At 57.0% G+C, this 115,343-nt stretch carries 104 protein-coding genes (2 of these 104 only partly in view); 34 read left to right on the top strand and 70 right to left on the bottom strand.

Annotated features, from left to right (window positions below):
- The 3 genes in view from DSCA_RS24805 to DSCA_RS24815 are tightly spaced (at most 46 nt apart) and all read right to left on the bottom strand, a layout consistent with a single transcriptional unit that may run on beyond the window.
- Nucleotides 1-499: the 5' portion of a uroporphyrinogen decarboxylase family protein gene (locus tag DSCA_RS24805; RefSeq protein WP_155319002.1), read on the bottom strand. It extends 755 nt beyond the left edge of the window; 499 of the gene's 1,254 nt are visible here — the first part of the coding sequence; its start codon is at nucleotides 497-499; the stop codon falls past the left edge of the window.
- Between the two features lie 46 nt (nucleotides 500-545).
- Entirely contained in the window at nucleotides 546-1,856 is a 1,311-nt protein-coding gene (locus DSCA_RS24810) for an L-lactate MFS transporter (protein ID WP_155319003.1), read from the bottom strand.
- A gap of 38 nt (nucleotides 1,857-1,894) precedes the next feature.
- Nucleotides 1,895-3,499 carry a dihydropteroate synthase gene (locus DSCA_RS24815; protein WP_155319004.1) on the bottom strand — a complete coding sequence of 535 codons (1,605 nt, stop codon included), beginning with the start codon at nucleotides 3,497-3,499 and terminating at the stop codon, nucleotides 1,895-1,897.
- Between the two features lie 224 nt (nucleotides 3,500-3,723).
- Here DSCA_RS24815 and DSCA_RS24820 point away from each other — a divergent pair, with 224 nt between their 5' ends.
- Entirely contained in the window at nucleotides 3,724-3,963 is a 240-nt protein-coding gene (locus DSCA_RS24820) for a hypothetical protein (RefSeq protein ID WP_155319005.1), read from the top strand.
- Between the two features lie 145 nt (nucleotides 3,964-4,108).
- On the opposite strand, the gene DSCA_RS24825 is transcribed toward DSCA_RS24820, so the two are convergent.
- Nucleotides 4,109-5,512: an IS1380 family transposase gene (locus DSCA_RS24825; protein ID WP_155314716.1), complete on the bottom strand. Its 1,404-nt coding sequence runs from the start codon at nucleotides 5,510-5,512 to the stop codon at nucleotides 4,109-4,111.
- A gap of 207 nt (nucleotides 5,513-5,719) precedes the next feature.
- Here DSCA_RS24825 and DSCA_RS24830 point away from each other — a divergent pair, with 207 nt between their 5' ends.
- The gene (locus DSCA_RS24830) at nucleotides 5,720-8,572 is read left to right on the top strand and encodes a sigma-54-dependent Fis family transcriptional regulator (protein ID WP_155319006.1); all 2,853 of its coding nucleotides are present in this window, start codon (nucleotides 5,720-5,722) and stop codon (nucleotides 8,570-8,572) included.
- A gap of 483 nt (nucleotides 8,573-9,055) precedes the next feature.
- On the opposite strand, the gene DSCA_RS24835 is transcribed toward DSCA_RS24830, so the two are convergent.
- The 3 genes from DSCA_RS24835 to DSCA_RS24845 form a co-directional block, all read right to left on the bottom strand.
- Nucleotides 9,056-9,499: a pyridoxamine 5'-phosphate oxidase family protein gene (locus DSCA_RS24835; protein WP_155319007.1), complete on the bottom strand. Its 444-nt coding sequence runs from the start codon at nucleotides 9,497-9,499 to the stop codon at nucleotides 9,056-9,058.
- 293 nt (nucleotides 9,500-9,792) lie between these two features.
- Nucleotides 9,793-10,554, bottom strand: coding sequence for a 3'-5' exonuclease (locus DSCA_RS24840; RefSeq protein WP_155319008.1), 762 nt, complete (start codon nucleotides 10,552-10,554; stop codon nucleotides 9,793-9,795).
- Nucleotides 10,554-12,497 (bottom strand): DUF294 nucleotidyltransferase-like domain-containing protein, encoded by a 1,944-nt coding sequence (locus tag DSCA_RS24845; RefSeq protein ID WP_155319009.1) that lies wholly within the window; start codon nucleotides 12,495-12,497, stop codon nucleotides 10,554-10,556. Before DSCA_RS24845 ends, DSCA_RS24840 begins: the two co-directional genes overlap by 1 nt.
- Nucleotides 12,498-12,810: 313 nt before the next feature.
- Here DSCA_RS24845 and DSCA_RS24850 point away from each other — a divergent pair, with 313 nt between their 5' ends.
- The 3 genes from DSCA_RS24850 to DSCA_RS24860 all read left to right on the top strand — a co-directional run bounded on the left by DSCA_RS24850 (nucleotide 12,811) and on the right by DSCA_RS24860 (nucleotide 16,650).
- Nucleotides 12,811-14,766: a methyl-accepting chemotaxis protein gene (locus tag DSCA_RS24850; RefSeq protein WP_167527945.1), complete on the top strand. Its 1,956-nt coding sequence runs from the start codon at nucleotides 12,811-12,813 to the stop codon at nucleotides 14,764-14,766.
- A 40-nt stretch (nucleotides 14,767-14,806) separates the two neighbouring features.
- Nucleotides 14,807-15,562: a substrate-binding periplasmic protein gene (locus DSCA_RS24855; protein ID WP_167527946.1), complete on the top strand. Its 756-nt coding sequence runs from the start codon at nucleotides 14,807-14,809 to the stop codon at nucleotides 15,560-15,562.
- Nucleotides 15,563-15,702: 140 nt separating this feature from the next.
- Nucleotides 15,703-16,650 (top strand): ABC transporter substrate-binding protein, encoded by a 948-nt coding sequence (locus DSCA_RS24860; protein WP_155319012.1) that lies wholly within the window; start codon nucleotides 15,703-15,705, stop codon nucleotides 16,648-16,650.
- A gap of 281 nt (nucleotides 16,651-16,931) precedes the next feature.
- Here DSCA_RS24860 and DSCA_RS24865 read toward each other — a convergent pair whose 3' ends face one another.
- The 9 genes from DSCA_RS24865 to DSCA_RS24905 form a co-directional block, all read right to left on the bottom strand.
- Nucleotides 16,932-17,135: a 2-hydroxymuconate tautomerase family protein gene (locus DSCA_RS24865; RefSeq protein WP_155319013.1), complete on the bottom strand. Its 204-nt coding sequence runs from the start codon at nucleotides 17,133-17,135 to the stop codon at nucleotides 16,932-16,934.
- Nucleotides 17,136-17,249: 114 nt separating this feature from the next.
- On the bottom strand, nucleotides 17,250-18,599 hold the full coding sequence (gene gdhA, locus DSCA_RS24870) for an NADP-specific glutamate dehydrogenase (protein WP_155319014.1): 1,350 nt from the start codon (nucleotides 18,597-18,599) through the stop codon (nucleotides 17,250-17,252).
- Nucleotides 18,600-18,761: 162 nt separating this feature from the next.
- Complete coding sequence (gene aguA, locus DSCA_RS24875; protein WP_155319015.1) at nucleotides 18,762-19,868, bottom strand: agmatine deiminase; 1,107 nt, start codon at nucleotides 19,866-19,868, stop codon at nucleotides 18,762-18,764.
- Between the two features lie 262 nt (nucleotides 19,869-20,130).
- A complete protein-coding gene (locus DSCA_RS24880; protein WP_155319016.1) occupies nucleotides 20,131-21,804 on the bottom strand; it encodes a sodium:solute symporter family protein in 1,674 nt (557 codons plus the stop codon).
- 43 nt (nucleotides 21,805-21,847) lie between these two features.
- The gene (locus DSCA_RS24885; RefSeq protein ID WP_167527947.1) at nucleotides 21,848-22,087 is read right to left on the bottom strand and encodes a MoaD/ThiS family protein; all 240 of its coding nucleotides are present in this window, start codon (nucleotides 22,085-22,087) and stop codon (nucleotides 21,848-21,850) included.
- Nucleotides 22,088-22,098: 11 nt separating this feature from the next.
- Nucleotides 22,099-23,826, bottom strand: a complete 1,728-nt coding sequence (locus tag DSCA_RS24890; RefSeq protein WP_155319018.1) for an aldehyde ferredoxin oxidoreductase family protein — start codon at nucleotides 23,824-23,826, stop codon at nucleotides 22,099-22,101.
- Nucleotides 23,827-23,856: 30 nt separating this feature from the next.
- Nucleotides 23,857-25,215: an aminotransferase class III-fold pyridoxal phosphate-dependent enzyme gene (locus DSCA_RS24895; protein WP_155319019.1), complete on the bottom strand. Its 1,359-nt coding sequence runs from the start codon at nucleotides 25,213-25,215 to the stop codon at nucleotides 23,857-23,859.
- A gap of 205 nt (nucleotides 25,216-25,420) precedes the next feature.
- Complete coding sequence (locus DSCA_RS24900) at nucleotides 25,421-26,023, bottom strand: TetR/AcrR family transcriptional regulator (RefSeq protein WP_155319020.1); 603 nt, start codon at nucleotides 26,021-26,023, stop codon at nucleotides 25,421-25,423.
- A 408-nt stretch (nucleotides 26,024-26,431) separates the two neighbouring features.
- On the bottom strand, nucleotides 26,432-28,249 hold the full coding sequence (locus DSCA_RS24905) for a sigma 54-interacting transcriptional regulator (protein ID WP_155319021.1): 1,818 nt from the start codon (nucleotides 28,247-28,249) through the stop codon (nucleotides 26,432-26,434).
- Between the two features lie 293 nt (nucleotides 28,250-28,542).
- On the opposite strand from DSCA_RS24905, the gene gabT reads away from it, so the two are divergent.
- The 4 genes from gabT (at nucleotide 28,543) to DSCA_RS24925 (ending at nucleotide 33,863) form a co-directional block, all read left to right on the top strand.
- Nucleotides 28,543-29,847 (top strand): 4-aminobutyrate--2-oxoglutarate transaminase, encoded by a 1,305-nt coding sequence (gabT, locus tag DSCA_RS24910; protein ID WP_155319022.1) that lies wholly within the window; start codon nucleotides 28,543-28,545, stop codon nucleotides 29,845-29,847.
- Between the two features lie 245 nt (nucleotides 29,848-30,092).
- Nucleotides 30,093-31,853, top strand: a complete 1,761-nt coding sequence (locus tag DSCA_RS24915) for an aldehyde ferredoxin oxidoreductase family protein (protein ID WP_155319023.1) — start codon at nucleotides 30,093-30,095, stop codon at nucleotides 31,851-31,853.
- A gap of 41 nt (nucleotides 31,854-31,894) precedes the next feature.
- Nucleotides 31,895-32,872, top strand: coding sequence for a CoA transferase subunit A (locus DSCA_RS24920; RefSeq protein ID WP_155319024.1), 978 nt, complete (start codon nucleotides 31,895-31,897; stop codon nucleotides 32,870-32,872).
- A 214-nt stretch (nucleotides 32,873-33,086) separates the two neighbouring features.
- Nucleotides 33,087-33,863, top strand: coding sequence for a CoA-transferase subunit beta (locus DSCA_RS24925; RefSeq protein WP_155319025.1), 777 nt, complete (start codon nucleotides 33,087-33,089; stop codon nucleotides 33,861-33,863).
- 67 nt (nucleotides 33,864-33,930) lie between these two features.
- On the opposite strand, the gene DSCA_RS24930 is transcribed toward DSCA_RS24925, so the two are convergent.
- From DSCA_RS24930 to DSCA_RS24990, 13 genes are all read right to left on the bottom strand, one after another.
- Nucleotides 33,931-34,341, bottom strand: coding sequence for an AAA-type ATPase lid domain-containing protein (locus DSCA_RS24930; protein ID WP_456236725.1), 411 nt, complete (start codon nucleotides 34,339-34,341; stop codon nucleotides 33,931-33,933).
- The gene (locus DSCA_RS24935) at nucleotides 34,338-35,042 is read right to left on the bottom strand and encodes a sigma 54-interacting transcriptional regulator (protein ID WP_155319027.1); all 705 of its coding nucleotides are present in this window, start codon (nucleotides 35,040-35,042) and stop codon (nucleotides 34,338-34,340) included. Before DSCA_RS24935 ends, DSCA_RS24930 begins: the two co-directional genes overlap by 4 nt.
- Before the next feature lie 450 nt (nucleotides 35,043-35,492).
- Nucleotides 35,493-36,377 carry a fumarylacetoacetate hydrolase family protein gene (locus tag DSCA_RS24940; RefSeq protein ID WP_155319028.1) on the bottom strand — a complete coding sequence of 295 codons (885 nt, stop codon included), beginning with the start codon at nucleotides 36,375-36,377 and terminating at the stop codon, nucleotides 35,493-35,495.
- A gap of 194 nt (nucleotides 36,378-36,571) precedes the next feature.
- Complete coding sequence (locus DSCA_RS24945; protein ID WP_155319029.1) at nucleotides 36,572-37,273, bottom strand: ABC transporter ATP-binding protein; 702 nt, start codon at nucleotides 37,271-37,273, stop codon at nucleotides 36,572-36,574.
- Between the two features lie 141 nt (nucleotides 37,274-37,414).
- Nucleotides 37,415-38,176 carry an ABC transporter ATP-binding protein gene (locus DSCA_RS24950; protein ID WP_155319030.1) on the bottom strand — a complete coding sequence of 254 codons (762 nt, stop codon included), beginning with the start codon at nucleotides 38,174-38,176 and terminating at the stop codon, nucleotides 37,415-37,417.
- Entirely contained in the window at nucleotides 38,169-39,167 is a 999-nt protein-coding gene (locus tag DSCA_RS24955) for a branched-chain amino acid ABC transporter permease (RefSeq protein WP_155319031.1), read from the bottom strand. Before DSCA_RS24955 ends, DSCA_RS24950 begins: the two co-directional genes overlap by 8 nt.
- A complete protein-coding gene (locus DSCA_RS24960; protein ID WP_155319032.1) occupies nucleotides 39,160-40,074 on the bottom strand; it encodes a branched-chain amino acid ABC transporter permease in 915 nt (304 codons plus the stop codon). The genes DSCA_RS24955 and DSCA_RS24960 overlap by 8 nt, the downstream gene beginning before the upstream one ends.
- A gap of 232 nt (nucleotides 40,075-40,306) precedes the next feature.
- A complete protein-coding gene (locus DSCA_RS24965) occupies nucleotides 40,307-41,476 on the bottom strand; it encodes an ABC transporter substrate-binding protein (protein WP_155319033.1) in 1,170 nt (389 codons plus the stop codon).
- Between the two features lie 313 nt (nucleotides 41,477-41,789).
- Nucleotides 41,790-42,605, bottom strand: coding sequence for a Rossmann-like domain-containing protein (locus DSCA_RS24970; RefSeq protein WP_155319034.1), 816 nt, complete (start codon nucleotides 42,603-42,605; stop codon nucleotides 41,790-41,792).
- 110 nt (nucleotides 42,606-42,715) lie between these two features.
- On the bottom strand, nucleotides 42,716-43,528 hold the full coding sequence (locus DSCA_RS24975) for an ABC transporter ATP-binding protein (protein ID WP_155319035.1): 813 nt from the start codon (nucleotides 43,526-43,528) through the stop codon (nucleotides 42,716-42,718).
- A complete protein-coding gene (locus tag DSCA_RS24980) occupies nucleotides 43,525-44,634 on the bottom strand; it encodes a FecCD family ABC transporter permease (protein ID WP_231716272.1) in 1,110 nt (369 codons plus the stop codon). The genes DSCA_RS24975 and DSCA_RS24980 overlap by 4 nt, the downstream gene beginning before the upstream one ends.
- A complete protein-coding gene (locus tag DSCA_RS24985; protein WP_155319036.1) occupies nucleotides 44,606-45,622 on the bottom strand; it encodes an ABC transporter substrate-binding protein in 1,017 nt (338 codons plus the stop codon). The genes DSCA_RS24980 and DSCA_RS24985 overlap by 29 nt, the downstream gene beginning before the upstream one ends.
- The gene (locus tag DSCA_RS24990; protein ID WP_231716273.1) at nucleotides 45,619-46,407 is read right to left on the bottom strand and encodes a nucleoside deaminase; all 789 of its coding nucleotides are present in this window, start codon (nucleotides 46,405-46,407) and stop codon (nucleotides 45,619-45,621) included. The genes DSCA_RS24985 and DSCA_RS24990 overlap by 4 nt, the downstream gene beginning before the upstream one ends.
- Nucleotides 46,408-46,895: 488 nt before the next feature.
- Here DSCA_RS24990 and ltrA point away from each other — a divergent pair, with 488 nt between their 5' ends.
- The gene (ltrA, locus tag DSCA_RS24995) at nucleotides 46,896-48,146 is read left to right on the top strand and encodes a group II intron reverse transcriptase/maturase (protein ID WP_197904613.1); all 1,251 of its coding nucleotides are present in this window, start codon (nucleotides 46,896-46,898) and stop codon (nucleotides 48,144-48,146) included.
- A gap of 112 nt (nucleotides 48,147-48,258) precedes the next feature.
- Here the strand turns inward: ltrA and DSCA_RS25000 are convergent, their stop codons facing one another.
- The 9 genes from DSCA_RS25000 to DSCA_RS25040 all read right to left on the bottom strand — a co-directional run bounded on the left by DSCA_RS25000 (nucleotide 48,259) and on the right by DSCA_RS25040 (nucleotide 58,307).
- On the bottom strand, nucleotides 48,259-49,131 hold the full coding sequence (locus tag DSCA_RS25000; RefSeq protein ID WP_155319037.1) for a hypothetical protein: 873 nt from the start codon (nucleotides 49,129-49,131) through the stop codon (nucleotides 48,259-48,261).
- 2 nt (nucleotides 49,132-49,133) lie between these two features.
- Nucleotides 49,134-49,880: a hypothetical protein gene (locus DSCA_RS25005; protein ID WP_155319038.1), complete on the bottom strand. Its 747-nt coding sequence runs from the start codon at nucleotides 49,878-49,880 to the stop codon at nucleotides 49,134-49,136.
- A 2-nt stretch (nucleotides 49,881-49,882) separates the two neighbouring features.
- Complete coding sequence (locus DSCA_RS25010; RefSeq protein ID WP_155319039.1) at nucleotides 49,883-50,977, bottom strand: hypothetical protein; 1,095 nt, start codon at nucleotides 50,975-50,977, stop codon at nucleotides 49,883-49,885.
- Entirely contained in the window at nucleotides 50,952-52,253 is a 1,302-nt protein-coding gene (locus DSCA_RS25015; RefSeq protein ID WP_231716274.1) for a purple acid phosphatase family protein, read from the bottom strand. Before DSCA_RS25015 ends, DSCA_RS25010 begins: the two co-directional genes overlap by 26 nt.
- A gap of 103 nt (nucleotides 52,254-52,356) precedes the next feature.
- Nucleotides 52,357-54,468: a TonB-dependent receptor plug domain-containing protein gene (locus DSCA_RS25020; protein WP_167527948.1), complete on the bottom strand. Its 2,112-nt coding sequence runs from the start codon at nucleotides 54,466-54,468 to the stop codon at nucleotides 52,357-52,359.
- 84 nt (nucleotides 54,469-54,552) lie between these two features.
- Nucleotides 54,553-55,245 (bottom strand): energy transducer TonB, encoded by a 693-nt coding sequence (locus DSCA_RS25025; RefSeq protein ID WP_155319041.1) that lies wholly within the window; start codon nucleotides 55,243-55,245, stop codon nucleotides 54,553-54,555.
- 5 nt (nucleotides 55,246-55,250) lie between these two features.
- Nucleotides 55,251-55,658 carry an ExbD/TolR family protein gene (locus tag DSCA_RS25030; protein ID WP_155319042.1) on the bottom strand — a complete coding sequence of 136 codons (408 nt, stop codon included), beginning with the start codon at nucleotides 55,656-55,658 and terminating at the stop codon, nucleotides 55,251-55,253.
- Nucleotides 55,659-55,668: 10 nt separating this feature from the next.
- A complete protein-coding gene (locus DSCA_RS25035; RefSeq protein ID WP_155319043.1) occupies nucleotides 55,669-56,337 on the bottom strand; it encodes a MotA/TolQ/ExbB proton channel family protein in 669 nt (222 codons plus the stop codon).
- A 194-nt stretch (nucleotides 56,338-56,531) separates the two neighbouring features.
- Nucleotides 56,532-58,307 (bottom strand): hypothetical protein, encoded by a 1,776-nt coding sequence (locus tag DSCA_RS25040; protein WP_155319044.1) that lies wholly within the window; start codon nucleotides 58,305-58,307, stop codon nucleotides 56,532-56,534.
- A gap of 381 nt (nucleotides 58,308-58,688) precedes the next feature.
- Between DSCA_RS25040 and DSCA_RS25045 the strand changes: the two genes are divergently transcribed.
- From DSCA_RS25045 to DSCA_RS25065, 5 genes are all read left to right on the top strand, one after another.
- On the top strand, nucleotides 58,689-59,279 hold the full coding sequence (locus tag DSCA_RS25045) for a nucleoside-triphosphatase (protein WP_167527949.1): 591 nt from the start codon (nucleotides 58,689-58,691) through the stop codon (nucleotides 59,277-59,279).
- 24 nt (nucleotides 59,280-59,303) lie between these two features.
- On the top strand, nucleotides 59,304-59,717 hold the full coding sequence (arfB, locus tag DSCA_RS25050; protein WP_155319046.1) for an alternative ribosome rescue aminoacyl-tRNA hydrolase ArfB: 414 nt from the start codon (nucleotides 59,304-59,306) through the stop codon (nucleotides 59,715-59,717).
- A gap of 33 nt (nucleotides 59,718-59,750) precedes the next feature.
- Nucleotides 59,751-60,116, top strand: coding sequence for a translation initiation factor Sui1 (locus DSCA_RS25055; RefSeq protein ID WP_155319047.1), 366 nt, complete (start codon nucleotides 59,751-59,753; stop codon nucleotides 60,114-60,116).
- Between the two features lie 90 nt (nucleotides 60,117-60,206).
- Nucleotides 60,207-60,794 (top strand): peptidoglycan DD-metalloendopeptidase family protein, encoded by a 588-nt coding sequence (locus DSCA_RS25060; protein ID WP_155319048.1) that lies wholly within the window; start codon nucleotides 60,207-60,209, stop codon nucleotides 60,792-60,794.
- A 40-nt stretch (nucleotides 60,795-60,834) separates the two neighbouring features.
- On the top strand, nucleotides 60,835-61,653 hold the full coding sequence (locus DSCA_RS25065) for a radical SAM protein (protein WP_155319049.1): 819 nt from the start codon (nucleotides 60,835-60,837) through the stop codon (nucleotides 61,651-61,653).
- Nucleotides 61,654-61,688: 35 nt separating this feature from the next.
- Here DSCA_RS25065 and DSCA_RS25070 read toward each other — a convergent pair whose 3' ends face one another.
- The 6 genes from DSCA_RS25070 to DSCA_RS25095 form a co-directional block, all read right to left on the bottom strand.
- Entirely contained in the window at nucleotides 61,689-62,387 is a 699-nt protein-coding gene (locus DSCA_RS25070) for an ABC transporter ATP-binding protein (RefSeq protein WP_155319050.1), read from the bottom strand.
- On the bottom strand, nucleotides 62,380-63,144 hold the full coding sequence (locus DSCA_RS25075; RefSeq protein WP_155319051.1) for an ABC transporter ATP-binding protein: 765 nt from the start codon (nucleotides 63,142-63,144) through the stop codon (nucleotides 62,380-62,382). The genes DSCA_RS25070 and DSCA_RS25075 overlap by 8 nt, the downstream gene beginning before the upstream one ends.
- Nucleotides 63,141-64,109: a branched-chain amino acid ABC transporter permease gene (locus DSCA_RS25080; protein ID WP_155319052.1), complete on the bottom strand. Its 969-nt coding sequence runs from the start codon at nucleotides 64,107-64,109 to the stop codon at nucleotides 63,141-63,143. The genes DSCA_RS25075 and DSCA_RS25080 overlap by 4 nt, the downstream gene beginning before the upstream one ends.
- A 1-nt stretch (nucleotide 64,110) precedes the next feature.
- Nucleotides 64,111-64,971: a branched-chain amino acid ABC transporter permease gene (locus tag DSCA_RS25085; RefSeq protein ID WP_155319053.1), complete on the bottom strand. Its 861-nt coding sequence runs from the start codon at nucleotides 64,969-64,971 to the stop codon at nucleotides 64,111-64,113.
- Nucleotides 64,972-65,064: 93 nt separating this feature from the next.
- Nucleotides 65,065-66,291, bottom strand: coding sequence for an ABC transporter substrate-binding protein (locus DSCA_RS25090; RefSeq protein ID WP_197904662.1), 1,227 nt, complete (start codon nucleotides 66,289-66,291; stop codon nucleotides 65,065-65,067).
- 45 nt (nucleotides 66,292-66,336) lie between these two features.
- Entirely contained in the window at nucleotides 66,337-66,885 is a 549-nt protein-coding gene (locus DSCA_RS25095) for a cupin domain-containing protein (protein WP_155319054.1), read from the bottom strand.
- Between the two features lie 245 nt (nucleotides 66,886-67,130).
- Here DSCA_RS25095 and DSCA_RS25100 point away from each other — a divergent pair, with 245 nt between their 5' ends.
- Nucleotides 67,131-67,832 (top strand): HAD family hydrolase, encoded by a 702-nt coding sequence (locus DSCA_RS25100; protein WP_155319055.1) that lies wholly within the window; start codon nucleotides 67,131-67,133, stop codon nucleotides 67,830-67,832.
- Between the two features lie 135 nt (nucleotides 67,833-67,967).
- On the opposite strand, the gene DSCA_RS25105 is transcribed toward DSCA_RS25100, so the two are convergent.
- The 4 genes from DSCA_RS25105 to DSCA_RS25120 form a co-directional block, all read right to left on the bottom strand.
- Nucleotides 67,968-68,405, bottom strand: a complete 438-nt coding sequence (locus DSCA_RS25105; RefSeq protein ID WP_197904663.1) for a rhodanese-like domain-containing protein — start codon at nucleotides 68,403-68,405, stop codon at nucleotides 67,968-67,970.
- 98 nt (nucleotides 68,406-68,503) lie between these two features.
- A complete protein-coding gene (locus DSCA_RS25110) occupies nucleotides 68,504-69,610 on the bottom strand; it encodes a multiheme c-type cytochrome (RefSeq protein ID WP_155319056.1) in 1,107 nt (368 codons plus the stop codon).
- Between the two features lie 18 nt (nucleotides 69,611-69,628).
- Entirely contained in the window at nucleotides 69,629-69,841 is a 213-nt protein-coding gene (locus DSCA_RS25115; RefSeq protein ID WP_155319057.1) for a hypothetical protein, read from the bottom strand.
- The gene (locus DSCA_RS25120; RefSeq protein WP_167527950.1) at nucleotides 69,828-70,220 is read right to left on the bottom strand and encodes a NifB/NifX family molybdenum-iron cluster-binding protein; all 393 of its coding nucleotides are present in this window, start codon (nucleotides 70,218-70,220) and stop codon (nucleotides 69,828-69,830) included. Before DSCA_RS25120 ends, DSCA_RS25115 begins: the two co-directional genes overlap by 14 nt.
- Before the next feature lie 519 nt (nucleotides 70,221-70,739).
- On the opposite strand from DSCA_RS25120, the gene DSCA_RS25125 reads away from it, so the two are divergent.
- Nucleotides 70,740-72,083, top strand: a complete 1,344-nt coding sequence (locus DSCA_RS25125) for a sigma-54 interaction domain-containing protein (protein ID WP_155319059.1) — start codon at nucleotides 70,740-70,742, stop codon at nucleotides 72,081-72,083.
- Nucleotides 72,084-72,938: 855 nt separating this feature from the next.
- Here DSCA_RS25125 and DSCA_RS25130 read toward each other — a convergent pair.
- Together DSCA_RS25130 and DSCA_RS25135 are read right to left on the bottom strand one after the other, a co-directional pair.
- The gene (locus DSCA_RS25130; protein ID WP_155319060.1) at nucleotides 72,939-74,300 is read right to left on the bottom strand and encodes a sigma-54 interaction domain-containing protein; all 1,362 of its coding nucleotides are present in this window, start codon (nucleotides 74,298-74,300) and stop codon (nucleotides 72,939-72,941) included.
- 277 nt (nucleotides 74,301-74,577) lie between these two features.
- A complete protein-coding gene (locus tag DSCA_RS25135; RefSeq protein WP_155319061.1) occupies nucleotides 74,578-74,958 on the bottom strand; it encodes a NifB/NifX family molybdenum-iron cluster-binding protein in 381 nt (126 codons plus the stop codon).
- A gap of 352 nt (nucleotides 74,959-75,310) precedes the next feature.
- Between DSCA_RS25135 and DSCA_RS25140 the strand changes: the two genes are divergently transcribed.
- The 8 genes from DSCA_RS25140 (at nucleotide 75,311) to DSCA_RS33350 (ending at nucleotide 85,781) form a co-directional block, all read left to right on the top strand.
- Nucleotides 75,311-78,451 (top strand): NAD-glutamate dehydrogenase domain-containing protein, encoded by a 3,141-nt coding sequence (locus tag DSCA_RS25140; protein WP_155319062.1) that lies wholly within the window; start codon nucleotides 75,311-75,313, stop codon nucleotides 78,449-78,451.
- Nucleotides 78,452-78,481: 30 nt separating this feature from the next.
- The gene (locus tag DSCA_RS25145; RefSeq protein WP_155319063.1) at nucleotides 78,482-80,314 is read left to right on the top strand and encodes a sigma-54 interaction domain-containing protein; all 1,833 of its coding nucleotides are present in this window, start codon (nucleotides 78,482-78,484) and stop codon (nucleotides 80,312-80,314) included.
- Between the two features lie 278 nt (nucleotides 80,315-80,592).
- A complete protein-coding gene (locus DSCA_RS25150; protein ID WP_155319064.1) occupies nucleotides 80,593-80,826 on the top strand; it encodes a hypothetical protein in 234 nt (77 codons plus the stop codon).
- A 71-nt stretch (nucleotides 80,827-80,897) separates the two neighbouring features.
- Nucleotides 80,898-81,332, top strand: coding sequence for a hypothetical protein (locus tag DSCA_RS25155; RefSeq protein ID WP_155319065.1), 435 nt, complete (start codon nucleotides 80,898-80,900; stop codon nucleotides 81,330-81,332).
- Nucleotides 81,333-81,822: 490 nt separating this feature from the next.
- Nucleotides 81,823-82,983 (top strand): NAD(P) transhydrogenase subunit alpha, encoded by a 1,161-nt coding sequence (locus DSCA_RS25160; RefSeq protein WP_155319066.1) that lies wholly within the window; start codon nucleotides 81,823-81,825, stop codon nucleotides 82,981-82,983.
- 73 nt (nucleotides 82,984-83,056) lie between these two features.
- Entirely contained in the window at nucleotides 83,057-83,446 is a 390-nt protein-coding gene (locus tag DSCA_RS25165) for an NAD(P) transhydrogenase subunit alpha (protein WP_231716275.1), read from the top strand.
- 57 nt (nucleotides 83,447-83,503) lie between these two features.
- Nucleotides 83,504-85,453 (top strand): NAD(P)(+) transhydrogenase (Re/Si-specific) subunit beta, encoded by a 1,950-nt coding sequence (locus tag DSCA_RS25170; RefSeq protein WP_269434688.1) that lies wholly within the window; start codon nucleotides 83,504-83,506, stop codon nucleotides 85,451-85,453.
- A 49-nt stretch (nucleotides 85,454-85,502) separates the two neighbouring features.
- The gene (locus DSCA_RS33350; protein WP_155319068.1) at nucleotides 85,503-85,781 is read left to right on the top strand and encodes a GreA/GreB family elongation factor; all 279 of its coding nucleotides are present in this window, start codon (nucleotides 85,503-85,505) and stop codon (nucleotides 85,779-85,781) included.
- 76 nt (nucleotides 85,782-85,857) lie between these two features.
- On the opposite strand, the gene DSCA_RS25180 is transcribed toward DSCA_RS33350, so the two are convergent.
- From DSCA_RS25180 to DSCA_RS25205, 7 genes are all read right to left on the bottom strand, one after another.
- Entirely contained in the window at nucleotides 85,858-87,627 is a 1,770-nt protein-coding gene (locus DSCA_RS25180) for an acyl-CoA synthetase (RefSeq protein ID WP_155319069.1), read from the bottom strand.
- Between the two features lie 104 nt (nucleotides 87,628-87,731).
- Nucleotides 87,732-89,411: an AMP-binding protein gene (locus tag DSCA_RS25185; RefSeq protein ID WP_155319070.1), complete on the bottom strand. Its 1,680-nt coding sequence runs from the start codon at nucleotides 89,409-89,411 to the stop codon at nucleotides 87,732-87,734.
- A 776-nt stretch (nucleotides 89,412-90,187) separates the two neighbouring features.
- Nucleotides 90,188-91,033, bottom strand: a complete 846-nt coding sequence (locus tag DSCA_RS25190; RefSeq protein WP_155319071.1) for a carbon-nitrogen hydrolase family protein — start codon at nucleotides 91,031-91,033, stop codon at nucleotides 90,188-90,190.
- Between the two features lie 42 nt (nucleotides 91,034-91,075).
- On the bottom strand, nucleotides 91,076-91,666 hold the full coding sequence (locus DSCA_RS25195) for an ATP-binding cassette domain-containing protein (protein WP_269434617.1): 591 nt from the start codon (nucleotides 91,664-91,666) through the stop codon (nucleotides 91,076-91,078).
- A 9-nt stretch (nucleotides 91,667-91,675) separates the two neighbouring features.
- Nucleotides 91,676-91,810, bottom strand: a complete 135-nt coding sequence (locus DSCA_RS33020) for a hypothetical protein (protein WP_269434618.1) — start codon at nucleotides 91,808-91,810, stop codon at nucleotides 91,676-91,678.
- A 98-nt stretch (nucleotides 91,811-91,908) separates the two neighbouring features.
- Complete coding sequence (locus tag DSCA_RS25200) at nucleotides 91,909-92,193, bottom strand: hypothetical protein (RefSeq protein WP_155319072.1); 285 nt, start codon at nucleotides 92,191-92,193, stop codon at nucleotides 91,909-91,911.
- Between the two features lie 139 nt (nucleotides 92,194-92,332).
- Entirely contained in the window at nucleotides 92,333-92,635 is a 303-nt protein-coding gene (locus tag DSCA_RS25205; RefSeq protein WP_331457173.1) for an FCD domain-containing protein, read from the bottom strand.
- Nucleotides 92,636-92,830: 195 nt separating this feature from the next.
- Between DSCA_RS25205 and DSCA_RS25210 the strand changes: the two genes are divergently transcribed.
- On the top strand, nucleotides 92,831-93,943 hold the full coding sequence (locus tag DSCA_RS25210) for a pyridoxal-phosphate-dependent aminotransferase family protein (protein ID WP_155319074.1): 1,113 nt from the start codon (nucleotides 92,831-92,833) through the stop codon (nucleotides 93,941-93,943).
- Between the two features lie 84 nt (nucleotides 93,944-94,027).
- On the top strand, nucleotides 94,028-95,455 hold the full coding sequence (locus DSCA_RS25215) for a trimethylamine methyltransferase family protein (protein ID WP_155319075.1): 1,428 nt from the start codon (nucleotides 94,028-94,030) through the stop codon (nucleotides 95,453-95,455).
- Between the two features lie 18 nt (nucleotides 95,456-95,473).
- Here DSCA_RS25215 and DSCA_RS25220 read toward each other — a convergent pair whose 3' ends face one another.
- From DSCA_RS25220 to DSCA_RS25280, 13 genes are all read right to left on the bottom strand, one after another.
- The gene (locus tag DSCA_RS25220) at nucleotides 95,474-96,736 is read right to left on the bottom strand and encodes an FAD-dependent oxidoreductase (protein ID WP_155319076.1); all 1,263 of its coding nucleotides are present in this window, start codon (nucleotides 96,734-96,736) and stop codon (nucleotides 95,474-95,476) included.
- A gap of 138 nt (nucleotides 96,737-96,874) precedes the next feature.
- Nucleotides 96,875-98,413, bottom strand: coding sequence for a B12-binding domain-containing radical SAM protein (locus tag DSCA_RS25225; RefSeq protein ID WP_197904665.1), 1,539 nt, complete (start codon nucleotides 98,411-98,413; stop codon nucleotides 96,875-96,877).
- A 248-nt stretch (nucleotides 98,414-98,661) separates the two neighbouring features.
- Entirely contained in the window at nucleotides 98,662-100,524 is a 1,863-nt protein-coding gene (locus tag DSCA_RS25230; RefSeq protein ID WP_155319077.1) for an ABC-F family ATP-binding cassette domain-containing protein, read from the bottom strand.
- Between the two features lie 244 nt (nucleotides 100,525-100,768).
- Nucleotides 100,769-101,707: a M55 family metallopeptidase gene (locus tag DSCA_RS25235; RefSeq protein WP_155319078.1), complete on the bottom strand. Its 939-nt coding sequence runs from the start codon at nucleotides 101,705-101,707 to the stop codon at nucleotides 100,769-100,771.
- Entirely contained in the window at nucleotides 101,676-102,401 is a 726-nt protein-coding gene (locus tag DSCA_RS25240) for a 1-acyl-sn-glycerol-3-phosphate acyltransferase (protein WP_155319079.1), read from the bottom strand. Before DSCA_RS25240 ends, DSCA_RS25235 begins: the two co-directional genes overlap by 32 nt.
- A gap of 181 nt (nucleotides 102,402-102,582) precedes the next feature.
- Nucleotides 102,583-103,251, bottom strand: a complete 669-nt coding sequence (locus DSCA_RS25245; RefSeq protein ID WP_155319080.1) for a cytochrome b/b6 domain-containing protein — start codon at nucleotides 103,249-103,251, stop codon at nucleotides 102,583-102,585.
- Nucleotides 103,252-103,253: 2 nt separating this feature from the next.
- Nucleotides 103,254-104,879: a tetrathionate reductase family octaheme c-type cytochrome gene (locus DSCA_RS25250; RefSeq protein ID WP_155319081.1), complete on the bottom strand. Its 1,626-nt coding sequence runs from the start codon at nucleotides 104,877-104,879 to the stop codon at nucleotides 103,254-103,256.
- A 155-nt stretch (nucleotides 104,880-105,034) separates the two neighbouring features.
- Nucleotides 105,035-106,171, bottom strand: a complete 1,137-nt coding sequence (locus DSCA_RS25255) for a rhodanese-like domain-containing protein (protein WP_155319082.1) — start codon at nucleotides 106,169-106,171, stop codon at nucleotides 105,035-105,037.
- Nucleotides 106,172-106,252: 81 nt separating this feature from the next.
- Entirely contained in the window at nucleotides 106,253-106,597 is a 345-nt protein-coding gene (locus tag DSCA_RS25260) for a cytochrome c family protein (protein WP_155319083.1), read from the bottom strand.
- A 53-nt stretch (nucleotides 106,598-106,650) separates the two neighbouring features.
- The gene (locus DSCA_RS25265) at nucleotides 106,651-106,995 is read right to left on the bottom strand and encodes a hypothetical protein (RefSeq protein WP_155319084.1); all 345 of its coding nucleotides are present in this window, start codon (nucleotides 106,993-106,995) and stop codon (nucleotides 106,651-106,653) included.
- Nucleotides 106,989-107,162: a hypothetical protein gene (locus DSCA_RS25270; RefSeq protein WP_155319085.1), complete on the bottom strand. Its 174-nt coding sequence runs from the start codon at nucleotides 107,160-107,162 to the stop codon at nucleotides 106,989-106,991. The genes DSCA_RS25265 and DSCA_RS25270 overlap by 7 nt, the downstream gene beginning before the upstream one ends.
- Nucleotides 107,163-107,195: 33 nt before the next feature.
- The gene (locus DSCA_RS25275) at nucleotides 107,196-107,483 is read right to left on the bottom strand and encodes a hypothetical protein (protein WP_155319086.1); all 288 of its coding nucleotides are present in this window, start codon (nucleotides 107,481-107,483) and stop codon (nucleotides 107,196-107,198) included.
- Nucleotides 107,484-107,586: 103 nt separating this feature from the next.
- Nucleotides 107,587-109,275: a DUF3373 family protein gene (locus DSCA_RS25280; RefSeq protein ID WP_155319087.1), complete on the bottom strand. Its 1,689-nt coding sequence runs from the start codon at nucleotides 109,273-109,275 to the stop codon at nucleotides 107,587-107,589.
- 238 nt (nucleotides 109,276-109,513) lie between these two features.
- Between DSCA_RS25280 and DSCA_RS25285 the strand changes: the two genes are divergently transcribed.
- The 7 genes from DSCA_RS25285 to hisG form a co-directional block, all read left to right on the top strand.
- Nucleotides 109,514-110,881 (top strand): sigma-54 interaction domain-containing protein, encoded by a 1,368-nt coding sequence (locus tag DSCA_RS25285; RefSeq protein ID WP_155319088.1) that lies wholly within the window; start codon nucleotides 109,514-109,516, stop codon nucleotides 110,879-110,881.
- A 209-nt stretch (nucleotides 110,882-111,090) separates the two neighbouring features.
- Nucleotides 111,091-111,483, top strand: a complete 393-nt coding sequence (locus DSCA_RS25290; protein WP_155319089.1) for a helix-turn-helix domain-containing protein — start codon at nucleotides 111,091-111,093, stop codon at nucleotides 111,481-111,483.
- The gene (gene metX, locus DSCA_RS25295) at nucleotides 111,476-112,648 is read left to right on the top strand and encodes a homoserine O-acetyltransferase MetX (RefSeq protein WP_155319090.1); all 1,173 of its coding nucleotides are present in this window, start codon (nucleotides 111,476-111,478) and stop codon (nucleotides 112,646-112,648) included. Before DSCA_RS25290 ends, metX begins: the two co-directional genes overlap by 8 nt.
- Nucleotides 112,623-113,258 carry a methionine biosynthesis protein MetW gene (gene metW, locus DSCA_RS25300; protein WP_231716277.1) on the top strand — a complete coding sequence of 212 codons (636 nt, stop codon included), beginning with the start codon at nucleotides 112,623-112,625 and terminating at the stop codon, nucleotides 113,256-113,258. The genes metX and metW overlap by 26 nt, the downstream gene beginning before the upstream one ends.
- The gene (locus tag DSCA_RS25305) at nucleotides 113,255-113,710 is read left to right on the top strand and encodes an MOSC domain-containing protein (RefSeq protein WP_155319091.1); all 456 of its coding nucleotides are present in this window, start codon (nucleotides 113,255-113,257) and stop codon (nucleotides 113,708-113,710) included. Before metW ends, DSCA_RS25305 begins: the two co-directional genes overlap by 4 nt.
- Nucleotides 113,711-114,079: 369 nt before the next feature.
- Complete coding sequence (locus DSCA_RS25310; RefSeq protein ID WP_155319092.1) at nucleotides 114,080-114,343, top strand: phosphoribosyl-ATP diphosphatase; 264 nt, start codon at nucleotides 114,080-114,082, stop codon at nucleotides 114,341-114,343.
- A 242-nt stretch (nucleotides 114,344-114,585) separates the two neighbouring features.
- Nucleotides 114,586-115,343, top strand: the 5' portion of a protein-coding gene (hisG, locus tag DSCA_RS25315; RefSeq protein WP_155319093.1) for an ATP phosphoribosyltransferase. The gene runs 91 nt beyond the window's last position; only the first 758 of its 849 coding nucleotides appear in the window; the start codon lies at nucleotides 114,586-114,588; the stop codon falls past the right edge of the window.

Consider the following 115,343-nt stretch of genomic DNA (forward strand, 5'->3'; position numbering starts at 1 on the left):
CGGCGAGAACCGGCGGCAGGGCATATCCCAACGCGGACAATTCTAGAGGTGGCAGCTTGGCCAAGCCTTCAAGGTTGCCAGAAAGACGGGGCAACATCTTCCTTAAAAAAAAGCTGCCCGGATCCCTGAACAATTCGTCGTATTCATCCTCTTTCATGTATTCGGCTTCCACGAATTGGAATGACTGGTCGTCGGGGACACCATGACCCGGCCATTTCATGGCCTTGAAATCAAGGGAAGAAAGGACATTGTCCATGGAGTATACGGTAAAGTTCACGCTGTAGGTGGCATCGGGCTGAAAATGGTTGATGGTCTTGCGCCAGGCATCGATAGCCATTTCAGGTTCTGTATAAGCCACCCTGGGGCTGATGCCGCTGAAATAACAGTTGAAAAAGGCAAACAGAGGAACAACAGGCACCCTGTCAGGTTCTTTCAAAGCAATGCAGTCAAGAATTCTTCTTTCTCTTTCCTGGTAAAGCGATTGGTTTTTATTTTCCATGATTGTATTTCCTTTGAACTCAGTTATGGGGTTCGAGGGTTTCAAATTATGCCCTGTTTGCGTCAACGATAGGAGACGGGTCTTTTATAATGATACCCGCAATGATACCGATGACCGCCAGGCCGGCCGACAATAGAATGGCAACCGTGTAGCTATGGGTCTGAGTGTAGAGATATCCGCCAAAATACGGCCCTATAATTGCTGCAATGACAAGGGGAGTTGTTGCCAGGCCGTAATTGAACCCGAAATGTTTGTTTCCGAAGGCGGTCGAGACAATGGCGGACGCAATCGGAATGGCCCCACCGAATGACATGCCGATTAAAATGACGGATATCAGAAGAAGGGGATATCCCAACGAAGGAACAAGGAAATTCAGGCTTAATAAACCGCAAAGCATAATCAGGGCGTTGAGAATCATGGTAATATTGCGGCCCAGCCGATCCCACAAAGCGCCGATAATAAGACGTCCGACACCGTTGGCCACGGAAAACATGCCCATGGCGGCAATGGCCTTTGCCTTGCTGACGCCTCCTCCGATGGCAAAGGGCACAATATGGCCGATGATCATTAAACCACCGGTCAGCAGCACCAGATGGAATGCCCACCATGTCCACCAGGTTGCTGTTTTAAACATGTGCCGCCAGTCATAATCCTGTGTAACGGCCTCTGATGTTTTTTCAGCAGCGTTGGCAATTTTTGTCGCCGGCGGAACAAAATTTTTGTCAGGGTATTTTAAGAACTGGGCTCCAAACAAGCAGATGACCAAACTGAGTGCCCCAAACAATCGGAATGCCCACTGCCAATCCATCGACTCGATGATCTGCCCGGCAAGGGAGCCTAAGAGAAATCCTGCAAGCCCGAATCCCATGACCAGAATTCCAGACACAAGCCCTCTTTTATCAGGAAACCATCGCATGGCTACGGCCATGGGGCTGACATTGGCAAACCCGATTCCGAATCCGCACAGAACCCCGTAGGAGATGTAAAGGATGGGAAGTGAGCCCGTAAAAGAGACCATGAAAAAGCCAATGGTCAGAATGGTGGACCCGATAGTGACAACAGCCCGGGGGGTGTTTTTGTCTCCATGCCTGCCACCGAAGATCATTCCAAGAACAAAAAATACGATGGAAACGGTAAAGGCAAGGGATGTCTGTGCCCGGTTCCATCCAAACTCTTTCTCCAAAGGCATAACAAAAATCGACCACGCATACAAAAGGCCCAGAACCAAAGACATCCCAAATCCTATGAGAATATACTTCCAACGGTTTTGAAGACCAAATATTCCTGATTTGACTTGAAGACTGTCAGTGATCGGTTTTTCTATTCCATCCATTGCTTGTTCAATTTGTGAAGACACGTGGTTCTCCTTTAATGTAAGTTACGATGTCGATTGAATCAGGCGGCAATCGCTTTGTCGCCAGCGGAAAACCATTCTTCGCAAAGTTTGACGGCCTCCACGGCATCCCTTCCGAATGCATCTGCACCCGTATATTCTCTAATGTGCTCGTCGATCTGCCCGCCGCCGATCATGAACTTGATGTCTTTAGAGCAGGCAGCCTTAATGGCGGCGATGCTTTCTTTCATGGGATCATAGGCCAGGGTCAGGAAGCCGGAAAGACCGATGACTTGAGGTTTGAACTCCTGGGCCGCTTCAACAAATCGTGCCACCGGCACATCAACCCCCAGATCCAGAACGTCATAGCCGTTTACCTCGAGCATGGTGACAACGATATCTTTTCCAATATCATGGATGTCCCCTTCGACCGTTCCGATAATAACCCTGCCTTTCTTGTCGTCGTCTTCGCTTTCTTGTTTCAGATAAGGTTTCACCATTTCGGAAATGTCTTTCAGCATCTTCCCGGATAGAATGAGCTCTGGAACAAAGTATTCTCCCTGTTCAAACAACTTTCCCACTTCTTCCATGGCCTGTTTGGCGCCTTCCAAAAGATCAAGAGGCTCCCTTCCAGAAGAAAGCATTTCCTCCCCCAAAGCCATGACGTCATTTTTTTTCATATTCACCAGCGCATCGACAAAAGTCTTAAGGACATCGCTGCTGTCCGGGTCTTCATGGATCAGATCCTCTTCTTGGACAGAATCTTGAAGTGTCACCTGTCCATCGATGATACCGGCCTTTGATAGGGCTGCGGAAAGGCTGCACAAAGCTTTTTCGATTTCCTTCTTATTGGAGACTTCAAGCCCTTTGGATTTGCCGATCAGTCCGCTCCTGTGAGCCTGGTTGTAGTTAAGGCAATCCGGATCCATGCCCATAACCATTTCAGCGGAATATACGGAATTTCGCAGACCGCTTTCCATGGGGTCTACAATGGCACTGTCCATTCCGGCCCCAATGGCCAGGGACGCAAAGGCCTGGTTGATGATGGTGCGTGATGGCTGCCCAAAAGAGATGTTGGACAGACCACAGGTGATGTGGGCCTCGGGAAACTCCGACCGGATACGGCGGATCGTTTCAAAGGCGGTTAGCCCGGAGTTATTGTCTGTGGCAATCGTGGTGACCAGGGGGTCCACATAGAGCTTGTCATCCGAAATTCCGCCCTCCCTGGTCATGGCGATGAGACGCCGGACGATATCCAGGCGCTGTTCAGCTGTTTTGGGGATCCCATTGTCATCCAGAGCAAGAACCACCAGCTCTGTTTTATATTCAATGGCCAAGGGGAGGACCCCTTCCACCCGGTTCTGTTCGCCGCTAAGGGAATTCAGCATAGGCAGGGTTTTGCAAGCCTTAATACCGGCAAGCAATGCCTTGGGATTGGCACTGTCGAGGCAAAGTCGGGTGTCGCACGATTCCTGGATCGTCTGAACAAGCCAAGTCATGTCTTCGGGTTCCTGTGAGGGATGGGTGCCGGCATTGACATCCAGAAAATCTGCACCGGCTTTTGTCTGGTGCACCGCCAGTTCTTTTATGAAGCCGGCATCACGCGACTTAATGGCCTTTGCAACTTGTTCACGGGTTCCGTTAATTTTTTCTCCGATGATGATCATAATGATGGGTATCCTTCCTTGGTTACTATGTGTTCATGAAAATCCATTGCTTATGTGTTGATATGCTTTATTTCATTTTTTGAGCATGAAGCGTGCCATAAAGGATCGCTTTCATAACCAATTGAGATAAAAGCATATTTCAAAAAAATCATAAAAATATTGATTTATATTTTTATGTTATATTATTATTTCATAATATTTTAATATTTTTGAATGAGGGACTGATGGGACATCACGAAGAAAAACAAGAGTGCGCATTTACAGATGCTGAGAGAGTAATATTGATTCTCTTTGCCCTTATGCCGCCGCCGATAACGTTGGATATGATTGTTGATTTTACGAAACAATCTCCCATAAGCGTTCTAAATACTCTGGAAGGCCTTATAAAAAGGAAATGGATCTGTCCCTATCCTAAACGAGGCGATTTTGGTTTTGAACAGAAGTATTCTGGTAAAACATGGTAGAGAAATCGGGTTCTGCTGAGAATTTGATACTATTTCTGCAGACAAGCTATCCTGACCGAATTTGTTGTGGTCATATGCGCATTTTAGCCTGTTTTAGCGCACACCTCTCCACCGGTTTTACTCCAAATTTTATTTTCCCTGCGGGTTATTCGATAACCGGCGCTTTGCGGCACCGTTCAAACAACTCCGGCAAGCGTAGGTTTTCCAGGCAGGTCCTAGTCACCTTTAAGACCGTTTGCTCACTGTGGAAAACGATTTTACCGGCGATATCGATCAGCCGTCTACGCACCGTGGAGGCATAGGAACCAATCGATAATACCGGCGCACTGACATCTTCTTTAAACGACTCGAGCAGAAAATGACCGACCAGCATCATATAATACCAGGCTGCATTGGGGGCGAATCGTTTGAAAGGCAGTTGTTCGTGACCGAAATCCTTCAACGCCCGGTTGGCCAATTCGTCGCTGCCGCGTTCATGATAGCAGGCGACGAGCCCATTGGTGGTCAGATATTCCACCGCTCCGGCGTTTTCCAGCATACCGTCGATCGCCTGACCTTGACCGATGTTGGTGACGATGATGGTGTCAGGCCGAAATCCCGGAAGGTAAAGCTGTTTGCTGTTATCGTGCATCAACCGACAAAAAATCGCGCGGCGGAATTGTTTCCAGTTGCCTTGCCGGATACCGAACTCGGCGTATTTCCAGGCTTTCTTCTTTCCGGATTCGAACCGTTTCCATTTGGACGCATCCCAGTTGTCCGCCATTTGCTTGATGTCTTTATACACTTTGCCGCCGCAGACATAACCGACATGAAGCCTTTCGCAAAGCTCGAAGATTTTCTGGTCGAAAAACCCGCTGTCCATGCGGATGATAATCGGCACATCCCCACGGTAGTCGCATCTGATTTTAAGAACCATGTGCCGGATCATATTCAGGACCGTATCGCCATGATTGGAATGTTTGTCCCCACTGCGAAACACCGCATCGACAATCAAACGTCCCCAATTCATTTGCAGGGGTTGAAAGCCCTTTTTCTTCTTGTAGGTGGGCTTCACGCCGTGCCGGCATTTTGCATCGTCATTGTCCATGACCATCGTATCGATACCCAATTCGATCACATCGGGTTGCGTAATCCGCAGACGCCAGATGAAAAGGGCCTGCAAAAGGCGCCGGAACAAAAACACGCGAGTCCAGGCGAATGCTTTGAAAAAACGTTTGATTTGATGAGAAGAGGCCATGTCTTCAGTTGGCGTCTCTATGCTGCCGGCATAGCCCTCATCGCGAGAAATCTGGTCGAAATATGCCAGGCGCCGACTGGTCCCATCGGCGAAAAAGCAGAGCACTTGTTTGAAAAGTTCTGTAATGGCAAGGCCTTTTCGGTTCTTGCGGATGGATCCAAACCAGCGGTCGAACCAGCCAAAAACCTGAATGCCGTGCATATACGCCACGAACAGGGCCAGCCCGGCTCTTCCGGTCAACCGGTCGGACGTCGTTTCGATGCGTTGGATTTTGAGTTCACTTTGTCGGTAGTTTTTGCTATGCTTACTCATAGAGTCCTTTACCTATTGGGTGTGTTTACGCTTGTTGTAAACATGGTGGTTTTTAACAAGTATTATAACACATTATCCAATTTTAGAGGACTCTTTTTTTGTGAAAATCGCGTATTTTAGGCCTATGATACTTTAGGACTCGGACATTATATTCTCTGTAATCCGGAAGGTGCTCCCGAAGCACTGACTTTTTCAACAGACGATCAGGTGAAAAAGGTTTCGGAAGAACTGATTGATTTTATCGATAATAAAGAGATGTCAGGAACATCAAAATGCATGACCATCGCCAACATCAGCCATCACGCACAATATTGCCATAAACCGGAATACCTTCTCGATGCGGCCGCTCGGTGCGGGGAAATCGGTGCCACAGAAGCCGCAACAGCGTACTATCTCCTGATCTTGGAAAATTCTGACGAGACCAAACTTCCCATTAATGAAGAATATCGGGAAACCTATGCTAAAGCGGCCTTGGGGATTGTTTCTTCTCATGGCCACAAAATCCCCCTGGAGCGTCAGCGGTCCTTTCTTTCCCGTGCCATTGGCTATCTGAAAGGACAGGATACTGAGGATTCTCTTTGCAGATTAGAACTTCGGCTTGCACAGGTTGCCAAAGGCGAAGGCCTCTATGAAGAAGCTGAAACCTTGAACAACAGGGCCTGGGATCGTGCAAAAAAACTCAACGACGAAGGGTTCCTGCGGGAGGCGGCGCTGTTTACTAGCGACTTTCTATTCTGGCAAGGAAGAATAATTGAAGCGGTGACCCGATATGAAGAAGCGGTCGGGGACTTGGAAAAATTACCGATAGATGCTCAAACCCTTTTGGGATGCGCAACCCTTGGATGGTGCTACGGTATATCTGGTCAAACCGCAAGAGGAATAAGTCTCATTGAGTCGGTTCAAAAAAAAGCAAAGGAGCATGATCTTTCTAATGTGATTCGATATGCGGATATCATGAGCGTCTTGACCCTTTTTGACTCAGGACGGATAAAAGAGGCGGAAATCATCTTAAATCACTTTTTCACCACGCCTGAAGAAGATTTGGGAAATTATGAATTGTGGGCTGGGTATGCATCAAAAGCCTTTATTCTGTACCATAAAAACGAAGTTGAAGGCTGTTTTGAATACCAAGTCAAAGCCTATGAGAAATCAAAAGATATCGGCTGGTTTCACCACCGGGGACCGTGGAATTTTGAATACATGGAATGGTTGGAGGAAAGAGGCTTTCTTCATCCCGAAATGAACTATAATTCTGAAATCAAGAGGTTAATAAACTGGCCGGACATCTATATGAAAGGTGTGGGGCTAAAGTATCAAGCCAGACGGATGATTAAAGACAAGAAAGATATCAGGAGCGTGCTTGCAGTGATCGAAGAAAGCATTGCCCTGTTAACGGAATCCGGTGCCAGAATTGAACTTTCACATGCCCAAGTCTTAAAAGCCCAAATTTGTTTAAAAACCGGAAAAAGCACCGAAGCCAGCCTGCTACTCAATGAGGCCTGGCTTGTTTTTTCAGGAATTAATCCGGAATTGTTTCCTGAACATTTACTTCCCTATATAGAAGAAAACCAAACTGAAGAATTTTTGCTGGGCATCATTTCAGAGGTTGGCCATACAATCGGAACGGTTCAAGACCACAACCAGCTTTTGGAACGTATCATCAACTTGGTACTCAAACTCACAAAGGCCGGCCGCGGGGGGATTTTTTTAAAAGGCGAGGATGATATCCTTCGGCTCATGGCCGGTCGTAATCTGGATATTTCTCATCTGAATTCAGAGGAATTTTCATCCAGTTATCAAATGGTTAAATCGGTTTTTAAAAACGGCATTGAAAAAATCAAAAAAGACGGGCCGCTTTTCCATGAAGAGCGAAAGGGATGGCAAATGGCCTATCCGGTGAACCATCATGAAGCGTTACTCGGTGTGATATACCTCGACAACAACCTGATTTTCGGGGCGCCGACCAAAGAGTGCCTGTTCGCCATGAAAATTATTGCCGGTCAGTTGGCCATTGCGCTGAAAAATGCCGAAGCTTACAGGGAAATCGCACGCCTTAAGGAGCGGCTGGAGGATGAAACCCTGTTTTACAGAAAAGAATTTGAAGCGCAGCCCTTTGCTGGGGAAATTGTTGGAGAATCAACATCCATCCAAAAAGTTTTGTCCCAGATCCAAAAAGTCGGTCCCACGGATTCAACAGTACTCATTCTGGGTGAAACCGGAGTGGGGAAAGAATTGGTGGCAAAAGCCATACACCGATCCAGCAATCGTAGAACAGGTCCTTTCATACCTATCAACTCCGCCGCACTGGACCCTGGATTGATCGCCAGTGAATTGTTCGGCCACGAAAAAGGCGCTTTTACCGGTGCATCAAAACAAAGGCGGGGACGGTTTGAACTGGCTGATGGAGGCACCCTTTTTCTGGATGATATCGATACCCTTTCTCTTGATATTCAGGCTAAGATTCTCAGGGCGATTCAGGAAAAACAATTCGAGCGCGTTGGTGGTGATAAAGCCATATTCTCTGATTTCAGGCTTCTGGCCGCCACCAATCAGGATCTTGAAGCAATGATTAAAAACGGGCGCTTCCGTCAGGATCTATATTTCAGACTCAATGTATTTCCAATAAAAATTCCTCCGTTACGAAAAAGAAAAGAAGATATTCCAATACTTTCAATGTATTTTCTGAACGAGCTAAATCGTAAATTCGGAAGAAATATCAAAGGCCTGACAAAACAGCAGGTCAGTCAACTAACCGATTATAGATGGGTCGGTAACATTCGTGAGCTTAAACACGTTATCGAACGAGCCATCATATTGAGCGACGGCAAAAAAATCAAACTCCCCATACTGGAAAGTGATGCAAATGAGGAGACAGATGCAGATGATAACGTCATCCTTCCCATGCAAGATATGGAACGGCAACATATTTTACGTGCCTTAAAAGCATCGGGGGGAAGGGTAAGCGGGGTTCAGGGGGCTGCTGCAAAACTTGAAATGAAGCCCCCAACCCTATACGCAAAGATTCGCAAGCTTGGAATTAAAAAAAATTATTCCGGATAGCATACCTGAATTTTAAAGCGGGGAAATGAATATAGCTCATCACAAGGGAAGGCACCTTGTCAGAAACTGTAACTCGTTTGGTGATAGTGACGTGCTCCACCTGTATAGCCGATGTTATCATGAGGGGGTATTAATTGTAAGTTCCCCGTCCCCTGAACTTATTCAGATTTGAAAAATAGGAATCGGGAGTGCCTTGTGCCTAATATGCTCCACATACCCCATATGAATACTCGTTTATTTTTTTGTCAGGGGGATAACATGATAGATGAATATGATACCAGCATTATCAAATCAAATCACATGATATGCGAAACCTGCGATAGCTGCTATCTCATTGTACTATGAAGTAAAATCAAGCAACCACGATATCACGTGGTTTGCTCCCGTTTCCAATAGCCTCGTTCGACTTGCATGTTTGTGCTGGCTAAAAGAGGTGCGATGAAAATTCGGCCGGTAACGACATCTCCAACAAACAGATACGATCTATTCCGGATCGAAACCGGACTGTTTGCCGGTCATGGACGCGATGGCGACTTTAAACACCGCCGTTGCCCTGACCTTGTTGTCCGGGAACGTCCTGCTTCCCTTGTCATATTGTGCGGCGATAATCTCAAGCGCCTGCCGCTTCTCATCGATGCCTTCGACCATGGAAGCCTCTCCGAATCCGACCACACTCTGGTAGCGCATGTCCCAATCACAGGGATCCGGAGCTGTTAGGGGTTCGGCCAGGATGTCGAACTCGAAACAGACCTTGGGGTGCTTTTGGATCAGGGCATATTTTCCACTCTTTACTGCCCCGTGAAAATAGAGGGTGTTGTCCCGGTAGCCGAAGCAGAGGGGAACGACATAAGGGCTCTCCCCGTCGAAAATGCCCAGACGGCAGACGCTGGCGTTGCGGATGATGGCTTCGATATTCTCTTTATTCATGGCGATCGTATTCTCCTTACAATTATTCTCGTTCGCTATTCACGAGACGGTTGCATTCTGTTCCCTATGATTTTTACAGCCTTTTGCCATTTTGGTTTTCAAGAAAATTTTGGGCCCGGCTTTTTTCAGCTTTCATGCGCAAGTGGCAGGTTATGGTTTCCCGCGATGCGGGATTTATGTCATGACAGGACCGCAGCGATGCTGAAACCGGAGGCGTAGCAGCGGTACGCCGAGGATTTCAACTGAGCGAGAACGCGGGCACGGGCCATAAGCGTATATTTCTGGATGAGACATTAAATTGCCCCGACCCCTATCAGATCCTTAAGCCGCCCCCGTCCGCGGTGTTCGAGCGTGGCCAGGGCGCGTTGAAAGATCATGGCCGTGGCCAATGCATCACCCACGGCCGTGTGGCGTTGATGAACCTTGATGCCCAGGAGATGGGCGATCTCTTCAAGGCTTTTCCGGTTCTGCTGCAAGGCGGGATTGGTCGCACCACGGCCCAGCAGCTTGGCCTGCCTCGGCATCGGCCGGAATAACTTTGGCAGCAGCAATGTCCCGCACAGCGGCACCGTGTCGATCGTCAGATTCTGAAGGGGGAATCCATGGGTCGCCTGCATCAGCCGGTTCAGAAAAGCCAGATCGAACCTGGCGTTGTGGGCCACGAGGATGTCGCGGCCCAGGTAATGCAGGAAGGCATCCAGGACCTCCGGGCCGCCCGGGGCCGTTGTGACCATGGCCGGAACGATGCCATGCACGGTAATCGACGTCGGCGGGATGCTTCTCCCCGGGTTGACCAGCTGGTCGAACATCCGGCCCAGGTGAATCTGACCCGCTGCCAGCTTGAAGGCGCCGATACTGAGGATCCGGCTTCGCTTCATGTCCAGGCCCGTGGTTTCGATATCCACCACGGTATAGGAAAACTGCCTGGCAGGCCGTGAGCCGTCAAGATCGTCCAGGGCGTGCAAACCGATGCCGGCGACCGGGGCCGGCGACCTTTTCCCGATGCGCAGCCGAAGCAGCCGGTTGAAAAACCGGGCGGTGAAAAGTCGCCCCATTACCTGTCCTGAACCCGCCAGCTCTGGTAGCGGCCGGCCATCAATTCCTGCAGCTGGCTGATAACGGTAAAGCTCTCTTTGAGAACTTTACGCTCCATGGGATTGAGCAGGGCCGGATCTACAAAATTGTTCATCTGCGTTCCTGCCTCGCGCGCCTTCAGATGGTGATCGATGCGAATAAAGTTGATGTAATCGTAGGCGTCGTCGATGGCCGCTAAAAAATCAGGCCGCAGCACTTTTTTTTTGGTGGCCGCCTTGAGGCGTTTCAGCGTATTGGTGGATGTCACCCCCAATTCCAGTGCCAGCACCCGGGCGGCGTCCACCACCGGTGTCAGGCCACGCAGTTTCAGGTTGAGGCCGTTGTTGTGCTCCCCCGATTTCTCGACCACGAACTGCCGTAAAAAGCCCAGTGGCGGCCGGTTGTTCAGGGCATTTTTGGCCAGCACACGGGCAAAATGTTTTTTGCCTGCGGCCATCCGGGTGAGCGCATCCTTGAGCTTGCGTGCCCCGTTGAATTCCGAGGTGATGGCGCGAAAATCGAAAAAAATGGAGGCCATTCTCAGGCTTTCGGGGGTGGGGTCGTCGATCCACCCGGCAAACATCTTCTGCCAGTGGCTCAGGTCCATGCACCACTGGGGATTGCTGGCCATGATGCCTCCCCGGCACTTGGGGATGCCAAAGCGTTCCAGGGCATCCACGACCCGTTTTGAGAGTTCCAGGAACCAGCGCTGCACCGAACCGTCGTCAGCCCCGGAATCGTCCGCGTAGACGAGCGCATTGTCCTGATCCGTGCACAGGGTCTGTTCCTGGCGGCCTTCGCTGCCCATTGCCAGCCAGCAGTAGGGCACCGGGGGCGGACCATACCCCTGGGCCGCCATTTCGCGCTCGATCACCCGGATAAACTGGCGGGTGACCCGATCGTTCAATTCCGCGATGAGGGCCACCATGGGCTTGATCGACCCGCTGCGCTGCATGGCCATCTCCAGCACCCGGTCGATATGGATGCGCTTGTCGACCAGTTCCGGTACGGTCGTGGCCCGGGTGATGTCCCCGATCATACCGATGGGCGAACTGCCGGATGCCAGCTGAAAATCGTGCTCGCTGATGATGCCGACGGTCTGTTTGCCGTCGGTGACGATCAGGTGGCTGACCCCGAAGTGGCTCATGTCCAGCAGGGCATCGAAGCTGAAAGCCCGGGGCGACACCGTCCGGATCGGGGCGCTCATGACCTGGCCGACGGGTGTGTCCAGGTCACGGCCTTCGGCAATGATTTTGTTGCGCAGGTCGGCGTCGGTGAGAATCCCCTCGGGCCTGCCTTCCGGATTCAGGACGACGATGGAACCCACCCCCCGCTGCTTCATCATATCGGCGGCCTCCCGTACCGGGGTTTGCCGGCGGCAACTCAGCGGCTCCGTCGACATCAGATCCCGAACCCGCTTGCCGGTCATGAACGTATCCACATGGACCTGGCTGTCCCGGGTCAACAGGTTCAACTGGTCATCGGCCGACTTGCGCACCGCCTTGAAATTGCGGGCCAGGGAAAATCCGAAATGGCGTCGAAACGGGGGATGCGCTTCCAGCAGTCTATCCACCGCCGCCTTGGGGATGAGAAAAACGATCAGGTCTTCTTCGGCGGTGACATTGAACAGGGCGTTTCCGCCCTTGAGCAGGCTCACGGCGCCGAAGCTGTCGCCTTCACCGCGAAAGTCCACCGGCAGTTCTTCGCCGGATTCATCGGTGATGGATACCCGGGCGCAGCCGGTCTGGACCACATGGAGAAAATCCCCGGTGGGTTCGCCCATGCGGATCATTCGTTCGCCGACCGGATAAAAGGCGATCCGGGTGGCCGTGATCGCCTCATGCAGTGCTGCGGGGGGCAGGGTGTTGAAGGGCACCACTTTTTTGAGAAAATCAACGATGCCGGGCAGGGGGAAGTCATTCATGTCGGTTTGCTTGACCCTATACACGCCGCACGCCCTGAACAGGGGACGCGGGTGACCGTTTCAATCCTTAAACTCCACTTATCAGTATTCATAATCCCATATTCTGACAGAATGTCACCAATAATTCAAACCCGGAATGGGTCTCCATGACTTCATTTTTCTTTCCTCATAAAAAAAATCAGATTTAGTTAAAGATTGCCGCCCGGATGTCGAAAATAGACTTCAACAGGGACCCGGCAAAAAAACCCCATGGATGCCGTCGACCGTGTCCAGGACAGGGGTGGGTCCAATTCACAAGCCAGGAGCGCCGAGCATGAAGTTAAACCTCAGGACTAAATTCCTTCTTCCCACTTTAACCGCGATTATTTTAGGTATGGGGATCTCCAGCGCCATATCCTATTACCTGTCCAGCAATGCCCTGTATGAAGCCGCTACGCAGCAGATGCGCATGATCGCTGAATCTACCCATGGCACCATGTCCGCCTGGCTGAAAGATTGCCGGCTTGACATCGTCAGCTGGAGCCAGCAGAAATTGTATGCCACCACGGCGAACGCCACCTTTGTCGGCAAGGCCGCCCGAAAATCGGCCAATATTCAGCTGGCGCGCTTCAAGGAAGAATACCGCTATTACGAGAATATATGCATGGCCGATGCCAATGGCGAGCTTATCGCTTCGGCGGACGCTGCCATCATCGGAAAAATCAATGTCAGTGAGCGTCCCTATTTCCAGAAGGCCATGCAAGGTGAGGTGTTCGTCTCTTCGGTGCTGAAGAGCAAGGGCAGCGGCAATCCCGTCTTTATGATTTCAGCTCCGGTTGTGGAAAAAGACAAGACGGTCGGTGTCCTGTTCGGCGTACTGGATATAAATGTCGTCACCGGTCTTTTCGTGGATCCTATCAAAATCGGCCAGAGCGGTTATGCCTTCATCTTTGATGCAAATGGCACGCTGGTCGCCCATCCCGACAAATCCAGCATCCTCGACGCCAACATGAACGATGATGCCTTCGGTCGCCAGATGCTTTCCACGGCTGAGGGTGAGCTCCGTTACCTCGATCAGGGCATTCCAAAAATGGCCTCCCTGGTGCCTTTCCGGGAAATGGGGTGGACCATCGTCGTCTCCGCAGTCGACGCCGAGGTTCTCGCTTCCGTAAAAACGCTGGGAAAAGTCAATGCCACGGTCGCTCTGGTGGTTGTGCTCGTTACCGCCACCATTATCTTCCTGGTTGCCAGCTCGGTATCCAAACCGATTCGCGAGGTGGTGGCCGGTCTCCGGGATGCTGCGGAAGGGGAAGGTGATCTGACCAAGCGCCTTACGGTGAAGAGCAAGGATGAAGTCGGGGAACTGGCCAGGTGGTTCAACTCCTTCATCGAGAAAATACAGACCATCATCGCTGATGTCGCCGACAATGCCGACCAGCTGAATCGTTCTTCCAAAGATTTGAATGCCATTTCCAGTCAGATGACCGATGGTGCGGAAAAAATGTCAGGCAAATCAGATGCCGTGTCCAGTGCGGCCGAAGAAATGAGTGCCACCATCAATACGGTCGCCGCCGCCATGGAGCAGGCATCGACCAATGTAACCATGGTGGCCTCCGCCACCGAGCAGATGAACTCAACGGTGGTCGAGATCGCCAAGAGTTCGGAAAAGGGCAGGGAGATCGCCAGCAAGGCTGTTTCCCAGGCGCAAAGTGCTTCCGGGCGAATCGATCAACTGGGCAAGGCGGCCCAGGACATCGGTAAGGTCACGGAGGCCATTACCGAGATTTCCGAGCAGACCAACCTGCTGGCCCTGAACGCGACCATCGAAGCGGCCCGGGCGGGTGAAGCCGGCAAGGGGTTTGCCGTGGTTGCCAACGAGATAAAAGACCTGGCCCGACAGACGGCCGAGGCCACGCAGGAGATCAAATCTAAAATCAACGGCATACAGGATTCAACCGCCGGCACGGTGACGGAAATCGAGCAGATCTCAACCGTCATCAACCTGGTCAATGAAATCGTTTCCACGATTGCCACGGCCGTGGAAGAGCAATCGGTAACCACCCGGGAGATTGCCGGCAATGTGTCCCAGGTTTCCCAGGGCATCCAGGAAGTCAATGAGAACGTGGCCCAGAGTTCGATGGTCGCCGGTGAAATTGCCGGAGATATTTCTGAAGTGAACCATGCGGCAGGAGACATGTCCACCAGCAGTTCTCAGATCAATATGAACGCTTCCGAACTGTCGCAACTGGCTGAAAAGCTCAATGCCATGGTCGGTAAATTCAAGGTATAGGCAGCCAACATTAAATCAATATAAAAGGAAATATTTCAAGATGAAAAAAGTATTTCTGTGTATGTTTTTTCTTTTTTGCTATGCGCCATTGGCGTTTTCCGGTGAGAAAATTTCAGGGTATACCTGCGAGTGGGCCCCCTATACGACCGTTAAGTGGAGTGGGGGGCTCAACGGTGAAGGTGTATTTTCTGAGATTTCCCGGGAGGCATTCAAACGTTCCGGCTATGACCTACAGATTACCTACATGGACTGGAAAGACGCCCTCAAAGGCGCTGAAGAGGGGCAGCACGCGATTATCGTTGCCGCCAGTAAGAAACCTGAGCGAGAAGCATTCATGTATTATTCCGAACCGGTCCTCGATGTGGACTATGTACTTTTCACGGTGAAACACAAGGACGCGGCCATCAAGGACTTTGCGGATCTCAAGAACTATAAGATTGGTATCGAGAGCGGCTATTCTTACATCGATATTTTCAAGGAAAACGGGTTGGCGTCCAATCTTGTTTATTTCAAGGAGACAGAAGAAAAAATAAAAGCCCTGCTCGACGGTGATGTCGATTTTATCCCCGGCAATGCATTCAGTGCTTTGTTTTTTGCCAAGTATATTTACGAGAAAACGATGCATAAGGTTGATTTCAAGATCTCCCGGGGAAAACCTTACTATGTCTGTATTTCCAAAAAAAGCAAAGACAGCAAGATTCTGCTTGAGGCCTTTAACAAAGGATTGGCCCAGATCCAGGCGGATGGAACCCTGGGCACCATGCGGATGGAATTCGAACACCTCTTGTCTTATTAAGCCAAGTTTATTTTTGTCATAACAACGATATTTTTTTAAGGGCGATGCCGTCGGGTGAAATTGCTTGAAAGCGGATTGCCAAACGGTAAGCATAACTGTTTTTACACCAGTTGGAAGGTAAACGCGAGAAAGGACGTTCGATGAAGAATCTAAACAAAATTTTCTGCACAACAGTGACGGTGTTTTTCTTATTAACCGGAATGGTATCGGCCGCTGCACACAATGCCCTTTTCATCAATTGGAGAGGGGCGACCCCATGTGATGCCGGACTCAGGGAAGGTCTGAAACAATCCGGAATCGAGGTCGATGTTGAGGAGTTCAATGCCGACCAGGACAAAGCCAAACTGGATGACTTTTTAGCCTCAATTGATGAAGCCAAGTATGATTTTATCTATACTTTCGGAACGACGGTAAGCATCAAAACCGCCGCCAAGGTCAAAAATACCCCCATCCTTTTCGGGATTGTCACGAACCCCGTGAAGTCCGGGCTGGTCCAAAGCTGGGAACGTTCAGGCAACAATGTTACCGGTGTGAGCCATGCCGTCCCCATCGCTGATCAAATCGATTTTATTCTCATGCTGGGAAAATATTCCAAGATAGGAATGATATTCAATCCCAATGAGAAAAACTCACAGATTGCCGACAAAGAACTGGCCACGCAACTGGCCGCAAAGGGGCTGGGCTACGGCGCCTATCCCGTTGAATCCGAAAGTGGTATCGACGCCGCCGTAGCAAAAGTGCTGGCGGATAAAGTCGACATGATTTATCTGCCCTCGGACAGTTTTATCACCAGCCAGGCAGACAAGCTTATCCCCAAACTCTCGGAACATGGTATACCAACCTATGGTGCCCTGGAAAAAACAGTTAAAAGCGGTGCAATGGTCGGTATCGTATCCAGCTATTTCGCGGTGGGCAAGGAGCTTTCCTATAAGGTCGCCGAAGTTCTGAACGGCAAGAAACCCTCTGATATCCCATCCAATATTTTGCCTCTGGAATTGCAGACCGTTCTCATTAACGCCAAGACAGTTGAACAAATCAAAGCGGAACTTCCGTATTCTATTCTTAACGGCGCAACCATTTTCGAGTGATTTTTTAAAACCGGAGATGGAAAGACAAGGGCGGAAGGTTTCCGTCCTTGTCTTTAGATGATTTCAAGTCCACGCGGCCAGCGATACCGCCGGCGTCAGGCCGTCAGGCCGAACCCTTTACAAATGACGGCCTGGCGCACTCGGTCTCTTGCGTCCCGGGCGCATCTGACAGTCACGGTGCGGCCCTGTTTCCACCCATTTGCCGACCCGGCATGGATGCCGGTAAATTTTACAATGCCAATTCCAACCGCGGCCGTCATGACCTTTCCCGGTTCCGGTGTTCATTGCCCGCGCTTTCTTCGCTTGGTGACCGCCTCTCCCCCGATACCCCAATTGTCCGTATCGACCTCTTCAATGACGACGACGGTCGTCGCCGGATTTTTCCCCAGGACGGTGGCCAGAAGATCGGTGACCCCTTTGATCAGCTCGGCTTTCTGATCGGCTGAAACGCCTTCATTGGTTATTTTTATGTTCACAAAAGGCATACGTCCTCCTTGGTGTTGAGTAACAGGCAGGCTGGCGACCTATAATGAAAAAACGGCGCGGCTGCATGGCGGCCGCGCCGTTGTGTGCTTCATGACTCAGGCCTTTCGGGTGTATTACACCACGCCCTGGTCGATCATGGCATCCACGACCTTGACGAAGCCGGCGATGTTGGCCCCGTTCATGTAGTTGCCCGGCGTGCCGTACTGCTCGGCCGCATCCAGGCAGGTCCGGTGAATGCTCTTCATGATCATCTGCAGCCGGTTGTCCACCTCTTCACGCGTCCAGGACAGGCGCATGCTGTTCTGGGTCATCTCCAGGCCCGACACCGACACGCCGCCCGCATTGGCCGCCTTGCCCGGACCGTAGAGCAGCCGGTTCTCGATAAACAGGTCGATGCCTTCGGGCACCGTGGGCATGTTGGCCCCTTCGCTGACCACGTAAACCCCGTTGTCGACCAGGTGCTGCGCGTCCACGGCGTTGATCTCGTTCTGGGTGGCCGACGGAAAGGCGCAGTCGGCCTTGTGGTTCCACAGCGGGTTGAACTCCTGGCCCGGGTCCGATTCGGTGTAGACCGCGGCCGGGTATTTTTCGACATATTCCTTCACCCGGCCCCGGCGCAGGTTCTTCAGGTTCATGATATGGGCCAGCCGTTCCCGGTCGATCCCCGCCTCGTCGAAGATGTAGCCCGACGAGTCCGAAAAGGTCACCGGCCTGGCGCCCAGGTCCAGCAGCTTTTCCATGGTGTACTGGGCCACGTTGCCCGATCCGGACACCAGGCAGGTCTTTCCCTCCAGCGTCTCGTCGCGGGTGGCCAGCATCTCGGCCGCGAAGTAGACCGAGCCGTAGCCCGTGGCCTCGGGCCGGATCAGGCTGCCGCCCCAGTTCAGGCTCTTGCCCGTGAGCACCCCGGTGAACTCGTTGCGCAGCCGCTTGTACATCCCGAACAGGTAGCCGATCTCCCGGGCCCCCACCCCGATGTCCCCGGCGGGCACGTCCGTGTCCGGGCCGATGTGGCGGAACAGTTCGGCCATGAAGCTCTGGCAGAACCGCATCACCTCGAGGTCCGACTTGCCCTTGGGGTCGAAATCGCTGCCGCCCTTGCCGCCGCCCATGGGCAGCGTGGTCAACGCGTTCTTGAACACCTGCTCGAAGGCCAGGAACTTGAGAATGCCCAGGTTCACCGAGGGGTGAAACCGCAGGCCGCCCTTGTACGGGCCGATGGCGCTGTTCATCTCGATCCGAAAACCCCGGTTGACCTGCACCTGGCCCTGGTCATCCACCCAGGGGACCCGGAACAGGATCACCCGCTCGGGCTCCACCAGGCGCTCCAGAATCCTGGCCGCACGGTATTCGGGGTTGCGGTCCATCACCGGCTTGATCGAGGCCATTACCTCCATGACCGCCTGGTGAAACTCCCGCTGCCCCGGGTCCTTGTCTTTTACCATCTGTAGAATGTCCGACATGGTTTTCTCCCGAAAAGTAAACGATTTAACAATTAATAAATGGGATGCGCGTCATCTCGCGTCGCTGCAGCGTATTTCGACACACCGCGTTCCGCGCCCTTATGCAAAACCGCCCGGAATGCGACCCCCGGCCTGAAATTCAAAGCCCCAAAACAACTCCCTTCAGGGACGGTCTGCGGCCAACGGGACCTGCTGGGTAATGCAGTGAATGTTGCCGCCGCCCAGAAGAATCTCCCGGCTTCTGACGGCAGTCACCTGGCGCTCCGGAAACAGCCGGGTCAACAGTGCGACGGCGTCCTGGTCGCGGGGATCGTTGAAAATGGGCATGACGATACCGCCGTTGGCCATATAGAAATTGACATAGGACGCGGCCAGTCGGTCGCCGGCCCTGCGGGGTTTGGCGGTTTCACTGGCGTCCAGTCCCTCGCATTCCTCCGGTGAGATGGTCATCGGATCGGGTTGATGAATTTTGTGGACGGTCAGCGCCCGTCCGCGTGCGTCCCTTTCGCTGGAAAGCACCTCGACGGCCTGCCTGGATATCTCGTACTGGGGATCGCCGGGATCGTCCGTCCAGGTGAGCAGCACTTCGCCCGCCTTGATAAAACAGCACAGGTTGTCCACGTGGCCGTCGGTCTCGTCTTGAAATACGCCCCGGTCCAGCCAGATCACCTTTTTCAGGTTGAGGTAATCCCTCAGGCAGGCTTCAATCTGTTCCTGGTCCCAGCCAGGGTTGCGGTTGCGGTTCAGCAGGCATTCCCGGGTCGTGATCAACGTGCCCTGGCCGTCCACGTGAAATGAACCGCCTTCCATGACCAACGGGGCGCGGTAGCGGTCGGCATTTTCGATTTCGAGAACTTTTGCGGCCACCCGGGAATCCCGGGACCAGGGGAAGTAGAGCCCGCCGTCCAGGCCGCCCCAGGCATTGAACTGCCAGTCCACCCCGCGAAGGGATCCGGATGGGTTGACCACAAACGTGGGGCCCACGTCCCGCATCCAGGCATCGTCCGAAGCCATTTCCACCACCCGGACCGCCTCGGGCAGCCGGGCCCGGGCGTTTTCCCATTGACGATGGCCGGCGCCGACCGTCACCGGCTCGAAGGCGGAAATGGCCTCGATCACGGCAACAAAGCTGGCCTGGGCCGGTTTGGCGCCCATGCGCCAGGTGTCTCCCCGTTCGGGCCACAGCATCCAGCACCCCTTGTGGGGTTCATATTCTGCAGGCATCCGATATCCGTCTTCAAGGGGGGTACTGCTGCGTATTGTCGACATAGGGCTTGGTTTTTCGAATTAAGTGTCCATCCATAAAGGTTATTTTGCCCGATATCTGCGTTGCGCTCAAAATTTTATCCTCGGAATATCAACGATATGCCTGCGCTAAAATTTTACGCGCGCCTTGATCCCGACCAAAATTCCATGTTTCTGGACCAACACGGATTAGAATGCAACGAAAAAAATTGAAGTGCGGCCGGGACATCCGATTTGTCTCCGGATCACCCGGCCGCACCGGTAATACCATGGAAGGGGGCGCGGGTTAATGCCCGGTCACGGATACGTTTCCATCTGTCGGAGCGTCCGTCTCTCCTTTTTTGAACCATCCCATCCATTTAACAACGGGCATGGGTTTGCCGTCAATGTCCACCAGCGGTTTGGGGGTGTCCAGCCGCTGGGTGGCCAGGGAGACCGCGACCATGCAGACGATGGACCCGAGGACCGCCCAGACCGAACTGATGTAAAGCGAATCCCACATGGCCCAGTCAAAATAAATGCCGGTCTCGGCGCCCTTGAGGCCCAGGTCCGTATTGGCTTCCTTGGTCATGGGCAGGTAGATAAAATAGGAGGCGATCCAGACGGCCAGGCCGCCCCAGAATGCGGCGATTGCTCCGTAGTTGTTGGCCTTTTTCCAGAAATAAGCGGCCGCATAGGGGACGAAAAGGCTGACCAGCAAAAGGGACCAGGCGATGACCATCAGGTTGTAGATCACCTGGAAGTACAGGGCCAGCATCAACGAGACGATGGTGACGATGGGCACCATGATTTTGGTCATCTTCAGCGTCTGGTGCTCGTCCGCATCGGGGTTGAAGTATTTATAGCCGTTGTAGCCGATAATCGAAGAAGCTGCCAGGATGGCGCTGTCGGACGAACTCATCAGGGCCGCCACCAGGGCGCTGACGAAAAGGACCGCGAAGAAGGGATTGAGGTGCTCCACGGCCATGAGCAGCAGGATCTTGTTGAGGGCATCGTCGATGCTCAGATCCGGGTTGACCCGGAAATAGATCATGCCGATTACAACGGGCATCATGCCGACGGTGACGTAGAGCAGGCCGGCAAGATAGCTGGAATAGGAAGCGGTTTTTTCGTCCTTGGCCGACAGCACACGCTGCATGAGGTCTTGGGCAGGGATGCTGCCGAACCCGATGGCCAGCCAGGCGGCGATCCAGTAAAACCACCCCACATAGCCGGTGTAGTACATGTACCCGGCATTCTCCATCTCCGGGTTGGCCGCCGATTCCGGTGTGGGGACAAAGGACCACTGGTTGATGCCCATCATGTTGTTGGGATCGTTGGAGAAGACCGATTCCCAGCCGCCGGCCAGGGGGACCGCCACGTAGAGCATGATGGCCATGCCGACCATGAGGATGATCATCTGGAAGACGTCGGTCAGGGTCACGGCCCACATGCCGCCCAGATAGGTGTAAACCACCAGGATAAATGTGGAGATGGTGATCCCCGTCCACAGCGGGATGCCGCTGAAGTAGTTGATGATGGTGCCGAAGGCCACCAGCTGGGCGCCGACCCATCCCATTTCGGCGATACTCAGGGAGGCGGTGGCAAATAATCCCATGCTTTTCCCGTAGCGCAATTCAAACAGGTCCACCAGGGTGATGAAGCGGCCCCGGCGCATCAGGCGGGCGAAGAAAAAACCGGTCAGCAGGAGGCACACGGCAGCTCCCCAGGGGTCGAAGATCACGCCCTGGTTGCCGAAGATATAGGCATTGCCGGCGCCGCCCATGCAGGTCCCGGACCCGAACCAGGTGGCAAAGAGGGTCCCCGTGCAAAAGAAGATGCCCAGGCGGCGCCCGGCGACCACGTAGTCCGTTGTCGTGTTGATCTTCTTGGATGCATACCAGCCGACGAAGAGCATGAGGATCATATAGATTCCCAAGCCGATTAAAACCCAATTGCCATATTCATAGGCACCTTCCATAACTCCTCCTTGTTCAGTTAAGATCCTGGTTCAACCCTCGTGTCTACCCACCGGCAATTTTTTGAAATAACTTGACCTCGGCGTTTTCAGGGATGGGATCCATCGCCTTGGCAAGTCTTCCGTTGACGGTGACAATACCCAATCGTGCTTTTGGAATGCCTATGGTTGCAACCATGTCGGCCACGGTGGCGTTGGCCGGCAGATCGGCCTCTATTCCGGAGGCCGGGTAACGGCCGGGAAAATGGGATGGCAGGGTACCCAAAAGCTTAATCCGCGCTTTCACATCGGCCCTCATCAGAAATCAAATGTGGTGTCCATCTCCTCGTTGCTGACCATCACCACGGCATTGTGGGGCGGCAATGGTTCTTTGTAAAACATGGCCGGCAGGCGATCGGCTTCGTTCGTGAATCCGGCCTTGCGGTTGAACGCCCGTTCCGCTTTCAACACCCGCAGCCCCAGATCCGTCCAGTCCGCTTCAGCAAAGGGCCGGCCCGATTTGGCACTGACCATTTTAAACACGTTTTCCATACCGCCCTCAGCCGCCAGCCCGGATTGGGCGAAGTCACAGATGCCCACCGTGTCAACGGCCGCCATGTGGATCTGGGTGTCCCGGGATGCCTCCACCTGGCCTTCGGCGCCCAGCGGATTGATGGTTCCGCCGAAGTCTTCCAGGTTCTGGTCGACGACCCAGCCGGCCGTATGATCGGCGCCCATGGGTGAGGTGGCATAGGTCACCGCCATTCCCTGGATTCCCCTCGGATCGTAGGCGGCGATGCTCTGCCCCTTGACGGTCGGCACCCGGTCATGGCCGAAATGCCTGCCGACGGCATCGGGGCCGCTGCCGATAATTTTTCCCAGGGGGGTCCCCTTGGCGACCTCTTCCACCATTTCAATCGCTGCGGCGCCGTCACCGAACGGTTTGTAGCCGGCATCCATTGCCACGGCGACCGCCACACCGGTATTCATGGTGTCCAGCCCGATGTCGTCACAGAGGAAATCCAGCTTGGCGATGCTGTCCAGGTCATCGTTGCCGATCATTCCGCCCATGGACCAGATGGTCTCATACTCCAGGGAAGAGGTGACGTACCTGCCCTGGGGGTCGACAAATTCATTGGAACAGTCGATGATGCATTGGGCACACCCCTTGTGGGTGGTTTTGCCCCCCCGGGCCTTGATCAGGCTGGCCATGGTTTCACCGCTGATTTTCTCAACGCCGTCAAACTGGCCTTCGCGGGCATTGCGGGTGGGGAACGCACCGGCGCCGTTGATGGCTTCCACCAGGCAGGCCGTGCCCAGTTCCGGCAATATCTCGCCGCTGAATTCGTCCGCCTTGACTGCCTTTGCATAGTTTCTGGAACACGTTTTGAACGCATCCGGTTCTGCCAGCGGATCGGGTGTTTTGCCTTTTCTGCTGACGATCAGCGCCTTGAGTCCCTTTGATCCCATCACCGCCCCCAAACCACCCCGGCCGGCAGCGCGACAGGGGCGGCCGTCCAGGTCCGTGGTCTGGACGGATGCAGATGACAATTGCATGTCTCCAGCGGGGCCGATGCAGGTGATGCTGCATTCTTCATCGCGCGCAGCGGTCAGCTTCTCGACCAATGCATAGGTTCTCATCCCTTTGAGGTCACCGGCATCGATCAATTCGACCGATCCGTCGGCGTCGATGGCCAACGCATAGTACTGGTCACTCGGCGCCTGTCCTTCGATGACCAGTGCCGTAATGCCAAGCCTTGCCAGGGCATAGGCCGCGGTGCCGCCCACGTTGCTCTCTTTGATCCCACCGGTCAGCGGGCTTTTGGCGCCCACGGACAAGCGGCTGGTGTTGATCAGCGGCGTCCCGGTCAGATACCCCGGAGCGAAAACGAGTTTGTTTTCCGGCCCCAGGGCATCGCATGTCGCCGGCACTTCGCTGTTGATCAGAATCGAGGTCAAGCCTCGTCCACCAAGCATTTGGTATTGATCCGGCGTATCTTCACTGGTTATGGACTGGTCTGTCATATTTACCCGTATCAATTTCATGGCGTTTCCTTTCCTTTTTTATTTAACCGGTTACGCAGTCCGGGATACCGATTTCAGGGTGTCGCGCAGTCTGTTAAGGACTTCGTCGATTTCTTCTTTGGCTACAACCAGCGGGGGTTCAAAGCGGATCGCTTTGGCATTGATCAGGGTCCCGGCAACAAGCACTTTTCGTCTGAACAAGCCGGCAGCGACTTTGTATCCCACTTCATCGTTGATGAAGTGCTGTCCGATGAGAAGCCCTTTACCGGTAATTTTTTCGTACACACCGGGAAACTCCCGGGTCAGCTGGTTGAGTTCACCCATGAAATAATCGCCCAGTTCAGCCGCTCGCTGCGGCAGGTTGTCCCTGAGCGTTACCTGGATCGTGGCGATCGCGGCGGCGCATGCCATCGGGTTCCCGCCGGTGGTGGTGGTATGGATGAACGGATTGGGTTCTTCGAACGATTTCCAGATGTCGCCGCTGCCCATGAAGCTGCCAATCGGCATCACGCCCCCGCCCAGCGACTTGGCGGTCATCATGATGTCCGGTTCCACCTCCCAGTGGTCGACACCCCACAGCGCACCGGTCCGGCCAAGGCCGGTCTGTACTTCGTCGCAGATCATCAGGATGCCGAACCGGGTGCAGATTTCTCGCACCCTGGGCCAGTAGTCTGCCGGGGGAACGATGGCGCCGGCTTCACCCTGAATGGGTTCGGCGACAAATCCGGCGATCTCGATGCCAACCGTGTCACAGATCTCCAACTGTTTTTCCAGGGCATCGGCATCGCCAAACGGAACGAAGAAGGTCTGCGCGCCATAGGGCTGCAACGGTGCACGGAAATCTTTTTTGCCCATGACACTCAGGGAGCCGGACGTTTTGCCGTGGAAGGCCTTCACCGTAGAAATGAAACTATGCTTGCCGGTGTGAAGCCTCGCGATTTTGAGTGCCCCTTCCACCGCTTCGGTACCGCTGGCAACGAAGAAGGCATGGTCGATGGCGCCGGGGGTGATGTCGGCGATCAGGTTGGCCAGCACGCCACGCAGGGGGTCCATCAGTTCCTGACTGGGAATGCCGGATCGAAGGGCCTGGGCCCTGACCGCTTCAACCACTTCCGGATGGGACCAGCCAAGGTCAAGTGCGCCATAACCACCCAGAAAATCGAGGTATTCATTTCCGAAGTTGTCATAAAATTTAGCGCCCTTGCCCCGCCATTCGACGGCGCCATAGTCCCCGGCTTCTGTCATGGATTTACGATATTCAACCCATCCGGCATTGAAGTGGTTGACGAAGTTGTTTTTTGTTTCCTCCGAGATCCACTTGGCAGTGGTGTCGTCCAGGGATGCTGAGTCCTGTTTGATGATTTCCAGCCATTTGTTGGAATAATCGATCGCTTTCTGGAAATTGCTCATTTGTTCTCCTTTTCAGATGCGTGGTGTAACGGACGATGATAAAATTAATTGAACGTTCGTTTAAAATTATTAGCCAATATCAGCCCAATCAAAAGCATGCGAAATCTCTTGCTGTCATCTCCGGGACGGCAGGGGGGCGGTATTTAAACGACCCGGGCGCCTGCCCCTGCTGAAGCCACAGCATCCGGGCATCTATGAAATCGGGTCAGAACTCGCCGTTTTTCAATGCGCTTACCAGGGCTTTTTGAGCAACCTGGGCAAAGTCCTCGAACGGTTTCCCGTCGGCCAAAAACTGATTGTGAATTTCCAGTCCCTCCATCAAGGTCACGATGTAATCGGCCGCTTTTTTCTCATCTTTCACATTGATGACGCCCTTGGCGTTGAAGTACACCAATTTTTCTCTCAGGTAGTCCCGCAGCCACTTGAACATCACCCTGAAGCGTTCCAGTATCTTTTCGTTTCTTAAGCTCAGGTAATAGAATCCGAAATGGACGCTCGGATCCACGGTCCGGCTCCATTGCAGCGAAAAGATCATGCTGATCAGCGAGTCGAAATGCTCTTCATCATCTTCGATATGGTCGAAGTTGATCATGGATGGAGATTCATATTTCTCAATCAGCAGGTCAACGAGTTCAATCTTCAGGTTCTCTTTGTTTTTGAAGTAGTGGATGATCAGGCTGGGATGGATGCCTATCCTGCTCGCTATCTTGCTGATGGAGGTGCCTTCGAGGCCCTCCTGGATCAGCACCTGGTAGTAGCTCTCGAGGATGTCCGGTTTTCTGAGGGCCGCGCTTTTATTTTTTCTCATGACCTTGCCGGTTTCGTCGGGTGAGGTGTGCAACACTGTCGGAACGCAGGTAACAGGTTTTCCGTTTTCATGTGGCAATTCGGTTATATAAATTAACCGTATATTCAATTAAAAGCTTTTAGTCAAGGGGGAATATAGCGCCCGACAGAAGCTGAGCGGCGTTCATTTGTTTTCGATGACTTCGGGCGGGCGTCGGTGCCGGCGGGGGCGCGCCATCGTCCGGGGCTCCGTCGCCATCATGGCTGACCTGTCCTGGCCTGGAGATGGGGTTGAGGCGGGACCGTCCGTTTCATGACGAACGGCATTAAATTATGCAAATATGCATAATTTGCTGAGACCCAGTGAAAAACAGTCTGGCGGAAGCGTATCGGCGGCTGCATGAGGCAGGGAAGGGGGCGGTTGAACAACCTATGCCGATTGGAACCGTTTCAATTTTCGGGCAATCGTTGACTGGTTGATCCCAAGCGCCGATGCGGCTTTGGCCTGGGTGCCATATTTGTCCAGGGCTTCGTTCAACAAGCGCCGTTCGACGGCAGCCATCACCTGGGGCAGGGTCTGGCCCGCTTCCATCATGCCAATACCACAGGCGATACGGGGCGGCAGACTCGATGTAAGGGCGGACGGCAGATCTTCGACATCGATTTGGGCAGACTCCGACATGACCACCAGCCGTTCGCAGATGTTCATCAATTCCCGTACATTTCCCGGGTAGTGATATGCCATCAGTGCGTCCATGGCCCGGCGGCTGAGCCGGGGCGGTTGACAGCCTTTTAATTTGTCGTTGAAATGTTTGATATAATGCTCAATAAGCGCGAGCTTGCAGGCTTCGCGCTCCCGAAGCGGCGGAATGGATATGGGGATGACGTTCAGCCGATAAAACAGGTCCAGGCGAAACTGCCCCTGCGCAACCATCCGTTCAAGATCACGGTGGGTGGCACAGATCACCCGGACATTCAACGCCCGGGGCGTGGTGCCGCCGACCCTTGTCACCCGGCCGTCTTCTAAAAACCGCAGCAGTTTGGCCTGGGAGGCGATGGGCAGCTCCGCGACTTCATCCAGGAAGAGGATGCCGCCGTCGGCCAGTTCAAAAAAACCGGGCTTGCCGTGTTGCGCCGCCCCGCTGAAAGCTCCTGCCTCATAGCCGAACAATTCGCTTTCCACCAGGGTTTCCGGGATCGCGCCGCAATTGACGATGATCATGGGGTTGTGGGCCCGGTCCGAATGCTGGTGGATCAGGTTGGCGGCCACCCCTTTGCCCGTTCCCGATTCTCCCAGCAGCAGGACCGTCGAGTCCACCTGGCTGACTTTGCGTGCCTGGCGCAGGGCCTTGACCATATTGGCGCTGCGGGCAATGATCTGTCCCGATGCCAGTTCTTCGATCTGCATTTCCTGCATGCGCCGCTGGATCTGGTCATTTTTGGCCAGCTGCGTCTCGAGTTCTTCACGCAGGGTATCGATTTCGGTGATGTCCCGTTCGTTCACCACCACCCGGATGAGTTCGCCGGACCGGTTGAAAACCGGGTTCCCGGTCAATATCAATTTTTTTCCCGACCGCGTTTGCTGAAGAATGTGTTCGCGCCGGCGGCTCCGGGTCACCTTGAGCGTGACCGAATTGTCGATATAGCCTTCATCGACCAGCTCATGGATGTTGCGGCCGATGACATCCGCCGCCTTGACCATGTTGAGCCGCTCGGAGGCGGCATTGATGCGCAGGATGGTGCCGCTGCCGTCACAGATAAACAGACCGTCGTCGCTCGAAGAGATGATGGCATCCAGTTCCCGGCTCAGTTCCTGGTAGGCGATCATTTTCCGGGTGGTCTTTTCCAGTTCCGTGCGGTCTTCCAGTACACACAGCACGCCGATGAAGGCATCCTTGAAAACCATGGGCGCCAATCGTGCCAGGTAGGAGCTCTCCCCGGCCTGCACCGTCAGGCCGCTCAAGGCCTTGCGGTCTTTGATGACCTGGCGCACCCGCGGCCAGAAATCCGGCAAGGTGTTGGGCAGCAGGCTGCCGGGAAAGAGCCCCAGGCTTTTCTGGACCCGCTGGTTGGAGAGGACCACCGTGCCCGAGGGGTCCAGTACAAAGATGGCATTTCCGGATGCGTCCAGCAGGGCCTTTGAAAACAGGCGCCAGTTGCGGGCGCTGTTGTCGTCGGTGCGGCTCGAAAACAACAGGGCGTTCAATTCAGATGGCGGCAGTGCCTTGTTCGGGGAAGCGGGTTTCATAAAGGATGCTTAAACATAAAACCCGATTATATGCAATACTGCATATTCTTTCCCGCCGGCGCCGTCGTTGGGCCTGCCGCTGTCCCAGCGACATTCTTTGAGTCACGATTCAAGGATATCGCAACAAATTGATATCATGTTTAATTAGTGCATGGATAAACGGACGGTGGGTGCCCTCGAAACAGGTGGTATGGGCTTTGCTACGAGCACAAGGCATTGAGCAATCGGGCGAAGCGGATGTATGCTCCGCGCCTTTATCATTCTACCCATCATTCAACCAAGGAGCTGCCATTATGCCAGGCAAAAACGATGCACTGCTCGAAAAACGTATCCAGCACGTCCCCCAGGGACCTTTCAACACCACCAGCGCATTCATCCGGGAAGCCCACGGGGCGGTCATGGTGGATGTGGATGGTCGTGAACTGATCGATTTCGCCGGCGGCATCGGTGTGAACAATGTGGGCCACTGCCACCCCAAGGTGGTGGCGGCGATCCGGGATCAGGCGGGAAAATGCATTCACACCTGCTTTCACGTGGCCATGTACGAGGCTTATGTGGATCTGGCCGAACAGCTCAATGACCTGGCACCCGGTGACTTCGCCAAAATGACCATGTTTGCCAACAGCGGTGCCGAGGCCGTGGAAAATGCCGTCAAGGTGGCCCGCTACGCCACCAAACGACCGGCGGTGATCTGTTTTGACAATGCCTTTCATGGCCGCACATTATTGACCATGACCCTGACCAGCAAGGTCAAGCCTTACAAGTTCGGATACGGGCCTTATGCGCCGGAAGTGTATCGCATGCCCTATGCCTACTGCTATCGCTGTCCCTTCGGATTGAGCTATCCGGGCTGCGGGACGGCCTGCGCCGATTACCTGGAAGACTTTTTCATCAGTCATGTGGCCGCGGAACAGACGGCCGCCGTGATCGCCGAACCCATCCAGGGGGAGGGCGGATTCGTTACGCCGCCCCCCGAGTATTTCCCCAAACTGAAAGCCATCTGCGAAAAGTACGGCATCGCCCTGATTGTCGACGAGGTGCAGAGCGGCGCCGGCCGCACCGGAAAGTTTTTTGCCATCGACCATTGGGGGGTGGCGCCCGATATCATCACCATGGCCAAGAGCTTTGCCGGTGGCATGCCGCTGTCGGCGGTGATCGGCCGCACCGAGATGATGAATGCCTCCCATGTGGGCGGATTGGGCGGCACCTATGGCGGCAACCCCGTTTCATGCCGGGCGGCGCTGGCCGTCATGGAGATCCTGCTCGAAGACGGCCTGATGGATCGGTCGGTGCAATTGGGTGAAACCCTGCGGGCGCGGTTTACGGCCCTGCAGGATCGTTACGAACTCATCGGAGAGGTGCGCGGCAAAGGCCCCATGCTGGCCATGGAACTGGTGGAGGACCGCGAAACCAAGAAACCGGCCACCGACAAAGCCAAGGCACTGGTCAGCCGCTGTTTTGAAAAGGGGCTGGTGTTGCTTTCCTGCGGCAATTTCGGCAATGTCATCCGTACATTGATGCCCCTGGTCATCACGGATGAACAGTTGGACAAGGGATTGTCGATTCTGGAAGAGAGCCTCGAGGAAATCAGTCGTTGAGCAACACTTGAGGAATGTATGACAGCACCGCAGCAGATTGCTGCCGGATTTTCTGGTGCGACCCAATGTCAAAGGCCAAATGAAAAATGTCAAAAGAAGGTATGCTATCGATTTTAAAAGAGATCGGATAATTTTCCTTCAATTGGCATTTTGGCTTTGACATTGGGCATTTTTATCAGTTGGTGCACCACGAGCAGACTGTTTCGTAAACGGTTATACGGGAAATCAACACCGGGGGGAATAAAATGCATGGATTTTTTAAACAGGCACTGACCGTCGATGTGAGCGACCGATCCTGCCAGGAAGAAGCGCTGGGGGACGATTACCTGCGCGCCGGCCTGGGCGGCAAGGGGCTGGGAACCCGGCTGCTGCTGGACCGCAATCCTGCCGGTGTCGATCCGTTTTCTCCTGACAATCATCTTGTACTGGCCCTGGGGCCGGCAACGGACAGCCCCATCCACGGTTCCTGTCGGCATGGCATGTTTTCCAAATCACCGCTGACCGGTCTTTACAGCGAATCATACGCCGGCGGCAGCGCGGCCATCGCCATGAGCCGGGCCGGATTCGATGCCTACATCATCAAGGGCGCCTCGGACCGTCCGCTGTGGCTGGAGATCACGGACCAGGGCGTCTTTTTCCACGAGGCGGAGGAGCTGTGGGGGCTGGACACATTCGAGACCGAGGCGGCCGTCCGCAAGCGGGTGGCCGCCAAATCTCCGGGGATCCTGGTAATCGGCCCGGCGGGTGAGAACTGTGTCCGCTTTGCCGTTGTCAAAAACGACCGATGGCGGGTGTGCGGCCGCACCGGCATGGGGGCCGTGCTGGGTTCCAAAAAGATCAAGGCCGTCGTTTTCCACGGCAGCCAGAAGCGCCCCTTTGCCGATGCAGAAGGCCTCAAGGCGTATGCCAAAGCGAACCTGGCCCTGTACAAGGATCACCCCGTCACCCAGGCGTACCGCAACAACGGCACGCCCATGATGGTGGACATTCTCAACAAGGCCGGGGGGTTTCCCAGCCGCTACTGGTCACAGGGATCGGTCCCGCATGCTGAAAATATCAATGCCCAGAGTATCCGGGAGCGCTGCCAGCCCACCCCCAAGGCCTGCCGGACCTGTTTTCTGGCCTGCGGCAAAACGGTTCGCGTCCAGCAGGGACGCCACCAGGGACTGACGCTGGAAGGGCCGGAGTATGAGACCCTGTACGCATTCGGCGGCCTGTGCATGGTCGATCAGATCGAGGAGATCGTTTACCTGAATGACCTGTGCGACCGCCTGGGACTGGACACCATGAGTTCTGGGAATATGGCCGCCTTTGCCATCGAAGCCCGGCGACGGGGGAAAATAGACCTGGAGATCGACTACAACCAGCCCGACACGATCGCTGCCCTGCTGAAGAAAATTGTCCTGCGTCAGGATGTGGGCGGGCTGCTGGCCGAAGGGATCCGGCCGGCCAGCGAAGAGCTGGGACTGGAGGACATGGCGGTCCACGTCAAGGGGCTGGAACCCTCCGGCTACGACCCCCGGGCCCTCAAAGGCATGGGGTTGGCTTACGCCGTGGCCGACCGGGGGGCCTGCCACCTGCGGACCACCTTTTACAAACCCGAGCTGAGCGGTCTCATCGATCCGGACCAGATCGAGGACAAGGCGGCCATGTTCATTGATTTTGAAGACCGCTGTACGCTTTTCGACACCCTGATCGCCTGCCGTTTCTACCGGGATCTGTACCCCTGGGAAGAGATCGGCAAAATGATTGCCCTGACCACGGGGGAAACCATGGACAAGCCTGCCCTTCAGCGGTTGGCGGCCCGCGTCACCGACAGTGCCCGCCGCTTCAACCTGAGAGAAGGTCTGCAGGCAACGGACGACTGGCTGCCCAAACGCCTGCTGAATGAATCCCTGCCCGACGGGCGCCGGATGGCTTCGGGGGATCTGAGGCAGCTGGTTGACGACTATTACCGCCTGAGAGGATGGCGTGAAACGGGCCAACTTCAGGATGCGAGTGTTTAGCGCCTGCGACCCTGATCGAAAAGATGATGGATCCTATTCCCATGAATGCAGACACCAGCAAGTTGATGACCATGTCGGACGCCGTCGCTCAATTCGTTCCCGACGGTGCCCATATTTCTATCGGCGGATTTACCATTAACCGGAACCCCATGGCGGCGGTGTATGAAATCATCCGCCAGAAAAAACGCGGCCTGCATCTCTATGCCCATTCCAACGGCCAGGGGGTCGATGAACTGATCGGGGCCGGCGCCGTGGACCGGCTGGAAATTGCCTATGGCGGCAGCGGGCGGTTTGCGTCCACCTGCATCCGTTTTCGCAAGGCGGTGGAAGCCGGGCGGCTGCTGGTCGAAGATTACACCAATTACCAGATGACCCTGCGGTTCATGGCCGGTGCCATGGGCGTGCCCTTTCTGCCGACCCGCTCTTCCTTGGGATCGGACATCGTCAACCGGTGGGGCTTTTCAGAAACCGCGCGCCAGTCGGACCCCCGCGTCCCCGATGCCAAGCTGGTGGTTATGGACAACCCGTTCGACGGCTGGTGCGACACCGACCGGGTGGTCCTGGTACCGGCGATCAACCCGGACGTCACCATCATTCACGTCCAAACCGCCGACCGCCAGGGAACCGCCCGCATCGAGGGCCTGCCCTTTGCCGATGTGGAACAGGCCAAGGCGGCCAGGCACCTTATCGTCACCTGCGAATCGCTGGTTGAGGTGGACCGGCTGCGCCAGACGCCGGACCAGAACCAGATTCCTTTTTTCTGTGTGGACGCGGTGGTGCACGCCCCCATGGGCGCCTGGCCAACGGCCTGCTATCACCATTATGACTACGACCCGACCCGCCTGCACCAATACCGGACGGCGGCCCTGGATGACCATCGCTACCAGGCCTATCTGGATACAGAAATTTTCTCAACGCGGAACCATGAGGAGATGACGGCGCGTATCGACCCCGGTGGGCTGGAGGCCATCAAGGCCGACCCGCGAACCGGATATGCGGTGGGGCTGGATCGCCGCTGAAGTGTTCGTCCGGAAACGGCATCTTGCGGCCCGGTTCTGCGTTCTTGTCTTTTGGAAATCCTCGACGTAGCGCTGCTACGCCTCCGGTCTCAAAAACCCTGCAGCCCTGATCCGAACCGCAACCTGCCATTTCTGAATCGACACGGCTTTGTTTTTTTGATGGCAGGAAAAAATGCTGTCTGACGATTGACAACCGATAGAGAAGAAGGACCCCATGACCACTGAGACGAACTATACCAGCAGAGAGATGATGGCCGTGGCCGCCGCCCGGGAAATCCGTGACGGCGATATCGTGTTTTGCGGTACGGGCATTTCCATGCTGGCCGCCATGGCGGCCAAGCATATCAGCGCCCCCAACAGCGTCATATTTTTTGAAACCGGCGCCATTGATTCCCAGCTGGAAGAGGTGCCCCTGGCCGTGGGCGATTCCCGGGTGATGTTCGCCACGTCCGTCAACGGCGGCCTGGCCGAAGCCTTCGCCACCATGCAGAACCGCTTTACCGGCCGGCAGGTGGTGGGCATCATGGGCGCCGCCCAGATCGATATCTACGGGAACCTGAACTCCACCGTCATCGGCGACTACCACCACCCCACGGTGCGTTTTTCCGGAAGCGGCGGCGCCTGCGACGTGGCCTCCTTCGTCAGCCGCACCATCATCTTCATGCAGCACGCCAAACGCAAATTCGTTCCGCGGCTGGATTACCTGACCAGCCCGGGGTGGCTCGACGGGCCCGGGGCCCGCGAAAAAGCCGGCCTGCCGGAGGGCGGTCCCGCCTGCGTGATTACCAACCTGGCCACCATGGGATTCGACCCGGAGAGCAGGCAGATGTTCCTCAAGGGATGTTTCGAAGGGGTCAGCACGGATGAGGTGCTGGATAACATGGGGTTTGCCGTGGATGTCTCCCAGGCCACGCCGATCGCGCCGCCCTCGGCAGAAGAACTGTCCATTTTAAGGGAAAAGTGCGACCCCCAGCGGCTGATCCTGGGGTAGCTGCCGGGGGCAGGACATAATTCCATTTCAGCGGCGCCTCGATCCGCTTCTCCCGGGACCATACCTTTTACCAGGCACCCGATTTCAATCGTCGCCACAGGGTGACCTCGCTGACGCCGAGGATGCGGGCCGTTTCGCTGCGCTTGCCGCCGGTGGTCGCCATCACATGCCTGGCATAACGGGCTTCCACCTCCTTGAGCGACGGCAGGTCGGACGTGATGGTATCCACCGTCGATTCGGCATCGTTTGCCCACGCCGGCGGCAGGTGGTCGGGCCGGATCCGTTCATCACCGGCCAGGATCAGCGCAAACTCCATCCAGTTTTTCAATTCCCGCACATTGCCGTGCCAGGCATACCCATAGAGACATCGAACCGCCTCCTGAGACAGGCCCGGATGGCCGGGGTGGAATCGTCCAATGAAATGCTGCGCCAGCATGAGAATGTCCTGGCGCCGTTTGCGCAGGGGGGGGATTTCTATGGGAAAAACAGGTCGCGCCTGAACCCGCCGCTTTCTATCCGCTGCTGCAACTTCTGATTGGTGGCGGCGACAATCCGGGCGGCGACCGGAATGTGCGTGAGCCCGCCAACCGGCCTGACCTCTCTTTCGTTCAGTACCCGCAACAATTTGGCCTGCAGGTCCGGGCTGCGTTCACCGATCTCATCCAGAAAAAGCGTTCCCTCACCCGCTTCGACAAACAATCCGTCGTGATGGGTATGGGCGCCGGTAAAGGCTCCCTTGACGTGTCCGAACAGTTCGCTTTCCAGCAGCGGCTGGGGCAGGGCCGCGCAGTTGACTGCCAGGAACCGGGCGTTGCGTGCCGACGAATTGCGATGGATAAATTGGGCGATCATCTCCTTGCCGACGCCGCTTTCCCCTAGTATCAGAACCGACGAGCGGGTGGGGGCCACTTTCCCGGCGAGGGTCATGACATGGTGCATTTCACGACTGCGATAGACGATTCCATCTTCGGCACCCGGCAGCGGCCGGTCCGGAATCGGTTCAAGGCCCGACCCACTCGCTCGGGTGGGGGGCGACCCATGATCGCGCCGGGCCCGCAGCGAGATATCGGCCAGGTCGATGTTGTCCAGGGCATCCCGGGGGTAGGGCCGCAGCTGCCAGGCAAGATCCCCCCAATCGACTGCCCTGCGTCCTTCAAAAATGCAGTTCGGGTGCCCCATGGCCTGGCAATGGGTTTCGCGGACAATGACTTCCTCTCCCAGGGCGGCACTGGCGATGCCGCTGTGATCAGAGCCCGATTCCCGATGGTACCTTCGACGTCCAGTGGCCGGATGCGGATAAGAAGACCTACTCGTTGGGCTTCGGCCTCAATTTGGGGCGGTTCATTGTGGATGGGGTGGTGCAGTACATCCGGACCGAGGTCGACCGGCAGATCGGAGGGGAGAGTGAAAATCTCAATCACACCTACGGGGGTTATCCGGTTTCGGTTGATGCGAAGGGTGAGTTGTGGGGGTACGGGTTAACCGTCAGCTATAATTTTTAGGCGAAAAGTCACATGTCGTTCCGGATGCATAAGGCCTGGCACCAGTAAAACCGGCAGCGCCCCGCTTCAAAGAAAAATCATGGAGCTGGCTCCTCCACTTTGAAATGGGGCGCTGCCATTTTCAGATTCAGTCCCTGGGGTGTTTCAGATCGATCACCGGGTTTTCCAGAGGCGCAAAGCCCGATATCCGGCAGGCCACCGTGTCCCCATGGTGAATATGCACGGCGCCCGGCGTTCCCGTCGAAATGATATCGCCGGGCAACAGCGTCATCACCTGTGAATGATAGGAGACGAGCACATCGGGGGTGAATGTCATCTGATCGACGGTGTTCCGGGCATGCACGACGCCATTGATGACCGTCGCGACCTCGAGGCGGTGAACATCGCCGACCTCGTCCGGGGTCACCAGTTGCGGCCCGAATGAGAAAAAGGTGTCAAAGCTTTTGCTCATGGTCAGGTATCGCGGGTTCTGCCTGAGGATGTCCTCGGCGGTCATGTCCAGGATCGTCGTGAAGCCGGCCACGACATCGAGCCACTCATCCGGGGAGACCTCCCTGCAGCGTTTGCCGATGACGATGCCCAGCTCGGCCTCGGCGGTCGTCTTATGGGAAAGTTTGGGGATCTTGATCGTGTCGCCGGGTCCGATGATGGTGGTGCCGGGCTTCATGAAGCTGGCCGGCGCCGATGTCGGTGACTGCTCGGAAAGGTCGCTCGCATGATCGCGGTAGTTGAGACCGATTCCCCAGATTTTGGGTGGATGTCGATAGAGGGGCGCCTCGGTGCAGTGCCGGACCCTCAGGGGCAGATGGACCCCCTGGTCGAGTTCTCGCCGGCCCGTTTGTCTGTACCACTCGGTCAACGGGACGAGTTGGCCGGTTTGGAGGAGCCGGGCCATGGTTGTGGGCCATGGGGTGTCGAATGCCTCGTTCAGGCGCTGGATGGGAATCCATCCCGATTGTCTGCAGATGGCCAGCTGCATCCGGCCGTCGACAATGATGGTTGCCAATCGCATAAGTCGCTCCTCGTGACAAGCGGATCAGGGGGGGATGTCTTGCCGCCGGCAGAAAACGCCCGGTGGTCAAGGCCGATCGGTGAAACCGTCGATAACGGCACCAACGTTACAACGCCGGGGGCAATTATACAAGCGTGCCTGCTACAGGCGCTTCCGGCCGATGCCGTTGGCGCCCGGGACGCACGCGAAGCGATTCATACCCCCAGATAACGGGCTCTCAGTGCGTCATCGCCGGCCAGTTCGACAGAGTTGCCCCGCCATACGACCCGGCCGTTTTCCATGATGCAGTGGCGCTCGGCCAGTTTCATCAGCGCGTCCAGGTTCTTGTCGATTACCAGGATGGCATGGCCGTTGGCTTTCAGCATGGCCAGCGCCTGCCAGATCTCTTTTCGAACCAGGGGGGCGAGCCCTTCGGTGGCCTCGTCAAGAATGAGCAGTCTGGGGTTGGTCATCAGGGCGCGGACCACGGCGAGCATCTGCTGTTCACCGCCGGACAGCTGGTTGCCGTAGTGATTCAGGCGGTCGGCCAGACGGGGGAAGATGGACAGCACATCGTCAAGGGTATAGGGCGATTTCGCGTTTTGACGGTTGGCTGCGGTGGCCACCATGTTTTCACGGACCGTCAGGTTGGGGAAAATCTGGCGCCCCTCCGGCACCAGCCCGATGCCCAGCCGGGCGATGGCATAGGCGGGCAGCCGGTCGATGGCCCTGCCGTCAAAGACAATCCGTCCCCTGCGGATCGGTGTCAGCCCCATGATGGACCGGACCGTCGTGCTTTTGCCCATGCCGTTTCTGCCCAGGAGGGTGACCACTTCGCCTTCACGGACCGTCATGCTGACGCCGAACAGGACCTGGCTCTTTCCGTAAACGGTTTCGATCTGGTCTACTTCGAGCATCCTTTTTTCCCTTGTCCGTTCATAAATGGTAGCTTGTGGTTCAGGCCACGGCCGCAGCGATCTTGAAACCGCAGGCGTAGCAGCGCTACGTCGAGGATTTCAAGTGAGTGAGAACACCGGTCCTGGGCCGCAAGATGCTGTTTATGGACGGACAGGCGTCTCGTCGCCCAGGTAGGCCTTCCTGACCTGCGCGTCCTCGCGGATTTCACCGGGCGTCCCGCTGGCAATGGCCTGCCCGTAAACCAGCACCGTAATGCGGTCGGCCAGCCGGAAGACCGCCCCCATGTCGTGCTCCACCAGCAGGATGGTGACTTCGGTTTTCAACCGCTGGATCAACCGGGTCAGTTCCACGGCCCCCCCGGGCCCCATGCCGGCATAGGGCTCGTCGAGAAGCAGTATTTTCGGACGGCCGGCCAGGGCCATGCCCACCTCCAGCTGCCGTTTTTCGCCGTGGGACAGACTGGCTGCCGGCACGTCTGCACGGGATTCCAGGTCGACGCGCGCCATGGCCGGGAGAACCGCCTGCCGAACGGCCGGATCGCTGCCGGCCTTCCGCCAGAAGCGGAAGCTGTGTCCATGATGGGCCTGGACGGCCAGAGAGAGGTTTTCCCTGACGGTGAGCTGGTCGAACACCGAGGTGATCTGGTAGGATCGGGCCATGCCCAGCTGCGCCCGCCGGTAAGCCGGCATGCGGGTGATGCGCCGGCCGTCGAAAACGATCTGCCCGCTGTCCGGCAGGGTTTCGCCGCACAGCTGATTGATGGCCGTGGTCTTTCCGGCACCGTTGGGGCCGATCAGGGCATGCAGTTCGCCGCGGGCCACTTCCAGAGACAGGTCCCTGCTGGCCTGGACGGCGCCGAAGCGCTTGTTGAGCGATTGCACCGAAAGCAGGGAATCAGCCATGATTGTCGTTTACCCCGGCGATCAACCCGTAGATGCCCCGTTTGGCAAACAGCACCACGACGATCAGAAAGGGCCCCAGGTAGACCATCCAGTGCTCCGTGTAAACCGATAAGAATTCCTCCATCAGCAGCAGCGTCGCGGCGCCCAGCACCGGGCCGAAAAGGGTTCCCATGCCGCCGAGCAGCACCATGACCAGGATTTCACCGGAGCGGGTCCAATGCATCAGCCCGGGGCTGACGTATTCGGTCTGGTTGGCGATCAGTGCGCCGGCCAGGCCCGCACCGGCGCCGGCGATGACAAAGCAGACCAGCCGGTAGCGGAAGGTTGGAAAACCGAGCGATTTCATACGCCGTTCGTTCTCCCGGCATCCCCGGATGACCATGCCGAATCGGGAGTGAACCAGCCGGTGAGAGAAGAAGAGGAAGGCGGCCAGTGCGGCCAGGCAAAGGTAATAAAACTGCGTATCGTCTGCCAGATCGAGGCCCGCAAAGGTGTTTCGTGAAAACAGACTGATGCCGTCGTCGCCGCCATAGGCTTCCAGGGAGACGAAGAAGTAATAGAGCATCTGGGCAAAGGCCAGGGTGATCATGATAAAATGCATTCCGCTGGTACGCAGGCTGAGGGCGCCGATCACGGCGGCGGACGCAGCGGAAAAGAAGACGGCTGCCGGCCACAGCACCAGCCCGCTCTGATGACCGCCCAGCTCGAATGGCCACACGAACACCGGTGTTCCCTCGAGACCATGCAGGGATAAGATACAGACCACGTAGGCACCGATGCCGAAGAAGGCGGCATGCCCCAGGCTGACCATGCCCCCGAATCCCAGCATCAGGTCCAGACTGACAGCGGCGAGGGCATAAATCAGGATGCGGCCGAAAAGGGTTACCAGATAAGGCTCGCCGGCCAGGCCGGCGACAACGGGCAGCGCCAGCAGCACGGCGGCGCCGGCGGCGACGGACAAGGTCCTTCGGTTTACGGGCAGTTTATGCATGGGCCGGCACTAATCCGCGGGGGCGACACACCAGAACGGCCGCCATGAGAATATAGACCGACATGGATGCCAGGGATGCCGCGATCCCGTCCGCGTATGCCGCCGAAAAAAACAACCTCAGCACGGTTGGCAGAAATGCCCGGCCGAGGGTGTCCACCAGGCCCACGAGCAGGGCTCCGGCAAGCGCCCCGCGGATGGAGCCGATGCCGCCGATGACGATTACCACGAAGGTGAGAATCAGAATACTTTCGCCCATGCCGGCCTCCACCGCCAGGATGGGCCCGGCCATGACGCCGGCCAGCCCGGCCAGCAGGGTCCCCAGGCCGAAGACCAGGGTGTAGAGCCGGCGGATGTTGATCCCCAGGGCGCCGGCCATTTCGCGATTGCCGGCCCCCGCGCGAATCTGCATGCCCATGCGCGTGCGGGTGAACAGCAGGTAGAGCAGCAGGCCCACCATGATGCCCACGGCGATCACGGCAAGGCGATAGCTGGGGTAGGGCACGCCGGGAATGAACTCGATGCTGCCGGCCAGCCATGGGGGCACATCCATGAACAGGGGCTGGCGTCCCCAGACGATTCGGGTGAGTTCATTGAAAAACATGATCAGGCCGAAGGTGGCCAGCACCTGGTCCAGGTGCTCTTTGCGGTAAAGGCGCCGCAGTACCAGGATTTCCACCAGCATCCCGGCCAGGGCCGCCGCCGGCAGCGCCGCCAGGATGCCCAGGACGAACGACCCGGTCCGGGCGGTCACCGTGGCCCCAACGTAGGCCCCGATCATGTAGAACGAGCCGTGGGCCAGATTGATGACCTGCATGATGCCGAAAACCAGGGTCAGCCCGGCGGACATGAGAAACAGCATGATGCCCAGCTGGAGCCCGTTGAGCAGTTGTTCGATGAAAAGGAGCATGTTTTCCGATTTCGGAGGGCTGAGGTCCGAGGACAAAGGTCTGATATCGGGTGTCAGATCTCTGGTCTCTGATCCCAATCCCTTTGTGACGCTATCATCCGATCCCCAGAAACGGTAGGTTGGGATTCAGGCCAAGGCCGCAAGGTGTTTGTAACCACAGGCGTAGCAGCGCTACGTTGAGGATTGCAAACACCCGAGAACACCGGCCTGGGTCTCAAGATGCCGTTTCTCATTATTTTAATTTACATTCTTCCACGTATACATTCGCATGGTCTTTGAAAACCGCCTCGACCGTCCGGTTGGTATAGTGCCCGCCGGCGTCCTTGACCACTTCACGGATATAGATGTCCTGAACCGGATGCTGGTTGGCGGAAAATGAGAACTTTCCCCGCACGGTGGCAAAATCCGCCCTGCGGATGGCATTGCGCAGGGCATCCAGCCCGTCCACATTGCCGCCCGCCTGTTTCAGGGCGCTGCCGATCAGCCGCGCCGCATCGTACCCCTGGCTGGCGTAGAGGGTGGGCGTGCGGCCGTAGGCCTTTTTGAACGCGGCCACGAACTGCCGGTTGGCCGGGTTGTCCAGGTCGTGGCACCACTGGGAGCCGTTTTTGACCCCGATGGCCGCATCCTTGACGGCCTGGAGCAGGCGCTCGTCAAAGGAGAATGCCGGCCCGAAAACCGGGATCGTCCGGTTCAGACCGGCCTGGGCGTATTGCTTGAGGAAATTGATGCCCATGCCGCCGGGCAGGAAGAAGAACACGCCGTCGGGTCTGGCCGCGCGCAGGGCGGCAATCTCCGCCGCATAGTCCGACTGGCCCAGCTTGGTGTAGACCTCGCCGGCGATGGCGCCTTCGTAGTAGCGTTTGAATCCGCCCAGGTGGTCCTTGCCGGCCGGATAATTGGGCGCCAGCAGGTAGACGTTTTTAAACCCGGCGTCCGTGACGTACCTGCCCACGACTTCGTCGAGGTTGTCGTTCTGGTAGGCCACGTTGAAATAATTTTCGTGGCAGCCCTTGCCCGCCAGCAGGGACGGACCCGCGTTGGCGCTCACATAGATCACCTCCTGACGCACCACCTTGGGCACCACGGCGATGGCCACATTGGAGAAAACGATGCCGGTCATGATTTTAACCCCGTCCCGCTTGATAAAACGATCGGCGATCTGTCTGGCGCGTTCCGGCTTGCGGCCGTCGTCGTCCACCAGCAGCGCCACCGGCACACCGCCCAGCCGGCCGCCTTCCTGGTCGATGGCCAGCTGGAACCCGTCTCGAATTTCTTCTCCGAGATAGCCGGCCTTGGTGGACAGCGTGGTGATCATGCCGATTTTTACCGGTTCCGCCGCCAGGGCGTGGCCTGCCACTAACAGTGCTGTTATCATCCCCGCAATCAGCTGTCGTTTCATTGAAATCCCCCTGTGTTCAAAGTAGTTGCAGAACCCACCCGCAAACGGCAAGCCTGCCCGCGGCGGTGCCGCCCGCCTTTGTTCTGATCCTTGTTCCGGAGATCACGCTCCAGTTGATCGTGCATTGCCTTTGGCCTTTACGCTTGTCTCAAGCGTTACTATTTATAGAAACATTTTAAAATATGCAAGGGGTATTTTGGTTCGGGGGGATCCGATAATGGGGGCGGGGGAGGGCGTGCAGGCCATCCTGACGGATGGCTGCAGCAGCGGTGTCGATCCAGTAAACGCCTGGTGAACGTCAGTGCCCGGGGGGTCAGGGGGCAGTTGAATCCCCGGACCAGGCAATGAACTGAATCCCCAGTTTTTTTATTTCACGGAATGACATCCCTTCCCGAATGCCGGCGAATACGGCATCCGGTTTGAGGACCTGACAGCCGGCCAGGACATCCACACCGTGGGAAAAAAGCACAGGCGACAGCGGTGTGGTGGGGCCGATGACGATCGTATGGGCCTGGGGCGCTTTTTTCAGGTAGGTGGCCATGGCCCGGGTGATCAGGGTGGTGCCGGTCAGGCCGAGCACCTTGCAGCGCCCCAGGATGTCGTCCCACTGGTCCGGAGGCGTCCGTCCGGCCACCTTCTGGAGTTCGAAAAGATAAAGGGTTTTCACCTGCCGGCGCAGCCAGTCGGTAAAGGGGAATTCTCCGACCAGGACCGTTTCGTCATCCTTGCCCTTTTCGGCCATGATCCGGGACGCCTCGATGTCGGGCTGGTTTTGCGGAGGAATAAAGCCGGCATTCAGGGCCGCCGCGCCGATGCTGATGGAAAAGGGGCCGGGTTTTTTCAGCCATTGGGCGGCCGCATGCAAGGGGGTGCCGATCATTTCATCCACCATCCTGCGCTCATTTGCCGTCGGCACGGCCCCCAGCGCGGAGGCCAGGCCGGTGCAGGCGGATCCGTTGTCGTCGGCCCGGATCCCGATGAAATTGGATCCCACGGCAATGTCCGAAATGATCGCCGAGGGGCGGTCCATGGCTTGAAGAAGGTCGTCGATCAGGCGGCGCTCGATGCCGACGGCCGGCCGTTCGGCCAGGCTGGCTGGGTGGTCGTGGTCGCAATGTTTACAGGTCATGGTGGTCTTTTCCTATGAGTCAGTGCCAAGGTTTAAGTCAGAAGTGTTAATCAAAGGTATTCTTTCTGTTTTTTCATAAAAACCGATACAGTCCTCAAGCTGAAAGGATTTTATGTCCAGCGGGTATTTTCCATTAGATTACCAGCCCCGTCTGTTATTTTCGGGATGAAAATCACATCTCCCCCTTCCGCTTCCACCCGGCGGGCAGGCGTTTGATACAGCCGGCTGATCATTTCCGCCGTCATTACCGCATGCACATCCCCGCTGGCCATCACCCGGCCGCCGGTGAGCATGACTACCGTGTCGGCAAACCGGGCGGCCAGGTTGGGGTCGTGCAGCGAGGCCACGACCCGGGTGCCCTTCGCCCGGCAGCGGTTTTTTATTTTGGCAAGCAGGCGGTACTTGTTGTTGAAGTCCAGGTGATTGGTCGGTTCGTCGAGCAGCAGGGTGCCGTCTGCCTGGAGGATGGCCCGGGCCAGAAGGGCAATGCGCCGTTCTCCGCCCGAAATCCGGTTGAAATTACGTTCGGCAAGGGGTTCGGCCTCCAGCTCGGCCAGGACCCTGCGGGCGGCCAGATAGTCATCGGGCCCCGGACGCTGGGCAAAGCCCAGCTGAGCGGTGCGTCCCATCACCACCACATCCAACACCCGGAAAGGAAAGATGTCGGAGTGCTCCTGGGGTACCAGGCTCACCCGCCGGGCGATTTCGGTCCGGGGGGCTGCGGCCAGGTCCAGGCCGTCGATGGCGATGGATCCCTGCCGGGGTTGGAGCAATCCGGCCAGGCAGTAAATCAGTGTGGTCTTGCCCGACCCGTTACGGCCCAGCAGCACGCAGAATTCACCCTTGCGGACATCCAGGTCCACGGCTGAAAGGATGGCATGGCCGTTGTAAGCGAAATGTAGATTGCGGCAGACCAGGCTCATGACCACCCGCTTCCCCGGTTACGATATAAAAGATAGGCAAACAGCGGCGCACCGATAAAGGCAGTGACCACGCTGATGGGCAGCTCGGCCATGGTCAGGGACCGGGCGGCCGTGTCTGCCACCAGCAGGAAGATGCCGCCGAGCAGCGTCGCCACCGGCAGCATCTCCTCATGATTGGGGCCCACCAGGGTGCGGGCGATGTGGGGCATGACCAGCCCCACCCAGCACACCTGGCCGCAGATGGCTACGGAAACGGAAACGATGACGGAACTGAAAAAGATAAAGAGCATCCGGTACACGGTGGGGTTGAGGCCCAGGGAGCGGGCCTGCAAGTCGCCCAGGGAGAGAACGTTCAGCTTGTAGCGCATCACATGGATGATCACCAGGCTGCCGCCGATGATGGGGGCCATCAGACGCAGGTCTGTCCATTGCGCCCGGCTCATGCTGCCCATGATCCAGAATACGATGGCCGGCAATTCGTTGTAGGGGTCCGAAAGGTATTTCAACAGGGTCAGGGAAGAGTTGAATACGGACAATACCACCAGTCCGGCCAGCACCAGCACCAGCATGGGGCGCACGGCCACCAGCCTGGCGATGAGCAGGGCCATGCCAACGGCCGCCAGTCCGCAAACGAAGGAGAGCGAATGAATGGCCAGCCAGCCGGTGCCGGCAATGATCAGCCCCAGGGCCGCCCCGAAGGTCGCACCGGCGGACACACCGAGGATGTCGGGAGAGACCAGCGGGTTGCGGAACAACCCCTGGTATACGGCACCGGCAGCCGAAAGACCCATACCCACCATTACGGTCACCAGGGCCCGGGGAATTCTCACCAGCCCGAAGACCAGGGCTTTGCTTCCCATGGTTTCACCGGTGGCGCGTCCCAACCAGGATCGGACGATGTCGTCCAGTTCCGCGGGGGAAATGGGCACCCAGCCGATCCACAGGGAGGTCGCCAGCAGGGCAACCAGCGCGATGGCCAGGCCGGCCTTCAACCGGTTCGAATGGCGTTCCGGACAGGCAACCGCTATGGTCCGGGCCGTTACTCCCATGGGATACCGCTTTTCGATGGCATCAATGTCACTCCAGCTTTCCGCCGAGGGAAACAAACGTTTTTCCGAACAGGGCCATATGGAACCGGTCGATTTCAGCTTGCATGTCCAGGTCGGCAAAGCGTTCCGGATAACAGGTCCCGGCCAGCCAGAGAATGCCCAGCGCCGAAAGCGGCGAAGGAAAATCCCAGTGGGCGATATTGGACGGAAACGTGTAAATCCGATGGGCGGCGACGGCAGCGACACCGGCAAACTGCGGCTGCTGCAGGATGGTATGGCTGCTATGGTGGTGGTGACCGGATTTAAGAACGATATCCGGGTTCCAGGCGATGAACTGCTCCGGCGAAATTTCCCGGAAATAGCCGGTCAGGGCATGGCCCACATTGACCGCTCCGGCCATGGCAATCATTTCGTCCTGCAGCAGATCTCCGGTGGCGGTCGAAAAAATTCCCCGGGGAGAGGAGAAATAGACCCGCCTGCGGTGATCGGCATCGATGGCCGCCACCCGCTGCCCGACCAGCGCCACCACACGTCGGCATTCGGCGATGGCATTTTCGGCCTTAAGCGGTGCACCCGCCGCTTCGGCGATCAGCCGCAAGGTGTCGTAGAGGGTCTGCATCCGCTCGGGCAGAATCACGATGGCGGCCACCCCATGGTCGCCCAGCCGGTCGGCGATGGCGATGCCGTCCTTCTGGGCAAAGAGGATCGCCAGGTCGGGGTCGACTGAAAGGATGGCTTCAAAATTAAGCCCGGTGGATTTCTGTCCCACCGCCGGCAGTTGACCGATGGCCGGTGATACGGCCAGCTGCAGCGGGTCGCGCTTGGAGTCCGTGTCGATGCCCACCAGACGGTTTTGAAGTCCCAGGGCCGTAACGCAAAGGGATGCCGGCTTGAAGGTGGTCACCAGGCGCCGGGCTTCGACCGGTACGGTGACGGTGCGCCCGACCATATCGGTGACGGTGCGTCCGGCCGGGCCGGCGGCCGCATCGACAGCCGGCACGCACAGCAGGCATGCACAGAGGAACAGAACGATTCCGGGCTTCATTGGGCCTCCATCTTCTTTTTCAATCCCCAGGTGCGCATGGAAAAATTGAAAAGATCATTGGCGATTTGTTGAATTTCGGGTGAACAGGCGGCCTGCCGGTAATTGCACCGCAGGGCGCGTTTTTTCCAGAACGGGGGCAGCTGGTCCATGCGGCTGACCATGCCGCCGGTTTCGTCGGGAATCACATAGACCATTTTTTTGATGCCGGCATTGATAATCCGTGTCAGGCACATGGGACAGGGCTCAACCGAACTGACCAGGATCAGATGGGGGCCGGCGCGCAGGTCTTTCGCGGTTTCACGTCCGCCCTTTTTTCTCATCCAGTCCTCGTAGCGGGTCAGCAGGTCCATCTCCGCATGCAGATCGCTCCTGAACCAGGGTTTATACTGCCGGTTACGGCCCATGGCAATCACTTTTCCGGTGGTTTCATCCACCAGGCAGGCACCTATCCCGCCGGATCCCTCTTTTATCGAAGCCAGTGCCTGTTTGACCACAATCAGGCCATACACATCGTCCCGGCAGGCAGGGTCGGCCTGCAGGCGTTGAACACGGGCCTCGATTTTTTTTATCCGATGGGCCTTGTCCTGCCCTGAGACGGGGACGGCCTGAAAACAGAAAGAAAGCCATACAAGTGCAAGGAGGATTGATAAACGGCCAAAACAATTCCCTATGGTGGTCGGTTGACTGTTGGAGCGGCTTTCTGCCGCGACCCGATGGATTTTTTTTTTCGCGGCTGGAAGCCGCTCCCAGTGCGCCCGTGAGCGCACGATGTCAAAGAGGTGCAAGTCCTCTTCAGGCCTATCGCTCTCCGGGCCTGTAACCGAAGGTAACTGCGTCGCCGTGAGGCGGGGTGGGAAGCAACCGGAGGTGAACGACCAGTCCGTAGGATGACGAACTCGATTCGGCCGGGCGTTGCCGGCGAGCCTGCTTGGAGAATGGCGAAGCCTCTACCCGAAGAAAGGGGACCTGCCGAGCTAAGGGGTAGCGTGTTAAAGCTGGGACAGGGGGACGTCAGGTGGTTGGAGATGGAATGGTCGGAAGGCGTCGTGGGTAAAGCGGGGAGACCTGTCTGTGGGGTGATGTGGACAGGAGTCAGAGCCTTCATAGTACTGCAGCGGCGACTGTCGTGAGAAGCGCGGAGAGCAAACCCGTGCCGAGGGAAGGGAGGCAGGAAGGTGGATGTGTGAAATCCAGTAACAGGCAATGCACAAGCTACGTGTCGCCAGTGTCCCGTCGCGGCGGGACTAAACAAGGCACAGAAACCCGAAGTTGGGTGGAAGCCTCGATCTGGACAGAGCGCATGTTGGCGGCGCTGGAAAACGGCGTCAAAGGAGGCACATGGTTCAGCCTGATCGACAAGGTTGCCCGTCAGCGAACCCTTGAAATCGCGTGGCAGAAGGTCGCCGCAAACAAGGGGTCGGCAGGTGTGGACGGCCAGAGTATCGAACGGTTTGGGTACAAGGCGTCGGCTTACCTTGAGGAATTGTCGGAGTCGTTGAAATCGGGAACCTATCGCCCCCAGCCGGTCAAGCGCGTGGAGATCCCCAAGGGACCGGGTAAGACCCGCCCACTGGGAATTCCGGTGGTCAAGGACCGCATCGTGCAGACGGCGTTGAAGTTGGTGATAGAACCGATTTTCGAAAAGGAATTCGAGGAGACGAGCTTTGGCTTCCGACCGGGGCGCGGTTGCAAGAGCGCCCTTCGAGAGGTGGACCGCCTGATTAAGAATGGCTGCACCCATGTCGTGGATGCGGACCTGGCGAGCTACTTCGACACCATTGCCCATGACCGGTTGATGGCGCTGGTGGAAACGCGCATCAGCGACGGGCGGGTTCTCGACCTGATTCACGGGTATCTCAAACAGGATATCATCAGCGAGCTCAAGCGATGGACGCCGATTGGTGGCACGCCGCAAGGTGCGGTTATCAGCCCGCTGTTGGCGAACCTGTACCTGCATCCGCTGGACCGTCTGATGCGGTCCAAAGGGTACCGCATGGTGCGTTATGCCGATGACTTTGTCGTGATGTGCCCGAGCCCGGAGACGGCTCAATCGGCGCTGGCCGTTATAAACGCCTGGGTAGCGGCAAACGGTCTGACCTTGCATCCGGACAAAACCCACGTGGGGGATTGCACGGTACCGGGGCAAGGCTTCGAGTTTCTGGGATATCGGTTCGAGGCTGGAAGACGATGGGTCCGCCGCAAAAGTTTGAACGCCTTGCGGGATCGCATTCGGACCAAGACCCGGCGCACGCGAGGAAACAGCCTCAAACACATTATTGAGGACCTGAACCCGATGCTGCGTGGGTGGTTTGGTTATTTCAAACATGCGAATTCCAATGAGTTCAAATCGGTCGATGGATTTATCCGTCGTCGGCTTCGATCGGTGCTACGGAAACAGCAGAAGCGTCCTGGAATGGGTCAATGCCGTAAAGACCATACCCGCTGGCCGAATGCTTTCTTTGCTGAGCGTGGGCTTTTCACCATGACCGAAGCCCATGCACTGGCAAGCCAATCACGATGTTGAAACCACCGACTGGAGAGCCGTGTGCGGGAGAACCGCACGCACGGTTCGGAGGGCGGGGAGGGCGACGGCCCTTCCCGACCCCTATCGCGGTGGCGGTTTTCCCGGGATTCCGTCATGTTCTGGAACGCTCCTTACTGTATTTTCCGGTGCCGTTGGCCTGGAAGAGAAAATACCCGATCATCAATATCATGATCAACGTCAAGCCGGTGACAATCAGGGACAATCCGGGATCGGACACGACCAGGAGGCGCTGGCTCCCCTTTTTTTGCTTTTTATCCGCCTCGACGTACACATTGGCCTTGTTGCAGGTCTCCTGGTCTGCCCGGGGCAGGATTTTTCTTTTTGCAGCGCCCTGGCCCGCCTTGACCTTGTCCAACAGGAAAAAACGGTTATCCGCAAGAACCGGCCGGGTATAGGCCAGATGAATCGTTTCCCCATCTGCGGTCGCCAGGTTGACGCGGGTCTGGGCGATGCGGTCGTGCAGGGCCGATGCATCCGGGAAGAACTGGTCCCGGATATCCCGGACCCGGTAGGACCGGTTTTCTCCGGCAATGGCCACTTCCCCGTCGGCCTCCAGGGGGATGGTCTGCCAGTTCCCCGCGACGAATGTCGTCAGGTGGCCCAGCATGATGATCAGGAAAATAAAATGGATCAGCGAGGGGGTCAGCAGGTGGAAGAACTTTCCGGCCGGCCATGTGCGGCGCTGGCGCAGCAGTCGTGCCATCCGGTTGCTTGCGCAGATGAACGTGTTGATTCCCAGGCCGGTCATGAAGAGGAAAAGCAGGGGCACCCACCAGACCCGTTCCGGTTCGACCGCCCAGTGCACGGGAAACCAGTCCTGGATCCGCATCCGATTGAGTTCCCGGAACAGGGAATAATGGTGCTGCGCATAGAAGGCCCCGGTCAGCAGGGTTGCCGAAGCGGCCAAGAGGAGAAAAAAAGCGATGCGGGTGTCGCCCAGAATATGCCAGGTTTTCTTCAGCATGCTCATCCCCCCACCCGTTGAAAGTGCATTTCATGAAAATAGTGGCCGTAGCTGATATAAAAGAGCATTGCGGCGCCGGCGATGATCATGAATGAATTGCTGCGCTTCCAACCGGGGATGAACTGGAGGTGCAGGGATGCGGCAAAGAAGGTCCAGATGGCTGCGGAGCCCAGATGCCTGGCCCCCCAGCTGAAGGTGTTGCCCCAGCCCACGAAGCACCAGACGGCGCCGGTCACCTGGGCCATGGTGTAGGCGACAAAACCCCAGACCAGCAGGGGGTGGAACGCACCGTTCAGGCCTTTCCGGGAAAAGGCCAGCATGGCGTACAGGGCGGCCGAATAAAACAGTGCATGGGCCATGGATTCGGAAGCGAAAAACAGAACGGCCCAGAGGGTCATCTTTTTCGGGGTCGGTGGAATCATGCCCTTGGCGTAAAAAGCGGCCAGAAGGGAAAAGATCACAACCAGTCCCATCATCCAGGGCAGGGCCAGTTTCGGTCTGGTGACGGCGCGCACCAGGGCGATCAGGGCCAGGCACCAGGGGAGAAAAAAAGGCCCTTCGACCAAAGGGTTGGGAATGAACACATCCCCCAGCCAGCCGCGTCCGACCAGGTAGAGGCTTTGGAGAAGAAAACCCGCCGCCAGGGCCAGCCGGCCGGCACCCCATTGCCGGCAGCCAAACCATATCCAGGCAATGCAGTAACATCCTGCGGCTGCGTACAACCAGCCGTGTACCTGTGTTGTAAACATGATCAACTCCCGATGGTTTCGCGGTGTATCCGTACAACCCGGGCCAGGCCCCACATGGCGCGGTCCGAGAAAAAATCTCCGGTTGGGGCCAGCATAAACCCCCCGGATGGGGTTTCTCCGTTCAGGCGGCTGGCAATCATCATTGCCGCGCCATCACCGGTGGTAAATATTTCCCGCCCGGAGAAAAGGGCGCGGTATCCGTCGCAGGCCACAAAAAGGAAAAAATCATCGGGGCCCGCGCCGGGGAAATTGGTGCTTACAAATGAACGAAGATCATGGCCTTCGGCGGCGACGATATCGTCATAGCCATGGCCATGGCCGATACGTATCCAGCGCTCATTGGCTTTTGGGGTCACTGCGTCAAAGACCCCGGACGCATGCCTGTTTCCGTCGATACAGGTGACGGCATCACTGCGGCAGTGGTACTTTTTCCGCCGCGGCGGCAGGCTTTCATCCCGGAGCGGAATCGGGTCATAGGAAATGCGAACCACATCATCCAGATACCGGGAGGTGTCCGGCTCTTTCGGGCAGATCAGACGAAATCCGGTGAGATCTTCGGTAAAGCGGTTGCCGGTGTAGGCGGCCTGCACCGTTTCGTTGGTGGGCAGCACCGGTTTCCGGCTGAAAGCAAGGGTGGGCGGCTGACAATCCCCGGTCATGATCAATTCATTGAAACTGAAGCGGGTCTTTTTCCCTGACGCAGAATGGACGGTCACCAATATGTCCTGCGGCTGGTCAAAGGCAGCATGCGGCGGCTTCTGGGGAGAGATTCCCTCCAGGATGTTGAACACCGGAATGCCCACATGGATGTATGCGCCCAGATAGTCTCCATCCGGGGATATCTCACGGGTTCGGATGCGCGTGGTGGCCAGGGTGTTGAGCGCATCGCCGGAAAAATGATAGGTTTTTTTTACCAGCCCGCTGATTTCCAGGCTGAAGTCAGATGGCACCCGTCGGGATACGGCCAGCGGTGTCGCCCCGGACATGGTCAGGTAATCATAGTAATCCCTGTGGCTCTGGCGGTAAAAAATAAAAACGGACACAGCGACGATAACAACGACAAAGGGTGCTTTACTTTTCCAGCGCAAACGCATCATAGGGTGCTCCCGTTGCATCAAATGACTCATATTCCAGATGGTGAGCGTCGACGCGGATGACCTGGAACAACTGACGGCCGGTTCCCGTTTTTTCCATCAGTTCCCGGTACCGCGGGTTAACGGGGTAGGATTTGGGACCGCTGACGGATGTCACGTAAATGGTTCCGGGTTCATCCGTTCCGGTCCGGGCCCCATTGTTAAGCGAAAAGGACCGGCTGTACGTATGGTCATGGCCCTGCAGGACCAGATCCACCGCGTATTTATCGAAAACCGGGACGAACAGCCGCTGATAAACGGTTTTGTCCCGCCATTTTCCGGTCGCGTAAACCGGCTGGTGGATGGCGGCAATCGTCCAGGTCTGCGGGTTGTCGGCAAGCACGCGGTCCAGCCACCGGGCCTGGTCCTCCAATCGTTCGTTGCCGTTGAGCATCACCAGCCTGACCCCCTGATAGTCGATGAAATAGACGGTTTCCTCCAGGCCGGCCGGTCCGTTTCCGGGCAGGGTGAAGTGGGGCCGCCACAGGTGAAACAGTTTATAGTCCGGTCCCTTGACGAATCGTTTGTCGGGGTACTCATGGTTGCCGGGCAAAAGGACCATGGGGGTGGTACGGGGGATCCAGCCGAATGCATAGAACAGCTCGGCCCACTCTTCATCCCGGTCGCCGTCGTCCACGAGATCGCCGACAAAATGCCAGAAGTCGGCATCCGGGGCTTTTTTGTATGCGGCCCGGAAAATCCGCGAGCACTTGGATTTGACCTCCTCCTGGGGGTCACCGAAATAGACGAAGGTGAAGGGTGCCGGTTCCCGGCTGGCGGTCTTGAACTGGCTCCACTCGCTCCAGGTCCCTTCGGCTCCCACCCGGTAGGCGTAGAGCGTGTCCGGGGCAAGGGATTCAAGCACCACGGCATGGTGACAGACCACGCTGCCGTCGTTGAGGGCCACCCGTTGGGTCCCTGCCGCCACCGTGCGGGCGTTTTCATCGAAGGCGGAAACCCCGGTGGCCGGTGCAATCTGTACCCGGGGGTGCGCGACGGGGTGCCGGGTGCGCCAGGTGACCGCCTGGCTGGTTGCCGGCTCGGTGGTCAGGTTCAAAATGATTCTCTCGGGGACGGCCGTCTGACCGCCAAGGGGGCTGGAAAGCTGTTTTTCCGAAACCGGCACGGACATGTTCTCCGGGCGTGCATGTCTCACCGCACCACGGCAACCGCCGGTAACCATCAGCGCGAGGCAGAGGCAGATCAGACCGGTGCCGCGTTTGCATTGCATAAATCGCATTTTTCATCCCTATGGCGCTTAACGCCGGAGAACAGATCGTGCAGCGGATTGCCCCTGTCGCAACCGGGGGGCAGTCCGCTGAAGGTTCATTCAAGCAATATCCTTACAGGTCAAAGCTAACCCCCAGCCACGTCCGCATTCCGGGTGCCGGGTAGCCACTCTCGGGTTCGTAGTCTTCGTCGAAGAGGTTTTCCACGGCCAGAAATACCTTCAGGTGGTCAGCCATGAACGGTTGGGTAATTTTGGCGTTGCAGATATTGTAGCTTTCATTCTTGAGGACCTCGAGGTCCGGCTCCTCCGGCGTCGGCAACTGGTCGTAGGCTTCGCCGATATGCAACATGGTCAGGTTGAGGACAGTTCCAATGGCCGGCAAGGTGTATCCGATGCCAAAATTGAAGATGTATTCCGGAACGCCGATCACGTCGTCGGTGACCCGCTCCGGACTCTCGTTGCTGGCATCGTTGTACATATACCCCACCTTTAGGACAAGATCCGTATATGGCGTTATCACCGCGTTGATTTCCACGCCCTTCATCTCGACGTCTTCATAGTTTTTATATTGTGAATAAGGGTTTTCCTCTGGCGGTATATCGCGGGTAATATAGTCCGAGATGTCGTGGAAAAAAGGCGCTACCTCCACGTTGAGAAGATCTCTGAAGGTCCAGGAAACACCGGCGGTATAGTTCACAGCGGTCTCTGCTTCCAGGTCCAGGTTGGGCAGGTCGGCCCCCGTGTCCGGGTCTTCTCCGGAATAAATTTGGCTCAAGGTGGGGAAACGGGTTTTGCGGGCCACCGAAGCAAAGAGCTGAATATCGTCATTCATCTGGTACGTGGCGCCGATCATGGGGTTGATTTCGTCGGTGGTGCCCGGTGTGTCAGATTTGACAATATTGCCATCGTTTTCCGGATCGGATTCGGCGTCGGATACCTCGTACCAGTCATAGCTGATGCCGGCCACAACCGACAGTTTCCCGTTCAGAACGGTCAATTCGTTCTCAACACCGATGGAACCGGTATCGGCTGAACTTTCGGCATACGGCAGCGATTCCAGATCGCGTTGCTCATGGTTATCTTCCTTGTAGTGGAAGGACGCGCGCAGCGTATCCCAGTCGGCGACACGGTAATCGGCCAGAAGCATGCCGCCGACGATGGAATCCTTGTACGTGCTAAGGGCAACAGACTCCGTGTAGGTCTCGTCGCTGAAGGATTCGTAATCGTCACTATGGTCATGGTAGTAAAGCTTGGCCTGCAGGCTGAAATTGTCCGTAAAGGCATGCTCGGCACTCAGGTCCATACCCCAGTCGTCGTAAGCGCTGATTCTGTCGAATTGCGTAAAGTCAGAAAAAACATTCACCCGGTCGATACTGGGCGGATCACCTTTTTCGGTCTCGATATAGTGAAAGTTAACAAAAACTTCGGTATCGTCAGACGGCTCCAGACCCACTTTGGCCCAAAAATTGTTGGTTTCGTAATCCGAGTTGACCCGCTCTCCCTCATCCTGGATTATGGTATATTCATTGCCTCCCGGTCTTCGTCGGATCAACCCTTCTCTTGGTTCGAAGTCGTCGGAAAGATCCCACGAATCCCATTCCTTGTGGGAATAGCTCAGCCAGTAGTTGAGGTTGCCCACTTTCATGCCGTGGGACAGGCCCACTCTGTAAGCATCGTCGATGCCGTCCACGCCGTATTCAGCCGTTGCCGACAAGACCGGTTTTTCTGAAGCGGCTTTTTTGGTGATGATGTTGACAGCTCCGCCCAAGGCATTCGGACCGTAAAGCACGGAAGGAGCTCCTTTGATCACGTCGATGCGGGCGACACCCTCCAACCCGATCTGGTTCATATCCAGGCTGCCGTACTTGGTTTCGTAGTAAGGGACACCGTCGATCATAGTCAATATCCGGGTTTTATCAAAACCATGAATATTGATGCCCGCCTCGGATTTACGGCCGTAGGAAACCTGTACCCCCGGTACATAGGTCAGGGCATCGGCCACGCTGTCCGCGTTCACGGCCTCGAAATCATCGGGGGTCACTTCGTTGGAAATGGCGATGTCGCGCACGGCCGAGCCTTTGCCGCTGACGACGATTTCCCCCAGTGAATACTCCTCGTATCCCTTGTCATCCTCTGCCAGTGCCGATGAAATGCCCAGGGGGAACACCATCAACAAAACGATACTTAGAACCAGCAACTGCGAATATCCGACCATTTTCCTCATTTTCTCTACTCCTCCCTTGTGTGAATGGTTTTTCCGCATCCTTTTATGTGATTCATGTATTTCTTATCTCTTCCGGAAGCCCTTTCATGTCAGTTCAAAGACAATGGTCAGCTTCAGGGACAGATCCCCCGGGAACAGACTGGTTGGCGGCCGGGGAAAAGGTGCTGCATTTTTGACCGCATCCAGTGCGGCGGTATTCAAGGCGCTGCAGGGGGCGCCTTTGACAACGGCCACGTCCCGCACACTGCCGTCGGTGACCAGGATAAAGCGGATGGTCACCCGGCCTTCGATGCTTCCGGTCCTGGCGGTCTCCGGATAGCGCTTGCGGCTTTCGATCTTCAGGCGCACCATGTCCAGGTAGCTGGCCTTGGTCATGTATTCCTCGGCGGCGGCGTGGCTTTGGGGGGCGGGTATCCAGCCGGCACTCTCCACACCCGGTGCCCGGGGAATCGCCGGTGCAGCGATGCCCTCGACCAATGAATCCGGGAACCTGTTTTCCACGGGCGCCATGACCAGCGGTTTGAATCGGGGCAGGGGCCGCTGAACCGCATTGAGCGGCCTGAGCTGATCCTGGGAGTCGGGCGCTTTGGGCCTGGGGCGCGGGCGGGGAATCTGTCGGGCTGACGGCCGGTTGATGTTCTGCAGGGACATTTCGATGTAGGTGAGTGCGCTGGAGCGGTAGATGCCGGAAAGATGCACGAGGATCAGGCCATGAACACCCACGGAGATGATGATCAACGTTCTCAGCAACCAGTTCGGCCCGGGTGTTCGATCCATCGGAGCTAGAAATCCTTTTCCGTGGCCAGGCAGAGCCGGCCGGCGCCGGCGGCCTTGGCGATATCCATCACCTTCACGGCTTTGTTGAGGATGACCGCCCGATCCGCGCGCACCACCACCAGTTCATCTTCCCTGGACCCGATTTTCTGTTTGAGACGATCGAAAAGACGGGGCAGGGGAACCTCTTCTTCTCCGATAAAGGCGCGCCCCTGGGCATCCACAATCACCGTGATGGTCTCTTCGGTCTGGGGCGCCGCCGCCCTGGCCTGGGGCAGTTTGATCTTTATGCCCTCTTCGACCATGAAGTTGGTGGTCAGGAGAAAATAGATCAGCAGCATGAAGACGATATCGATCAGCGACGTCATGGGCATCTGCACCTGGTAACGGGCTTTGCGTCTGGCACGGACGAGCATGGGGCGACTCCTATTCGTTGATTGCCCGGGTGATGGCCTGCCTTCGGGGCGTATCTGCATGGGGGTGGCCATGGGTGGGAGATCCGATGGACTTGAGAAACATGACGCTCCCGTCCTGGAGCTGGGCTTCGTAGCGGTCCACGCGCGCCGACAGGTAGCTGTGGGCCACCATGGTGGGCAGGGCCACGGCCAGCCCCAGCGCCGTCGTCAGCATGGCCTCCCAGATCCCGCCGGCCAGGACGGCTGCATTGACCTTGCCGCCCATCTCCTGGATGACCATGAAGGCTTTGATCATTCCCAGTACGGTGCCCAGCAGGCCCAGCAGCGGCGTGATGTTGCCGATGGTGGCCAGGGCCTGAAGATAGCGTGACAGTTCGCGGGTTTCCGCCTCGGTCGCATGGACCAACACCGCCTCCAGGGTGTCCCGGTCCTGATTTTTGACTTCCATGGCCTGGGTCAGCACCCGTCCCATGGGGGAAGCGTCCCGGCTGGCCAGATCATAGGCCTGGTGGTCTTCTCCATTTTTCAGATGCCTGGCCATGCCGGATATCAGCCCGTTGCCGCGAATCCTGGGCCGGCCCAAACGGATGAGACGTTCCAGAAAAAGGGCCAGTGCGACCACCGAACACAGTAGAATGGGCACGACTAAAACGCCTCCCTTGGCAAGAAATTCGAACACGCTGCTTCTCCTTACTGATTTGCAACTGGATTCAAAGATGCGAGGATTCAAAGGATGGAAAGACTGCAGGCAGGTGCGAGCCGATGCGATTGGCAGACCTATACCTGCCGGCAAGTCGCATGAACCGGAAACCAGTAACCGACAACCTTTAGACCTGAACTCCCAGCCATTCAGACCAATTCAACCTCATAAAATTAACTGCCCCCGGCATGTTCTTCAACATCCGGCGTGCCATCGAAATTGAGATCTCTGGAGCGTTTGACCAGCGCTTCGGCACCGTCGTAGGCTTCCCAAAGATCCGGATTGCCGTCACCATTGGTGTCTTCGGCCACCGTCACCAGCCGATTCTGCTCGTAGGCGAACCAGACATCGGGGCATCCATTGCCGTCCCGGTCCTGCTCCGCCCGGACCGCCGATTCGGTTTCATCGTAGATCCATGCCAGGGCGAACCGGCCGCTTTCATCCGGTTCTTCCTCGCTGCGGGTTATTTTGCCTTTCACGTCGTAAATCTCCCTAAGATCGAAGCGGCCGTCGCTGTTTTCATCCACGTACTTTTCCCGAAGAATGCCGTCCCGGTAGCGATAGCGCCCTTCGGGCGTTCCGTTGAGGTCCGCGTCCACCTCCATCACCATGGACCATGGCGCCCGGTCGAACCACTGGGCGGTTTCAAAATGGCCGTCATGGTCGCAATCCTTGATCAGCCGCTGCCGCTCCGCGTTGCGGTAGAAGACTTTCAGGTCCACCCGGCCGTCGCCGTTGCTGTCCCGTTCGGCGCGGACCAGCGCCTGCCCGGAGAAATATTCCCAGGCATCCGGCCTGCCCGAAAAATCGGTATCGCTTTCCACGCGGGTCTTTTCCCCGTTGTCATTAAAAAAGATGGTCACATCGGCCCGGCCATCCCGGTTGCCATCCTGGGTCTGGGTGGTCATTTTCCCCTTTAGGAAGCACGTGCGCGTTTCCATGAACCCGTCGCCGTCGCCGTCGGAAATGACCGTCTCGACCATCCCGTGCCGATAGTGGCGGATACGGTCGATGCTTCCCGTGAAGCGGGTGTCCTCTTCCATTTTCGAGGGCTGGCCGACCGCGTCGAAGGCCACGAAAACATCGTTGGTGCCATCGAAATTGGTGTCCTTCTCCTCTTTCTCCGGTTGTCCTTTTTTGTATCGGGTGGTGACGTCGAACTGGCCGTCGTGGTTGGTATCCCGTTTCTGGAGGGCCGGCAGCGCGTTTTTAAAGTGCAGGACGATATCGGCCTTGCCGTCCCCGTTGGTATCGTTTTCCTGGCGGGAAAGCTCACCGGCGATATAGTGCCGCTGCGTCTCAAAGGTGCCGTTGGCATCCAGGTCGTGGCGGCTGTTGCGGGGTTGGCCCTTATCATCAAAAAGGATGACCTGTTCGACGCGCCCGTCCCCGTCGCTGTCGGTTTTCTGTTCCACGGGAAGGGCGTTGCGGTAGGTCACCCGGACGTTGACCTGGCCGTCGCCGTCGGTGTCCCGGGTGGCGCGGGCCAGACGGCCCGCTTCGAATTCATGGCGGGTGTCGAAGCGCCCGTCCGCGGTGGTATCCCGCTGCAGGGTCAGTGGCCGCTCCTGGCTGTCGAATACAATCACCTCTTCCGGCTGCCCCGTTTCAGCGGCAATGCGTTCATGGCGCACCCGCTTTTCCTGTTCAAAGCGGTCCCGGGTATCGATGGTGCCATCGTGATCCCGATCGTTTTCCAGTGTCCTCAGTTTGCCATTGCGGTAAAACTGGAACCTGTCGAAACGGCCATCTCCGTTGCTGTCGATCTCCAGTCGGAGCGGATCGCCCCTTTTGTCGACGTAGGCGATCTGGTCGATTTTTCCGTCCCCGTCGATGTCTCTTTCCACACGTTTTTCCAGGGCGGCCGCCTGACGAATGCAGGCTCCCGGAACGTTGATCAGCAGGACGGTGCTGAAAATCAGAAAATTTTGGAATCGGTTTGTGCGCATGCCCTGAACCATGCCGCGAACGAAACTTGGCCCGCCCTGTCCGCACCGAATTGCGGTGAGGGCGGCCCTTTTCATTTTGCGCGGAGTTAATCGCCAATAATATTTCTTTCTATTTATGTCAATATTGACATAGACAGTTATTGGTATTTTAATTTTAAAATTTTTTTTATAGGATTAAACTAACCTATAAATACTAAAAACAACCTTTATGGGGGTTTGAAGGCTCGGCCGCAGCTTTAGGTTTCCCCGTGTGGCAGTGGTTTACTCGACCACGAATCAATGGTATCCGATATAATGATGCCCATCCGGTGGGGGTGGCCGAACCGGGGCTTGGGCCGCCCTCAAGGCATGCCAACAGAAAGAGGATCAAAGGGGTTCGCCATGTACCATCGCCGCGACCATGTCCGGGCCGCCGGGAATTCCGTCATCCTGGTTACCGGTGGCAAGCACTGCGGAAAAACGACATTGGTGGCTGATTTCATTGCATCCGTGTCCGGTCAGGGGCTGCGCATCGCCGGTATTCTGGCCACAGGGTTGTGGCGGGACAGTCTCAGGGCAGGATTTGATCTGGTGAACCTGTCCGACGGCCGTACCTGCCCGTTGGCAAGGCGTCGACCGCAACCGGATCCGCACCACCGTCTGATGTTCGATTTTCTGGAGGCCGGCATGCGGGCCGGAGCGCAGGCACTGGATCCCCGTCTGTGCCGTCGGGCCGATATGGTGGTGGTGGACGAGGTCGGCAAACTGGAGGCCAGGGGGGAGGGCTGGACCCCCCACATCAAGGCCTTGCTGACCATTGACCCGCCCCTGTTCATCCTGATCGTCCGTCTGGATTGTATGCAGCGGATCTGTGATCTCTTCGGCTTTGACGACGTGCCGGTGATCGATGCCCGCCAACCCCAAGCCCTTGACCATCTTCGCGCCGCCGCTGAACGGGTGCTGGCTCCCCATCTAAAGGCGCGGCAAAACTAGCGGACAGCCCGAGGGACCCAAACCATGCTGGTGATCAGCAACCGATTGGCCATACCGGAGGGGGAGTTTGAGATCAGCGCCATCCGTTCCCAGGGCGCCGGCGGGCAGAATGTGAACAAGGTGGCCTCGGCGGTGCACCTGCGCTTCGACATCGGTGCCTCGTCGCTGCCGGATCCCGTCAAGGCGCAGTTGCTGCGGGGCAGGGACCGGCGCATCACCAAAAATGGCGTCATCGTGATCAAGGCCCAGGAACACCGCACCTTCGAGAAGAACCGCGAGGCGGCGTGCATGCGTCTGGTGCAGATGGTCCGCGGTGCCCTGGTCCCGATCCGGAAACGGAAACCCACCCGTCCCACCCGCGGCTCCGCGCGGCGGCGCCTGGACAGCAAGACGCGGCGGGGGCGGCAGAAGGCGTTGAGGCGGAAGGTCACTTTATAGCTACCTTCGGCATATTGGCAAAAAGGAACGGATATGGCGAGAAACGGCAACCGCAATTCCCGGCTGGTATACTCCACCGAGCACGGCCGCACCTGCCCGGCCTGCAACCAGAAACTGGACCGCTGCACCTGCCGCAAAAAAAAGGCCCCGCCGGCCGGTGACGGCATCGTCCGGATCGGGCGGTCCACCAAGGGCCGCAAGGGCAAGGGCGTGACGGTGATTACCGGCATCCCCGTGGATGACGGCGGGCTGAAACAGGTGGCCAAAACGCTCAAGCAGAAGTGCGGCAGCGGCGGCACGGTCAAGGCCGGCTGCATCGAAATCCAGGGGGATCACCGGGATGTCCTGACAGCCGAACTGCAGGCCATGGGGTACACGGTCAGGCGGTCGGGGGGGTGATGGCCGCCGACCCGGGGGCAGCGGCCCACACAGGCGGCCTGCTCAAAGACGGGCGTCGGCGGTTTGGAAAAGATTTTCCAGGAAGATAGCATGCGCTTGGAAAAAAACCGTTTCACCGAAATGCTCATCGAGGCCAACGGCATCGATGCCGGCGATTTCCTGTGCTGGCTGTTCCACCCGGGCATGCTCTTTGCCTCACCGGACAAGTGGTGGGGAGATTTTGGCCGGCGGGATTTCCCGCACGAGGGTATCGATTTCTGCCTTTACCGGAACGCTTCGGGTCACAGGTGCCGTCTCGATCAGCAGACCCGTATTCCGGTGATTGGCCACGGCGTGGTCAGGGCCGTTTTTGCCGATTATCTCGGCAAGGCCGTGGTCGTTGAGCATCGGAACGCACTCAACGGGCATGGCACGGTTGTCGCAATTTATGCCCACACCCGACCGCGGAACGACATGCAGCCCGGTGTGACCGTCAAGGACGGGGATATCCTCGGAACCATCGCCGACACCAGCCGGTCGAGGGCAGGTATCCACCCGCATCTGCACCTCACGCTCGGGCAACCGTCCCCGGACCTGGCTTACGAACGGTTCACCTGGAATACGATGCGCGATCCCGGCCTGGTTGCCCTGCTGGATCCACTGGGCACCATCGCCTGGCCCTGGCAGGTGGGGGCGTGAGACCTGCGCTCAATGCCGGTGAGGCACAAGGCGGTTGACCATGGCCCGGGACAAGATTCATCGAAACATCAGCCTCAAACGCCTGGTTCTGGATTTCTATCAATTTTTCCGATGCCAGCGGGTCGTGGTCCGGCGGTTCGGAAAGCCGTTCCGACGCAGCACCCGGGCCATCGAAATCGATATCACCTACCGCTGCAACCTCAGGTGTCTCAACTGCAACCGGTCCTGCACCCAGTGCCCCAGCCGTTTGGAAATGCCGCTGGATACCATCGTTTCCTTCATCGACCAGAGCGTTGCGGCCGGGGTCGCCTGGCGTCGCATTCGGCTGCTGGGGGGCGAGCCCACCCTGCACGCCCAGTTTTTCACCATCATCGACCTGCTGAAGGCCTATCGCGATGCGCACAGTCCGCAAACCCGAATCGTCGTCTGCACCAACGGAAGCGGACGAACGGTGCAGCGCCGACTCGGACGGCTGCCGGCTGACGTGGCGGTAAAAAATACCTATAAACGGGGGGGACAACGGCTGTTCAGGCCTTTTAACCGGGCCCCGGTGGATTCACGGATATTCAGCGGCTCGGATTTTTCCTGCGGGTGCCGCATCCTGGAGGACTGCGGAATGGGGCTTACCCCCATGGGGTATTATCCCTGCGCGGTGGCCGGAGGAATCGACCGCATTTTCCAATTCAACACAGGCCGACCACAACTGCCGGCACCCGGGGATCCCATGACCGATCATCTTCGCCGGTTCTGCCCCTATTGCGGCCATTTCGGATTTCAATGGCCGACGAAGCAGGCCCGGATGTCTCCGACCTGGAAAAACGCATACGGTTCAGGCGGGGCGGCCATTCCTCCGGGCTGAACGGGTGGGCAGGGGGCGTTTATTACGCGGCCGCCTTACACGGCCAGATACCGCTGCTGGACCTCCTCGTTTTCGGCCAGTTCCCGGGCCAATCCTTCGTAGCAGATCCGCCCCTTGTCGATGACGTACCCGCGGTCCGCGATGCCCAGGGCAAAGTGGGCGTTCTGTTCGGTCAGCAGGATGGCCACATCCGCTTTCAGGGAGGTGATGATCGCGCCGATATTTTCGACGATGATCGGGGCCAGGCCTTCACAGGGCTCGTCCAGGAGCAGCATGCGCGGGTTGCCCATCAAGGCCCGGGCCAGGGAGAGCATCTGCTGCTCGCCGCCGCTGAGCGCCCCCCCCTTGTGATTCTTGAGCTTCACCAGCAGGGGGAAAACCTCGAAAATTCTCTCCTCGGTCCAGGGTGTCTGCCCCTGACGCGGCGGAAGGGCCGCGACGGCCAGGTTTTCCATGACGGTGAGGTCCGCAAAAATTCGCCGGTCCTCTGGAACAAAGCCGAGACCCCGGCGGACGTTGGCGAAGACCGGCTGGCCGGCGATGTCCCGGCCGTCGACCACCACGCGGCCCCTGGCCGGAGGGTTGTAACCCATGATGCCCCGCATGGTCGTGGTTTTTCCGGCGCCATTGCGCCCCAGCAGGCAGACGATCTCTCCGGCCTGCACATTCAGGCTGACGCCCTGGAGAATGTAGCTGTCCCCGTAATAAACGTGGATATCGTCGAGTTCAATCATCTACGGAACCTCCCAGATACGCTTCGCGGACCCGTGGATCGGAGCGGATCGTTTCCTGGTCTCCCTGGGCCAGCAGTACTCCCTGGTGGAGCACGTAAATCCGGGAGGCCACGGCAAACACCACTTTCATGTCGTGCTCGGTGAGAAAAAACGTGGTGCCGAACCGGGCGGCCAGTTCCCTGATCAGCTGGATCATGCGGTCGGTCTCCTCGGGGTTCATGCCGGCGGTGGGTTCATCGAGCATGACCAGTTTGGGTTCCCTGGCCAGGACGATGGCCATCTCCACCAGGCGCTTGTCGCCGTAGGGCAGTTCAGCCGCCGGTCGATGGGCGGAGGAGAGGATGCCCACTTTGTCCAGAACCTCCTCGGCCTTGCGGTGGAGTTTTTTCTCCCGCGACAGCGAACCCAGAAATGCGTATCCTTTGCCGTAATGCAGCACCAGGGGCACCAGGATGTTTTCCATGACCGTGAGGTTGGGGAAGATGTTGGTGATCTGGAATGACCGCAAAAGGCCCATGGGCACCAGTTTGTGGGCTGGCAGCCCGGTGATGTCCCGGCCGTCGAAATAGACCTTGCCGGCGGTCGGGCGGAAACCGCCGGAGACTGAATTGTAGAAGGTCGTTTTGCCCGCGCCGTTGGGGCCGATCAGGGCCGTCAGTTCACCCGGGGCCACCTCCAGCGAGATGTCCTGGATGACCATGTATCGGCCATAGGCGTGCCCGAGATTTTCAATTTTCAATATGGGTGTGTCGTTCATCGTGTGCGTTTTATCCTTGTTCGAATCCAGTCTGTCAGCGTGCCCAAAATACCGCGGGGAAAATAGATCACCACCGGTATCAGGATCAGCCCCAGGAAGATCATCCAGTTCTCCGTCAAATCGGTGATCAACTGCTCCAGGCCGAAGAAGATCGCCGCCCCGAACAGGGGGCCGAGAAAGATGCCGGAACCGCCGAGCACGGTCATGAGCACCGGCCGTGCAGAAAATCCCCAGTGCAGGATGTCCGGTGTGGCCATGGCGTTGAACAGGCAGAACAGGCCCCCGGCGATGCCGGCCACTGCACCGGCAATCACGAACGCCGCCAGGCGCAGGTTCTGCACGCCGGCACCGACAAATGACAGGCGTTGTTTATTCTCCCGGATGGCCGTGAGCATCAACCCGAAGGGCGATCGGACCACCCGCCACAGGAAAAAGACGCACGCGGCGATTATCGAGAAAACGAACACGTACATGGCGACCGGGTCGAAAAGGCTGTATTGCCCGCCGAGGATGGACAGCGGCGGCAGGTTCATCACGGGCAGGCCGTCGCTGCCGCCGGTCAGGTCGAACCAGTTGTGGGCCACCGTATACAGCATCATCCCGAACCCCAGGGTGATCATGGCGAAGTAGATTTCGTCCCGGCGCACGCACAGGAAGCCGATGACGGCCGCACTCACCGCCCCGGCGACCAGTGCGGCCGCCAGTCCGAGGAGGAGGGAGCTGCCCCCGTGGGACAGAAACAATGCTGTGGCGTAGGCGCCCACACCGAAAAATCCGGCCTGGCCGAAGGAGAGCAGTCCGGTGTACCCGAACAGGAGGTTGAAGCTCATGGCCAGCAGGCCCATGATCAGGATCTCCGTCAGGATCATGGTCCAGTACACCGGCAGCGCAAACGGGCAGGCCACAAAAAAGGCCAGCGCCAGAAGCAGGATGATGGCCGTTTTATGTTGTTTTACGAGGTCCATGTCACACCTCCCGACCGAAAAAGCCGTGCGGTCTGACGATAAGCACCGCCGCCAGCAGGATATAGGGGACCGCCATCTGTACGCTGCCCAGAAATACGGTGCCGAAGGACTCGAACAGCCCCAGAATCAGGGCGCCGACGAAAGCGCCGGGAAAACTGCCCATCCCGCCGCTGACGACCACAATAAAACTTTCGATGATAATACGTTCCCCCATGGAGGGTGCCAGGCTCTGGTGCGGTGCGGCCAGTGCGCCGCCCATGGCCGCCAGCCAGCTACCCAGGGCGAAAACCGCGGTAAACAGCAGCGGCACCCGGATGCCGATGCCCTCGGCCATTTCCCGGTCCATGGCCGCGGCACGGATGATTTTCCCCCACCGGCTGAACTGGAAAAAGGCCCATAAAGACAGGCCGATCAGAGGGCCGGCAACCACCAGGAACAGGCGGTAGACCGGGTAGGTGCGGGTAAACAGCGTGAACACGCCCGACAGGAGTGCGGGCGGCTCCACCACATGGTAACCCGGTCCCCAGATGATGCGCACGGCATCATCGAGGATCAGCAGGATGGCAAAGGTGAGCAGGAGTTGAAACGAGATGTCCCGGCCGTAGGTGCGGCGAAGCAGTACGCGCTCGATCAGCACCCCGAGGATGGCCACCGACAGCGGACCGATCAGGATGCCCAGCCAGAAGGAGGGCACGATGTGCATGACCTGCATGCACAGGTACGCGCCCAGCATGAAAAATGATCCGTGGGCGAAATTGAGAACCCCCAGCACGCCGAATACGGTGGTCAGTCCCAGGGAGATCAGAAAAAGGAGCATTCCCCAGCTGAGTCCGTTCAACAGGTTGATGATGAAACTTTCCACGGCGACCTCATGTGGTGCGGTGTTGAAGCGGCCCGGACCGACGCCGGGCCGCCGTCCATGGATGGGAGGCGTTAAAAACGGCTCCGGGTGGTTCTATTTCCGGCATCCGCTCTCGGCGACCGATGGGGTGACATCGGCTGCCTTGAACAGCTTGATCGGATCGAGGATACGGATGGGATAGGCCGGGTCGGCCGCGGTCTTTCCCCAGGTGACGTCCGTCAGCGCCTGGTGATCTTCCGGGCGGAGCGTGATCGCACCGACGGGCAGCTCCACGGTCAGGCCTTCCAGGGCGTCGATGACTTTCTCCTTGTCGATGGTGCCCGCTTTTTCGGCGGCGGCCTTGTACGTATAAAGGGCGCCGTAGGCACCGTGGGCATTGTAGGAGGGGTAATCGCCGTAGCGGCCTTTGTAGGCGTTTACAAAATCCTTGTTGCGCCGGGAATCGTTGGCCAGAAACCAGTATCGCGTGCCGACCCACAGCCCTTCGGGCATCTTGTCACCCAGGGCGGTGAGAACTTCCGTGGCCGCGCCAAGGGTCACCAGGACCTGGCGCTTGCCGTCAAACAGGCCCATTTCCTTGGCCTGGCGGACGAAATCGATCAGGTTGCCGCCCCACAGGGAGACCAGGACACCATCTGCCTTGGATTGCATGATCTTGTTGATATAGGGGTTGAAATCCGTGGTTTTGAAAGGTGGGAAGGCCACCTCGTCCCTCGGCAGGAAGCCGGCGCCGGGTTTGATCGCCTTGAGGTATTTTTCGAAATACTCCCAGCTCTGGTGGCCGAACGCATAATCCGGGCCGATGGTGGTCCATGTCTTCACATCGGTTTCCGCGGCCAGCAGGGCGGCGGCTTTGACATTCTGGGACAGGTTGACGGATACGCGGAAGACATACCGGTTGCAGACGCTGCCGGTCACGTCCGGCGTGGCGGCATGGGTGATGATCAGCGGGGTCTTCATCTGGGGAATGGACGGCACGACGGTTTTGGCCACGCCGCTGGAGTCCAGGCCGATGAGAAAATCGACCTTTTCCTGGAAAACCAGTTTCCTCAAAGCCCGGATGGCGACATCGGGCTTGCCGGTCGAATCCTCGAAATATGCCTCCACCTGGTGGCCGTTGATTCCCCCGGCGGCATTGATCTCCGCCACGGCCAGTTCGGCACCCTTTTTGGCAAACTGGCCATAGGCGGCAAACGGACCGGACATGATGTAAACGAAACCCACCTTGACCGTTTTGGCCGACCAGGCCGGTGATGCCATGACCAGGCAGACCAGCAACATGGGCAGAACGAGTGTGGTGATTGACCTTTTTTTCATCATCGCCTTCTCCTTTTTGGATCGGTTGCAGTGTGGCCACCACCGCGATCAGAACGTTGGTGGCGTGATAACCCAGATCAGCCGGGTTTCCTCTTCGCTTGTGTTGCGGTATCCGTGCTTGCGGGAAGAGCTGAAGTAAAATGCATCCCCGGGTTCCAGTTCATAGACCTGCTCGTCCACGGTCAGCTCCAGACAGCCTTCCAGGACAATCCCCATTTCCTCACCGTCATGCCGGTAGGTGCCTTCACTGCCGGCACCGGGCTTGACGACTTTATAGAGCGGCTGCATCTGCTTGTTGCGAATATTGGTGGCCAGAAGTTCGCTGTACACCTCGGTATGGGGAAACTTGAACTGCACCCGATCCTTCCTGCGGGTCACCACCTGCTCTTCCTCGGCTTCGTCCGCCTGAAGCAGGGTGATGAGACTGACATCAAGGGCATTGGCAATGCGTTTGAGGGTGGCGATGGATGGGCTGGCCAGATTCCGTTCGACCTGGGATATGAAAACATCGGAACATTCGGCTTTTTCGGCCACCTGCTTCAGGGTGAGATCTTTCAGTTTGCGGTGATGCCGAATCTGCTTTCCAATGTTTTCCATAGACTTATAAATTAACCAATGCTTTAGCGTATTAGCTATATATTAATTTACGAGGCCTTTATACTCACTGAATTTCATTCAAGTCAAGGTGGAATCCGTTTTAAAGGGACGACCCCATGTGCATTCGTGTCAAATTGAATTATATTGGTCAGAAAGGCGAACCCGGAACCGAAGACCAGAAACCAAAGCCCCTGCGGTTCCGGTCGGCGACTCAATGGAATCATCGAGAAATTTGAGGAGGCGGAATGAATACGGACGATGGGTCATACAGACGCTTCCAGGCGGTCCTTTTTGATCTTGACGGCACCCTGCTGGACACGCTGGCGGATATCGGCGACTCGGTGAACCGCATGCTGGCGGAATACAACTTTCCCGGTCACACCATGGACGACTATCGCCGCTTTATCGGCAACGGCGTCCACATGCTGGTCACCCGGGCACTGCCGCTGGCGGGGAGATCCGAGGAGATGATTCGGGCGTGTGTTCATCGGGCCCGGGAAATTTACTGGCAGAACTGGAACTGCAAAACCAGGCCCTATGCCGGCATCGTGGACCTCCTGGAGGCCCTGGAGGCAGGACAGGTGCCCAAAGCCGTATTGTCCAACAAGCCCCATGATTTTACCGTTCGTTATGTGGCGGCTTATTTTCCCGGCACGACTTTTCTGACGGTCAGGGGACAGAACGATCATTTTCCGGTCAAGCCCGATCCGGCATCGGCCCTGGACATCGCCCGGCAGATCGGCCTGTCGCCGTCCTCATTTCTTTTTGTGGGAGACAGCGCCGTGGACATGCAGACGGCCAATGCGGCCGGCATGCATGCCGTCGGTGTCGGCTGGGGCTTCCGGGGACCGGAGGAACTGCTGCAAAATGGCTGTCGCACACTGGTCAACCGGCCTTCGGAAATTCTGCCGCTGCTGGAATGTTGTCAGGAAAGCAACCCGGGGTAAAACCGGTTTTCCAAATATCGAACCATCCCTTTTCGCCCCAGAGACGGTTCGAATGGCAATGGACGATGTCGCACCCTTATTCCGGCGGTGGCGCCAGCTTCAATGCGGCTCAGGCGAATTTTATCCCATCGTTTTTCAATCGATGGGATATCCGGCTTTTTCCCAGGCCTTCCATCCGCCGCCCAGGGATTTCACGTTTTTATACCCCATGCGGCAGAGGGTACAGGTGGACAGGCAGGAGCGCCCGCCACTCTTGCAGTACATGACAATATTCTGGTTCTTGTCGGGGACTTTCTTGTCGATTTTGAACTCCAGGAGTCCCCGGGGAATATTGATGGCGCCGGGGACATGACCCATTTTGTACTCCTTGGGCTCCCGGCAGTCTATAAAGAGGTATTCACCACCGTCGAGAATCTCCTTGGCCTCGGCCACGGTGATTTCGCAAATGTTTTTCCTGGCCTCTTTCACCATGTCGTCGGCTGTCATGTCTGTTTGTGGCGCGGTTGCGCATCCGCCGGCGATCAGTCCGAATGCAAGGGTCAGCGCCAAGGTCAAGCGGGTCAATCGTTTCATCGTGTTCCCTCCTTTTTTAGCCGTTCGTCTTTTGGCGGGCGATCAGGCCTCTTTCTTCTCTTTTTTTCGGAACGACATCACTTCGTGCAACATCAGGCCTACTGGGCGACCTTCGCAGGAACCGCCTTCCCGGCAACGATCACGGCCTGATTGGCATTGAGATATTGCGGCAGGACATCCTTTTCGAGCAGGAACAGTGACGCCTTGCCATGGCAGCTGTTGCATGACGCGTTCTGGGGGGTCTTGCGTTGAATATTGTGCGGGGTGGCCAGCTTCCACGTGGGAAGCCGGTCGAAATTGGCCAGTCCGTTTGCCGCGTAAAACTGGAATGTGTCCTGATCCACCGGTACATGGCGCACAGTGACAAACTTTTCCGGGCGTTTCTCGGATTGGAGCGGGTTCAGGCCGATCTTGAATTCCAGGGTAGATGCCTTGGTTTTGAAAAATTTCAATCCCTGCCCGTCTTTGCCGATGTGGCAGGAGAAACAGTTCTTGTAGGGCATGGAATGGCAGACCTGGCAACTCACACGGTCCCTGTGCTGCCGGTGCTGGTCTCCGTTTTCGGCGGTATCGGTGTAAATTTCTGCATGACAGTTCTCGCAGTCGGGCGCGTTTTCGACTTCATACCGGTTGGCGTAGTCATTTCCGTCGCCGTGCATTTCATCGGCCGTATGACACTTGCTGCATTTGAAGTATTTGGTTTTGTGGATGTCCGGGGGAATCCCTTTGTTTTTGCCCATATACTCCTTTTCGATGCGGCTGCCGTGGCAGGCCGTGCATACGGTATGCATGGGCGGCCTTTTCTGGAAGAGGTGGCTTTCCAGCAACCCGCCTTCAACCGCCTCCGGACGGCTGATGTGGCATTGCCCGCAGCTGCTGTGGCAGGATGTGCAGTGGGCCTCCCGGGCTGCGTCGACCTTGGCGTAGACCGCATTGTCCTGGGTGGCGCGTGTGTCAATCACCTTCTTGAACGGAGAAAGGCTGATATGGAGGCTGCTTTGATAATGCTCGGCAATATCCTCATGGCAGGCTCCGCAGGTTTCCGACGGATCCGGAAAGGTCGGGTCCTTGACCAGTCCGACATGGGCCTTTTTCCAGTCCGGTTCGGCCGGGTCGCCGCCATGGCATTCTTCACACCCCATTTCACCGTGGTTTTCATCCTCGGCAAATTCACTGTCGACAAAGATCTTTTCGTGTGGCGCCAACGGCGTCACGTCTCCGCCTCACCCTTCTCCTTTCGTTTCTTTGGAGGCGCCAGGCTTTTTTCTGTCGAGTTTGGAGATTTCACGTGTTATCTCGATAAGCTTTCGTGGGTTGGTATGGCAGGTAAAACAGTGGTTTTCATTCTCGGCTGACCGAGTCGCCGGTGTTCCAGACAAAAAAAGCAGGCAGGCCACCACCATACTCCCGATGGCGGTCAATTTAATGGTTTTCATGGTCTCGCCCCCTCGCGTTGGTGCCTTTTTTGTGTGAATCCGGGCGGAAACCCGGAAGGTGAAACTGCGTCTGGTCCAATCCCCGGTCCAGATAAGCTTTCAAAACATGGTCGACTTCTCCGGTGATGTCGCTGATCAGGTCAATTTTTACCCCCGTCAGCATACTTGCCATCACATCGCTGATCCCGCCGCAGATGACGGTGTCCACGCCGGACTTGAGAAGTATCGTCACCCGCTCGGTCAATGCCAGTGCATCGAGGTAGATCTCTTTTCTGTCGATCTCCCGATTTGCTTCGATATCCACGAGGAAAACCCGGGTGCAGGAATCGAATACGGGCGACACCTTATTTCTGAATATGGGTATGGCAATCCGGATCACGACTGCTGTCCTTCCCCGACTCGGGTGAAATTTTAAATACTCGCCGGACAATATGCGGCGAGTAGAACAGGAGGTTCGGCTGGCTGACAGGCACTGGTTTCGGAAGGCCGGTTGTCGGCGCTGCTGCACTGATTCTTGATTCCAAAAAAGTTTAAACGGTTAACCGCAAAATTGGGGCCAGAATTGAAAGTTCAGGCGGCACACATATAATATATTGATAAGATTGTTTAAAAAACGACTTGTGGCCGGGCGCCGGATCGGCGGCCGGGAATAAAGGGAACCAAATGCACCGGATGGCGTTGAGCCGGGTGCATATCATCCCCGAACCCCGGGCGTGTCGGCGGGTGTTTCCCGGCATCCGCTTTACCCGGGTGCAGGGATGAGCGATTGACATCGCCTCGTCAGGGCGATTATGATGACGCATCAAATACATCGGCTGATGTGGATCGCGATTCTCTCCTACGACAGGCAGCCTGCTGTCATGCAATACAGGCCCAAACGGATGCAGGAGGGCACGCCATGAACTTTCCCAAAAAACAGATACAGGCGCACCATCAAATCATCCTGGACAGCATCGCTGACGGCGTTTTCACGGTTGATATGGAGATGCGCATCACCTCGTTTAACCGCGCAGCGGAAGAAATTACGGGGTTTTCGAGAAACGATGCGGTCGGCCTGGCATGCTTTGACGTTCTGCGGGCAAACGTCTGTGAGGAGAATTGTCTTCTGCGGCAGACGATCAAAACGGAACAACCCGTGATCAACTTTCCGGTGTATATCCTGCGGGCGGATAAGAAGTTGATTCCCATCAGCGTGACCACTGCCCTTTTAAAGGACGCCGGGGGACAAACCATCGGCGGGGTCGAAACCTTCCGGGATCTGACAGCGGTGGATAAACTTCGGAAAGTCATTCGCAAACAGCATTCTTTCGAAGACATCGTCAGCAAAAACGCTAAAATGCAAGACCTGTTCGCCATTTTACCCCAGGTGGCCGAAAGCAATTGCAGCGTTTTGATCGAAGGGGACAGCGGCACCGGCAAGGAACTTGTTGCCAGGGCCATCCACAATAACAGCCCGGTGAGAAATGGCCCCTTCGTGGCCATCAACTGCGGCGCCCTGCCGGACAACCTCTGCGAATCCGAACTGTTCGGGTACAAGGCCGGCGCCTTCACCGATGCCAAGAAAGATAAACCCGGCCGCTTCGCCCTGGCCCAGAACGGGACCCTTTTCCTGGATGAAATCGGTGATATCTCTCCGGCGGTCCAGAGCCGCCTTCTCCGTGTCCTCGAAGAAAAAGTGTATGAACCGCTAGGTGCGACAAAGGCGTGTGCAACCAATGCCAGGGTGATCACGGCAACCAACCGGGACCTGCAAAAACTGGTTCGGAACGGAAAATTCAGGGATGACCTCTATTTCCGGATCGATATTGTCAAGCTTTCCCTGCCGCCGCTTTCAAACAGAAAAGAAGACATCCCACTGCTGCTGGATCACTTTATCGACCAGTTCAATCACCTCAGCGGGAAGAAGATCGTCGGCATATCGCAAAAGGCCGTGGCCGCGCTGATGCTCTACGACTGGCCGGGAAACGTCCGTGAGCTTGAAAATGCCATCGAGCATGCCTTCGTCCTCTGCCTGGATGGCATTATCCGCCTGCACCATCTGCCGGCTCGCGTGGTCCCGCAGTGCGGCCTGCCGCTGGGGGCCACCGGATTGAGCCTGAGAGAGGCGGAAAAACGCACCATCGTTCAGGCCCTGGAGAGGAACCGGTGGAAAAAAATGGCCACGGCCCGTGAACTGGATATCGACAAGAATACCTTGCGAAGAAAAATCAAGCGACTCGGTATCGTGGAACCTCATTCATAGGGGGAAATGCTGCCGCCCGGGACTGGCCGGTAAAAGGAAAAGGGGGATCCCTGCTCGGCGGAACCAAACGGATCGAAGGCCCTGGCATGTTGCCTGGAAATCGAAATAAACACGGGCGATCAGCCTGAATGAAAACGCAGTCTTCACGATGGCGGCGGGATCATCCATACGGCTGGTTAGTGATTCGAATGGCTGCCGACGACAAAGAGCCCGGTGTCGGTGGACTTGACCATAACCTGCCCGTTGCGAACCATTTCCGAAAGCAGTCTGACAACGTCATAGCTTCTTGAGTTGAAGGCGCGGGTAATCTGACGAATCGAGCATGGCTGGTCCCTTACCATTGACAAGATTACATTTCTTGTCGCCGGATGCCCATTTTTTTTCCTCATTTCCATGGCGTGAGCCTCTTTGTGGGGAGTGAATGAATCAGCGCCGAAATGTCGCCTGCATGTGCCGTTTTACCGCCTGGTGAGCCCGGGCAATACCCTCTCCGGTTTTTCCCGGGCCGGGCGCCGGGCCAACGGCCCGCCCGGGCCGGGCATGCCCGGTCTTTCCGAATTGAGTAGCAACGAGCATGCCACCACTTTAGGCCCATCGTTTCGGATTCGTCATGAGCGCCGGGATCGCCTTGAGATTGCCCGCTCGCCAGACAGGGGCCCGGGAGAAAATGAAGACCTTAAATCTGCCTGCCATTCAGTCTATATGCTGTGCCGGGGCGATGGCGGCCTGAAGCCGGCATGAACGCATCCGACCCGACACCCGCCGGCATGCCGGAAAAATTTTTTTTTCTATGAGGGCCCCCGGGAGAGGATCGGCGGGGTTCAACGCTTCAGATGATGGTTGCAGAATGCACGATTAGGTTGTTCGCCGGCGGCCATCGGAGTCGGGCACCCGTATGTTGTAGGCTTTGATTTTCCGGTAAAGGGTGCTGGGGTTGATTCCTAGATCCCCTGCGGCTTTTTTCCGATTGCCGTGATGCCGCCGCAGAACCTCGGTAATCATCACCTGTTCCATGGCCTGGAGGCTCATGTGATTCAGCGGGCTCGCACCCGTTACGGTGGTGGGACGCAATTCGGGAGGAAGATGATGCAGGGCAATGGTGTGCCCCCGGCAAAGTACAAATGCCTGCTCGATGATGTTTTCCAGTTCACGGACATTGCCCGGATAGTGGTGCTCCATCAACCGGGCCATCGCTTCGGTGGAAACCCGGGTGATGCTTCTCTCCTGCAGTCGATTGAATTTGTTTATCAGGTGCTGGACCAGAAGGGGAATGTCTTCACGGCGATGGCTCAGGTTGGGAAGCTTCAGGTGGATGACCCGGATACGATAGTACAGATCATCACGGAAAATGCCGCGCTGCACCAGATCGGCAAGGTTCTTGTTGGTGGCCGCCACCACGCGGACATCCACCGGGATCGGCAGTTCGGTGCCCAGTGGTTCGATATGGCCGTCTTGCAGCACACGGAGCAGACGGATCTGCATGGCAGGTGAGATGTCGCCGATTTCATCGAGGAGAATCGTGCCTTTATGGGCCAGAGTGAAACGGCCCGCTTTATCTTTTCTGGCGTCGGTAAAGGCTCCGGCTTTATGTCCGAAAAGCTCGCTTTCGAGCAGGGTGTCGGGAAGCGCGGCGCAGTTGACCGGGACGAAACGATGGACTTTCCGGGCAGACAGATGATGGATGGCCCGGGCGAAAAGTTCTTTTCCGGTTCCGCTGGCCCCCTCTATCAACACATTGCTGCTGCTTTTGGAAATCAGGGGGAGAATTTTGAACAGCCGCTTCATTTCCGGACTTCGGCCGATAATGTCCTCGAATGTATAGCTGCTGTGCAATTGTTTTTGGAGCTGTTCAATCTGGCTGAGATCCTGAAACGTTTCCACCCCGCCTATGATTTGTCCTGCGTCATTTTTTAATATGGCCGTTGAAATGCGGATGGGAATCCGCCGGCCCAGATGGTTGACGATAAACCCATTGGCATTTACGATGGGACGGCCGGTTTCGAAGGTCTGTTTCAGGGCACAGTTTTTTTCGCAGATGTTGGCCTGGAAGACTTCACGGCAGGCCCGGTGAAGTGCGTCCCGGCGGCTTACACCGGTTGTCCGCTCGGCAGCGCGATTGAACGACGTGATCCGCCAATCCAGATCAATGGTAAAGACGCCTTCGTTGATCGAATCCAGAATAACGTCCTGCGGGTCTCTTTTTTTGTCATATACCATGCGATCAATCCAGTGCGCGGGACCCAATCGTGCGGTATGCAAGCGTGTGACAGGTTAATCCTTGCATAATGCAATACAGCCGTCAACCTGAAGCGCGTTGTTCGATGGCTGCCGTTGGGCGGCGCTGTCTCCGAAAATGGCGCCGGCGGACAGCGGTCCCAAAGGATTGATCGTGTTTTTCGAGGGCGGAAAAAGTCCGATATACACGGGGGGCGGCAGTGTCGGGTGCAACGCTCCATGAGCCGGCTGCTGCCGGGCGGCCAACCGTCGGCACTTCTCATTTGGCTGCCGACCCCCGGCAGTCCGGAGGGTCAGGAGCATTGTCGATGGCTTCCAGCAGGTTCAGCTTTAACGCCTGGATCGATTCCCAGACCGTTGCGCTGATACATTCATAAATTTTTATTCCTGCCCGGCCCAGCAGGCGTGCGGTCTCGAACGCTATCCCGCTGACGACAAGCACCTCGATCCCGGCATCGACAAACATTTCAGCGGATTGGCGGCTGCTTTGCATCAACTGCGCATCCCCGGCTGAAGGGTCGAGATAGGTGAACCTGAAGCTGTCCGAATCATAAATGACGAAACCGGCCGTTCGACCCGAAAAGGGGGCAACATGACTGGCCGGCGTGTTTCCTCTGGCGCTCACGGCAATTTTCATCATGCCACCTCTTGGTGTCGTTTGTGCGGTTGGACCGAAGCGCGATCGTTGTCAGGCGACTGGACTATTGTCAGGAAAAGCAAAAAATGCGCCAAAATAAGTATTTAGATGATGGCTATCGGTTGACGTAGCCTGGTCCCACAGTTTTGCAAGGCGGGTATGAGTCTGCTCTGTATCCATTCGGCGGCCGGTTGTGGAAGAATTGCGGATCCCCCGGCTGACCGGGCGCCGCATATTGTCACCGGTTTCATGATCTGCGATTTTCGTTTTGTTTCCAAAAAAAATTTGGTAGGGCTGACATCATAATTCATCTCGTTATTCAGGGGGACCACTTCAAGCAGATTGAGGAGATATCATGGAGAGCCGATTCAACCGCCCCGACTCAGTTTCCACAGGCGCCTATATCATCAACAAGGCCCAAAGTGTAAAACTCGATCCCAGAATTCTTTACGAAGCGGTGGTGGACCTTTCTTCGGAAGGTCTTATTACCGCCAACTGCATCAACATGGCGGCGGGAATCCTGCTGGAGGACCTGGGACTTCCGACTTATTTTTTCGAAAACATCAAGAAAGACTCCCTGAAGCATATCCTGGCCTCCATTGCCACCAGCATCACTGTCAACGACGGAAAGGTGGTATTGGTGGGGAGAGTCGCCCACATCGATTTTGATCTGGAACAGGAAAACAATGTCCAGCGGGTCCGGATCGCCACCATTGAGACCCGGGACAGCATGGAAAAAATTCTCGAGCCTATGATCTCAGGCCACCGGCGTGAATATTATTTCAGCCCGGAGAACAACTACTACACCTATATCATACGCCCTGAAACGGTTCATGATTTTCCCCGGGAGGCCTTCAGGGATTCCCGGTTTCTCTTTTCCCTGGCCGGGGATTACATGATCACCCCCGAACCCACCCGGGAGCGCTACGAAAAATTCCTCAAGGGGAACGAGAATGCGGTCACCCCCCTGGTCGAGATCTTCAACCTGCCCGAAACCGGGGAGACGCGCCTGATGTTCAACAGCGATTTCGCATCGCCCCAGTTGCCCGTGCTGCGTAAATTGTTCGAAGACCACGGCCTGGTGCTCAAGCGGGCCTACTGGGAGCCATACTGGGGCAAATCCCCCGTTCCCTCGTCCATTTGCTCCCTCTACATCCATGGGGAGCTGTCCCGAAAAAAAGAAGCGGAGCTGGTAAGTGACCTTTACGCCTTCCTCTCCTTTGGTGTCAATCGCGTTACGGATCTTTACGTGGACGGACGGCTGACCTTCAAGGAGATGCTCTTTGCGGGCAACGCCGCGGATTTTACCCACATGTTTATTTTCAAGGAGCGGGACAATGCCACGGACCGGGAGATCCTGGAAAGCCTGACCAGCAAGGACCACAAAGATGCCTTTGCCGGAAGACTTCACGGCTCCAATAAGGCTACCTATGTCTACAAGACAATTCTGGAGGCGGTCATTGACCATCCGGACCTGGTGACGTCCCTATACGATCTTTTCGAACGGCGCTTCCATCCGGCGCGTCCCGACCGGATCAACGAAGCGTCGCTGGAGGAAAAATTCAGGGCGTTCAACAAGATCATCGAATCCCGGTTTATTGACAACTGGCTTCATTGCGACATTTTCCGGTTTATGTTCAAAATGGTTTCGTGCACCCTGAAGACCAATTTCTACAAGCCCGAGAAGCGGTCCTTCGCCTTTCGTTTCGACAATGCCATTTTAGATCCCCTGGTCTTCGACCAGTTCGTTTTCGGGATCTTTTTCGTTAACGGTCACTATTCCTGCGGCACCCATCTGAGGGCCGGGGATATCGCCAGGGGGGGGCTGCGGATGCTCCGCGTCTCTCCATCCAACTACCCCACCGAGGTCGACAATGCCGTTTTACTCAACTACGCCCTGGGGCCCAAGGCCCAGCGACTGAAGCACAAGGACATCTGCGAAAGCGGTTCCAAGGGTGTCGTGGTGCCCCACGCGATTTACTCCAGCCATGCCATGGATGCCTTATACGATTACACGGAGGGCATTATCGATCTGGTTCTCGGCGGCGACAGCATTGTTGATTATTACGGAAGTCCGGAGATGGTGTTCTTCGGCCCCGACGAAGGGACTGCGCCCCTGATGGATGCGGTGGCCAATCGATCGCGGGAAAGGGGATACCCCTATTGGCGGACCATCACCACCGGCAAGCGCATCGGTATCCCCCACGACACCTACGGAATGCTGGAAAACGGTGATCTTTTCGGCCTCATAGACCGCAAGGAGGACGGTACGGACCTGCATGTGAACGGTATATCTGTTGCCGTCACCACGGATATGGACACCCTGTACGATCGGATCGGGGGCAAGATCGAGACCAGCGGCATGACCACCACCGGGGTCATGGGGGCATTCCGGACGCTGATCGCCCATTACGGGGCCAGGGAGGAAGACCTCAACCTGATGATTACCGGGGGGCCGGACGGTGATCTGGGTGCCAATGAAATCCAGTGCTACAAGGGCCGGATCTGCCTGGTCATCGACGGGGGGTCGATCCTGTTCGATCCCCAGGGACTGGACCGGGAGGCGCTGATGAAAATCGCTTTCATGCGGCATACCGCGCCTCGTGCCAATACGCGGCGGTTTCCCGTTGAGAAGTTGAGCCCCCAGGGCTTCATGGTTCCCCTTGATGCCAAAAACGTTTCGCTTCCCGACGGTACGGTTGTGGAAGACGGGGCCCTGTTCCACCGTAACTTTCTTTCGGAGCCTGGCAACCGGCGGTTCATCGGCCAGGCGGATATACGGGCATTCATCCCCTGCGGCGGATTCAAGGACACCGTCAACCGCGGCAACGTCAGGGATTTCCTCTCCGTGTTCAAGGAACTCCGGTTCATTGTCGACGGGGCCAATGTTTTTTTCGATGACGCCGCCAGGCGGACCATCGCCGCCACAACCGACATCAAGCATATCAAGGACACCACGGCCAACAAAGGAGGCGTCTTTTCCAGTTCCATCGCCGAAGTGCTCACCGCATTTCTTCTCGGGGACGATTATGAGGCCAGCCTGCTGGACGACAGGGACACCCGCTGGGCCCTGATCCGGGATATAATGGTGCTGGTCGACAAGTATGCCCGGGCGGAGACCCGGATGCTCATTCGGATCCATGAAACGGATCCATCGGTGCCCCTGTTCGATCTGTCGGAGAAAACCAGCGAACAGATTTTTGCCATGCAGCGGATCTGCGAGCAGAACATCGCCTCGATCCTCGAGGACAAGAAACTGGTCTGGCGCGTGTTGGAGAACTACATCCCTGCCATTCTGATCAAACGACTGGGAGAACAAGCCATCATGAACACGCTGAATTCCGAGGAGCTGCGGCCATACCGGGATGCCATCCTTACAAAGAAACTGTCCTCCATGGCCTTTTATCGGTTCGGCGCCGACTGGAATGCCTTTTCCAGGAAAGTGGAAGCCAATTTCACCGATGCCGTTCAGAACATCGTGCCGGCCGTCGGATGACGGCCGGCCATTAATGCGGGAGACGCCCCTTTGAAAGAGGAAACCACCAACGGTACTATACATTCAGCCGGCCAGCGGCAGGAATGCCTGCCGGAGAAAGCCTCCTGCAGGCCATTGTCGGTCTCTTCTGCACCGAACGCGCTTGCCGAACGGATCAAGGAACTGAACTGCCTGTATGGCATTTCCAACCTTTTTGAAAACCAGGATGTCTCTTTGTCATGGATTATGCAGCGCGCTGTTGAACTGATCCCTGCGGCCTGGCAGTATCCGGAAAACGCCTGTGCGCGGATCCGGTTGGACGGCCATGAGTACACCTCAAAGCGATTTACAGCCACCCGCTGGCGGCAGAATACGAAAATCATCTTGAACGGTAACGATGTCGGCGATGTGGATGTGTACTATATCGACGCCCCGCCTGTGGTAGATGGGGGACCGTTTCTTGAAGAGGAAGACCATCTGCTGAGGGCGATTGGCGAACGCCTGAGCAAAGTTCTTTGGCTCAAGCGTTCTGAGGAAGCACTCAGAGAAAGCGAAGAGCGCTACCGGGTGCTGACGGAACAGGTTGCCGAGGGTGTCGCACTGGTCCAGAGCGAACGATTCAGCTACGTCAATCCGGAATTCTGCAAAATGTTCGATATTCCCTCTGCCCAAGAGATGGTCGATGGGTTGGTCCGCTGTCCTCCTGCGGGCGATGCCGACGGTATCGCCCGCATTTATGGCTCACGGGCTCACGGGGTCATTGAGTCGAAAGTTGAGGAAGTTCATTGCCTTACACGAGCGGAAAGGACATCCTGGATACAGGTTTGCCACAGTCCGATTACCTTCAAAGGCCGCCCGGCACTGCTGTCGACGCTAAAAGATGTCACCGAAATCAAAGAGCAGCAGATGGCCGCCCAACGCAAGGCTGACTTGCTGAACGACGAAAACCGGGTGTTGCGGTCATCCCTAAAGGAACGGTACCGGCTTGGCGATATTCTCGGTCGTTCTCCGGCCATGCAGGCGGTTTATGAACTTATTCTAAAGGCGGCCGCTACGGATGCAAGCGTTGCCATCTTCGGAGAATCCGGTTCAGGGAAAGAGCTGGTCGCCCATGCCATACATGACCATAGCGCCAGGAAGAACAATCGATTCGTCGCGGTCAACTGCGGCGCCGTGCAGGAGTCTCTCTTCGAAAGGGAATTTTTCGGCCACCGAAAAGGCGCATTCTCCAGTGCGGACACCGATTCTCCGGGCTACCTGGACATGGCCGATGGCGGAACTCTGTTTCTGGATGAAATCGGCGAATTAACCGTCAACATGCAGGCCAAGCTGCTGAGGGCCATCGAAGGCGGGGGATACCGGCCTGTGGGCAACATGGAGCCCCGATTGACCGATTTTCGCGTTATATCGGCTTCTAATGCCGCTCTACACGATAAGGTCAACGAGGGCGAAATGCGCAATGATTTCTTTTACCGCATCCAGGTTGTACAAATTCAACTGCCGCCCCTGCGCAACAGGAAGCAGGATATCCCTCTGCTGGTGGAACACTTTTTACGCACGATGAAAACCCGTTCGGCCACGGCAACCGTCCCCGGCCGCATCATGGATATTCTCATCGCCTATGATTGGCCCGGCAATGTCCGCGAGCTTCGCAATGTCCTGCAGCGATATGTAACCCTTGGCCACCTCGAATTCCTTTCCCCTGATCCGGAAGCTGAAATGGTGCCGATAGCAACGGATTTAAATCTTCGAGACGCTGTCCGGCGCCTGGAAAAAGCCCACATTTCAAAAGCGCTGAGCCGGTCGAGCGGCAATCGTACCCGGGCGGCGGCGCTGCTGGGTATATCCCGCAGAGCGCTTTTCCGGAAGATGTCCACCTCTTGAGTGCCAGATACGCCCGATGCGGGCGAAATCGCCCCTTTAAAATTTTTATATAATTTCTTGGTGTTACAGCCGCCCACCATTTCTGAAGTGGGCGTTTTTTTCCCGCCGTTAACCTGGCAGTCAGTTATAGCTTTTCTTTTAAATGAATAATAACAAATAGTTACAGCTATTTCACGGGTTGGCATCCCCTTTGCTGCAGTGAATCTCCTGATCGTGTTGCGGCGAACTCGTTTTAACGCCCTGATTAAAGACCATGCTACGTTTGGAGTCGTCAACCTGTGGAACTCGTTAAAAACAAGGCTTCCGGAAAATTCTTTGTCGTTCTCGATGATGCCGGAATTTCCCAATTTCTGGTGATTACACCGGCCGGAAAGGTGAAATGCCTGTCTCGGCATCTGTTTGAAAGCTATGACGATCTGGATTTAAAAACATTGCAATGGCGCCACTATATTACAGAAAAACAGATGGATACGTATGTCGAATATCATGGAGGGGATGATCTTCAATATTGAGTGCCGGTTGATGTCAGCCTGCAAGGATTGGCGCCTGTTACAACCATGATTTTACAGGAAAGGAGTATTCGATGACGCAAGACCCCTTTGGAAATCTTGGCGACTGGGGACCGGTTTTGGAACTAATTGAAGAACTGGCAGATAACGGACGATTGGCAGAATGCCAACCCGGCCTGATCAGAATTTTGCGGTACAAGGGAAACTGGCGACTTCGCGAAGAGGTGCTGAAGCGAATCGGAGAGATTCAAACCCCATCCGAAGCGCTGATTTCCCAGGCACTCTCAATCATTGCCGATGACAACATTTATTACGATGCCAGAATACTTGCCAGCGACGCCTTGATTCAATGGTTGAAAAACACCCAAGGCGGTTTCAATGGGGAGGTGAGCACAAGGGCACAAAAGATCGCCAGGAAATTGGTGATGACACCGCAACCCCCCTTTTTCGACACCGCAATAAAAAAACTCTATTCCGTGACCGCACGCCAGGGCAGTCGCGAAAATTAAACGGGCAGTCGGTTTTACCCAAAAAAGGAGAACGTTAATGGTCGACGCATCCACTGAGCGAAGTATCTGCCGCACATGCAATCACCAGTCAGAATGTCTATCATTGAGAAATAGCCTGAAATCAGGCACAAGCGTTATACATTGTGAAGAATTTGAAAGCTCGGGAATCGAAACCGCCCGCCACTCCGGAAAAGAACGCCCGAGTGCCAGTATACCCCCCACCGAGAATGCATGCCCGGTCCGGCCCATGGAAGAAAAAGGATTGTGTTCCAATTGTGCCAACAATCATGGTTGTGCGTATCCATGTTTTGGCAGCAATGTAATTTATTGTGAAGAGTATCGGTTATCCTTCTCTCCAGTTAAGGCAGACAGGCCTTTGATCCAAACGCCTGCTTTGTTTTCACCGCCATATGCCCAACACATCGTTGCCGGCAGCCGTTGCGTGCTGAGATAATACGATTAAACCCAACCGGTTAAAATGAGGTGAGTTATGCTGATCGGAATACCTAAAGAAATACTGGCTGAAGAAAAAAGGGTCGCGGCAATTCCAGATACGGTTCGAAAATTCGTTGATCTGGGGTTTAACGTCGCCGTTGAATCCAAGGCAGGAGAAGGTATATTAATTTCCGATGAAGAATATGAAATGGCAGGGGCCACGGTCATTGCCGATGCGGACCGCCTGTATGCTGAATCCGATCTGGTTTTGAAAGTAAAGCAGCCCGTGTTCAACGCGCAGTTTGAAACGCATGAGGTTGAAATGCTTCACGATGGCTGCACCCTGATCACGTTCCTTCATCCGGCCACACCCGACAACCATGAAATCGTCAAACGGCTCCGGGATAAAAATGTAACCGCCTTCACGATGGATGGCATCCCGCGCATCTCCCGCGCTCAGCGAATGGACGCCCTGTCTTCCATGAGCACGGTGACCGGTTACAAATCCGTGCTCATGGCGGCAAATCACATGGCTAAATTTATTCCAATGATCGGTACGGCCATCGGTACCGTCAAACCCGCTGCCTTTCTGGTCGTCGGTGCGGGCGTTGTGGGTCTTCAGGCCATCGCAACGGCCAAACGGCTCGGGGGCGTTGTCAAGGCTATGGACATTCGAAAAAACGCATGCACGGAAGCCGAAAGCCTGGGAGCCAAGGTGGTTGAATTCGACATCCCGGAAGAACTCGCCGTCGGCGCCGGCGGTTATGCGAAGGCCCTGGAAAATGAGTGGATCGAGATTGAACAGGGTATTCTCGCTCCCCATGTGGAAGCTGCTGATGTGGTCATCCTCAGCGCACTGGTGCCCGGTGAAATCGCGCCCGTTCTTGTCTCCGGGAAAATGGTGTCGGCCATGAATCCCGGTTCGGTCATCATGGATGTATCCGTCGATCAGGGGGGGAACTGTGAGGTCACGGAACCGGGGCGTTTTATTCAGCGATCAGGCGTCAATGTCTGCGGGATACAGAATATTCCCGGAAGAATGGCGGTCCACGCAAGCTGGCTGTATGCCAACAATATGTACTACTATGTCGAAAACCTTTTCAAGAACGGCGATCAGATTCCCGACCTGAACGATGAGATCGTAAAGGCGTCCATGGTCACCCACAAGGGGGTCATCCTTCATGAAGGAGCCCTAAAGGCCATGAGGCTTAATTAATGCTCATCCTTGAATGACCCATCGGGGGGATATCCGCGTGTTGCGATAATTTTATCCTCGGAATATCGACTATATGCCTGAGGTAAATTTTTTCGCATGCCCTGATCCCGACGCAATGGGTCTTTTTCCGGACGGCCAAGGTCGGTCAATTTTTCACGAGAGAGGTTTAGCCATGTCGAATCTGATCTTGATGGCGGGTGTGTTTCTGGTTTCCTTTGTCGTCGGCTATGTGCTGATCTGCAGGGTTCCCTCTCTTTTGCACACGCCCCTGATGTCGATGACCAATGCTATCTCCGCCGTTACGCTGTTGGGGGCATTGCTTCTTTTTTCGCTTCCGACAACCCGCCTGGAAAAATGGTTGGGCTCGCTCGCCATTATCTCCGCGACGTTCAATGTGGTCGGCGGTTTTGCCATCACGGACAGAATGCTTGGGCTTTTCAGGCAAAAAGGCCCTTCCGAATAACCCTAAATAAGTGACAACCCATACGCCATGACGCTGCTCATCGACTTTTCGGTTATTATGGTTCTGATTGTGGGGATATGGCAATTCCGTATGCCCAGCAAGGCAAGGTTCGGCAACCTGACGGCGGCTTTTTCACTGCTATGCGCCTTTTTTCTGGTATTGTACCGAAGTGGAATCATTGATGGCTCCGTCGTAATGGTATCGCTGGCGGGCGGGGCAATCGCAGGCTATGCGGTAGCAAGGTCCGTCAGTATGATTCAGATCCCGGCCATGGTGGCGTTTCAACACGGTGCCGGCGGCGTTGCCGCATTTCTTGTATCGCTGGTTGAACTGACTCGCGGCGGGCACGCTTTAGATTTAATGCGTGAGGTGTCGGGTGTTTCAGGTTTGACCATCGGGGCATTGACTTTCAGCGGCAGCATGATTGCCAGCGCGAAACTGGCCAATAAAATAAGGCAAACACCGCAAACCCTGCCGGCCCACAATCTGCTCATGCTGGTCAATATTGCGGCCATAGTCGGTGTCGGCACGGCATCGGTTTATGCACCGGCCGATTCCCTTTTCTACCTGTATCTCGCCCAGATCGGATTATCCGCGTTCTTCGGGATTTTGTTTTCGATGCGCATCGGTGGCGCTGACATGCCGGTACTGATTTCATTTTTAAATGCCACCGCGGGCCTGGCCGCCTCTTTTTGCGGACTGGTGATCGGAAACCAGTTGCTGATTGCTTTCGGTGCGACGGTGGCGGCATCCGGGTCCATCCTCACCCATGTCATGTGCACAGCCATGAATCGCAATATTTTCAAAATAATTTTGCCGGAAGTAAAAAGAGCAGGCAAGCCATTGAAAAAAGCGGCTGGCTTGTCCGGTCAGCGCCTGACGGCGGACACCACGGTGGCGAGTGCCGCCAATGGATTCGAAAGGGCGGTCGAGCGGATACGGGCCGCCAAAAAGGTTATTGTTGTTCCCGGCTACGGGATGGCCCTGGCCAAAGCGCAAATGGAGGTGGCTGTCCTATCGAAAAAAATGATAGCGATGGGTAAAGACGTAAAATACGCCATCCATCCGGTTGCCGGAAGAATGCCCGGGCACATGAACGTGCTGCTCGCCGAAGCGGGTGTTGATTATGACATGCTGGTGGAGATGGAAGCTGTCAATCCTGATTTTTACGCGACAGACCTGGTCCTGGTTATCGGTGCCTGTGATGTGGTCAACACCGCAGCCATTGATGTCGAAGGGACGCCCATATCCGGCATGCCGATCCTGATGGCCCATAAAGCCAAAACCGTGGTGTGCTGCAATTTTGATCAGAATCCCGGATATTCGGGTGTTGAAAATCCTCTGTATGAAAAAAGCAACACCATCATGTTGGCCGGAGACGCCAAAAAAACAGTCCGCCAGCTTGTCGCGTCCCTGACGGGTGAAAAACCTGCCGAAAAGAACGTCACGGATGGCGGCCTTTCGGGTTCCCTCGATGTTGCGGTAGACGCACTGGCGGCGGCCAAGACCGTTATCATCATCCCGGGATACGGCATGGCGCTGGCCAAAGCCCAGAAAAAAGTCGTCGAACTGGCTTCCATTCTCGAGAAAAGAGGCGCAGCCGTGAAATACGCCATCCATCCGGTCGCAGGAAGGATGCCCGGGCATATGAATGTTCTTCTGGCTGAAGTGGAGGTCGATTACGACAACCTCATAGAAATGGATGAGGTGAACCCGTTATTCGCAGAGACCGACGTGGCGGTGGTCGTTGGCGCCTGCGACGTGGTCAATCCGGCAGCGATAGAACTTGAGGGAACGCCCATTTCCGGGATGCCGATCCTGATGGCGCATGAGGCCAAAAAGATAATTGTCTGTAATTTTGATAAAATGCCGGGATATTCAGGTGTTTCCAATCCGCTCTACGATAACAGCAAATCCATCATGATGCTTGGCGATGCCGGCGATTCGGCGGAAATCTTAATTTCTAATTTGAGAACAATGGATGCAGGCCCAAAAATGATGTCGTGAAAAAAGGCAGTAAAAGGGTTGAAGCGGTGTCCAACAAACCGGAGGGGAAATGCACCCGAAAACAGAAAATGCCTGTCCTCCAAGCGTACAACAATCCATCTTTATATCTGAAAACTCCCGGATACGCCTGAATGATCTGGATACTGGTGAAGCGTTTACGTTTACTCTCGTTCTTCCTGAATACGTCAACACGAAAGAAAGCAAAATATCCGTGTTGACACCCTTGGGTGCGGTTCTGCTTGGCCATCGAGTCGGGGATGTCGTTACCTGGAAGGCCCCGTCAAGATTGAGAAGATTCGAGATACAGTCTTTTTCCCATTCAACATGAATGGGTGACCGCCATGTGTCCTCCTCATAACGCTTAAAGGAGAACACATGGCCGGTCGCTCCATCTTATCGATTCCTTAATTTTTGGCTTTTGAGCTCAATTCCGGGAAATCCCAGTAGAAATACTCGTTGGTCTGGGGGCCGCTGCCTTTATCTTTGCGGGCGATTTCGTTTTCCCGTAATTCGATTCGCCGGATTTTACCGCTGATCGTTTTGGGAACCTCGGTCACAAATTCGATGATTCTGGGGATCTTGAATTTGGCAAGGATGCCGATGGTGTGTTTGAAGAGTTCAAGCGCCAGTTCTCTGGACGGTTCATGGCCGGTGTTCAGGATGACATAGGCTTTGACCAGCTGATGGCGTTTGGGATCAGGTGCCCCGATGACCGCTGCCTCGCCGACGGCCGGGTGCTCCACCAGGGCGCTTTCGACTTCAAACGGACCCACGCGGTAATCGGAGGATTTGATTACGTCATCCGCGCGGCCTACGAACCACCAGTAGCCATCCGTGTCAAAAGAGGCCCGGTCGCCGGTGTAGTAGTAGTTGTCTATAAAGACACTCTCCATTTTTTCCGGGCTGCCGATGTACTCGGTGAACAGGCCCAGGGCCCGCCAACGGTCCAGTCGTACGCAGATGTGTCCGGGTTCGTCAGGGGTGGTGACCTCCTTGCCTTCGTCGTCAACCAGGACGACGTCGTACATATACGACGGGTAACCGAAAGAACCACTGCGCATTTTTCCCGCCATCCAGGGCGGGTTGCCGATCATGGCGGTGGATTCGGTCTGCCCGTAAAAATCGCGGATTTCGGTTCCGGTGTATTTCTTCCACTGGGTAATGACCTCAGGGTTCAGGGGTTCACCGGCGCTGATGGACTGGCGCAGGGTGGACAGGTCGAAACGGTCCATATCCAGGTTGATAAACATGCGCCAGGCCGTGGGTGGGGCACAGAAAGTGGTGATCTTGCAGTCGGCAACGGTCTTGAGATACTGATTGCCGTCCAGAACCGCGAAATTGAAAGCGGTGGCCGTTGCGCCCATATTCAAGGGCGCGAAAAAGCTGCTCCAGGCCCACTTGGCCCAGCCCGGTGCGCTCAGGTTGTGATGGATGTCGTCCGGCCGGATGCCAGCCATGACGGCGGTGGAGAGGTGGCCGACGGGATAGGACGCGGCGGTGTGGCCGACTTTCTTGGGCAACCCGGTGGTACCGGAGGTGAAGAAGCAGAACAGCAGGTCATTGGGTTTGGTTTTGGCCGCTTCGGCTTCCCCTGACTCTTTGTCCAGTTCGCTGTAGCTGACCCAGCCCTCCTTCTCGCCCAGCACAATCTTGATTTTGGGTTTGACGCCTGTGGCTGCGATGGCTTCGTCCATCATGTCGGTGAAGGCAGCGTCGGACACGATGGTATCCGGCGGGTAGCTTTCGAAGCGGTACTGCAGCTCCCGCATGGTCATGGTCGTGGCCGTGGGGACGATCACCAGGCCGCCTTTGACGCAGGCATAGCTGGCAAACCAGGTTTCCGGAACGATGGGAACCATCATGTACATGTTGTCGCCTTTTTCGACGCCGGCCCCCCTCAAGGCGTTGAGACACTGGTTGCTTTTAGCGGCAAATTCTTTGTAGGTGAAACTTTTTTTCTCTTCTGTCGCGATGTCCGCCCATATCAATGCGGTCTTGTCCCCACGCTCCTTAACGTGAAGGCCTTCAAAAATTTCATCCGCCCAGTTGAAATACTCCGGGAGTTCCATGGCATTCAGTTTTTCAAAAAAGGCTTTGGCCGCCGCCTCCTTGTCCCCGTTGTCGGCCATCATGTTGAGGTCCATGACTTCCCTGTACAATTTGTCCATGCCCATAAGATTGCTCCTTGAAGATTGGATGGTTTATTGAAAGATGTTGAAAAACAGTCGCGCCTGGCCCACCTGTTTCGTCTTTCAACGCCGTGCCGGTTAGATATGCATCAGGCCGTTTTGATCGTGGCGTCCTCCTGCCGTTCGAGAATACCGGTTGCCAGTTCCCGAAGCTTGTATTTTTGAATTTTTCCACTGGCCGTTGTGGGATAATCGTCCACGAACAGGAAGAATGCCGGGATTTTGTGAAACGCGATGTTGTCCTTGCAGAACGCTCTCAGTTCTTCTTCCGTTGCCCTGACCCCTTCCTTGAGCTGGACGAACGCCGTCAGTTCCTCACCATATTTCCTGCTGGGGACGCCCACGACCTGGACGTCCTTTATCTTCTCGTTGGTGTACAGAAATTCTTCAATCTCCCGGGGGTAGATGTTTTCTCCGCCGCGGATGATCATGTCCTTGATCCGTCCGGTGATTTTGCAATAGCCGTGTTCATCCATGATGGCCAGGTCGCCGGTATGCAGCCATCCGTCGGCATCAATGGCTTTTTGCGTGGCTTCCGGATTGTTGTAATACCCTTTCATTACATGGTAACCGCGGGTGCACAGTTCCCCCTGCCGGCCGTGGGGCACGGGTTCGTTGGTGACCGCATCCACAATTTTGACTTCCACGTGGGGCAGGGCGCGGCCGACCGTTGCCACCCGGCGCTGCAGCGAGTCGGACGGGCGGGTCTGGGTGATTCCCGGGGAGGCTTCGGTCTGCCCGTAGACGATCGTCATTTCGCTGGCCCCCATCCGGTCCACCACCTGGGTCATCACTTCGATGGGGCAGGGCGAGCCCGCCATGATGCCGGTGCGCAACGAGGACGTGTCGTAGGTGTTCTTTTCCATTTCCTCGAGTTCGGCAATAAACATGGTAGGCACGCCATGAACGGCTGTACATCGGCCTTTTTCGATGGTTTTGAGGACCTCGACGGCGTTGAACTGGAAGACCGGCGTCATCGTGGCGCCGGCCACCACGCAGGTCAGGGTGCCCAGGACGCAGCCGAAACAGTGGAAGAACGGCACCGGAATACACAGGTTGTCCGCCGGCGTGAAATCCATGCATTCGGCAAGGCTTCTGGCGTTTCCGATAAGATTGGTATGGGTGAGCATCACGCCTTTGGGAAAACCGGTGGTCCCGGAGGTATACTGCATATTGATGGGATCGTCGGGGTCGAGGCCCGACTGGCGGGTTGCCAGGCTGACATCGCTCACCTGTTCCCCGAGGGACAGCATGTCCTCCCAGGTGAACATGCCGGGATGGGTCCCCTGGCCCAGAAATACCACGTTTTTCAGTTTCGGCAGCCTGGCGCTCTGCAGCTTGCCGGGTGCCGCGGTTTTCAGTTCCGGGCAGACATCGTCGATCACCTTCAGGTATTCATCGTCACTGCGGACGCCGCCCACCATCAGCAGGGTGGTCGCGTCGGACTGTTTCAGAAGATACTCCAGTTCGAAGCTGCGGTAGTTGGTGTTCACGGTCACCAGCACCGCACCCATTTTCCCGGAGCCGAACTGGGTGAGCACCCACTGGGGAACATTGTTGGCCCAGATGGCGATATGATCGCCGCGTTCGATGCCGAGCGCCATGAGCCCTTTGGCGACGCGATTGCAGGTGACCCTGAATTCATCGTAGGTGTAGCCGATATGGTGGCCGGGATACTCGAGGGCCTTGCCGTCGCTGAACTGCTCGGCAACCGTATCGACCAAATGCCCGATCGTTGTCTGGCCGAGCTCGAACTGGGGTCGCTGCATTCCGTATGTCTCCTTCTGACCGTCCATAAGGTTGACCGCGTGTGCCCGTCCGACATTCATTCAGGCCGCTTCCCCGCGCGTATCCGACGGCCGGAAAAACCGAAGCAAAGAGCCGGTCGAGGCAGTCCGTTCAATTGCAGTGGCCTGTGTGCCGGCACCCCCGGCTTTGAAGAAGAACCGATCCACATGCACATCAAGCATCGGAAACGGCAAGAGAAGCGATTTGAAAACAAGCGATTGATGGTGAGGACAACTCAACCTTTGCCTCCCCGGGGACCAGGGCCGCATATCCCCTGACCGGGGAACCCAAAACCCTCTCCTCTGTAAATAGATCTTTATGGAAACCCGACGAGGATGGCAATCGGCGATAGGACGATTTTTCTGTGGTGGGGATCCTTATTTCATTGTAGGTAAAAACACCACACGAATAGGTCAAACGACTACATGGGCGGGCTGTCTGTACCGGGAAAAGTGCCATCCGGCGTCGAAGATGCTTCCGGTCGGCGGCAATGTGCGGGCGAACCGGAAAGGGCGGATGGGTTGCATGCCCGGCCATGACGGGCCAGCAGGCGCCCCTTCAGCCCCGGGGTCATTTTTTCTTTCTCAGAAGGATTCTGTGTCTTCAACAGTTTGAGAAATGTGAAACGGCGTCATTCCCCGGTCGTGATCCCTGCCGGCCAGCGGGAATGAACGGTGAGCTGGAAATCGGGTTCACTTTTCACGGTCATCTGCGTTCAGCGGTTGGCCGAAACCATCCCCGGTGGCCCTTCATCCGATCAAAAAAGTTTCAATGCCTTTGCCAGCGGGGAGTCGCTGCCGGCTCCCTTGCCCGGAAACGAATGGGCTTCGTGAAGAAAACTGGCCACCGGCCGTGATACCCCGCAGGTACCGAATCGCCGGACCTGCTCCACCCGGTTCAAATCCAGCATCGCCATCAGGTTTTCGGGAAACGGTCCGGCTTTTTGAAGGATATGGCCCTCCGGATCGGCAATCATGCTCTGGCCCTTGGCACTTTGGCCGGCCCCGTTGACGCTGACCACAAAACACTGGTTGGCGATCGCGGCGGCGCGGCACAGGATGATCTCCTGGCGGCGGTCCTGGGTGCCGGTCAAGGTGGGGACCATGATCACTTCGGCGCCTTTGAGCACCAGGTCGCGGATGACCTCGGGGAACCACAGGTCGTAACAGATGCAGACACCGACCCGCCCCACGCCGGCAACGTCGAAAACTGTCGTTTCGCTGTCCGGTGACGTCTTCTCGTGCGGCCGCCACGGGTACATCTTGCGGTACCGGGCGACCATCTTGCCCTGGGGGGTGAATATGGGCGCCGTGTTGTAAATCGCCGTTCCGTCCTTTTCGTAGATGGAGCCGGGGATCAGGTAGATTTCATGTTTGCGGGCCAGATCGGCGCAGAATGTCGAGATGGGCCCCGGAATCCGTTCGGCGGATGACGCCATGTGATAGGGCCCCTGGAGGCAGAGTTCGGGTGCGCCCACCAGTTTGATCCAGGGGCTGTGGGCACGCATGACCTTGATTTGCGTTGCCAGTGAAGCCATGTTTTTCCGAGGATTGCGGGTGTCGGTTTCAAGCTGGCAGACACCCATACCGAGTAAACGGCTCATGAGGATTCCTTTTTTCCTGTTAAACGCTGGTTGGGTCGGATTTCAGATCACCATTTGTGGATAGCTGTTCATGATTCTGCCGGCGTACATGACGGCAATGCGATGGCAGACCTGCTCCATGATGCTCAGATCGTGGCTGATAAACAGGCAGGTCAGGTTCAGTTGTCGCTGCAGGCGGGCCATCAGGTTGATGACCTGGGCCTGGACGGAAACGTCCAGTGCGCTGGTGGCTTCGTCGAAGACGATGAATTCGGGTTCGGTGGCCAGGGCCCTGGCGATGCAGATCCGCTGCTGCTGCCCGCCGCTGAATTCGTGCGGGTACCGGAAAAGATGCTCGGGCCGCAGGTCCACCATGTCGAGCAGTTCGGCGGATCGTTCCAGGCTCCGCCTGTGATCGAAGCCGGGGCAGATGAACAGCGCCTCGCTTAAATTCTGCCGGACCGTCATCCTGGGGTTGAGCGATGCGCGGGGATCCTGGAAAACCATCTGCAGTTTCGGGCGCAACGGCCGCAACTGCTCCTGGCCCAGTCCCTGGATCTCCTCTCCGTGAAAAAGGACCGATCCGGAGACCACGGGCGCCATGCACAGGATGCTGCGGCCCAATGTGCTCTTGCCACACCCCGATTCGCCCACCAGGCCAAGTCACTCGCCGGCGACGATGGCGAGGTTGACCCCATCGACCGCCCGCACCCATTGGGTGGGTTGTCCCCAGAAATTCTTGCGGTAGGGGAAATGGGTTTTTACCTGTTCCAGGCAGATGATCGCTTCAGTCACCATTCACCCCCTGTGCCTGGCGGGAACGGTCGTTCGACCGGTCCGGGAGATCCGGTCCGTACAGATAACAGGTGACCCGGTGCCCCTGGCCGATATCCTGCTCAGGCGGTTTTTTCTCTTTGCAGCGGGCCATGGCATGGGGGCAGCGGGGGGGAAACGGCACCCCCCGGGGGGATAGGCCAGGTCCGGTAACTGAACCGCTTTTTGCTTCCCGGCGGGTTGACCCTGATCAGGGTTTCGTAAATATTGGCCATGTAGGTCAGTTCTGTGGAATAGGAGACGGACGGATCCAGGGTGGTGATGCCGTAGGGTGAAGCAAAAACCATGTTTTTTTCTGCTGCCGTTGCCATGACCAGCATAACAATCAGAGATCGTCGGTGTGCCATTTTTCTCCCCCTTATCCATAGTGGTTGGTTGTATGGGTTCATACCCGCACCGGCGGCGCGGTATCGGCGTGACGATATTCAAACGGGTGCAAAGACCAGGGACATTCCCGTTCAGCAGGCGACGCCCGTTTTTTGGACGTCACCAGTTGACGGCACAGTGGACATCACGAATGAAATCGTGTGCCATGCCTGCGTTGCCCGCTTCGATCAGTTCAATCAGTTTCAGGTGCTCCTGGTAGTTGAGCACCTGGACCTTTTTAATCCATTCGCCCTTGGTTCCGAAGTCGAACAGCCGCTGCCTGAGGATATTCAGCTGATCGAGCAACATCGTGTTGTCGGACAGGTTGAGGTAGACATGGTGAAAGCTGGTGTTCAGATCAAAGTATCGATAGTATGCCTGCTCCGTCACCTGAAGGAGCATTTCTTCGTTGATTGCCTTTATCCGGCAAGGACATTCGTTGTATAGGAGTCAGCAAATCGCGCAGGCGCCCGAAGGGTCGAGCGGTATCGTGCCGCCGACCGGTTACGCCATCCGGCGGCACCTTGCAGTGAAAAGATCAAGCGTTTTAAAACGGCGGGCCGATTGGGCCGCCCCTCCCCCGCATCGAACAAAAATTTTGAAAGGAACCCATTGGCGATGGAAAAGCTACTTGACGGGATTGAAGAAATTCTTTTGATGGGACCCGGTCCCTCATGTGTGCACGACAAGGTATACGAGGCCCTGGGCAGAAAATCCCTCGGCCATCTCGACCCCTACTTCATCCGCATCATGGACGCCATCAAGGCCGACCTGCGCACCCTGCTGGACACGACCAACACGCTGACGATTCCCATTTCCGGAACCGGGTCTTCCGGCATGGAAGCCTGCTTCGTCAACCTGATCGAAAAAGATGACCCCGTGCTGATCCTCATCAACGGGGTGTTCGGCATGCGCATGCAGGACGTGGCCCAGCGTTTGGGCGCCCATGTCGAAAACCTGGAATTTGAATGGGGAACGCCGGTGGTGGTCGACCCGGTGAAAAAGAAGATCGCTGAAAAACATTACAAGATCGTTGCCGTCGTGCATGCAGAGACCTCCACGGGGGTGAAAAATCCCGTGGCGGAGATCGGCGACCTGCTCGACGGCTCCGACACGATCTATCTCGTGGATGCCGTCACCAGCCTCGGCGGCATGCCGATCGCCATGGATGCATGGGGCATCGATGCCCTGTACAGCGGTACGCAGAAATGCCTGTCCTGCCCCCCGGGCCTGGCTCCGCTTTCATTCTCGGATAAAGCGGTGGCGGCGTTGGAAGCCCGTAAGACCAAGGTGCCCAACTGGTACCTGGATCTCACCATGATCATGAAGTACTGGAAAGGCGCCACACGCGCCTATCATCACACGGCCCCCATCAATATGCATTACGGCCTGTATCAGGCCCTGCAGCTGATCCTGGAAGAAGGGCTGGATAACGTCTACCGGCGTCACCGGCACTATCACGATGAACTGGTGGCCGGACTCGAAGGGCTGGGGCTGTCCATGCTGGTGGCCCCCGGCAGCCGGCTGCCCATGCTCAATTCGGTGAACGTACCGGAAGGTGTCGACGAGGCCGCTGTGCGCAGCACCCTGCTCAGGGAGTACAAGATTGAAATCGGGGCCGGACTCGGTCCCCTGGCCGGAAAAATCTGGCGTGTCGGGCTCATGGGCCACACGGCCAGACAGGAAAATGTCGACCGTCTGCTGGAAGCACTGAAAACGATATTGGCCTGACCGGAATTGTCCTTTTTTTTAACACTGCCGCACGCTTTCGCACGGACAGGCCCCGTTGAGCCACCCAAACATAGAGGATCGATCATGTATGACCGGATGCAAACCTTCACCACGGATCAGATGACCCGGATTCACGACGCATCCATGGACCTGATGTCCCGTGTCGGTGTGGCCTTCAATGAACCCGAGGCCCTCGATATTTTCACCGCCCGGGGGTTCAGGGTGGAAGGGAAGACGGTCTACATGACCGAGTCCCAGGTCCGACAGGCGCTCGACACGGTCCCCTCCCGGTTCAGGGTAAGGGCCCGCAATCCACGAAAAAGCATTGACGTGGGCGGAGATAATTGGGTAGTCGCTCCCGGTTACGGCGCACCTTTCATCGCCCTTCCTGACGGCAGGCAATCAAAGGCCACCATGGCCGACTACGACAATTTCTGCAAACTGGTCCAGACGTCCCCGACCATCGACATGAACGGGTTCATGATGGTGGTGCCGGACGATGTTTCTCCCGGCACGTCCCACCTGGACATGCTGCTGTCCGGTATGCTGTTGTGTGACAAACCGTTTATGGGAAGTCCGGTGTCCCGGCAGGGCGCACGGGATTGTGTTGAGATGGCAGCCATTTTGTGGGGCGGCAAGGACAAGCTTGCGGACGTGGGGCCGGTTTCGGTGTCCCTGATCAGTTCCCAGTCGCCGCTTCAGTTTCAAGGCGAGATGGCCGGAGCCCTGATTGAACTGGCCCGGGCAAACCAGGCCTGCGTGATCGACTCGCTGGTCATGGCGGGTTCGTCGGGACCGGTGACCCTTTCCGGTGTCCTGGTCCTGCAAAATACCGAGATTCTGGCGGGCATCACCCTGGCCCAGTTGGTCAATCCCGGTGTACCGGTAATCTACGGTGGTTTGTCTTCGGCCATGGATATGCGAACCGGGGGATTGGCAGTCGGCTGCCCGGAACTGTCCATGATCGTTTCGGCAACCGCCCAGATCGCCCGGTTTTACAACATTCCCAGCCGAAGCGGGGGCAGCCTGACCGATGCCCATTTCCCGGATGCCCAGGCGGCGGGCGAATCGGCCCTGGCCCTGTCCACCGCCGTCCGCAACGGCATCCATTTCATTCTTGATTCGGCCGGCATCCTGGGATCCTACATGGCCATGAGCTATGAAAAATTCCTGGTCGATGAAGAGATGTGCGCCATCCTCCGCAAGCTGACTGCGCCCATCGACTTCTCCGACGAGGCCATTGATGTGGAAATGATCAAAGCCGTGGGCATCGGGGGCCAGTACCTGACCCAGCCCCAAACGCTCAAGCGGTGCCGGACGGAATTCCACACGACCGACTTTTTCAACCGGCAGAATCATGCCGCCTGGACAGCCGCCGGTTCCCAACGAATTGATCAGGCGGCTACCCAAAGGGTCCGTGAGCGCCTGGCGGCTTATGAAACGCCGGTTATCGATCCCGAAGTGGACACCGCGCTGAGGGCTTACGTCGCCGAACACAAACCATCCGGCTGATCCTGCCGGCAGCCCCGCTCATCTGATTCGCACCCCCTGGCTGACCATGCTTTTCTGCAGGCGCCCGATGTCCACCTGGCTGCAGCTGGCGCCATCCTTAACGGACAAGGCCGCGGCCACGCCAGCCGCCTGTCCGGTAACCGTGCAGCACATCATCTGGCGCGTGGCCGCATGGGAGATTCGATCGCCCGCCACACATCGTCCGGCCACCAGCAGGTTTTCGACTTTTTGCGGGACCATGATGCCATCGGGTACCTGGAAAAAGCGGCCGGTGGTGGGCAAAATGACGATTCCGTAAGCATCGAGGAACTCCGGGAAAATGCCGATCACATCCTCGAACCGCCCCTGGTTGCGGACGTCGTATGCCGTCAGGTTGGTCCGGCCGATGATTTTTCTCGATTCGCGCGTTCCCAATGATGAGCCGAATGTCCTGATGGCGGCCTTCTCGAAGCCCGGTGTATATTTTTTCAGGGCATTGACGGCCCACATGGCCTGCCTGCGGCCCTCGATCTCTCCCCGGGTCCCGGACATCGGTCGCATCATAGCCGTGCATGTAGACCACATTGATATATGTGGCCTCCCCATGTTCACTGATCCGGCTCCAGGTGCCGGCGATGTCCACGTCCCCGGGAATCTCCCCGGCCGCTTTGGCCATTTGGAAAGGATCCGAGAGATAGGGCTGAACAGGTCGTCTTCCTTGCCCGTGGTTTCAAGCGCCCAGTTTTTATAGGTGGACGGATTGGATTTCACATGGGCCAGGAAGCGTTCACGGTCAACGCCGGTCAATGAAAAACTCACCGTAACCCCCAACAGGTCATTTTTCGGTGCCATGCGCCAGGGGGCTCCTGCCCGATGGGCGATATCCGCATCGCCGGTGGCATCGATTACCCGCTGTGCCAGGATGGCCTGCCTCCCGGATTTGCTTTCCGTGACAATTCCGTTTATGACATCGCCCGCCATCACGGTTTCAACGGCCATGCAGTGCAGGATCGGTATGATGTCCGACTCCTGAATCAACGTGTCAGCCACCACCTTGAACAATTCCGTGTTCAGGGCCTCGCTTTGCGACTGCGGCTCGGGGTCGGTTGCGCCCATCTGCTGCGCGCGCTGTTCGAATTCGATACCGATGCCCTGGATGTCCACGGTTCCCGCGTGGCGATACCAGGCGATGGACTCCACGCCGGCCTGGGTGATGTTGCCTCCGAAGCACCCGTAACGTTCCACCAGCAGGGTGCGGACGCCTTCCCGTGCGGCGGCCAGCGCTGCCGACCACGAGTACATCCGTTTCCGCCAGAACCGGTATTTTCCGGGCGACTTCGGTAATCTGTTTCATTGGCTCCCCTTCAAGCTCAGCGCTCGGCCTGATGCGGCAACCCCATCAGCCTGTTTGAACCCTTTGCCGGAAGCAGGGCGTTGTCATCATCCTGATGTTCCGGTCAAAAAAGGTGCGTGATTGGAAGTAAAAAACGGTGGATCGCTGTTCAGGATCGCCCGGATGGCGGTGGGTTTTTTAAACGTTTTGGATAAAAAACGCCTCACCCGGTCCCGGCTCCAGCCCCCGGGGTGGATGAATTCCCGATACAATGACAGGTCCCCATCGTAAAAATCCACCGTGTCCAGGCCATCGGCCTCGCGGCTGTATGCGGGAAGGTTGAAGATGGCCAGGTTGAGAAAATCGATTGAGGATGCATGGTCAAGGGTAAACGCCAGCGTCATCCGGGCGCTTTTCTCATTTTCCGCCGGTGTCCCGAACAGCAGGTATATATAGGTGGCGATGCCCGCCCGGTGGATGGTGTCGAGCGCCTTTGACACCATTTCGATGTCGATCCCCTTGGAAAGGGCATCCAGCACAACCTGGTCCCCGGATTCAACGCCCAGCTTGAGCATGACGCAGCCGGACGCTTTCAATCCCCTGACAAAAGCCGGATCGGTGAGGTGCCGCGTAATCCTGGCGAATCCAAACCAGGGCGCACCGGGCGGACGTTCGATCAGATGGGCCAGCAGTCGCGGGGAGAGGGCGTTGTCCAGGAAATGGATCAGGCCGGACCCGGTTTGAAGGGTGGTTTGGCTCAGATCCTCGACGATATCCCGCGGGTTGTCGGTGAGGTAGGGCGCATCTTCGGCAGTTTCAGGGCAGAAGGCGCATTTTTTCCAGTAGCATCCCCGGGAGGTTGCATAGGGAAGCACCCGCACCGGAGAGAGGTAGGGTTCTTTTTCAAAGAAAGAGAAATCATACCCGGTAACCGTCGGCCGGTTCTCGTCTGTACCGGTGCACAGCGCAATCAGGCGGTTTTCCCCCGGTCCGCAGACCATTTCGTCCACCAGCCCCCCAAAAGGGTTGTCCAGGCCGGGAATGTTCATCCAGGAGGTGACCAGCCCCCCGCCGCAGACGATCCTTGCGCGGGGCAGCTGCCGGCGGACAAAGCCGATCATGGCAAAGGCGCACAGGGCCTGGCTCATGAAATTGATCGACATACCGACGACGGCCGGTTCCCATCGGGAAAAAAGCGCCGACAACTGTTCAGAGAAGATCGGATGGAACGGATTGGCTTCATAATTTTCTGCCGCCCGTATCAAATCGGCGCTTCGAACCGGTGAAAGGCGGGTTGATCCATAATTGGAAAGGGAGATGGCGGCCCCGTGGGGCAGGCCCGCCATGTGAAGGACCCGATTGACGTTCATGACCGCCTGCCGGTATCGGTCCCGGTTGCGGTAAAGACGGCTGGACCGCAGGGCGTCCAGGTCGGCGCTTCGTTTGGACAGGGCCCGGCGGGACCAGGTATCGTCAGCCGCCGACGGCCGTTGGAGCACCCCCAGGATGCCGTCGATGCTGGCATCGTAAACCCGGCAGTCGACGCCGTGATCGTCCAGTGCCCCGGCGAGTTTGGCCAGGCCGGCCGGGGGTTCGCAGGGCTTGGTCACTGGTGGTGAGATGAGAAGGATTGATTTGTTTGGCACGATATATTCGAGATAACTGTCCGAGTGATTTTGGAGTTGAATTATGGGATTCAAGGAATGGAGGGATTGGGGAATTTAGGAATTGGAATGTATTGAGCCTGTTTTATCGTTAGTGAGATGCACACATTTTTAATAATAGATCGCGGCTGGAAGCCGTTCCATCAATTCCCGAATTCCTCAATCCCCCAATTCTTCAATTTGTTAGCATTTTACGTCAAATCTCCCTTTCCTGCCTCCGCGCCCTGTAACTACGCTTCCAATTCTGATAGCCTTTTTTCAAATTTCTTCTCCAGCCGCTGCCTCTGATCGTCCATCCGTTCCATTTCGCCAAAACGGGATTCAATGATCGCCTGGCAGGACCGGATCTGCTGGGAGAGGGGGCCGATGCGGGCGCCATTGCCCTGCTCGGAGGCCTCGACCATCTCCCGGTTCAGCTGGTCCAGCAGGGTCTCGTTTTTTTCAATTTCAGCCTCGGCCCGGGCGATGGCATCATCCATGGGTTTGATCACCCTGGATTTTTCGGTGATGATTTCCGAGCGCAGCCGCCTCAATTCCTTTTTGGTGAGGCGGGGCAGTTCGGGTGAATGATGGCCTTCCGGATCCTCCTGCCGGCGGGTCATGGCCGCCGTATCGCCCCAGCCGCCTTTTTCCAGGAAATCCTGGTAGCTGCCGTCGAACATGCGGGCGCCGATGTCGTCGAAGACGATCAGCCGGTCGGCCAGGGCGTGCAGAAACATCTCGTTGTGGGTCACCATGATGACCGCGCCCTCGAAGTTGTCGATGGCCGCCAGCAGGGCGTCGCAGGCGTCCATATCCAGGTGGTTGGTGGGCTCGTCCAGCATCAGCAGGTTTACCGGGGTCACCAGCAGCTGGCCCAGCATCACCCGGCTTTTCTCACCGCCGGAGAGCACACTGACCTTTTTGAGGGCGCTGTCGCCTTCAAACATCATGGATCCGCAGATGTTGCGGGCCTTCTGGCGGTCGACATCCGGCTGGGCGTAGAGGATTTCCTCTTCAACGGTCCGGGTGTCGACCAGGCGCTGGATATTGGTCTGCTCGAATACGCCGGTCTCGACCTGCGGGTTATAGGTGAGGCTGCCCGATGTCGGCGACAGGGCGCCGGCCAGCACTTTCAGCAGGGTGGTCTTGCCCTTGCCGTTCTTACCTACGACGCAAATCCGTTCTCCGGGCAGAATGGAAAATTTCAGGCCCTCGAACAGGGGGCGCCCCGCCCCCCAGGCAAAAGAGAGATCCTCGACCGTACACACCTGCTTGGCCTTGAAGGGCTTGGTGCGAAAGGAGAACTCCAGGCTCTTGGCTTGTTCCAGCTTGTCCTTTTTTTCCATCTTGGCCAGGGTTTTTACGCGCGACTGGACCATGTTGGCCAGGCGGGCCTTGGCCCGGAACCGGGAGATGAACAGGCGGATCTCCTTCGCCCGGCGTTCGTCGTTGAGCCGGGTCTTCTCATAGATCTCCTCGTCCTGGGCAATGCGGTCGTAGTACTTTTCGGTGTTGCCGGTGATTTTTCGTGCCTTTTTACGGTGAATGCCCACCGTGTGCGTGACCAGCCTGTCCATGAATCCCCGGTCGTGGGTGATCAGCATCAGTTCGTGGGGCCAGGACAGCAGGAAGTTCTGGATCCAGCGGATGGAGGTGATGTCCAGGTAGTTGGTCGGTTCGTCGAGCAGCAGCAGGTCCGGTTCCGAAACCAGCACCTTGGCCAGGTTGAGCCGCACCTGGAATCCCCCGGAAAAATCATGGGGGTTTTTCATCATGTCGCCGTCGGAAAATCCAAGGCCGGCAAGGATTTTTTCGACTTTCCAGTGATGGTCCTTCTCCGATGCCATCAGGCCTTTCATGCCTTCGGCCAGAACGGTCTCCTCGGTGAAGCGGATATGCTGCTGGACATAGCCGATGCGGTACCCCTTGGGCATGGTGATGGCACCGTCGTCGGTGCCCTCCTCGCCGACGACGATGCGAAACAGGGTGGACTTGCCGTGGCCGTTGCGGCCCACCAGACCCACCCGTTCCTTTGAATTGATCTTGAAGCTGACGCCGTCGAAAAGCACGCGGCCGCCAAAGCTTTTATATAGATTTTCGATACTGATCATACGTATTTCCATTGAAAGTGCCGGTTCACAAACGGCATCTTGCGTCCCAGGCCGGCGTTCTCGCCCTGCCGAAATCCTCGACGTAGCGCTGCTACGCCTGTGGTTTCACTATTGCTGCGGCCTTGGCCTGAACCGCAACCTGCCATTTGTGGACCGGCACCGCTACAGGCCTGCCGGTCCGAATCATTACGTCCAACTGAGTTATTATTCACGGGTGGAGGTATAGAGGAAGGCGGTCCGGGTGTCAATGTCGATACCCGATCTTCAACTGGCGGCGCACCCAGAGGCGTCCCAGGCGTCCGAGCTGGTTATGGAGAGCAAGACTCAGCGGGAGGGATTTTTCAACCACCGGCGGCAGGTAGCACAGGCGGATCAGGCTGTAATAGAGGGCATGGATGTCCGGCGCGTGGATGCATACGGTCGCTCCGGAGCGCTCAAACCCCCATGGATCGGCCATCTTTGCAGCGGCACGACGGCCATCCCGGATCGTGATTTCAGCCTGAAAGGGGCCCGCGGGGCAATAGGGCGCCGCCGGCCTGCCGTCCAGTGCCTGAACCGCCGCCCGGGCCATCTCGTTTCGCCATCGTTGGGCGTCAAGGGCATCGGGGGGAATCCGCTTGTCGATGAAAAACGTGGGCATGCCCGGTATCCGTTCCCGGGCCTGGCCGCAGGCCGCGGGGCATCCGGAAAAAAAGACCGGCGGGATGCCATGGGGGGCCAGGGACGCGCTGAAGAGTTCCACCTCGGCCATGGGGCGCCCGTTGACAACGAGCGATGCCAGGCGTGAGGTCAGGGTGTGGGCCAGAAAGCCCGCCGTGCCGGCGGCCGCATGCATGCCGATCATCATCAGCCCATCGGCGTCCCCGGGATCGCCCAGGCCCGGAACCGGACCCCGGCGGTAGCCGGAGACAATCCGGGCGCGGCTGTCGATCATTTCCGGCAGCAGGTTGTAGCCCGTGCGATGGAAGTCTTTGACCGTAACCTGCCGGACACCGGCATCGAACAGATGACCGGCCAGGGCATCCACATCCCGTGACATGGCGGCGCAGGCCCGCGCCCAGGGCCGTGTCATGAACGACGATGCCCGGTAGCTGCCGCACCCGCTGCTGCCCTCGATGTCGGCAAGGATCAGGATGTGACGGTAAGGGGGACTATCCAAGGGCCGCTGCGTAAACCGGTTCATCCGCCGACGCCGGACCGGTGCAATAGCGGTCCCGGCGGGTTTCGAGATCCCGGATCAGTGCTTTTTTAAAGCCGTCCGGTCCGAAGCGGTCCATCAGCCGGTTGCGGTAGGTGGCAATGTCGACGGTTTCCAGCCGCATGCGCAGGGTTTGGAATGCCCTGGGGATGGGCTGGCCGGGCGTCTGCACATGGTGCAGGCCGGCGCTGTAGGTGATCAGCATCCGTCCTTCGGGAATGCTGCGGACGATATCGGCGATGCCTCCCCTCACGGTCATGGGCCGGCCGTGTTTATCCAGGCCGTTGGCCCGCATCATGCGGCCCTCGGGCATGATGACGACCATGGTATCCGGATTCATGGTGGCCAGGACCTGGTTCCAGGTGTGGTCGTTTTTGCGCGTGACGGCGACCACGTTTTTGGCCACCATGCGGAAAAAAAATCCCATGAGGGGTCGCCGGGTGGCCTTGTCCGCCACGGGCATAAGTCCCTTGAAGGCGATGCGTTTGATGAATTCATCGGGAAATCCGCCGACGAACAGGGGTTCATACAGGCTGGTGTGGTTGAGGAAAGCCACCAGGCGCAGGCGGCGCCAGGGATCGGCGGGCGGTTGATGCACCCAGGCGATATCGAACCGGTAGAACAGCCGGCTGATTCGTTTTATGGCCCGCAGCATGGCATATATGCATTCTTCCCGCATGGCGCCTCCAAAATGAAAAACGAGTATTGGAAAACAATCACTTTAGCCTACAACATGCTGGAAGTATAGGTATAATCGCCATATTTACAAAAGTTTTACAAACACTTGGCGGCAAAATAACAAACCCCGAGCCGCTGGTGCGGGATCGGGGTTTGCTGAGTACTTGCGAATATGCGGGGGACTATCCCTTGGATGCGGCAGGCTGCCGGTCCCCGTGTTTTTCCCACTCCTGGACCTCGCCCTCTTCCACATCCTCCCAGCCGGTGATCATGGCCTTGACATGGGCGGTAACGGTGTGTCCGGTGGTGGTCATATAGACATGCACGATGATGAAGCACAGGATGGCGAACGCCCCGGCCGTATGGACGAAGGCGATCGTATCCAGCGTGAGCCAGCCCAACCCCCAGGCCTTCCACGAGTTGTATCCCCAGTAGAGAAATCCGGAAAGCATCTGCACGGGCAGCAGGAAGGCGGCCAGAGACAGGTAGACCAGCCGCTGGAGGGGGTTGTGCTTGGCCTCCCTGCGCTTGGGCACCGGGTGGGCCTCTCCCTTGAAAATCCCCCAGCTGTAATACACGATGACCTGGAACATCTTCCGTGTGGTGGGTATGTACTGCTTCCATTCGCCGGTGGTGAACACCCAGAAGATGAAAAAGGCGAAGGCGATCAGCCAGGCCAGGCCCACGGTGTTGTGCACATTGACGGCCTGGCTGAATCCGAGGAACGGGAAGGTCCCGTGCACTTCGAAGCCGGTGACCAGCAGCACGAAGATCAGCGCCATCTGCAGCCAGTGCCAGAAGCGTTCGTAGCGGGTATACAGGTACATGGTGATCTTTTTGGTGGCAGACATGGCTAATTGCCCTCCTTTCTGCCGTTGGTGAACATGCGGGTCAGGCCGTGGACGGCGACCCCCAGCAGATGCCCGAGCACCAGGATCCATCCCAGTGAATCCAGCAGTTGAAATTTATCCCGCCCGGGCATGTAGAAGCCGGCCAGGTTGGCCAGGCGGCTGTCGTCGCCGGTGTGGCATTCGTTGCAGGCCACCACGTTTTCCTTGGGCGCCACCATGTGGGTGATGGGAAACACATAGGTGGTGTCCACGAAATCGAACTCGCCGGAAAAGGGGATGTCCAGCGTGGCATTGCCAACGGTGAGGGCGTGGTTCCAGTCGAGGGTTTTCCAGTATCCGTCGGGGCCGGAGAGCATGGGGGCCAGCAGGGTCTTGTGGACCTTGTCGTAGGGTTGCCGTCCCCGGTGAACCTTGAAGGGGGAAATCCGGGCGTTCTCATCATCCCGTGAACCCACCGGATGGCTGACCCGGACGACCTTGCCCGGATCGATGGGATCCCTGGCGGTGGTGCTGCTGATGGACCCGTTGTACCAGAAGTACTCCGGTTGGACGCTTTTGGCCCACTTCATCTGGCCCTTGATGGACAGGTAGTCGTGCTTGCCGAATTCGTCCTTGGTCTTGTAAGGTTTACCGTCCTTTAATTTGCCGGACTGGGACCAGTCCCAGGACATCTTGGTGGGATTCACCCGGGCAAATTCGGGGATGTGGCAGCTCTGGCAGGCCACCTTGTCCGTGTGGTCGTTGGCCTTGGAATCGGCTTTGTGCGGGGTGCTGCTGTGGCAGGATTCGCAGGTGATCTTGGTGGTCAGGTCGTCCTCGATCAGGCTCTTGCGGTCCGTTGCCGCCGGACGGGTATAAACCCGGCCGTCAATGTTGTGCATGGTGGTCGTATGGCAGCGGGTGCAGGTAAAATTGCGGCCATCGGCATCCATGTGGACATCCAGGGCCTTGTTGGGTCTGGTCAGCGAAGTGTCCAGATCGCCGTGTTTGACGCCGTCACCGCCGCCGCCCTTGAAGTGGCAGGATCCGCAGTTCTGTCGTTCGGGACGGACCACCGACTGCACCGCCGCCTGAATGGTGCCCCGAATCTCATCGGCGATCTCCTGTTCTTCGGGGTCCCCGGAGCCGTCGAATGCTTCCAGGTCCTCGAAGGATTCCTCCCAGTTGATGATGTTCTGGCCGTGGCAGTTGAGGCAGTTGACGGCTTCAGTCTGATTGCCCCAGCCGGGGTGGCAGCTCAGGCAGCCCTTGTCCTGCATGTTGTTGGCCGAGATACAGAAGTTGTTGATGGAATCGCCGCCTTTTCCGTGAACGCTGCCGTTTTCGGTCTCGTAGGCCTCCCAGGTCCAGTGAATGGTCTTGTGGAACTGTTCCGCCGCTTCCGTGTGGCAGGAGAGGCAGGCCCGGGTCACGTCCTGACCGGAGCGGAAATCCTTCTGCAGGGCTTCGATCCGGGTGTGGTCGGTGGTGATCCACAGCTTTTTCTCCTTGGTGGCCTGGTCCGCCATGGTCCGGCCCGGCGCCCGTTCCTCCGTCGCGCTGAAGGCGGCGGGTGCGCAAAGAAACGCGAGCATGAACAGGAGCAGGGTCCCGGGCACGATTCGCGGGCTCATTTTAGTTGACTTCATCGCTTCCCCCCTGTGGGTGCAATCGTAAATGGGAAATAGGTGTCTGCCGGCAGGCTGAATCCCTGCGGGCACCTGGCGGCGGCAGAATCCGGGGATTGGTGAATCCCCGGATTTCACACTTCGAGCCACCGGGACCCCGTCGGGTCCGGGGCCATCTAAATCGGCTTGTTGAGCGTGAACGACCCGTCTTTTTTAATGGTCATTTCACCGTCGATGTAGAAGACGTTTTTCAATTGCGGACGGACATCCTGAACCATGTAAAACGCCTCCCCGCTGCGGGCGCCCGTTCCGCAAATGAAGACGATGGGCTTGTCCGCGGGAAGGGTTTTGATTTTTGCTTCCAGATCATCAATGGGGATGTTGACAGCCGTTTTCAGACTCCCTTTTTTATACTCATCCGCATCGCGTACGTCAATCAGGTAGAGCGAGCCCGGAGACTCGCTGACCAGCCGCTTGAATTCGCCATGGTCGATGCTGCCTTCTTCCACACCGGCCTTGATGGCCGTTGCTGCGCCGGCGGTCGTGGATGCCTTGCCGGCATAGGCCGTCCAGGCCGGATAGCCTTCGGCGAAGACCTTGACGTTGGTGTAGCCCATGGCCATGGCTTTGGCGGCGCTCTTGTGGCTCAGCTTGCAGTGCAGGCCGCCGCAATAGAACACCACCAGTCTGCTCGTGTCCGCGGGCAGCTGGTCCTTGAATTTGTCAAACTGCATGTCGGGAATGCTGATGGCCGTGGGAATGTGGGCCTTGTCATATTTTTTGCGTTTGGGACGCGAGTCCACCAGGGTCATGTCGGCGCCCTTGTCGATTTGCGCCTTGACCCATTCGGCCGATACGGCCGGGTAATGGGATTTGTCCGCCATCCACGCGGGATAGCCTTCGGCAAAGACCTTGACGTTGGTGTATCCCAGCTTTTCCGCTTTCCTGGCGGACTTGTGGCTCAGTTTGCATTTCAGCCCCCCGCAGTAGAAGATCAGGAGGCTGTTTTTGTCTGCCGGCAGCCGGTCGGTCATCTTGTCGAACTGGCTGTCGGGAATGCTGACGGCCATGGGGATGTGCCCTTTGATGTATTTGGGTTTGTAGGGCCGGGCGTCGACGAGCATGACGTCCTCTGACATGGGGATGGAGACGTGCTGCTTCACAAAAGCCATATCCACGATGCCGTGAAAGGGTTCAAAGGCGGGTTTGGCAGCTGCCTCAACCGGTGCCGCCGCCTGCTGGGTGGCACACCCGGTAAGGGTGGCGGTGAGGAACAGAATGACAAACGCTGCGGAAATGATTCGCTGATACATTTTTTTCTCCTTCAGAAATGGTCTGCGTATTTTCTAACGGGGACCGAGCCGGCCCATCAAGGGGTGGCTGCCCGCCGTCACCTATTTGCACTTGGCCGGTGTGGGGGAATCGGCCGCGTGATCGTGCAGATAGGTGTAGATGTCGGTAATATCCTTCTCTGACAGCGCTTCCCACTCGGGCTGGCATCCGAAATCTTTAAAATCCTTTTTCTCGAAGGTGCGTGTCCACTGGGCCTGGGTTTTGGTATCCGGGCTGATGGGCGGTTTGGGCGAATCGACTTCACCGCGCTGCATGCATGCCTTGTAGACCTTGCGGTAAGTGTACTTGCCTTTGCGCTTGTTGCCTCTTTCCATGGCGAATGCCATGCCGACTGTGGAAAACAGAAAAATAAGTGCGGCGACTGCGATAATTCCTTTCTTAAACATGGTGCCTCCTTTTGGATATCAAATCGATCAATGGTTAAATGGGATTCGTTAGATTAAAAAACCAGGTGACGGGTTCCGTCGGTTAACATCCGGGCGTTTTTTGCCTGGGTCACAAAATCATCGATGGTCACTCCCGGCACCTCGCCCTCCCGGCCGTGCAGTCCGTTGGCGCGGAAGCTGGCATCACAGATATTCAGGTCGGCCTTGCCCGCAAGCTGCCTGAATCGGGGGTCCACGGTCAGCAGGACGCCCCTGCCGGTGAAAAAAAGACTTACCTGCTTGCCCTTGACCCAGGCGGCGGCAGTCAGGTTGATCACATGGTCGAGATGCTTATCCGTGCTGACCAGGATGACCAACGCGTCTTTTTCAGTTTTGTTCCTGTCGTTAATCGTTACCACCAGCAGACCACCTTGTCGTTCTCGAAGATCTTGTCGACCAGGTCCGGCCAGTCCACCGGATCTTCGTAAAGCATGACCACCGTTGCCGTGTCCTCCATGCTCATCGCCACGGTGAACTTCTCTACGGTGTCGTCCGGCTCCGATCTGAGGATGTGAAGAATTTTCATCGATACCTCTTACAGCTCCAATTTCCGGCGGACTTAAAAGGGAATGATGATATCCGCCAGGCGGACCTTCTCGGCGGCCTGGCCGATGGTCACGTGGGAAAAACCGTATTTTTCGGCGTTTTCCGAATTGTTGGAGTAGCGCTGGCCGCCGATTTCGTCCAGGAACGTCATATTGTCACGGTAGGCTTCATCCATGATTTCAATTTCATGGTGCAGCACGAACATCTGAACCGCCATGCCCGCCAGCAGCAGGCCGACGCTGGTTCTCAGGCCTTCGTACTGCTGCCGGGTGTCTTTGATGATGATGGCTGCCCGTTTCATCGGTGTTCATCCCAATTGTCCTGTGCGGCATCCGCGTTTTTGGCCCGATGGACATCCAAAGCGGTTTCCGCACAGGACCGGTGGTTCGGGTTGCGGTGGCCGGTTAGTACCGGAAGGTCAGGCTGAGATAGCCGTTCCACACCTGGTCGATTACCGGATTCAATGCACTGAGCGAATTGATGTCGTCGATCTTTTCCGGTTCGCCCATGGGGTTGCCGCTGCCGGTGTATTCGTAGTCATAGAAGCGAACACCGAGGGTGGCAAAAAAGTTGTCGTTGAAGATCGGCTGGTGCCAATAGCCTTCGTAGACATGGCCGCGCACGGCCAGCTTGCTGCCCACCAGGGAATCCTCCGCGCCGGTGAAGTTGAACCAGTACTTGGAGCCGTAGTTGTATTCCAGTCCGAGTCGCGCATTCCAGGGCATGGGGAAGGTCGCGCCCGCATAGACCATATACCCGTCCCGATCTTTCAGTTCGCCATTGGAGTTGAGCAGGCCCATCCCCATGATCTTGTAGAAGGGGTTTTCCGATGTCCTGGACGGTTTGGTGTGGCTCCAGGAACCGGACAGGAACAGGTCGATGTCCCTGTCGAGCCGTTCGGTCAGGTTGGTGCGCAGCAGCAGGGAGGCGGCATCCCAGTCGCCGATTTCGGTGCTGGGCTGAAAACGGCTGATATAGCCGCCCCTGTTGGGTTCGAACAGGAAGTTGCCATCACTGTCTTCGCTGACGATGAACGGCATGACCGTCAGCCCGGTGAACCCGTCGGTGATGTCCCAGGCATGGGCCCAGTTGAGCACGGCGCTGGTTTCGTCATTGTCGAACAGGGTGGCGATAATGCCGAACATATGGACGTCATCCACTTCGGACTGCTGATTGCCCAGTGAATAGGTATTGCCCCAGTCGCCCTCGAAGCCAACGCCGTAGCACAGCTTGAAGGCCGCCCCGGGAATGTTGGTGACATCTTCCAGTCCCAGGCTGTAGGAGGCCCCGTCAAACTGCCAGTTGATGATGGTGGCCAGCGGCGATCCGCCTTCAAGGCTGTAGTTCTGGTACTCCAGGGGCGGGCCGTCCGTAGAGGGCCGTCGACCCAGGGAGAAGTTGGTGGGCACCGGACCCAGATCTTTTTTATAGTTGAAATAGGCCCGTTCCAGGCGGATGGTGTCTCCGTGGGGCAGGCTGGAGGTGTTGCCGTCCAGGGTGATATCGGCCAGGCTGCCCTGGTTGACCTTGACCCCGGAGCTGTCGCCAAAGACCTTGTAGGCCGCCAGACGGCCGGTGAAGCTGAGCTGGTTGTTGACCTTGGCCTTCATGTTCAGCCGGAACTTGTTGGTCAGGATGACGTCGTTGGTGGCATCGTATTTTTCGGGGACCATTGCCTCGGGCGGCAACATGCCGATGAGACCCGGCAGATCGGCCGGTGCAATCGGTGACGCGGCGATCAGCCCGGCAGAAATCATGCTGGGCGCCACCTGAATGTCCTTGTATTGCAGCGTATCCGCCCGGGTGCGCAGCTCGAGCCCGAAGGAGACCTTGTCGGTGGCCGTGTGCATTTCGGTCCTGTTGAGCCGGTCGTCGATTTCCTCGATTTCCGCTTCCTTGGCCTTTTCCTTTTTTTCCAGTTCCTCCAGTTTTTTCTGGACCGCCTCCATTTCCTGTGACATCTGTTCCAGTCGCTGCTTTAACAGTTTCATGTCATCATCTGCCGAAGCGATGCCTGGCATGGTTACGCCAAGCAGCAGCAAGAGTCCCATCAGGGTGCCGATGGCGGGTCGCGCCCATCTTCGATCGTTCATCTCTCCTCCTTGAAAAATGTGTTAACGGTAACCATCCGTTTTCTTCCTAAACCCATTGAGCAATGGGTATGCCAGAGGCGGCAATTGTTTTAAGAAGGACATAACAATCTGAAAAAAATATAATAATTGTGTTTTTGGCGGGGGCTTGCAAAATTGCGCGGAAGCGTTTAAGTTAACACCTGTTAAGTTTACAGGTTAGCATGTTGCCTTGACAGGGTTAACACTTCGCGGAGGCGTTATGGACATTGCCAAATACTGGAAAACCATCGTGGACACCTTGCAGGACGGATTGATGGTGGTAGACCCGAAGGGAAGAATCATTGCGGCCAACCCGGCGGCGGAGCGGGTAACCGGCTACACGGCCGATGAACTGATCGGAAAGTCCTGTCGCATATTGAACTGCACCGGGTGTAAAATTATCGGCAAGGGTGCCGGCACCCAGTGGTGCGGTCTCTTCAACAGGGGGTCCATCAGAGAGAAGAAGTGCCTGATCACCAACAAAGACCGCCATTCGGTGCACATTGTCAAGAGCGCCTCGGTGCTGCGCAATGAAAAGGGCGACATCATCGGCGCCGTGGAAACCCTGACCGACATTACCGAAAAGATCCGCCAGCAGCAGGAGATCAGCAACCTGCGCAAGACGTTTTACCTGGATGAGGGATATCACGGCATCCTGGGCAAGTCCCCGGTGATGATCGATCTGTTCGAGATGATCGACAATGTGGCCCAGTCCGAGACGCCGGTGATGATCCAGGGAGAGAGCGGCAGCGGCAAGGAACTGGTGGCCCGGGCCATCCACCGGGCGAGCGCCCGCCGGGACAAACCCTACGTCAAGGTCAACTGTGCGGCCCTGAACGAAAACCTGCTCGAGAGCGAGCTTTTCGGTCACGTGAAAGGGGCTTACACCGGTGCTGATCGCACCCGTGTAGGGCGCTTCGAGGCGGCTCATGAAGGCACCCTTTTTCTGGACGAGATCGGTGACATCCCTCCTGCGATCCAGATCAAGCTGCTGCGGGTGCTGGAGGACCGGAAAATCGAGCGGGTGGGTGACAACCGCCCCATTCCCGTGGATGTGCGGGTGATCACCGCCACCCACAAGCGCTTGGAGACCCTGATCCAAAAAGGCCTGTTTCGCGAAGATCTTTATTTTCGGATCAACGTTTTTCCATTGAACTGTCCGCCGTTGTCCGGGCGTCGGGAAGACATTCCCCTGATTGCCCAGAGTTTCATCCGGCGTAATGCCGTCAGCAGTGGGAAGAAGATTCTGGGGCTGACCCCCGACGCCCTGGAGGCCCTGACCGAATACGCGTGGCCGGGCAATGTCAGGGAACTGCGCAATGCCATCGAGTATGCGTTCGTACTTTGCCAGAGCGGCGGTATCGGCGTTCAGCACCTGCCCCACAAGATTGTCAACGGCAGCGTCGATCAACAGGCGGTGTGCGAGCTGGACCCGGCTTGCGTCAAGGGCAGGCAGGGGTTGATCGACGTGCTGCGGCAGGCCGGCGGCAATCAGTCCAAGGCCGCCAAGATGCTGGGCGTCAGCCGGGTGACCGTCTGGAAACGCATGAAAAAGTTCGGGATCGACATTAAACAGGATGTGGGTTGACCCGCGCTTCATTCCGGTGTCGGGGATTTCCCCTGCGTGGCACCGTCCGCCCGATAGCCGTGGCCCGATAAAATGCCGTTGACATTTGTACCACCGCGTGGCATCTTAATTTAAATTTTGAACTTTTGCCCGTAAGCTGGCCGTGACGGCTTATTTCGGAAAAAACCGGTTCATGCCAACCAGGAACCGGAAACCGGACATCAGAGACCATGAAAGACAAAGAGTTCAGCGTCCTGCGGAAAAAGCTGAAAAAGACACAGAAACAGATGGCCCAGCTTCTCGGGACCTCCATCAAGGCGATCCACAGCTACGAGCAGGGCTGGCGGTCCATTCCGGTCCATGTGGAGCGCCAGCTCTATTTTCTGCTCACCCGCAAATTGTGCGGAAAAACGGATGTCACGCCCTGCTGGATCGTGCGTTCCTGCCCCCAGGAGCAGCGGGAACAATGCCCGGCCTGGGAATTTTCCACCGGTGACCTGTGCTGGTTCATCAACGGCACCATCTGCGACGGTACCGTCCACGAATCGTGGAAGGAAAAGATGAAGCTGTGCCACACCTGTGATGTCTTCAAGACGATCCTGTCCAAGATTGACCATGAGTGAGTATATCCGGCACGACCAGCAGGGGGTTTCGGTGGGCCGGGTGGAAAAGCAGGCCCTCACCTTTGCCCGGCCGCCGGACGCCATGACACTGGCCTGTGGCGCCACCATCGGGCCGGTGACCATCGCCTATGAAACATGCGGCCGTCTCAATGCGGCGGGGACCAATGCGGTGCTGATTCTGCACGCGCTCTCCGGCGACGCCCATGTGGCCGGTACCTATACCGACAGCGACGATAAGCCCGGCTGGTGGGATTTCATGGTCGGGCCGGGAAAGGGGATCGATACGGAGCGCCATTTCGTGGTCTGCTCGAACATCCTGGGCAGCTGCATGGGGTCCACCGGGCCGGCATCCGTCGATCCGGCCACCGGAAAGCCATACGGGTTGAATTTTCCCGTGGTTACCATCGGCGATATGGTGGCTGCCCAGAAGCGGCTTTTGGATCATCTGGGGGTGAACCGGCTGTGCGCGGTCATCGGTGGGTCCGTGGGCGGCATGCAGGCCCTCGAGTGGAGCGTGCGCTACCCGGACATGGTTCAATCCGCCGTGCTTCTGGCCACCACCACCCGGCACAGCGCCCTGGCCATTGCATTCAACGAGGTGGCCAGGCAGTCCATCATGGCCGACCCCAACTGGAACAACGGGGACTATTACCATGGGCAGAAGCCGGACCTCGGGCTGGCCGTGGCCCGGATGATCGGACACATCACCTATCTTTCCGACGAGTCCATGCGGCTCAAGTTCGGCCGCCGCCTCCAGGACAAGTCCGATTTTTCCTTTAATTTCGATGCCGATTTCCAGGTGGAAAGCTATCTGCGCTATCAGGGCCGGAAGTTCGTGGACCGCTTCGATGCCAACGCCTTTTTGTACATCACCAAGGCGGCGGACTATTTTGACCTCGAGCGCCATTTCGGGGACGGCTCGGCCGTGGCGGCATTTTCCAATGCCCGGGCCCGCTTTCTGGTGGTCTCTTTCACCTCGGACTGGCTCTACCCGACCTACCAGTCCAGGGCCATGGTCAAGGCCATGAAAAAAAACGGCCTGGATGTTAGCTTCTGTGAAATCGAGGCCCGGTGGGGGCATGATGCCTTCCTGCTGCCCAGTGAGCGCCTCTCAGGCATCATGAAAGGATTTCTGGACGGTGACAACGGCCTGCCAAACCGATAACGGCATTCGCTACGACCTTCGCCTGGTGGCATCCTGGATTCCGCAGGGTGCCCGGGTGCTGGGGCTGGGATGCGGAGACGGGGCGCTGCTCGACTATTTGAAAACCCGCAAAAATGCGATCTGCACCGGCATCGACCTGGACGAAAACTGTGTGGCCCGCTGCATCGCGCGGGGGCTGACCGTACTGCAGGGGGACATCAACCAAGAGGTCGGCGATTATCCGGACCATGCGTTCGATTATGTGATCCTGGCCCAGACGCTCCAGCAGATATACGATCCGGCGCCCCTGATCCGGGAGATGCTGCGCATCGGGAGGCAGAGCGTGGTCAGTTTTCCCAACTTCAGCCACTGGCGGGTTCGCCTGATGCTGGCATTGACCGGCCATGCACCGGTGACGCCGCAACTGCCTTACCAGTGGCACGATACGCCCAACATCCGGGTGATCACCCTGTCTGATTTCAGAAGATATGCCCGGCGGGTGGGATTTAATATTTTGAAAGAGGTCGCCATCAACACGGACCGGCGGGACCATTCCGGCAGGATCGTACGCTTCTGGCCGGACTTGTTTGCCACCTATGGCCTGTTTCTGATCGCCAAGGAGGGACCATGAAAATCGTATCCATTGCGGTCAGCCGCAAAAAAGGAACCCGGAAAACCCTCGTGGATCGGGTCAATGTAATTGAAAACCATGGACTGGAAGGTGATGCCCATGCCGGTGACTGGCACCGGCAGGTGAGTTTTCTGGCATCGGAAAGCATCCAGGCGGCACGGGAAAAAGGCCTGACGGTGGATTTCGGGGATTTTGCCGAAAACGTGGCCACCGTGGGCGTCGACTGGAAGACCCTGCCGGTGGGGACCCGGGTGAAGCTGGGTTCAACGGTGGTCGTCGAGGTCTCCCAGATCGGCAAGACCTGCCACAAACCCTGCGCCATCTATTACCAGGCCGGGGACTGCATCATGCCCCGGGAGGGGGTGTTTGCCCGCGTGATCCGTGGCGGTGAAATCGTTTGCGGGGACTCCCTTGCGCTCATGGCCGAGCCGGTCGAACCGACCGGGCGGTAAGCAGCACCGATCCTTTAATTTCCGGTAATTTCCGGCGGCATGAAAAATTAATTGCCACAATGTGGTAATTAATCCTTGACAGGCACCATATCTTTGGTTACTTTATTTTCAACACCCCATATGTACTACTCAATCCCTCTACCCTTGGCGGCTCTGCTCGACTACCCCACAACAGCAGAGCCGCCCTTCCTTTTTCAGGCCCTTTCGTTACCACGTCCCTGGTGAGCATCCGGCGCTATCGGCCGCAGCCCATTGTCGGGCCGCGCTTTTTCTGTTAAGAGAGGCCGACAGTGAAAACGAACCTCAGATGCCGGTGCCGTCCACCCGGGTTCGGTGTGGAAGGCCGCGGTCGCAAGGGATGCCCGTCCGATGAAATCATTTGAAGCCCTGTTTGCCGAACTCAAGGAGAAAGCTGCGTCCAAGGACCCCCATTCGGGAACGGTTCGGCAGCTGGAAAAAGGGATCCACGCCATTGGCAAAAAGGTGATCGAGGAGGCCTGCGAGGTGTGGATGGCAGCCGAGCACGAAGGCCGTGAACATACCGCCGAAGAAATTTCCCAACTGCTCTACCATGTCCAGGTGATGATGTTGGCCTGCGATCTGGAGTTGGAGGATGTCTACCGCCACCTGTAGATTCCATCCACAAAAGGCATCTTTCGGCCCAGGCCGGCGTTCTCGCTCGGCTGAAATCCTCGACGTAGCGTCGCTACGTCTCCGGTTTCAACCTCCCTGCGGCCTTGGCCTGAACCCAAACCTACCTTCTGTGAATGGAATCTGATATTTTTTGATCGCTCACATGCCCCTAACACACCAACGCCATAGTGGATGACGTCCGCCTCGTGCCATTCCGATGACCTGAAAAGGAATTTTTGCCCATGCTGAAAATAGCCCTGCCCAACAAGGGATCCCTCTCCGAAGACGCGGTCCGGTTGATTCGGGAGGCCGGTTACAACTGCCGGCGCTACAGCCGTGAACTGATCGTTTTCGATAACGCCAATGGGGTGGAATTCGTGTTCCTGCGGCCCCGGGATATCGCCATTTATGTGAGCAACGGCATCCTGGACATGGGGGTGACCGGACGGGATCTGGCCCTGGACAGCGGAGCGGATGTCGTGGAACTGATGTCGCTGGGATTCGGCCGGTCTGATTTCCACTATGCCGGTCCCGAGGAATCGGAACTGGATCCGGATCGGTTCGCCGGCATGCGCATCGCCACCTCATACCCCCGATTGGTCCTCGAGGACCTTGAGCGCCGCGGTGTGGACGCGGACATCATCCGCCTGGACGGGGCCGTGGAAATCTCGATCCGGCTGGGGGTGGCCGACGTCATCGCCGATGTGGTCCAGACCGGACGAACCCTCAAGGCGGCCGGACTCAAGGTGCTCGGGCAGCCGTTACTGCACAGTGAGGCCATTCTGGCGGCCCGAACCCGCGACATCGGAGGCCAGAAGACGGTGCACACCTTTTTGGACCGCATCCGTGGTATCGTCGTGGCCCGGGAATATGTCATGGTGGAATACGACATTCCCGAGAACATGCTGGAGATGGCCTGCGTGGTCACCCCGGGCATCGAATCCCCCACGATTTCCCCGCTGAGCAAAAAAGGGTGGATGGCGGTCAAATCCATGTCCAA

Origin of the sequence: Desulfosarcina alkanivorans, from assembly GCF_009688945.1 — a bacterium.
Taxonomy (GTDB): domain Bacteria; phylum Desulfobacterota; class Desulfobacteria; order Desulfobacterales; family Desulfosarcinaceae; genus Desulfosarcina; species Desulfosarcina alkanivorans.

Bases quoted from the DNA above. Each gene is read 5' to 3' on its own strand.
- DSCA_RS24815 (WP_155319004.1), bottom strand. From the start codon at position 3,499: ATGATCATCATCGGAGAAAAAATTAACGGAACCCGTGAACAAGTTGCA.
- DSCA_RS24820 (WP_155319005.1), top strand. From the start codon at position 3,724: ATGGGACATCACGAAGAAAAACAAGAGTGCGCATTTACAGATGCTGAG.
- DSCA_RS24825 (WP_155314716.1), bottom strand. From the start codon at position 5,512: ATGAGTAAGCATAGCAAAAACTACCGACAAAGTGAACTCAAAATCCAA.
- DSCA_RS24835 (WP_155319007.1), bottom strand. From the start codon at position 9,499: ATGAATAAAGAGAATATCGAAGCCATCATCCGCAACGCCAGCGTCTGC.
- DSCA_RS24840 (WP_155319008.1), bottom strand. From the start codon at position 10,554: ATGGGGCGACTTTTCACCGCCCGGTTTTTCAACCGGCTGCTTCGGCTG.
- DSCA_RS24845 (WP_155319009.1), bottom strand. From the start codon at position 12,497: ATGAATGACTTCCCCCTGCCCGGCATCGTTGATTTTCTCAAAAAAGTG.
- DSCA_RS24850 (WP_167527945.1), top strand. From the start codon at position 12,811: ATGAAGTTAAACCTCAGGACTAAATTCCTTCTTCCCACTTTAACCGCG.
- DSCA_RS24855 (WP_167527946.1), top strand. From the start codon at position 14,807: ATGAAAAAAGTATTTCTGTGTATGTTTTTTCTTTTTTGCTATGCGCCA.
- DSCA_RS24860 (WP_155319012.1), top strand. From the start codon at position 15,703: ATGAAGAATCTAAACAAAATTTTCTGCACAACAGTGACGGTGTTTTTC.
- DSCA_RS24865 (WP_155319013.1), bottom strand. From the start codon at position 17,135: ATGCCTTTTGTGAACATAAAAATAACCAATGAAGGCGTTTCAGCCGAT.
- gdhA (WP_155319014.1), bottom strand. From the start codon at position 18,599: ATGTCGGACATTCTACAGATGGTAAAAGACAAGGACCCGGGGCAGCGG.
- aguA (WP_155319015.1), bottom strand. From the start codon at position 19,868: ATGTCGACAATACGCAGCAGTACCCCCCTTGAAGACGGATATCGGATG.
- DSCA_RS24880 (WP_155319016.1), bottom strand. From the start codon at position 21,804: ATGGAAGGTGCCTATGAATATGGCAATTGGGTTTTAATCGGCTTGGGA.
- DSCA_RS24890 (WP_155319018.1), bottom strand. From the start codon at position 23,826: ATGAAATTGATACGGGTAAATATGACAGACCAGTCCATAACCAGTGAA.
- DSCA_RS24895 (WP_155319019.1), bottom strand. From the start codon at position 25,215: ATGAGCAATTTCCAGAAAGCGATCGATTATTCCAACAAATGGCTGGAA.
- DSCA_RS24900 (WP_155319020.1), bottom strand. From the start codon at position 26,023: ATGAGAAAAAATAAAAGCGCGGCCCTCAGAAAACCGGACATCCTCGAG.
- DSCA_RS24905 (WP_155319021.1), bottom strand. From the start codon at position 28,249: ATGAAACCCGCTTCCCCGAACAAGGCACTGCCGCCATCTGAATTGAAC.
- gabT (WP_155319022.1), top strand. From the start codon at position 28,543: ATGCCAGGCAAAAACGATGCACTGCTCGAAAAACGTATCCAGCACGTC.
- DSCA_RS24915 (WP_155319023.1), top strand. From the start codon at position 30,093: ATGCATGGATTTTTTAAACAGGCACTGACCGTCGATGTGAGCGACCGA.
- DSCA_RS24920 (WP_155319024.1), top strand. From the start codon at position 31,895: ATGAATGCAGACACCAGCAAGTTGATGACCATGTCGGACGCCGTCGCT.
- DSCA_RS24925 (WP_155319025.1), top strand. From the start codon at position 33,087: ATGACCACTGAGACGAACTATACCAGCAGAGAGATGATGGCCGTGGCC.
- DSCA_RS24935 (WP_155319027.1), bottom strand. From the start codon at position 35,042: ATGGGGCACCCGAACTGCATTTTTGAAGGACGCAGGGCAGTCGATTGG.
- DSCA_RS24940 (WP_155319028.1), bottom strand. From the start codon at position 36,377: ATGCGATTGGCAACCATCATTGTCGACGGCCGGATGCAGCTGGCCATC.
- DSCA_RS24945 (WP_155319029.1), bottom strand. From the start codon at position 37,273: ATGCTCGAAGTAGACCAGATCGAAACCGTTTACGGAAAGAGCCAGGTC.
- DSCA_RS24950 (WP_155319030.1), bottom strand. From the start codon at position 38,176: ATGGCTGATTCCCTGCTTTCGGTGCAATCGCTCAACAAGCGCTTCGGC.
- DSCA_RS24955 (WP_155319031.1), bottom strand. From the start codon at position 39,167: ATGCATAAACTGCCCGTAAACCGAAGGACCTTGTCCGTCGCCGCCGGC.
- DSCA_RS24960 (WP_155319032.1), bottom strand. From the start codon at position 40,074: ATGCTCCTTTTCATCGAACAACTGCTCAACGGGCTCCAGCTGGGCATC.
- DSCA_RS24965 (WP_155319033.1), bottom strand. From the start codon at position 41,476: ATGAAACGACAGCTGATTGCGGGGATGATAACAGCACTGTTAGTGGCA.
- DSCA_RS24970 (WP_155319034.1), bottom strand. From the start codon at position 42,605: ATGACCTGTAAACATTGCGACCACGACCACCCAGCCAGCCTGGCCGAA.
- DSCA_RS24975 (WP_155319035.1), bottom strand. From the start codon at position 43,528: ATGAGCCTGGTCTGCCGCAATCTACATTTCGCTTACAACGGCCATGCC.
- DSCA_RS24985 (WP_155319036.1), bottom strand. From the start codon at position 45,622: ATGAAGCCCGGAATCGTTCTGTTCCTCTGTGCATGCCTGCTGTGCGTG.
- DSCA_RS25000 (WP_155319037.1), bottom strand. From the start codon at position 49,131: ATGCTGAAGAAAACCTGGCATATTCTGGGCGACACCCGCATCGCTTTT.
- DSCA_RS25005 (WP_155319038.1), bottom strand. From the start codon at position 49,880: ATGTTTACAACACAGGTACACGGCTGGTTGTACGCAGCCGCAGGATGT.
- DSCA_RS25010 (WP_155319039.1), bottom strand. From the start codon at position 50,977: ATGATGCGTTTGCGCTGGAAAAGTAAAGCACCCTTTGTCGTTGTTATC.
- DSCA_RS25015 (WP_231716274.1), bottom strand. From the start codon at position 52,253: ATGCGATTTATGCAATGCAAACGCGGCACCGGTCTGATCTGCCTCTGC.
- DSCA_RS25020 (WP_167527948.1), bottom strand. From the start codon at position 54,468: ATGAGGAAAATGGTCGGATATTCGCAGTTGCTGGTTCTAAGTATCGTT.
- DSCA_RS25025 (WP_155319041.1), bottom strand. From the start codon at position 55,245: ATGGATCGAACACCCGGGCCGAACTGGTTGCTGAGAACGTTGATCATC.
- DSCA_RS25030 (WP_155319042.1), bottom strand. From the start codon at position 55,658: ATGCTCGTCCGTGCCAGACGCAAAGCCCGTTACCAGGTGCAGATGCCC.
- DSCA_RS25040 (WP_155319044.1), bottom strand. From the start codon at position 58,307: ATGCGCACAAACCGATTCCAAAATTTTCTGATTTTCAGCACCGTCCTG.
- DSCA_RS25045 (WP_167527949.1), top strand. From the start codon at position 58,689: ATGTACCATCGCCGCGACCATGTCCGGGCCGCCGGGAATTCCGTCATC.
- arfB (WP_155319046.1), top strand. From the start codon at position 59,304: ATGCTGGTGATCAGCAACCGATTGGCCATACCGGAGGGGGAGTTTGAG.
- DSCA_RS25055 (WP_155319047.1), top strand. From the start codon at position 59,751: ATGGCGAGAAACGGCAACCGCAATTCCCGGCTGGTATACTCCACCGAG.
- DSCA_RS25060 (WP_155319048.1), top strand. From the start codon at position 60,207: ATGCGCTTGGAAAAAAACCGTTTCACCGAAATGCTCATCGAGGCCAAC.
- DSCA_RS25065 (WP_155319049.1), top strand. From the start codon at position 60,835: ATGGCCCGGGACAAGATTCATCGAAACATCAGCCTCAAACGCCTGGTT.
- DSCA_RS25070 (WP_155319050.1), bottom strand. From the start codon at position 62,387: ATGATTGAACTCGACGATATCCACGTTTATTACGGGGACAGCTACATT.
- DSCA_RS25075 (WP_155319051.1), bottom strand. From the start codon at position 63,144: ATGAACGACACACCCATATTGAAAATTGAAAATCTCGGGCACGCCTAT.
- DSCA_RS25080 (WP_155319052.1), bottom strand. From the start codon at position 64,109: ATGGACCTCGTAAAACAACATAAAACGGCCATCATCCTGCTTCTGGCG.
- DSCA_RS25090 (WP_197904662.1), bottom strand. From the start codon at position 66,291: ATGATGAAAAAAAGGTCAATCACCACACTCGTTCTGCCCATGTTGCTG.
- DSCA_RS25095 (WP_155319054.1), bottom strand. From the start codon at position 66,885: ATGGAAAACATTGGAAAGCAGATTCGGCATCACCGCAAACTGAAAGAT.
- DSCA_RS25100 (WP_155319055.1), top strand. From the start codon at position 67,131: ATGAATACGGACGATGGGTCATACAGACGCTTCCAGGCGGTCCTTTTT.
- DSCA_RS25105 (WP_197904663.1), bottom strand. From the start codon at position 68,405: ATGAAACGATTGACCCGCTTGACCTTGGCGCTGACCCTTGCATTCGGA.
- DSCA_RS25115 (WP_155319057.1), bottom strand. From the start codon at position 69,841: ATGAAAACCATTAAATTGACCGCCATCGGGAGTATGGTGGTGGCCTGC.
- DSCA_RS25125 (WP_155319059.1), top strand. From the start codon at position 70,740: ATGAACTTTCCCAAAAAACAGATACAGGCGCACCATCAAATCATCCTG.
- DSCA_RS25130 (WP_155319060.1), bottom strand. From the start codon at position 74,300: ATGGTATATGACAAAAAAAGAGACCCGCAGGACGTTATTCTGGATTCG.
- DSCA_RS25135 (WP_155319061.1), bottom strand. From the start codon at position 74,958: ATGATGAAAATTGCCGTGAGCGCCAGAGGAAACACGCCGGCCAGTCAT.
- DSCA_RS25140 (WP_155319062.1), top strand. From the start codon at position 75,311: ATGGAGAGCCGATTCAACCGCCCCGACTCAGTTTCCACAGGCGCCTAT.
- DSCA_RS25155 (WP_155319065.1), top strand. From the start codon at position 80,898: ATGACGCAAGACCCCTTTGGAAATCTTGGCGACTGGGGACCGGTTTTG.
- DSCA_RS25160 (WP_155319066.1), top strand. From the start codon at position 81,823: ATGCTGATCGGAATACCTAAAGAAATACTGGCTGAAGAAAAAAGGGTC.
- DSCA_RS25165 (WP_231716275.1), top strand. From the start codon at position 83,057: ATGCCTGAGGTAAATTTTTTCGCATGCCCTGATCCCGACGCAATGGGT.
- DSCA_RS25170 (WP_269434688.1), top strand. From the start codon at position 83,504: ATGGTTCTGATTGTGGGGATATGGCAATTCCGTATGCCCAGCAAGGCA.
- DSCA_RS33350 (WP_155319068.1), top strand. From the start codon at position 85,503: ATGCACCCGAAAACAGAAAATGCCTGTCCTCCAAGCGTACAACAATCC.
- DSCA_RS25180 (WP_155319069.1), bottom strand. From the start codon at position 87,627: ATGGGCATGGACAAATTGTACAGGGAAGTCATGGACCTCAACATGATG.
- DSCA_RS25185 (WP_155319070.1), bottom strand. From the start codon at position 89,411: ATGCAGCGACCCCAGTTCGAGCTCGGCCAGACAACGATCGGGCATTTG.
- DSCA_RS25190 (WP_155319071.1), bottom strand. From the start codon at position 91,033: ATGAGCCGTTTACTCGGTATGGGTGTCTGCCAGCTTGAAACCGACACC.
- DSCA_RS33020 (WP_269434618.1), bottom strand. From the start codon at position 91,810: ATGGTGACTGAAGCGATCATCTGCCTGGAACAGGTAAAAACCCATTTC.
- DSCA_RS25200 (WP_155319072.1), bottom strand. From the start codon at position 92,193: ATGGCACACCGACGATCTCTGATTGTTATGCTGGTCATGGCAACGGCA.
- DSCA_RS25210 (WP_155319074.1), top strand. From the start codon at position 92,831: ATGGAAAAGCTACTTGACGGGATTGAAGAAATTCTTTTGATGGGACCC.
- DSCA_RS25215 (WP_155319075.1), top strand. From the start codon at position 94,028: ATGTATGACCGGATGCAAACCTTCACCACGGATCAGATGACCCGGATT.
- DSCA_RS25220 (WP_155319076.1), bottom strand. From the start codon at position 96,736: ATGTACTCGTGGTCGGCAGCGCTGGCCGCCGCACGGGAAGGCGTCCGC.
- DSCA_RS25230 (WP_155319077.1), bottom strand. From the start codon at position 100,524: ATGATCAGTATCGAAAATCTATATAAAAGCTTTGGCGGCCGCGTGCTT.
- DSCA_RS25235 (WP_155319078.1), bottom strand. From the start codon at position 101,707: ATGAACCGGTTTACGCAGCGGCCCTTGGATAGTCCCCCTTACCGTCAC.
- DSCA_RS25240 (WP_155319079.1), bottom strand. From the start codon at position 102,401: ATGCGGGAAGAATGCATATATGCCATGCTGCGGGCCATAAAACGAATC.
- DSCA_RS25245 (WP_155319080.1), bottom strand. From the start codon at position 103,251: ATGTCTGCCACCAAAAAGATCACCATGTACCTGTATACCCGCTACGAA.
- DSCA_RS25250 (WP_155319081.1), bottom strand. From the start codon at position 104,879: ATGAAGTCAACTAAAATGAGCCCGCGAATCGTGCCCGGGACCCTGCTC.
- DSCA_RS25255 (WP_155319082.1), bottom strand. From the start codon at position 106,171: ATGTATCAGCGAATCATTTCCGCAGCGTTTGTCATTCTGTTCCTCACC.
- DSCA_RS25260 (WP_155319083.1), bottom strand. From the start codon at position 106,597: ATGTTTAAGAAAGGAATTATCGCAGTCGCCGCACTTATTTTTCTGTTT.
- DSCA_RS25270 (WP_155319085.1), bottom strand. From the start codon at position 107,162: ATGAAAATTCTTCACATCCTCAGATCGGAGCCGGACGACACCGTAGAG.
- DSCA_RS25275 (WP_155319086.1), bottom strand. From the start codon at position 107,483: ATGAAACGGGCAGCCATCATCATCAAAGACACCCGGCAGCAGTACGAA.
- DSCA_RS25280 (WP_155319087.1), bottom strand. From the start codon at position 109,275: ATGAACGATCGAAGATGGGCGCGACCCGCCATCGGCACCCTGATGGGA.
- DSCA_RS25285 (WP_155319088.1), top strand. From the start codon at position 109,514: ATGGACATTGCCAAATACTGGAAAACCATCGTGGACACCTTGCAGGAC.
- DSCA_RS25290 (WP_155319089.1), top strand. From the start codon at position 111,091: ATGAAAGACAAAGAGTTCAGCGTCCTGCGGAAAAAGCTGAAAAAGACA.
- metX (WP_155319090.1), top strand. From the start codon at position 111,476: ATGAGTGAGTATATCCGGCACGACCAGCAGGGGGTTTCGGTGGGCCGG.
- DSCA_RS25305 (WP_155319091.1), top strand. From the start codon at position 113,255: ATGAAAATCGTATCCATTGCGGTCAGCCGCAAAAAAGGAACCCGGAAA.
- DSCA_RS25310 (WP_155319092.1), top strand. From the start codon at position 114,080: ATGAAATCATTTGAAGCCCTGTTTGCCGAACTCAAGGAGAAAGCTGCG.